This is a genomic window from Clostridium sp. UBA4548 (genome assembly GCF_002387895.1).
GTDB lineage: Bacteria > Bacillota > Clostridia > Clostridiales > Clostridiaceae > Clostridium_J.
Window position 1 is genome coordinate 57672 of the sequence record NZ_DGLI01000037.1, and the last position, 115343, is coordinate 173014.

The window sequence follows — 115343 nt, forward strand, 5'->3', positions numbered from 1 at the left end:
GGTTTATAGAAGAAATGCATTCATAAGATAAGGTACTATAAAAGCCTCTAAATATAATCTTATTAAATTCTATAAACTCATTGGTAAAAATTTTCTTCATAATGTCCTCCTGAAAGTTCATATTGAAGCTTAATAATAAATCATATTAATTGGCAATTTACATCTGGATAAGAAGGATTATATACCCAAAAGCTGAAAGAAATCATGTTATATTCTTATAAATATAAGAATAAAAGAAGATAAGAAGATATAGTATTCATGACGGTTCTGGGGATAAGATGCATATAAGTTATATACTACAAACATAATAAGCAAGGCTTAATTAGAAGATTAAGCTAGCATATAGCCTATCTTTTGTAAGATAAGAATCAGACTGGAACTTATTTCAGCTTGTGCACAGATATAATTATAGTGTAATATGGAAATAAAACAATATCTTGTAAAAAATTTGGCAATACTTATATAACAGAAAGGTTAAAGAATTTATAACCTTCAAGATTTTATTTGGAGACAAGAAAAGTTTTAGTAAGCATCAAAAGAAAAATGAAATGATTTATTACTAAAGGGAGATTACAATGATTTTAAACTCTGATTTACTTACAAAGCTAATTTTTTTCACAATTATTATACATATAGTCGACACCTTAGCTTACTCTGTTAGGTTAAATTCAGTTAAGAGTGGAAACTTTGCATTATCAATGTCTTTGTTCAATATTATAGTTTTAGTGGCAAGAACTGCAAACATGGTTCAGGCTCCACTGATTGGATTAATTATTGATAGAAGCATTAATGCTAACCATAATCCTATTATGGAAATTAGATATACAGTGTTTGGAACTACTATTGGTACGGTAATAGGAATTTTACTAATACCTACCTTTTTGAGGGTTTTTTCTAAGGCTGTTACAAAACTTGAGGAGACAGGTTCTGTTCCAAGCTTAGTATTACAATCACTAAGCCTTGCAAATATAAAGCGTGTAGCAAGAAATACTGTATCACCATCAAGAAATATGATTAAAAATCTTAGGTATAAAAATATTCCTAAAAGATTACTATTAATAAATATTTTTATAACGGGGGTTTATACTATAGGAGTTCTAGCAGCATATTATGCATCAACTTTTAACCCAGCTAATAGGGTAGCAATTTCCTCTTCTTCAGGAATGATTAATGGAATTGCAAGCATACTATTAACTCTTTTTATCGACCCTAAGGCAGCAATGATAACAGATGAGGCAATGAGAGGAAAGAGAGAATATGCAGATGTTAAAGCCTTAGTAATAGTGCTCATTGGAACGAAGCTTCTAGGGACTTTACTTGGTCAAGTTCTATTAGTACCAGCAGCTAGAATCATAGAGTTTTTCTTTAGATAAAAAATAATAAGTAAAAAAGTTTTAATTAATGGGGGAGAGTAATATGGCAACATGGATTGCACATTTAAGAGTAGGGGAAAAAATATTAAAAAGAGATTTTAACTTGGAGGTAACTCCATTTCTAATCGGAAATATTGGGCCGGATTCAGGAGTACCAAATGAAGATTGGAGCAGTTTTAATCCGCCAAAGAAAATAACTCACTGGATGGATGAAGATAAGAATTTTGATGCAGAAGGATTTTGGAATAAGTATTTAAGCAATTTAGAAGTAAAAGAAGATAAGGAGAGATACTCCTTTCTATTGGGGTATTATGTTCATTTACTTACGGATATTCAGTGGTCAAAGCTTTATAGCAAGAAGAAGGAACTTCCACTTTATAAGAATGGTCTAGAAAAGGATTCAAACTTTATTTGGACAATAAAAAAGGATTGGTATGGGTTAGATTATTTATATTTAAGTAAAAATCCACAATCCATGTTTTTTACAGTGTTTAAGAATGTTAGACAAGTTCCGGATTATCTAGACTATTTTCCAAAAGGGGCCTTTGTATTACAAGTTAAGTATATAACTCAGTTTTACTTAGGGGAAAATGAAGAAACCAAAGAAAACTTCATATACTTAACAGAACAAGAAATGGATAACTTCATTGAAGAAACTACTGAGGAGATTGCAAGTATATTAAAAGAAAAGTTATGTTAAGTTAAGCTATAGACTCAGTGTTAAGACATGAGGTAGTGAGAATAAAAGAGGGGATTTTAAATTTATGAGAATAGATGAGATAATTTGTAACTTTCCAAAGGAGCTAAAAGAACTTCTTGAAGGTTGTAGTTATGAAGAAAACAAAGTAGGCTGCTCAAATACTATGGTTTACAAAGTTATAAGTAACGATGGAAAAGACAATAGGTATTTGAAAGTAAGCAGCAATGAATTTGAAAACTTTAAGTATGAAGTTGATTTACTAAATTGGATGAATGGGAAGTTGCCTGTGCCACGAGTTCTATATCATGGTCATAGTGGAAAATACGAATTTTTTCTTATGTCTGAAATTTGTGGTAAAGACTCTTCAGAAATAGATGAAGGTACTGATAAAGTAAAGGTAACAAAAGCCTTAGCTAGGGGATTGAAATTAATTCATAATGTACCAATTAAACACTGCAATTTTGATCAAAGACTAGAAACCAAATTAAAGATTGCAGAATTCAATGTGAAAAATGGTTTAGTAGATGAGGAAGACATTAAAAGTAGTGACCCTAATATTACCCCAGAGAAAATATTAAAAGAACTACAAGATAAAAAGCCTAATAGTGATGATAAGGTGTTAACTCACGGAGACTATTGTCTTCCTAATATTATCTTAGATGGAAATTACAATATTTCAGGCTTTATCGATTGGGGCAGAGGGGGAGTCTGTGATAGGTACCAAGATATAGGCATAGGGTGTAGATCCATAAAAAGCAATTTAGGAGAAGAAATGGTACCAATATTTCTTGAAGAATACGGCTTAGATAAAATTGACTATTCAAAGATTCATTATTATATATTATTAGATGAGCTATTTTAAAAATCTACAACCAACCTATATAGTATTTACTAAGAGCTTTGTATAAAAGTCAAAGTAATATTAATTATTTTAATATTACTTTGACTTTTTGTGAATTATCCTATAGCTACAAGGATTTTTGCCCCTTGGAAATATAAATCTGTTTTGAAGTATGAAAGAATATTTTGAAAAGATAGAAAATAATTCTTGATATAATTAGTAACAATGTATATAATTGTAATATAAGTTTTAATGATTATTCGGAAGAGGAATTATCTCATGATTTTTGATGGTAATTCTTAGCTAAAAAGTAAACTTTCATTGAACAAAGTATTTTGTCAATTAGAGTTTCTTCCAAAGTAATTAAGAAAATAAATTTGTGTATTGTTTAAGGAGGTTCTATTAATGATTAGATATACTTGCTAGTAATTTTCAAAATTGAAAATTTAAAAGAAGTTTTTCCATACCTAGTTATTAGGTCTTTTTGTGATGCTTCTTTAATAGTAAGTTGAAAGAGTCATTTTATAGAATCTAAATATTATATTGTTTTTCAATTATGTGCTTTATGGTTTAATATGAAGTTTTAACATATTAAATGCTTTATAGAGGCCTAAATTTAATTTATGTATATGAATTATTGGCGGGTTACTTAAAGTGTATGAACTTAGCTTTGCTAGGTTTGTTTATGTGCAAGTAGTTTTGAAAAATATAATAGGTATTTATGACTATAGGAAGGCAGTGCTTTCTTATAGTCTTTTGTTTTTTTTGATTTTTACTACACCCAATTTGTACTTCATAAAAGAATATCATTAAAAATAATTAGGAGAAATTAAACAATCATAATAAGGAAAGTTTGGAATTATTTAAGTGGATTAGAATGATAAAGAAAATTTTAAATCAGCATGAGGAATGGGGGATAAAATGATTAAAAGAATAACAAATTTTAAAGCAACGTCAGATTTAAAGAAAATATTTCAACTGTCTTGGCCAGTAATGGTGGGAATGATACTCCAAAGTTTACTTGGAACAGTAGATATGATGTTTATATCTATTCTTGGAACTACCCCACTTGCAGCATCATCCATAGCTAACTCAGCAACTTCGGTGGTGTTTGTGTTTTCAACCTTAGTTTCAGCGGGAATTATAGCCTTAGTCTCAAGAAGCTATGGGGAGGAGGATATGGAGTCAGTTAGAAAATTTAGTGGGGAAGCATTTCTAATCTCTTTAATTATTGGAGGAATTCTTAGTGTTCTTTGTTATATCTACACTGTACCAATAATAAAGGCTATGTTTAATCCAGGTCCTGAAATTACAGGATTTACAAGAGATTATCTTTCAGTAATGTTTATTGGAACAGTATTTGTGTTTTTAAATTCAGCAGCAAGAACAATTATGCAGGCACTTGGGGATACAAAGACACCACTTTATATTTTTGGAGCATCTAATATAATTAATGCAATCTTTACACCTTTATTTATGTTTCCTTTAAATATGGGAATAGCGGGTGCTGCATGGGCATCTGTATTATCTATGGTGTTTTCACTAGTAGCTATAACTTATTTATTAATTAAAAGAATTTATAATAAGAGTTTTATAAACTTTCTTAAATCTATGAAGTTAGAGCTAAGTAATACTTTAAGAATTTTAAAAATTGGAAGCTGGGCATGTATACAACAAATTGCAAGACCTATAACAGGGATGCTAATGGTAAGACTAGTTTATGAAGTAGGTGGAAATTCAGCTTCAGCAGCTTTTGGGGCAGGTGGGCAATTATTTAACTATACTTTTATATTTCTTGTTGGGTTATCTACAGCTATTGCAATTATGGTAGGTCAAAGTCTTGGAAGAAAAGATATTCATGGCTGTGACAATATCATAAAAGAAGGGATGAAATTGGCAGTCTTTAATATGATTTTATTTGCAATACCTTATTTCATTTTTCCGGAGGTAATCATGAAAATATTCTCAAGAGAACATGAAGTTATAAAGGTTGGAGCAGAGTATTTAAGAATAGTTTATCTTGGAGTAATTTTTGTTATATTCCCAACTATTTATGGAGGAGTTTTTCAGGGAGCAGGGGATACCTTCCCTCCTATGATCTCATCCTTAATTGCCAATGTGGTTCTAAAGTTACCAATTGCCTATTTACTAGCTAAGACTTTTAACATGGGAACTAATGGAGTGTGGATAGCAGTTGCCCTATCTGTAATTATTGAAGCAGCAATTATAATTGTTTATTTTAAAAGAAACAAGTGGAAAGAGAAGGTTATTTAAAATGTTAGTTAAAGTAAAAATGAATAAAGCTATAAGAGATTTTTTAGAAAGTGATCTTATTTATAATTTAAATGTATTAGGTGTAATAGATAACATGCCTGATGCAGAAATATATGTGGATGATGAAATAGAGCCTAAGGGAGTAATGGTTAGAAAGGATTATTTTAACTATATATACACAGAAGAGGATGAGTTCATAGATGAAATGTTAGGAAGTCATTTTACTGAAGGATTCTTTGGATTCTCAGGACTTAAAAAATCTATAGCAGATAAAATTAGAAGTAGATTCATGAATTCATGGGAAAGTAAGTGTACTCTTTATTATCTACCTGAAGGTGATTTGGATTTAAGTTTAATAAAAAACCCTGTTAGGGATATAGATGTAAAAGATGCTGAAGTGGTGGATAAGTATTATACATTTAGATCACCCTGGAGCATTCATGAAATAAGGGAGGATATAACAAATAGACCTTCCTCTGCGGTATATGTGGAGGGGGATATTACTAGTTGGGTATTAATCCACAAGGATGATTCCATGGGCATTATGTATACCAAGGAAGAGTACAGAAAAAGAGGCTATGCGGTGGATGTAACTATTGATTTAGCAGAAAAAATTATTAAAAGAGGAAAAATCCCTTATCTTCAAATTGTTGAAGGAAATGGCATGTCCCCAGGACTTGCTAACAAGTGTGGATTTATTCCCTATGGAAGATGTGAATGGTTTGGGGTAATTGTAGGAGTTCCTAAGGATTTTATAGAGTTATCTAAGAAGGGGAAAGAAGTTTTAGTAAATGAGCTTTCCCCAGAGCTTAAAAAGGTTATGAACCTTCAAGACTTAACAGAAAAACATTTATATAATGCAACCTTTGAGCTAAAGAAAATAGACCATGAACTTGAAGGTTTTAAAGTTGAAAAGATTCAGGATGAGGAAGGTATAAACAAATGGTGTAAAATTGTAACCTCAAACTATTGTAGCAATAAGGAAGATTATAAAGAGTTTAATGATGAACTATTTAATACAGTTACTAAAGAAAACTCATTATTTAATTTATGGATAGGATACTTAAATGGAGGTGAAGTTTCTGCAATAGCTACTTTAGTATATGAGGAGGAGATTTGTGGGATTTACTTTAACGCAACTGTAGATGGAGTTAAAGAGGAGGAAATTGAAAAAGCCACTATACTAGAAGCTTTAAAATTAGAAGATAAAAACTATATAGAGTTTGTTGTACTTCAAACTTCTAAAGAAAAAGTAGGGTTATACGAAGATTTGGGATTTGTATTTATACCAGAAGAGAAGTTAACTTAGCTACAATTTGGAAAGGTAAAATGATTTAACTTTTTCAAATAGAGAAGTAATAGAGATGGGAATAAGGGTAAGTTCAGGAGGGGTTATATGGTAGAGTTAACAAAACAAGAAATGCCATGTCTTGCATCGTTGAGTAAAGGCAAGCTAAATGTTGGGCTTTGGGCATGTATTGAAGGTAAGATGATGGGAAGAGCATGGGTGGATAAAAAGGAAGACCCATCAATTGGAATAGTTTCTATTGCGGATTTTTGTTTTCTGTTAGGTAGTAATGATGAAAGTCATCAGCTTTCCATAAAAAAGTTGCTAGAGCAAGCTAAGGGTAAAATTCTTGTGCCATATAGTAACTACTGGAGTTCATTCATAGAGAAACACTTTTTAAATAATCATAAAAAATATGTTAGATACGCAATGAAGGTGAATTTGGATGAATTTCATAGGGTTAAGCTTAAAAGCTTTATAGATGTTGTTGAAAAAGAGTTTCGTATTGAAAAAATAAATGAAAATAATTATAGCAAGGTATTAGAAGATGAATTTATGTCAGATTGTTGTTCTAACTTTTCATCATTTGAAGAATTTTTGAGCAATGGCATTGGATATATAATCATCAATGAAAATGAGATAATTTCAGGAGCATCTTCATACAGTTATTGCAATGGTGCTATTGATATAACCATTGGAACAAAGGAAGAATACAGAAAATGTGGACTAGCATTAGGTTGTGCATCCAAAGTCATATTGGAATGTTTAGATAGAAACATATATCCAACCTGGAATGCAGCTAACATAGAATCAGTAGCACTTGCTGAAAAATTGGGATACCACTTTCATGAGGATTATTATGTATATTCAATTTATTGAGGATATGTAGACATTGGGGTTTGATTTTAAAAGTAGTAAGTAACATTAACAAATTATGATGCACTACCTTAGGGTAAGTCAGGAGGAATTTATGAAAGTTCAAAAAATAAAAAATAGAGGTGTTTTATTTACATATACTACCTCTTCTGGGTGGGATTTAAATATTCATGTAATTATGGGAGAAAAATATAATTATATCATTGATACAGGGTTAGGTTCTTTAAGTATGGGGCCAATTAAGGAATATATAAAAGATAGCAATAAACCTATTATTGTAATAAATACACATTATCATTGGGATCATGTGTGGGGAAATGGTTCATTTCAAGATTCCATAATTATATCCCATAAATTATGTAGAGAAATCATTGAATCAAAATGGGAAGAGATGATGGATAAGAATAAGCAATATTGTCAAGGTGAAGTAGAAATGTATCTTCCTAACTTGGTTTTTGAACAGGAGCTTTATTTCCCAGAAGATAAAATAAGAATTATATACACACCAGGGCATACTATTGACTCCATAAGTGTAATAGATGAGGAAGAAAAAGTGATTAATGTAAGTGATAATATTGGGGATAATCTTGATGAAATTGTTCCTAATATTTATTGTAAAAAAGAGCTCTATCATGCCACTCTTTTAAAGTATATGGATATGAATTTTGATACTTGTATATCAGGCCATAATGTAATTTTAGGGAAGGAAACTATTGAGAAGATATTGAGTATTCTATAATAATTTCTACCATTAAGAAACTTTTAATTTATTGCTATGCAAAGAGTAAAAGTAGGTAGTATGAGGAGGAAGAAAATGGATAATTTTCTTTTGTTAAAAATACAAGAATATATGATTGATGAATGTGTGGATTTATTTATTGGTACATTCACTAAAGAACCGTGGAATGATATTTACGAATCAAGAGAACAAGTAGTGAAGTTTTTTGAGAATCATTTTAAAAATAACTTTTTTGTAGGTTATGCAGCTATGCAAGATGATAAAATGGTAGCTTTAAGTATTGGAATGAAAAAGCCATGGATAAAAGGGTTTGAATATTATATTGATGAATTTTGTGTTAGTTATGAAATGCAGGGGAAGGGTATTGGAAGCTGGTTTATAAACGCAATAGAAGAAAATATTAAAGAACAAGGAATGAATGGAATAATGTTAAACACAGAAAAAGGGTATCCATCACAAAAATTCTATGAAAAAAGTGGGTTTAAAACACTTAGTGACTTAATAATTCTTGTTAAGTAGCATGGAAGTTAAATAGATCTATATTTGAGAGTTTAATCAGTTATTTATATTAGATAATTAATGCACAATACTAAGGATTACGATTAAATAAAGTTTGATAAATTGGGAGGCAAATATATGGAGGTTTCACATATTGTTGAAAGAATTAATGACCTTTTTGAGGTAACAAATAAGGAAGTCTATTCTAGTGAATCTGGGGTTACGTACCATGCATATAAAGAAGTTAAAAAATTAGGATACTGTGTTAACCTAACTCTGGAAACAATAGAGGAAGCAAGAAGTCAGGGAGTTGATATGATGGTGACACACCATCCTGCATGGGAAGAAATATATGGGTTAAAAGAGGCGTGCATAGAAAAACTAATTGAGTATGGTATAAGTCACTACTATAATCACTTACCCCTTGATGACTGTAACTTTGGCACAAATGAGAGTTTAGTAAAAAAATTAAATTTAAGAAGTGTTAATAAAACCCATGAATGGGAAGGTTTATATTTCGGTAGAATCGCTGAATATGATGAAGAAATTGAATTTAATGAACTAGTAAAAAGTATTGAAAATCTACTTGAAGAACCCGTTAAATCTTGGAGGTTTAATAACAAAAGAGTTAAGCGAGTAGGCATACTCTGCGGTAATGGAGGACCAACAGCTTGCCTTAAGGAAGTTGTAGAAAATAAGTGTGATGTGTACATTACAGGTGAATGTAATTTATATACCATTGAATATGCCCAGCTTAAAGGGATAAATCTTATCATTGGAAGTCATACTTTCACAGAAGTCTTCGGAATTGAAAGTTTAGCATTGAAGCTGAAGGAGAATATAAAAGAGCTTGAAGTAGTGAGACTTAATGAAAAGCATTATGAAGCCAATATAAAATAAGATGGAATGATAGATGTTTAAAGGTTAATAGTTGATTTTAAATTAAGGGGGGATTTTTGTGAGAGAAGCGGCATATGAAAATTATTTTTGGCAAAATGAAAAGATAAGATTAAGACCTTGGAGGGAAGAAGATTGGGAATGGCTCTATAATACTGGATTTGATACGTCCTTAGGTAGATTAGCAGGATATAAGGTTAATTTTCCACCAACAGTTTTAGAGGCAAAAGAGTATAGTAAGGAAGTTGAAAATTGCAAAATAAAAGATGGCAGAACAGTCTTTGCTATGGAAACCTTGGATGGTGTACATGTGGGAAGAATAATTTTTTCCTTAGATGAGGAAAGACACGGAACCTTTGGAATAGGACTTAGGATTGCTAAAGAATATCAAGGCAAAGGCTATGGGACAAGTGCAATGAAGATACTTTTGCAATATGGCTTCATGGAAAGAAGATTAAATAAATGCTCAGCAACTGTTTTAGAAACCAACGAGGGAAGTATTAAATTGCATAAAAGGTTGGGGTATGACCAAGAGGGTTTACTTAAGGAGAGTATTTATATGAATGGAAGCTATCATAATGAGATATGTTTTGGCTTAACAAAGAAAATGTATTTAAAGAGTATAAGTAATATATGCGAAAAATAGGAGCTTAAAGATAAATATGAATGATTTAATAGTAAATGAAATTTGCCTTAGAAAGCTTCATAAATATCCAGATAAAATCAAGAGATTTGAAATAGGACATGGAAATTATGTTTATAAAATATCCTTTAGTAAAGATAAATTTGTAATCAGAATAAATACTGGCGAAGATGTCTATAAAGATACAATATACTGGCTGGACAAGTTAATGGTTTTAGGTATCCCAGTCCCTAGAGTTATTAGTAGTGGGAGTTATAATGGACTTTCCTATTTAATTTTAAACTATATACCTGGAAAAGACTTAGGAATAGTATATGGTGATTTATCTGATAGTCAAAAACAACTAATTGCTAAAGAAATAGTGAATATACAAAATAAGGTAGCAACATTTCCTAAAAATCTAGGATATGGTTATTTAAGCTCATATGAGGATAAGGGCTATAAAAATACTTGGAAAGAAGTTATATTAGAACATCTCCAAAGGTCACGAACCAGAATTCAAGAAAATAAAGTCTTTGATAGCAGGAAAGTTGATAAGGTTGAAAAGCTATTAGAAAGATATGATAATTATTTTTCGTCTATAGAGCCGATACCATTTTTAGATGATTTAAGTTCAAAAAATGTGCTGGTACATGATGGTAAATTATCGGGGGTTATTGATATAGATTTTGTTTGCTTTGGAGATAGGATTTACAATGTGGGATATACAAAAATGGCTCTTATGAGCCTTGACTATGATACAAAGTATATTGATTTTATGATATATGAAATGAAACTGTCTTCATTAGAAAAAGAAGTCTTGATATTATATTCTCTTTGTTTTTGTGTTGATTTCATGGGAGAAAGAGGAATGAAGATTAAGGATAAAGTAATAAAAGTTGATGAAAAAGAAATTAAAAGGTTAAATGGAGCTTATGAAAAGATGTATAGGGAATTAATTGGGGGATTTTAAAAATTATTAGGGGCTATTAAATAAATCATTATACCATAAGTAAAATCATGTGGAGGTAACTATGATTATTGAATTGAATAATAAAAATAAAATAATCTTTGGTGAAAAGATTGATGGTATAAATTATATTTTGAGAGAAGGAGTATATGGGGTAGCATTTAATGATGCTGGGCAGGTAGCAGTACTTAAAAATGAATACGGTTATTTTTTGCCTGGGGGAGGATTGGAAGATGGAGAAAAACTAGAAGAATGCCTAGTAAGAGAGTTTAATGAAGAATTAGGATGTAATATATTTATTGATAAATTTATTGGAGAAGCATCCAAATATTATTTTTCTGAAGCATTTAATCAATATAGAAATCCAATTGGATTTTTCTTCAAAGTAATTATTAACGATGATGATTTAGAATCAATTGAAAAAGATCAAACCTTAGTTTGGATGTACCCACTTGATTGTATAGAACTTTTACATGAACACCAAGGTTGGGCGGTATTAGAAGCAACAAAACAAACAAGTTAATTTTCAATCTTCTTAATTAAGGATTAGACTATGAAAGATATTTGGAAAAGAATAATCAGAAAAAAGTAAAAATAGGGTAAGTAAATATTTTAGGGGGAGATAATATGGGGATTAGTTTTATACCTATAGATAAGGATAATTGGCTTGATTGTGTTAATTTAGAGGTGACAGCAGAGCAAGAAGATTTTGTTACGAATAATACTTTTTCTGTACTTCAATCTCATTATGATGACAGAAATTACCCAATAGCAATATATGATGACACCGTAATGGTAGGGTTCTTAATGTACCTTTATGATAAAGATTTTAAGTCATACAGATTGAGAAGATTTATGATAGATAAGGATTATCAGGGTAATGGATATGGTACACTAGCACTTTTAGAACTCAAAAGGTTAATCAAAGATAAGTATGATAGTGACACACTATATACAAGCGTAAAACCTGAAAATAATGTAGCTAAAAGCTTATATAAAAAGGTGGGCTTTAAAAATACTGGAGAAATACGTTGGGGTGAAGAAATATTGAAAGTTGATATATAGGTTTATGTCACGTATTTTATCATGCTTATAATTAGTGATTAAACAATGGGGAAGGAAGGACTGAGAATTTAGAAATGAAGGATATAGGTCAGGAGATTGATTTAGGGGATAATATAAAGTTAGTGTATAAGGAGCCAGAGGTGTTTTCTAAATATTATATTATTTATCATGGCCAGAAGTATGCAAATTATTATTTTAGAAAGTCATCATCCTTATTATTAGAGAAAGCAAAACTTATAGATGCGGGTTATTTAATTTCAAAAGATGAGCAGGTTGTTGGTGGGATTCTCTTAAAGCCTAATTTTATGGCGGATCTATTTATTGTTCCACCATATAAGGACTATGAATTTATAGGAGACAAAGTAATAAAATACCTAAAGAAAATATCAGATAAAAATAAGAATATACTAATTCAAGAAGTGTTAGAGGAGTATTTGCCCTTTTATGAAAGTAAAGGGTGTGCAATTTTTGAAGATGGTTTTTGGATGACTAGACCTACAGAGCATATGGAATCCACTGTTCCTGAAAACTATGAGATAAAAGCTGTTAGTGAAGAGTACAAGGAAGGAATTGCAGAGTTGTTAATAGCAGCATACTCAGCAAATCCAGCTTTTAAATCAGTGGATAGTAAGGAATCCTATATGGAACATGTAGATAGCGCTATTAAATATAGCAAGGATAATACTGTCCTTTATAATAGTTCAAGAGTAGTGATTTGCAGGGACACAAATCAGGTTGTAGGGTCATGTTTGCATATGGAATTTGAAGAACTTCCATTAATTATGAGCTTTGCTGTTAGTCCAGAACATCAAGGAAAAGGAATTGGAAGTTATTTAATTAAGAATTCAATTAGTTGTACAAGTACTATTTATCCAGCAACTAGACTGTTTGTTTATAGTAATAATTCGGCAATTAAAATTTATGAACACATGGGATTTATTAAAAACAAAACAATCAACGATATGTATTTAGTTAATGACTAAAGCGTAAAAATAAATTATTTGGGGGAATTAATCATGGAAAGATATAAGAATATAAATTCGATTGAAGAAGTAAAGAAGGTTCTCGGAGATTTTCAAGAGTTATACAAAAATAAAGATATTAGCAAGGTTGATAATTTTGTAGACGAAGAATTTTCTTCAAGGGAGGGTCTTGCAGTCCTTGGTAGCAGCATGGGGCAGTGGTGTTTTAAAACAGAGGATATAAAAACACTTATAAAATCTCATCTGGCTAATGAAAATAACTACTGGAAGGATGTAAATTTCAAATTTCAAGAGGCTAAGATTTTTGCAGATGAAAATGTAGCCTGGGTTGTTTCTCTAGGAGTCATCAGAAACACAATAACTGAGGAGGAATATATTGAAGATACTATTGAGAAAGTAAAAGAACTATTAGACAGGGAAGATAGGAGCAAGGTAGATGCTCTTAAAGCGGCAAACCAAATGGCTAATACATTAAGACAAATAGAAAAAGGTGAAAATTATATATGGCCTTTTAGGTTTACTTGTGTACTTATAAAGGAAAATCAAACTTGGAAATTCCATCAGATGCAGTTTTCCTTTGATTCTGAGTCGTGGCCAGATAGATTAGATGATAAAACTTATATTAAAGATATATTTGAAATGCCTGAAATAAATTCAAAGGTTGAGTATGAGGAAGTAAGAAAGAAACTTCAAGTGTTTCAAGATGGATATATAAAAAGAGATGTAAATTATGTTGATGAATATATGAAGGAAGTTTTCCTGCTCAATGAAGACTTAATAGTAATAGGTACAGATGCCGATGAGCTTTGCCTTGGGGTTGATGCTGCTAGAGGAATTGTTGAATCAGATTGGAAGTATTGGGGAGACTTTAAGTTTAATGTAGACAATGCTTTGATTTCAGTTAATGGGGATGTTGCTTATTTTACTACAAAAGCATTTTTAGAAAGAAATATAACGGATAAAACAATGCTTGGCTGGATCAATTCCTCAAATAAATATACATTTAGCTCTGAGGAGGCACCTAAACATAAATTGTTAGAAGCTCTTAATGATACTATCGGATATATGTACGAAATGGAGAAAGGTGAGGCCTTTATTGTACCAATGAGGTTTTCGGGGGTATTAGTAAGAAAAGATGGTAAATGGCTTATTCAACATCTTCAGTACTCGGACTACAATGAGGGAATGCCAGAAGTAAGGAAGTTTGAATAATGGAGTCATACCACATTGTAAATCTTAAGACTTTTGTAATTTATGGTGAACTAGAGGTATTTTAAATATTTTATAAGGCGAAAGTAATGAAAGAAATTTTTATTAATTAAGAGGATGTTGAGGCAAGAATTCATGAGTGGGGAGAGGTGATTATATGGATATAAGATTTAAAAATTATAGTAAAGATGATTATTTTAAGGTTTGTGAGTTTCTTATAAAAATATCAAAGCACAGTGAACAGCACATTAATTGGAATTGGGCTAGATGGGGATGGATGACTCATCATGCTGAATTTGATAATAGTATATCAGATAAAATAGGAATGTGGTTTGAGGAGAATGAATTAATTGGAATAGCTACCTATGATCATCTTTTAGGTGAAGCAATTTTCATTGCAGATGAAAGGTATAAATTTCTAGAAGAATCCATGCTGAAATATTGTATTGAGAATTATATGGATGAAAACGGACTTGGAATAGCAATTAATGATGCAAATAAAGAATCAATTGAATTATTAAAAAGAAATAGTTTCGTAACAAATGAAAATGCAGAGAATGTATTAGAAATAAATCTAGAAACAGTTAATCTTGAATATGTTATTCCCCAAAATATAAAGCTTAGTAATGTTAAGAACTTAGATGATGTTTTTAACTATAATAAAGTGCTATGGCATGGTTTTGATCATGAAGGTGATGCACCTGAAGATGAAGAAACTATATCAAAGTTTAGAAAAATGCTTTCAGCACCTCAAAATAACTTTTATTTAAATGTGGTTGCTAAGGGCGGAGATAAATGGGTTGCCTTCTGTGCTTGTTGGTATGATAAAAGTACGGATTATGCATATGTAGAACCAGTATGCACTGTATATGAATATAGAAGAAAAGGAATTGGACAAGCTGTTGTATTAGAAAGTTTAAAAAGATGTAAAGAACTAGGGGCTAAAAAAGCTTATGTAATATCAACGGATGAGTTTTATAAAAACTTAGGATTTAAGCAACATTCACATTACACTTTTTATTGGTATAAAGAATGTAAGAATTAGAGCATTACCAAAGGTAATTGAGAGAACATGTAGCTTAGAAATATGTTTTTTATCAAGGTGAATTGTATGAAAATTATATTATAAAAAGACTAGTAAGGTTCTAAAAGGGGATGGGAGAAAATGAGTGAAGTTATAGTTCATGAAATGAAATATTGTGGTGGGAAAGTAAAATCCCATATTAGCTTAGTTAATTATTGTGATGCTTACTATGAGGATTATCGCAAAATTTGTTGTGATTGTTTTCGTAGTCTAAGTTTAGCTACAAATTTAGATCCTGATGAATTTTACACAAGAGAAGACATGATAAAAAAGAAGGATACAGTTTATCTTATGTTCCTTAAGGAAGAAATGGTAGGCTCTGTGGAAATACATGATAATATAATAGATCATCTCTTTGTAAATGAAAAATATCAAAATAGAGGATATGGAAAGAAACTTTTACTCTTTGCAATTAACTATTTACAACAGCTTGGAGTTAAAGACATTATCTTGTACGTAGCAGATATAAATAAAGAAGCTGTTCAGCTTTATTTGAATAATGGATTTAAAATTACAAAGACAACAAAAGAACATTGGGGGAATTAATATGAATAGAATTGAGGTTTTAAGAAAGTATATTGATGACATTCTTTTGAATATGACGGATGTTGAAGAAAGACGATGTGGGTATTTGCATTTATATGGAGTGGCTCAAAGCTGTGCACTAATTGCACTAAAGCGAGGAGAAAATGCTGAGCTAGCTACTATGGCAGGGATGCTTCATGATATATATTCCTATTCAAAAATGGATACAAATGAACATGCACATAAAGGTGCAGAACTTTCAAGAGAAATTTTAACTTCATTAGAAATAACTAATGATAATGAAACAAATATAATTTGTGGAGCTATTTATAACCATAGCTCAAAGGGAATCGTACACTGTGACTTTGACGAAGTTTTAAAGGATGCAGATGTTCTCCAACATTGTTTGTACAACCCTACTTTTGAGATTATGCCACATGAAAGAGAGCGATTTGAAAAACTTAAAGAAGAATTTGGCATTGGTTGGGAGATATGAAAAATGAGAAATTTTATTATTGAAGAAGGCACAAGAGAGGAAATCACTTTAGTTAATAATAGTTTGGTTGATTATAATTTTTCTAAGGTTCCTCCTATAAGAGAACCTCACATAACACATATAAATAAAGTTATAAAGGGTGAGAATGGAGAAGTATTAGCAGGACTCATAAGTGTGATATACGGATGGGATTATCTTCATATATACATCTTATGGGTGAAAGAAGACTGTAGAACTGAAGGGTATGGAGTTGCTCTTTTAAAAGAAGCAGAAAAGGCAGCAAAAGAAATGGGTTGTAAAATGATAACCTTAGAAACCTTTGAGTTTCAAGCAAAGGATTTTTATCTTAAAAATGGATATGAGATATTCGGAGTATTAGAGAATTGTCCTTTTGAGTACAATACTTATTATATGAAGAAGAATATTTGAGGTATGAGTGTAAGAAGTGCACGGTATTTTTACTAAAAACTAGGTTTTCGTAAAGTTAGAGTTAATTATAATTCCTGGAAAAACCAACTTGGTGAATTACAATCATCAGTAGAGTATGAGATGACAAGGAATGATTTTAGCAGGTTTATAAGATGATTGATAAAAAGGGGGAATTAATCATGAAAAAAGTTGGAATTAATTTATTAGATAAAGATATAAATGAGGAACTAGGGAAAGTTGGAAAGTGTGATCATAATGCACATATAGAAATAAGACAAGTCCTTGAAAAGTTTCAACAGGGTTATACTGAGAGAAATTTAGAAAAGGTAGAAATCTTTGTAGAAGAACTTTTTGTTAAGGGAGAAGATACGTGTGTTTTAGGTACTGCAACTGGGGAGCTATTTTTAGGTAGCGAAGAAGTGAAAGAGCTGATTAAAGGTGATTGGGAATATTGGGGAAATGTAAATATTAACTGGGAAGATGCCCATATTTCTATGAAAAATCAAGCAGCTTGGTTTTCAACCACTGGTACTGTAAGTTACTCCTTTGAGCACACTCCAGAAAGATATGATGGTTATGTTGATTTTATTAAAAATATTGCTGAAGATAGTAAGCTTACACCAAAGCAAAGGGTGGCTTTTATTAATCAAGTTTTAACCTTAACTTATCACCAACGTGAAGGAAAGAAAAGAGAGTATCTATGGCCAATGGGATTAAGTGGAGTACTGTTAAAAGATAATGGTAAGTGGAAGTTTTCTCACCAACAATTTTCACTACCAAAATCTAATTTCCCGGATGAACGTTTTGAAAGTTCAGGAGAATTTATAGAGAATTATAATAATCAAAATAACAAGGTCAAGGAATACAAAAATAATCAGATTACAGAAGAGCTAAAAGTTCTTTTGAGAACCTTAGAAAGAGAATTAATTGGACAAAGTAAAGTTTCAGAGGAAATAGTTAAAAAGTATTTTACGAAACATAATGTACCTTCAATTATAGGTAGTGAAAATAATTTACACTATGGAGTTAATAACATCAGAGAATTTTTCTCTAAGCAAGGGGAATTAACTCTTTCTTTAGACTTAGATCATGCAATTGCTCAAAACAATAAGGAACTTATTTGGGTTGAAGCTATTGGATTATTAAAGAAAAATATAAGTGAGGATAACCTGGCAGAACTTACTTTAAAAGACATAGGTAATTTATTTAGCAGTGATAATGCATCTAAGGAAAAAATATTTGCTGTCCACAAAGCTGTAGCCTACTCTCTAAGGGAAGGGGCTTCAGGTGAAACTTACACCTATCCAGTAAGATTTACAGCAATAGTATCAAGGGAAGATGAAAGTTTAGTATTTGAAAATATACATTTTTCATTCCCATCTTATTGGATATTTGAAGGGAAACTATAATATAAAGCCATCTTTAGATTCTAATAATTAGCTAGAGCTTCAAAATATATAAGCTAATGATGAATAGTATAATATTATAAGTTTGGAAGTTTAATGAAAATTATGGTAAAATTAAGGAAGATAATTTACTAAGCAATTAAGTAATCAAGGCAGAAGTATAAATCCTAGTACTGTTTTTACTATAAGTTAGTGAAAATAGAATACTAATAAAGGATTTAATTCTGCCTTGAGTTTTATTCAAATGAATACTTTTAACTTGTATTCAATAAATTATAGAGGTGTAAAATGGAAATAGTTACAGAAAGATTATTTTTAAGGAAACATGTGAGGAGGAAATACTATGTACCAATATTATAAAGGCATGATTATTAGAGAAGGGGCCAATGGATTAAAAGTAGACGATATAAAGGAAATGTATGTGGAAGCTGGTTGGATAAGTAATAGCCAACCTCAATGGCAAGACGAAAAGTATGAAATTTGCTTTAAAAATTCAATGTGGGTTTTCACTGTATGGCACAAGGAAGACATTATTGGGATGGTAAGGGTGGTATCAGATGGAGTTATGACTGCTACAATACAAGACTTAATTGTTAAGCAGCAGTATCGTGGAAAGGGTATAGGAAAAAAACTTGTAGAGTTATGCTTACAGAAGCTGCCTCATGGAAATTGGTGGGCACATACAACTCCTGATAATTATGATTTTTATAAAAACTGTGGCTTTGAAATTCCACAGATATCTACAGGAGCAACAATGACCTATATGGGATTTGCTAAGGCTAAGTTAGATGGTCACAGGTAGTTGCAAAATCTTAAGCTTGAGGAGAATTAATAGCAATTTAGGGATGAGAATATGATTGAAATTAGAGAGTTGACTGAAATGGATATGAAAGAAGCAATAGGGCTAAGAATTTTATGTTGGACAGAGGAACTAGCTGGTAAGGCTGAAAATACTCTTTCAGTTGAAGAAGAACTTGAGATGTGGGTAGATTGGATGAATAAAGCTGAAGAAAACAATGATATTCGGATGTTGGTTGGAGATTTTGAAGGGGGGCGGCTGTTAGGAGTAGCCTTTAGCAGTTTTGCGGAAACCTTTGACATACCTGAAAGAGGGATAGAGCTGAATGGTCTATAGGTATATCCTGACCAGCGAGGTAAAAGAATTTCTCTAATTATGATGATTTATATATTAGATCTTTACTTAGCTAAGGGTATGGAAAGTATAGTTATTTATAACCATCATTATGCACCATCAAATCAGTTTTATCAAAAGTTTGGCGCAAAAGTTTCCAGACAAGAATATCAGTTGGACGGGGGTCTTTTAATAGATGTATTTCTAGCAGACATGGCACAAATGAAAAGAAAAATGGGGCAGTGGCTAAAGAAATATATGGAAATATAAATGGCTAAAAAAAGAAGCTGTAGAATACCAAATTATAATTTAGGAATTATATGAAATTATACTGAACGTCAATGAAAAGTTAGCATAAGCAGTTAGATTTAATGGATTAGAGGTGTATGAATCATGGAGAGAGTTTGGTCAAAGGATTTAAAAGAATATGATTTAAAGGATGGGTACAGTATTGAGAAAGCTCAGTGGGAGGAGTTTTCAGTATATTTTGCTGTATATGAAATATTTAAGATGAATGTTTGGTTTAGACAGAGCTTTGATGCTTATTGCTCAGTTTTAAAAAACTATGATATATGTTTTTGGATTAAAAAGGATAATTTCAGAATTGGCGGGGTATTACTAGACCTTAATTATATGAACTGTTTATTTCTTCAACCACCTCATAATGAATATGACCTTATAATAGGCGAGTTGAAAAAACTATTATTAACTTACTCAGATAGTAGCAAACCAATTTATGTTGGTGCAGTGAAACCCGATAAAGTGAAATACTATCAAAGGGCAGGCTTCAAGATTGGAGAATCTAGAAGGTGCATGATTAGACCTACTGAGGAGTTTCATGTAACTTGGGATCGTGATTATGACATTGTTTCAGCAACAGAGGATAAGAAAAGTGGCATAGTAAAGCTATTTACTGAAGCATTTAGTAATGAAAGTAAGGATGAAGTAAATTTTGAAAAAGAGAATGAATCTGTTGAGTTTTACTTTACTAAAAGCTCAACAAATACCTTGGTAAATAAAGCATCTACACTGATTTATGAAAAGAAAACTAATGAACTAGTAGGTGCATGTTTAATTTCCATTTGGGAAGATTGGCCAAATGTATATGATATAGCTGTAAAGCCATCCTTTCAAAAAAGAGGACTAGCTAAAAATATGCTTAAAAGGGCATTAACTGTATTAAAAGAAGGCTACCCTACACTAAGACTATTTGTAACATTAGGTAATGATGCAGAAATGCTTTATCATCAAATGGGATTTTTAGCTGGTGTGGAAACAACAGAAATGATTTTACCTGTAAGAGAAAGCTATAAATAATCAATAAAAAACAAGAAATTTGGTTGGTTTTGTATTATAAGTAAGGATGAATTAAGTTGCAGTGGTAGTTTTAGCTGAAAGAATATGCATAAGAAAAATTTAATTCCGTAATAACGTACAGTTTGGAGTTGAAATTTATAATAAATATTATTTGCAGAATTTAAAAAGGGGTGAAAAGATTGGATGCTCGTATTATAAAATCACAAATATTAAGTAGGAAACCTGATTTTTCAGGGGCCATATTCCTTTCGATTAATGGAGAAACCCTTATGCAAGAAGCTATGGGAGAGGCTAATATAAGTGAACATATTCCCAATTATGTAAGCACAAGATTTCCAACGGTTTCTGGAAGTAAGATATTTACAGCTGTTGCAATATTAAAACTGATTGAGTTAGGAAGATTATCACTAGATGATTCGGTTACAGTTTGGCTACCAAACTTTTTTTCATACATGGATGATTCGGTAACAATTCGCCATCTACTTACCCATACATCAGGTTTTGGTGATTATTTTGATGAGGAAGAAAATGATACAGATTCATCTTATGCGAGTGTATGGGAAAACATCTCCATGTATGCTATGAAATCACCTAATGATTTTTTAAGATTACTTCAAAATAAAAAAATGGAATTTCAACCTGGTTATCGTTTCAAATATAACAATGGTGGGTTTGTAATACTTTCTATGATTATAGAAAAAGTTTCTGGCATGGATTTTGCACTTTTTATTCAGAAGTATATTTTTGGCGTGTGCAGAATGAATAATAGCGGTTATTTTTCAATGGACGATCTTCCGAGCAATACTGCAATTGGCTATACAGACAATGGAAAAGGTGGCTTAAAAGCCAATATTTATTCTGTGCCAATCATTGGTGGTGGCGATGGTGGTGCCTATACTACCGCAGAAGACATGTATTTGTTCTGGAATGCCTTGTTAAATGGGGAAATACTAGCCCCTCATACTGTACAAGCTATGTGTACCCCACAAGTAAAAACTGGAGAAGATAGCAATGCCTATTATGGTTATGGTGTATGGTTAGATACATGTAATGAAAGTGTTATCAAAATTCATGTTATGGGCGGAGATCCTGGAGTATCATTTAGAAGTGCTTATTACCCGAATGACAAAATTGTATGCACTGTTTTATGTAATCGTGATGCTGGTAGTTATATGGCATTTAAAGTAGCTGAGGATATGATGTCTACTATGCAAGCTAAAAATCCATTATAAGAAAGGGTGGAATATGTGAAAGAGAGTGAAGTTGACAAAAGAAATATTCTTGATGAGGAACCATTTTCATATAAGGTTACTAAAGATAAGAAGGTTTTTATTTATTGGCATGGTAAACAAGTAACCATATTAAAAGGAAAAATCAGTGAAGAGTTTTTGGCCAAAATAGAAAACGCAGATACAAAAGAAACTCAGCTAGTTATGGCAAAGGTAACTGGCAACTTTAAACATGGTAATGAAAAGGATAATAAGACTAAATATTAATTACTTATAAGTAAAGATATATACAATTACTTAATATGAGGGGTTATAGAAAAGGGGAATTAAATGAAAAGATATACAGAATCCGAGTTAAAAAAGGCATTAGATACAATAGAAGAAGGAAGTACCTTTTCAGAAGTATCAAGAGAATCAGGGCTTAATAAAAGCATTCTGGCAAGAGAAATGAGAAAGAGAAAAAATGAAAAGGCTAATGAGAATATGGCTAGAGATAGGGTAAGAATAACTGAAGAAATTATAGATGCATATGAAAAAAATATTTAAGCGGTGCACTTTAATTTGGAGGAAATGTTATGAGATATGAAAAGTACTGGATTATGGAGAGTGAAGTGAATACTCTTTATAATCAAAGTAAATATAAAGAGGCATTAACTATGCTAGAAAAGTCATCAGAATATCTTATGCAGGATGAATACGAAAAATATGAATTTAATATAAGGACTTCTAAAGCTATCTTTTTTTGTTTAGAGAATAGGTTTGAAGAAGCATTAAATATTATGGAATCACTGGTTAGTGAGGGATTAGCTTGTGATAATGATATTTTTAATATGCTTCCTATGAAAGAAAATATTAGATATATAAAATTAAAAGAAAAAAACAATATAAATTTAGAAAAGGCAAGGAAAGAGGCAAAGTCTAAGTTTATTGTTCATGCTCCAAAGGATTACACTTCAGAAAAGAAGTACCCCTTGTTTATAGCTTTACACGGAGATCCAGGAAGCATAGATGAGTTTAGTCAGTACTGGAAACCTGATGAATTTTTAAACAATGACTTTGTTTTTGTTTATATTCAATCATCACAATTAGCAATTCAAAATGGGTATGGTTGGACTGGAAATCTTTCAATTTCAAGAAATGAAATTAAAGAATGTTATAAACTGATATTAGAGCAGTATTCAATAGACCATAGTTGTGTGCTCATTGGAGGGTTCTCTGGTGGGGCTATGGCTGCTATGGAAGTTACTATGTGCAATGATATACCTATAAAGGGGGTTATTGTTCTTGGGCCAGATCTAACAGAATCCTTTAATAAAGAGAATGTTAGGTTAGCTTCTAAAAGAGGTGTAAAAGCTGTCCTTATGGAAGGAGAAGTAATAATGCACTCATCGGAACTAGAGGAGATTATTAATACTTTTGAGGAAAGTGGTCTTTTATATAAATTCATAGTAAATAAAGGCATAGGACATGCAGTTCCTAGGGATTTGTCTTGTAAATTAAGTGAAGCAATTCAATTTATATGTAGTTGATGATTTTGAAGGTGCCTAAGTAAATATTAATTATGGATAGTTGCTTTCAGCAGCTGTAAGGAGTGGGGTTTATGGGGATTTTACTAAAACAAGTAACAAAAGAAAATTGGTATGAATGTAATAGTTTAGAAGTTTATGAAGAACAAGAAGGAATTGTAGCACCGAACTATAATTCAATCATTATAAGCTTATTATATGATAACTGGCATTCAAAATGTATTTATGAAGATGATGTATTGATAGGATTTCTTTTATATGGTATTGAAGAAGATACAGGTAAACCAATGTTACTTAGATACATGGTTGATAAAAAGTTTCAAGGAAAGGGTTTAGGGAAAAAAGCACTTTTGAAATTACTGGACTTGATAAAAATTGAATATGGAAATATAAAGTTTTATACAACAGTTTCACCCAAGAATGTATCTGCAGAGAAGCTATATGAAAGTGTGGGCTTTGAAAAAAATGGGGAAATAATGTGGGATGAAAATGTAATGGTAATACAACTATAAGATACATTAATATTAAAAGTTTACCAGGTTAAGTTTTTGATGAAATAAAAGGAGAGATTTATGGATAATACATCGTACATTGTAAATGTAGAGGCAGCCATATATGAAAATGATAAATGGCTAATTATAAAAAGAAGTGAAGAAGAAGAACATGCTCCAGGGCTTTTATCTATGGTTGGTGGGAAAGTTGAAATAAAAACTCCTGAAGCTAATGTTTTAGAAGCGACTTTGAAGAGAGAAATTATGGAGGAAGTCGGAATTCAAGTTTCAAATGAAATGCATTATTTAGAGAGCAAATCATTTATATCAGACAAAGGGCAAGTGATAATTGACATAGTTTTTTTATGCAAGTATGAAACTGGAGAAGCGAAATGCAAGTCAATTCATGAGGTTAGTGAAATATATTGGATGCCTAGCAGTGATATATTAGAAAATAAAAGCGCTCCTATATGGTTAAAGGAAAGTATTAAAAAGGCAGAGAATCTTAGATTAAAAATGAAGTGACAGTTTATAAATATATTTAAGCATTATTGCAAATTTAAAATGAAAAGAAGGTAAATTAGAGGAGTTGTAACTTTTACTAGTGGATATGTATTTATTTACTTTATAGGCCAAGTAAAAAAGAAAACATAGCAATAATAGGCTAGTAAAAGGGGGGGGACTTAAGGGTGCTAAAAGTGAATGAGGTTTTAAAATATGATTTAGATCCAATACCTAAATATCTTTTAACGCGTGATGTAATGAAATTAGATAGCAAAAGTAAAGATTTAATAAGGGCTAAGGAAACAGCACTACAATCAAAGTGGGTTAAGGATATTGTAAAGCTTCAATGGGAAGATGGATCCTGGGGAGAGTTTCATAGCCTGAGTCAGTGTGCTAAATCACTAATTACCACAGAACAAGCATTAAGAAGACTGTTAGTGCTTGGACTAGATAAGAATGATGAAGTTATTCAAAAAGCACTTGTTTATATGGAGAAATACTTACGTGGAGAACTAGATTTAAGAGATAGGAAGGAAAAAAAGCATGATTGGAATGTGGTGACAAAACTATTTGTGGCAACCTGGATATTAATATTTGATCCCTCCAATAATTTAGCCAAGGGAATAGCTGAGGATTGGGCAAAAGTTATTACTCATGGTTTTTCAGGAGGGGAATATAACCACAATGCATATAAGGAAGCCTATTATGAAGTTCATAAAGCATCAAAAGATAAGCATATGCTGGGATTTCAAAGTTTTTACCTTGTTTCTATACTTAGAGGCATGTTATCCTCACAAATTGAATCAAAGTTTTTAGATTACATAATAAACTCTGAAAAAGGAATATATTACATCTACGAAAAAAGCCTCATAATACCTCCTAGTGAGTTTCATTCAAAAATTGCAAGTAGGTATGTGGATGCCCATGAACTGCTAAGTAGTTATACCTATTCTAAAACTAAGCTTCAGTATTTTAAAAGTTGGATAAATAATAATGTATCAGAGGATGGATTTTGGGATATGGGGAATTTGGTTAAAGATAAGATTTATTTTCCACTATCTGATTCATGGAGAAAGACTATTAACAGAAAAATTGATTGCACTATTAAGATACAAAGGATATTAGAAAATCTAAAAGTTGAAGGTGACAAAAAATGAGTGAAGAAAACAAAAGTAGTACTAATCTATGGGATAAGGTTGCAGTAAACTTTGGAAAAGTTGGGCCAAGGTACTGGGATAGCTTTGGATTAAGGTTGGTGGAAATATCAACCATTAGAAGTGGAGCAAAGGTATTAGATATTGGAATGGGCAGAGGTGCTTCATTATTTCCAGCAATACATAAAGTGGGTAAAACTGGACATGTTATTGGTATTGATAATTCAGAAGTAATGGTTAGAGAAACCTATAAAGATATTATAATCGAGAATATCAGTAATGCAGAAGTTAAGGTAATGAATGCTAAACATTTAGAGTTTCAAGAAGATTACTTTGATAATGTTTTCTGTGGTTTTGGGTTTGGATACCTTATATTAAGTGAAAATAAATTACAAGGGATAAAAAAGGTTTTAAAAACTGGTGGACAGGCCAGCTTTAGCATATGGGGAGTGCAAGAAGAACAAAAATGGTTGACTAAAATCATTGGTAACTATATTAATAATGATAGCAAAAGTATTAATAACAATACTAAAAATTATATTCCTAAATTTGATACGGTGGATACAGTAACGAAAATATTAAAGAATGAAGGCTTTAAAAAGATTAGGGTTTATGAAGAGAATAACCTTGTTATATATGACAGTAAAGAACAATGGTGGAAGGAAATGTGGACTAATGCTGTAAGAGGAATATTTGAACAAATAGAAGCTTTGGGCTTAGATAAGCTTGCTGAGTTTAAAAATGATGTGTTTAATGAACTTGAGAACTTTCAGAAAGAGGATGGGATATACTTTAATATGCCAGTTATGTATGCTTACGGAGAAAAGTAAATTTATTATTAAGAGTTAATATAAGAGGAGATGATATTTATGTGTACAAGTTTTATTTATAGAGGAGAAGATACAATTATAGGAATGAATTTTGACAATAATGGAATGAAATATGCAATAGATACTAGGAATCCTAAGTGGTTCACAGTACTTGTTGATGGAGGACGTGGAAAATATCCTTCCTTTGGAGTAGATAGCAGTGGCAGGTTTTTCAATAGCCTTGTTGTGGATTCAAACGGTAAAGGTTTATATAGAAGATCAAGCAAAAAAGTTACCCATACAACTAAGCTCATTACAGATATTATAAATGAAGTAATTCATCCTGAGAATTTGGGTGAGTACCTAGCTAATATTGAAGTTGTTAATACACCAGACTGGAGTTGTCATAATATGATTTGTGATGCAAATTCAAATGTTTGGGTGGTGGAGCCTGGACGTGGAAATATAAATAATACAGTAAATGATTCACCATTTTTCGTTATGACTAATTTTTCTTTATGGGACCAGTTACATGAAAATGTTGAAAGTAATTGTCCACGCTATCAAGCAGTTTCTAAGGAGTTATCAAATGTAGAGGAATTAGATATTAACAGAGCATTTAATATACTAAACTCTGCAAGTCAGCGAAATGATGAATGGGTTACAGCATTTTCGTTAGTATACTCCAAAAAAGCACATACTGTATATTACTGTTTTGATGGCAATTTCAGCGAAATATCTGAGTATAAGTTTCCAGTTTAGCTGTAATGACTTATGAGGAGGCTCTTCATTTAGACAAGCCTTAATTATGATGTAAAGCTAAGTTTTACTAAGTGTTTAATCAGTAAAAATTTAAGATGTTATATGACATAGCTAAATAAATGGAGGTTTTAAAATGAATTATCCCTTTGATTGTATAACGGATTTAGTTTTTGTAAAAACAGAAATAAAAACTGCAGATATAATTTTAGTGCCGGGGGGAAGTCATCCCCAATTGATGGAAAAGGCAGCAGAATTATATAATCAGGGGCTAGCACCATATATATTGCCAAGTGGTCACTACAATCCGAAAATACCCGATTATAGCTCAGAATGGGAATTTTTAAAATCCATAGGAGTAAAATTAGGGGTACCAGAACAGCGAATACTAAAGGAAGACCAAGCGTCACATACCTTTGAAAATGCAGAGTTTTCATGGAAGGTTATAAAAGAAAATAAGATACCTGTAAAAAAAGCTATATTAGTTTGTAAGGCATATCATTCAAGACGTGCATTATTAACTTATCAATCAGTATTTCCAAAGGATATAGAATTTTATGTTGCATATGTTCCAGATAAGAAGGATATTCAAGAAAGCAATTGGTTCTTAGAGGAAGAAAAAATCAACACTGTTATGGGTGAAGTTGTAAAGATAGGTAGGTATTTTGAACCTTATATTAAAAAGCTGCAAGAAAAATAAGGGGTAGAATTAAAAACACTAATTAATGCAAGTTAGGAAAAGTATTTGGTAAAAGAAGCAAGATGAAACAATAACTAGAAAAATAGTAGAAATAAAGGGTGGGGATTTTATGGAGATAAACATTAGATATGAAACAGTTTCTAAAATGCTAGAGCTTTGCAGAAAGCACAAAGAGGGAAAACTACAGAGAACAGAGTTAGAAGAATTACTAAACCATGATGATTATAAAGTAGAGTTTGAAAGATATAATCAGAAGGGTTTACCCATGTGTGGTATAAAAAAGGAAGAGTTTATAGAGTACTTCATGAATTTTTTTCATTTAGATTTAGCAGATATAAAGAATGAAAGATTAAAAATTCATCATGGTCAATACACTTATCTTTTTAATAACTTAGATTTTTATGAGAAAGAAATTGAAAAGTTAAAAAATTTCAGTGTCAATATATTTAAAGAGGGGCTTCAGTATACCTTTAATGGATTGCCAGAAGAAGTGAATTTTAATAGGTTAGATTTTATATTCACTATTAGCATAGGAAACAGTTTTGGTTGGTTTTATGAACACTACTTGCATTTTGATATACTTTATTTTTTTAAAGTAGTAGATATGAATATATTCAGAAGCTATATTGGACATGAGGTACATCATATAGGTTTCAATAAATTCACTGAGAAAATATATGAAAGAGACCTATCTCTAGAGGAGCAATTATATTTATTTCTTGCCTTTGAAGGACTAGCAGTAAAATATTGTAATAATGGACAAGGAATATTAACTAGCTCCATATATAAAGGAGAAGCTAATATAGGAATAGATAAGTTTACTTGGAGATACTTTGAAAATGATTTTAATCATATGCATGATAATTTTAAAGACCAAATAAGATCTATTAGAGAAGGCAGGATTAAAAACGTTGATGAGTTAAATGAAATCATATCAAATTATTGGTTGAATTTATATACTGATGAACAGGAAAAGAGTGAAGTTCCAAAACTCATGCATTCTAGAAACTATTATTTCGGATGCAATATATGGGGATTAATTCATGATATATACGGAAAAGAGAAAGTTTACGAAGTAGTAAGTAATCCTAAGCTATTTCCAGAAGTATTTAATAAAGCTTTAAAGCACATAGGAAAAGAAGAGCTCTCTATATAATAAAATAAGTTTTTTTTCTAAAGTGGTAGAATAAAATCAACTTGTTCATAATTTAAAGTAAGGAGTTATAGAAAATATGATAAAAGTAATGTTTGTATGTCATGGTAATATTTGTAGAAGTCCTATGGCTGAATTTGTATTTCGCCACATGGTAAAGGAGAAAAAGCTTTCGGACATATTTCTTATATCTTCCTCTGCAACCAGCAGAGAAGAAATAGGGAATGATGTTCACTTAGGAACAAGAAAAAAGCTAAGGGAAGTTGGAGTTCCTTGTGACAGCAGGACAGCAGTTCAACTTACTAAAAGGGATTATGAAAATTATGATTATATTCTTTGTATGGAAAGTTACAATATTAAGAATGCACAGCGTATTGTGGGGGAAGATAAGGCTGGCAAGATTAGGAGATTACTTGATTTTTCTAGTAATCCAAGAGATATTGCTGACCCTTGGTATACAGGGAATTTTCATGAAACCTATGGAGATATTGTAGAGGGGTGTGAAGCTCTGCTAGAACATATTTTAGAAAAAGGAATCATTTGGTAAAAAATTTCTCTATTATAATCAATGGAGCGCTGTGAAAAGTAACTTCACAATATAACTTTAATTAAAGTAAAGTATTCACCTACGGGCTTTCATGGTGAAACTTTATTTTATTAATGTTCAAAAGCCTTAGGGAAACTAAGGTACATACAATAAGTAAGTTATGGCCTAAAATTGATTTACTATATATCTACTATTTATTAATTTAAGGGGATTTAGGGGGGATTTGTATGGCAGCTGATGGTATAGCAAATGCCATTGTCAATTTCATAATTTTTGGCATTGTTTTAGCTATAAGAAAAGCTATAAGTGGTGAAGGATTAAGCTCATTTCTTATTCATTTTGATAAGAGGGGTATAAAGTTATTTTTAGAAGGATTAATTTTAGGTATTGTACTTGCTGTAATGTACCCAGTTTTAGTTATTATATTTGGATATGGTGAAGTAACTTTTAATGCAGCTAAACTAGGAAGAACAATTGTTATAGCAATACCAGCGGCAATTGGCTTCCTAGCAGTAGCCTTATTAGAAGAAGCTGTATTTAGAGGATATATATTTTTAAAGTTAGAAAAGAAATATTCATTAACTATTGCTTTAATAATTTCTTCAGTGATATTTGGAGGATTACATTTTGGAACATACTCAGGGAGTGAGGGATTTTGGGTAGGGCTTATCAATGCAGGAATAATAGGAGTCTTACTTTGCTTAGTTGTTTATAAGAGTAATTCTTTGATGCTAGCTATAGGTTATCACTTAACCTGGAACTTAACTCAGGAGATAATAATGAGCAAAGGGGAAACGGCAATAGGGTTAATGGTAAAAGGAAGTGTGGGATCAGGCTCGGGGGACATGTTCGAAACAGAAATCTTAACTACAGGAATTTTGCTTATAATGGCTATGTATATCTTTGTAAGATTTAGGAGAACTGGTAAGAATAGAAGGATGAGCTTAAATAATGAAGCGAATACAAATACAGGTTATATAGATAAGTAAAGCCTAGAATATAAGTTAATGAGAATTAAAGGAAGCAAATGTTGCTTCCTTTAATATTTATCTGTTGAAATATTCTATAAGAATTTCTTTATCATCAAAATGTATAGTAGTGTCTCCAAGGATTTGATAGGTTTCATGGCCTTTTCCCGCGATGATCACTACATCCCCTGAACTAGCCTTATCTAAGGCAGTAAATATAGCCTCTTTTCTATCTTCTATTTTCAAGTAATCACAAGTTGTTTTTAATGTGCCTTGTTCAATTTCATTAATAATTGTCATTGGATCTTCTTTTCTAGGATTATCTGAAGTTATCACAACAAAATCAGAAAGGTTTCCAGCTATTTCTCCCATTATAGGACGTTTTGTTTTGTCTCTATTACCACCACAACCAAATACTGTGATTATTTTTCCTTTAGAAATTTCTCTCATAGCTTTTATTATATTTTCAAGGCTGTCAGGAGAGTGAGCATAGTCAACCACAGCTAATATACCCTTATTATTTGGTACTTTTTCTATTCTTCCAGGAACCCCTGTAATGCTTTTTAAACCGTGAATTATTGTATCAAGATCTAAGCCAGCTAGATAGCATATACCAATAGTTGCTAGAGCATTGTACACACTAAACTTACCTGGTATATTAAATCTAACCCTCTTTACTTCATCTTTAAGGGTTAAAGTGAATTCTACAAAATTTAAATCATAAATTATATCAGAAGCTTTGAAGTTTGCGGCCTTTTCTATACCATAGGTGTAAACTTCACCAGTTGATATTGCTTTTATTTCCTCAGCAACTGATTCATCATTATTAATTAAAGCCCTTTTACACATCTTAAAGAGTTTAAGCTTTGCATTTTTATAATTTTCCATGGTGCCATGTTCTTCGAGATGATCTTGGGTAAGGTTTGTAAAAGCTCCAATATGAAATTCGCATTGGTGAACTCTATCCTTATCAAGGGCTGAAGAGGTAACCTCCATAACCACATGGGAAGCCCCAACCACTGCTATTTCTTTAAAGGACTTTTGTAGTTCAATAGAGTCAGGAGTAGTGGGGTTCAGTTTTTCAGTTTTAAGAACCTTACCACCAACTGTATTTTCTATTGTTCCTATTATTCCAGTTAATTTACCAGCACTTTCTAAGACCTTTGAAACGAAGTAAGTAACTGAAGTTTTTCCGTTAGTGCCAGTTACGCCAATAAGATTGAACTTTTTGGAGGGTTCACCGAAGTAAATGTTTGCAATATTAGCCATTGCTTTTTTAGAATTAGGAACTTTAATAATTGTAATATCTTCAGGAATATTTTCTACATCATGCTCAATAACTAATGCAGTAGCTCCTTTTTTTATTGCTAAAGCTGCAAACTCATGTCTATCAACATTTTTATTTTTAACACATATAAATAAGGAATTTGGATTTACTCTTCTAGAATCCCAACCTATGCTTTCAATTTCTATATTGTCATTACCTTGAACAACCTCATAAGGTAAGTTTTTTAATAACTCCTTTAGTTTCATATTTTTACCTCCAGAATTTCACTAATTTTAGAAATATATAATAAAGCTAGCTCCATCTATAGGAAACAAAAGTCAAAGTATATTAGATTACAACTGGGGACTTGGTTTCCATAAGTTTTTTAGGTGAATAAATTTGAAATTCAACTTAAAAACCAGATTAAATGTTAAAAACAATTTGGTATATATTTCAGTCTAATATATTATATTGATAGTGTATCCTAAATAAAGTCAATTGATATTGCTAATAATGGTTAATATATTGCAAAAAATGCTATAATTAGCTAAACTAACAAACAAAAATAGTTTAATACAGCTTGTTTTATGAAAGTTTAAAGTTAAGTTTTAAATATATATAAATAATTGAAATTATGTGTAATAGTGTTATTGCATATTGACTATAAAATGTAGTATGATTTGTTACAGATGAGCAATAAATTTTTAACAATACTTAATAGTAAATTAATGAGTAGATAGGTATTTTAGTCTATTTCAGGAATAATATTTGTAATATAATTGATATTTAGGAATATGTTTTTTAGAGAGGGGGATTATGCAGTGAGTGAAGAACAATTTGATCAAGGAAAACAATTTAGTGAAAAAAATAAGAATGTAGACAACATGATAAAACTTAGTTTTGTGGTTGTATTATGCAGCATAATTCTCATTGGTGGAAGAGAAACAATAAAACCCAGTAAAGGTGATAAGTTTATATATAAAAGTAGCCATTCTGATTCCACTATAGCTAATAGCAATAAGGATATAAAAGAAAGTCAAGCATTAGTAAATGAAATTTCAGCCAAGTTAAAGTCAAAGAGTAAGCAAAATCAGGAACAATGGAATTTAATGCTTGTTAATAAAAATAATGAAATACCAGATGACTTTACTGTTAATCTAGTTAAACTAGCTGGTGGACATGCTGTTGATGAGAGGGTCTATTCAGATTTACAACATATGATGAATGATGCCAGGGCAGCTGGTTTATCACCATATATTTGTGCATCTTATAGAACCCATGCAAATCAAGTGGCTCTTTATAATACAGATGTAGAAAAATATAAAAGGGAAGGTTACTCAGAAGAAGAGGCTAAGACAAAGGCAGGTAATTGGGTAGCCATACCAGGTACAAGTGAGCATCAGTTGGGGTTAGCAGTAGATATCGTTTCCTCCAAATATCAAGAGTTAGATAAAAAGCAAGAAAATACGCCAGAGCAAATTTGGTTGATGGAAAATTGCTATAAGTATGGATTCATACTCAGATACCCTTCTAACAAAAGCGACATAACAGGGATTGGATATGAGCCTTGGCACTATAGATATGTGGGGAAAGAGGCAGCAGAAAAAATCACTAAAGACAGGATTTGTCTTGAAGAATATCTTGGAAGAGATTAATAAAAGAGATATATTCTGTTCATATGATTAAGTGCTTTTTAATACTACATCAATAAATAAGATACAATATAATAGAAAAATATTGAAAGTTGAGTTTGTTGATTTATTCAGCAAATTTTTTTTGCAATAGTGAAAAGAAAAATAGTTTTTAAGGATTAATTATAAATGAATAGTTTTCTAATCTAATTCTAATCTTTCACTAATTTTACTTTAATCTTACCCTCCTATAATAAGATTATAAGGTTGAGAGAAACCAATAAAAATATTTGGAGGAATTATAAATGACAGTAAGATTAGAAAATATTGATGAGGTAAGAAGAAGAGCTAATGTGAGTTATGAGGATGCAAAAGCAGCACTAGAGATGTGTAATGATGATTTAGTTGAGGCTCTAGTATACTTAGAAAGACAAAAGAAATTTAAGACTAATTCTTGTTGTGGAGAAGAAACTTCTTTTGGAACAAAAGTTAAAGAACTTATAAAAAAGGGAAATAACACAAAGTTTATGGTGAAAAAGAAAGAAGATGTGGTACTTAGTATGCCAGTAACTGGAGCAACTATTATCACAGTTATAGCTCCCTATGTAACTGTTGGAGGTTTATTAGTAGCTTTCTTTACTGGACATAGAGTAAAGTTTCAAGGAAAGAATGGAGATTGTACAGGAGTAAACAGTGTTTTTGATAAGGTTGCAAATACTGTTGATAATGTTAAAAAGGACTTTACCGAGGAAAAAAGTCATAGAGAAGAACCTAATGAGGAAAATAATATTTAAGGATATATTGGAGGGATAATTTCCACATTCTTTTATGGGGGGATTATCCTTCTGAGTTTTTCAATGAAATTTTTCATAAATTAATTGAAATGGCTCACATGAAAAATGTGAGTCGTTTTTATGCCCACAATAAAACTTTTGTTTTATAATTATAAAATATAGAAGGTTATTAAAAAAGTAAGGATTAATATTAGGGGGAGTAAATTTATGAACAATAAGAAAATAATATTAGAGCATTTAAAAAAGAATCAATGTGATAATTTAAATATTATAAACTTTATAGAAAGCTATCCAATCCACTATATTGAAAAGATAGGAGACTCTGTTTTTATTAAAGGGACAAGTGATAGAAAATGGATTTATATTAGCAGTAAGTGTAAAAAGGAACTTCAGTTAATAAAAAATAAATTAGCAAAAGAAGATAAATGTTTCGCTATAATCGAAGATTGGATGCTTCCTATTTTAACAGATGGAGTCAAAGTAAAATGGAAATTATCAACTGCGAGACTAGTATTGATAAGGGAGGTAGATTTGCCTAAATCTATATGTAAAACTGAGAATTTAACATTAGAAGATAGCAAGTTTATCTACGATAACTCTGATTATAAGGAGTTCTTGTCCATTGATTATATAAAAGAGCGCATAACAAATGGAATAAGTTCCTGTGTACGTATAAAGGGAAATCCGGTAGCTTGGGGAATGACACAGGATGATGGAGCAATAGGTTTTTTACATGTCTTGTCTGAACATAGGAAAAATGGATATGCAAAAGCAGTAACTTTAGACATAATAAAAAAAGTTAAAAATGCACAAAAAATACCTTTTGTGCACATAGAAGAAAGTAATGAAAATTCAATGAAGCTTGCTATGGGATTAGGGTTTCAGAAAGATAGGGTGGTACATTGGTTAGAAATAGAATAGGAACTTTATATGGAATTCCAAATTGTTTACAATATGTAACATTTAGTACATATAAAGGAATACAATTAAGAAATGTAGAATATATAAAATAAATTAATGAATTGACTATAAAGGAAAAAACAAGGAGGGATTAATGGGGCAAGTTATTAAGTGTGAAATAAATAAGTTAAATACAACTAAAGATATGGCTAAAAATTAATATAAAAATATACTATGTAAAGTGAATAGTATAATAAAGTTATTATTTTGGGGAGGGGTAAAATGAGAAGGAGTAAAAAACTTGTTGCTATGGCATGTGCTCTATCTTTTACTTTATCATTTACAGCTTGCAAGGGGAAAGATAATAAAAATAGTTCTGAGGCTGTGGTTAATTTTGATACCATTACTTTTACTGACTTTAAAGAAAAAATCTCAGAAGAGAATATTTACAGCACAATTGAAAGATTTTCAGCTACAGATAATGCAAGGGTTACAGGCTTTGATGGAGAAAAAAACACAGCACAATATATAAAAAAGCAATTTCAGGAAATGGGATTTGAGGTAACAGAACAAAGCTTTCCAATAACTTCATACTTATGTAATAGTACTGAACTTAGCATTGGTGAAAATGAAAAAATTGACTCCAAGTCTTTACAGTTTACTAAAGGTACTCCTAAGGAAGGTGTCACTGCAGAACTTGTTGATGTAGGTATGGGAAGTCATGCTGATTTAGAAAATAAAGATGTTAAAGGCAAGCTTGTGCTGATGAAACGAGGGGAAGATTATTTTAAAATAAAGGTGGAAAGAGCATTTAAAAAAGGTGCTGTGGGAGCAATTTTTTATGATTCTGCAAATGAGGATTTTATATCAGCCACTTTAGGACAACTTTCCAATATGCCAGCTGTGTCAATAAGAAAACCTGATGCGGAAAAGCTTGTGAAGCAGCTTGAGGAAGGAAAGTCACTAAAAGTCACTTTAAAGGTTGATAGTGAATTTAAGGAAGCTTCCTCTACAAATATAATTGCAACTATGAAATCTAAAAAGGAAAGCAAGGGTAAACATATTGTAGTTGGCGCACATTATGATGGAGTTGACACCCCAGCAGCAAATGATAATGCCTCTGGAATAGCCACAGTACTAGAAGCAGCAAAGGTTTTATCTAAAGAAAACCTTGATTGTGATGTTAAGTTTATTGCTTTTGGAGCAGAGGAAATTGGACTCGTTGGTTCCAAGTATTATGTTGAAGCTTTAAGCTCAGAGGAGAAGGCTAATATTGCGGCTATGTTAAATCTTGATATGGTTGGAGTAGGAGATACATTAATGGTTCACACAATGGATGAAGGGGTTAAATCCTTACCAGCTGATTTAGCGGTAAGCTGTATCAATAAGTTCAGCTTAAAAAATGAGAGAACTGAACAACCAAACAGTGACCATTCATCTTTTCAATCTGTAGGAATACCAGCAGCATGTTTTGCCTATGGTACTGATAATAATTACCATACAGATAGGGACACTGTAGATAAAATTAAGAAGGAGAATTTGCTAAACACCTGTAACGTATTGGTGAATATGTGTAAGGAAATAAGTAAAAATCCTGAAGGCTTTTCTCAAAATAATAAATAAGAAGTTTTCAAAACTAAATTAAAAGGTTAAAAATCCAGTAGAAAAGCTATATTTTTGCTTACTACTGGATTTAGCTTATTAAAAAAAGCTTTTAGTTTTTCAATAGATTTCTTTATTTTTCTAATGGAATTCTAATCTTTCATTAATTTTACCTTAATCTTGTCCTCCTATAATAAGAATATAAGGTTGATAGAAACCAATAAAATATTTGGAGGAATAAAAAATGACAGTAAGATTAGAAAATATTGATGAGGTAAGAAGAAGAGCTAATGTAAGTTATGAGGATGCAAAAGCTGCACTAGAAATGTGTAATGATGATATAGTTGAAGCTTTAGTATATTTAGAAAGAGAAAAGAAATTTAAAAGTAGTGCTCAATATGAAGAAAGACCATCTTTATGGGATAAGTTTAAAGCTCTTGTGAAGAAGGGAAATAATACATCTTTTATCATAAGAAAGAGAGAAAATACAATTTTCAGTATGCCAGTAACAGCAGCAGTTATCATTACAATTATTGCACCATATTTAACTGTTATAGGATTATTAATTACTTTCTTTACAGGCCACAGAGTTAAGTTTCAAGGTAAAAATGGAGATTGCACAGGTGTAAACAATGTTTTTGATAAAGTAGCAAATACTGTTGACAATGTTAAAAAGGATTTTTCAGAGAATAAAGCTGCTACACCTGAAAATGGAAATGAGAATAACATTTAATTAAGTGACCTACATGGGAAATGTAGGTCATTTCCATATATCCACTACAGTAAATTTAAAGTATAATTATAGGTAAAGATTTTAGAATAAGGATTAGTCATCAGAAAATAAATAAAAAGTGAAAGATGTCTAATTAAACTGTAGTGGAGGATTTAACATGGCAGGCCAAAAAATTTTAATTGTAGAGGATGAAGTTAAAATTGCTCGTTTTGTAGAGCTAGAACTTAAATATGAGGGGTACTTGGTGGAACAAGCTCATGATGGTAGAGAAGGACTAGAAAAAGCTCTTTCAGGAGGCTTTGATTTAATTATTTTAGATATCATGCTGCCTTCTTTAAATGGTATTGAGGTTTTAAGAAGACTTAGACAAAGCTCTGAAGTGCCTGTAATAATGCTTACAGCTAAGGATGATATTATGGATAAGGTTATGGGTCTTGATAATGGAGCCGATGATTACGTAACAAAACCCTTTGCTATCGAAGAGCTTCTTGCTAGAATTAGAGTAGCTTTAAAGAGAAAGAAAGTAGAAGAAGCCACATCAGCAGTGTTAAAACTAGAGAAGCTTTCAGTTGATTTAGAAAAGCATACTGCTACTTACGATAATAATTTAATAGATTTAACTAAAAGAGAATTTGACCTATTAGTATATCTTTTAAAGAACAAAAATATCGCACTTTCAAGGGATAAGATTCTTGAAGCTGTATGGGAGTTTGATTACTTTGGAGATACTAATGTGGTAGATGTGTATATTAGATATTTAAGAAGTAAAATTGACGATAAATATAATAGAAAGTTCATTCACACCATTAGAGGGGTGGGATATATGTTAAAGTATGAAGAAAGATAATGAATTAAAGACCTTAATAAAAGAAGCAATTTTAGGGGTTTTTAAAATCCTTATGAATCTAATTGGACTTCTTCCAAAGCTGTTTGTGAAAGGGCTTCAATATATAAATGACAGGCTCCGTTTTTCTATAAGCTTTAAAATCACTACTTTTTACGTTTTTATTTTTTCTACTTTATTAATTCTTTCAAATGCTATGGTGGTAGGTGGTTTTTTATATTTTATTCATCAGCATTCAACAAACATAGCTGCTGATGGAAGTAAGGTTTATATTAGTTTTATACAAAATACTGTAGAGGTAAGTCCGTATATTGGCATTATTCTTGCCATTACTATAATATCAGATATAGTTTTGCTTCTGATTTTAATACCCATTGGAGGCAGGGTAAGTAAAAAGTTACTACTTCCAGTTAAAAAAATGAATGAAACCATTGAGAATATATCTGCGCAGGATTTAAATACTAGGCTCAATGTTAGTGGATCAAAGGATGAATTAAAGGATTTAGCTAAAACCTTTAATGATATGTTAGACAGACTTCAAAGAACTTATGAAGCTCAAAATCAGTTTGTATCTGATGCTTCTCATGAGTTAAGAACACCCATTGCCGTAATTCAAGGATATGCAAATCTATTAGATAGATGGGGAAAAGAAGATAAAGAAGTCCTAGATGAAGCCATCGGTGCTATAAAATCTGAAGCTGAGGCTATGAAAACCTTGGTTGAACAATTATTATTTTTAGCTAGAAGTGATAAGCATACTCAAAAGGTTGAAATGGTAGACTTTAAGGTAAATGAACTAATAGGAGAAGTAATTAAAGAAACAAAATTAATTGCTCCTAATCATGAGATTTTAAATATGCATAACGAAGAAATAAGTATAAATGGTGATAGAAGTCTTTTAAAGGAAGCTTTAAGAGTATTTATAGATAATAGCATAAAGTATACGGAAGAGCAGGGAACTATAAAAATAAATTCCTATGTTAAGGAAAAAAAACTAGTATTAGAAGTAGAAGACACAGGTGCTGGTATATCCAAGGAGGATTTACCCTTTATCTTTGATAGATTTTATAGAGCTGATAAATCAAGGACTAAGGAAAGTGGAGGAACAGGTCTTGGGCTATCTATAGCTAAGTGGATAATTATAAAGCATAAGGGGAAAATTGAAGTTCAGAGTAAGCTGGGGCATGGAACTAAAATAACAATCCTATTGCCTTTGAAGGAAGATAATTCACAGTAAATAGTGGCATAGTTTTAAAGTTTGTTGCAATTTTTTTATGGTAAACTGAATTAGTATATTGAAAAGTATAAGCTACTAACAAGGAAAATTGTTGGTAGCTCTATTTTTTATGGTAACTTTTATTAAGCTTTGAAAAGGTGAGTATGAAGTCTTTGCATATAGAGAAAATTGTGAAGTAACATATTTATAAAAATCAATGGAGAATAGATTGTTTTAGATATTGCATAAGAAATTGATAGGCATGTTAATAAAAGGTTATAAAAGTTTACAGATTGTAAATATATATGGATTTAATATTTTAATAAAGTGTAGGGTGAGTATTTATATTTTAAATAACTAGAAGAATATACTGTTATAAATATTTGTAATCGTATACTTATGTTAACAATTTAAAATTAAGTACAAACCGAGATGGAGCAACAGGTTTATCAAATTAGTTTTTGACTATTTATAATTTGTTTAAAAATTCTATAGAAAAAATGAATAGGGTTTAGAGGAAAGATTGGAAAATGCAATTTCACATAAATTTTCTACTATGCTAACATTACAAATTGTTGAGATAAATCTAAGGATTTATAAGGAGGAATTGAAATGAAATTTAAAAGATTGCTATCTACACTTGTTGTGACTAGCATGCTATTTGCTGTTGGATGTGGAAGCAAGGCAGAAAGTCAAGGAACAAATACAGCTACTGAAAAACAAGCTGGAGGTTCAATTGCTATTGTAGTGGGTGGAGACCCAAATAGTTTAAACCCTTTATTTTCTAGTGACAGAGTTTCAATGACAGTTAATAATACTCTATTTGCTCCACTTTATGTAGAAGAAAGCAATGGAGATTTGACTTATTTTCTTGCTGAAAGCTTAAAACCTTCAGAGGATAAGTTAACTTATAAGTTAGTTTTAAAAAACAATTTAAAATGGCATGATGGACAGCCTATTACTGCTGATGATGTTGTGTTTACAATGGAAAAGATACTAGATAAAAGTCAAAATACTTTTTTAAGAGATTTATTTGTTTATAATGATAAGGCTATTGAAGTTAAAAAAATAGATGATAAAACAGTGGAATTTAAATTACCAACAGTATCGTCTACTTTTATATCTTCTTTAACTCAAGTTTTACCGATACCAAAGCACATTTACAATGGTGAAGCAGATTTAGCTAAAAGTGCTAAAAATGCAAACCCAATTGGCTCTGGGCCATTTAAGTTTAAGGAGCATAAAAAAGGTGAGAGTATTGTTTTAGAAAGATTTGATGATTATGTTGGAGGAAAACCAAGCTTAGACTCTGTAGTATATAGAATATTAGGTGATAATAATACTGCAAATATAGCATTACAAAATGGTGAAGTAGGAGCAAAATACATAACTCCAAATGATGTTGAAAATATGAAAGCTACAGGAAATCTTCAAGTTGAAACTTACAATGAAGGTATGCTTGATAACTTAGTATTTTTACAACAAAACAATGAAGCTTTAAAGAATAAAGATGTAAGACAAGCTATTGCTTATGCTATCAACAAAGATGAACTTATAAAGGCTGCCTACAAGTCTGAAGAGTTTGCATCTAAGGCTTATTCAGTATTTACTCCGGATACAAAATACTATAGTGAAGAAGTAAATAAATTTGATTTTAATGTAGAAAAAGCAAAAGAGCTATTAACTAAAGCTAAAGTAAAAGATTTAAAATTAAAATTAGGATATTCAAACAATAAAGGAACTTTAGAGTCAGAAGCTTTAATAATTCAACAAAATTTAAAAGAAATAGGAATAACTGTGGAACTTGTTCCAATGGAAAGAACTGCCTTTGTAGGAAAGTTATTTGATCCTAAAAATAATAAGGAATTCGACTTAGCATTAAATGGCTATGTAATGGGTGTTGAACCAGATTCTTATAAAAGTGTATTCGTTTCTGGACAACCATATAATACAGGAGATTTTAAAAGTCCTAAAGTAGATGAGCTATTTGCAAAAGGTGCAGTAGAAACTGATCAAGCTAAGAGAGAGGCTATTTATAAGGAAATTCAACAAGTATTAGTAGATGATTTAGCAGTATATCCAATGGCTTATCCAAAATCAGTAGTGGCTATTGGAAAACAATATGGTGGAGTAAAAGATGCTAAGTTAGTTCCAATATTTATGTTTAGAGATTTATCTAAATTAAACATGCAAAAATAATTATTAGATGAACAAATATAGTTGCTAAAATTGAAAGAGTAGATGGGATTCCCCCCCTCTACTTTTTTGCATGAAGGCAATTTAAGAGTTAAAGTTTAACAACTACATAAGGTTTGAGAAATTAAACATAATCTTAGAAGTTAAATATATTTTAAGAGGTGAAGAGAATGAAAAGTAATATAAAAAAGAGGCTATTCGAAGTTATTCCTATGGTTTTATTCATATCGGTAGTTTCTTTTATATTAATGCAATTAGCACCAGGAGATCCAATTCAATCTTATATAACCCCTACAATGAGCCCAGAAGATGTGGAAAGGGTAAGGCATAACTTAGGATTAGATCAATCTATTTTTATTCAGTACATCAATTGGATTAAAAATGCGGTTAAAGGAAACTTAGGATTTTCATTAATAAATTATCAGCCAGTAACTGATATTATCCTAGAAAAAATACCTGCAACATTAGGACTTATGGGATCAGCTCTATTACTTTCCTTAATTCTTGCTATTCCTTTAGGTCTTATTGCTGCTTACTATAGAAATTCCATAATAGATAAAGTATTAAATGTTATGTCTTATATTGGCATATCAATCCCAAGCTTTTGGTTTGCCATCATTTTAATATATATCTTTTCTGTTAAACTTAGATTACTTCCAAGTGTAGGAATGAGAACTATAGGAGTAAATTCAACTTTAGATGTGATAAGGCATGGTATACTTCCATGTATTGTACTTAGTTTTTCTAACTTATCAGTTTACATGAGATACATTAGATCGAGTACTATAAGCCAATTGGAGGAGGATTATGTAGTAACTCAATATGCTTATGGAGCAAGCACTAAGAAGGTATTATTTAAACATGTATTTAAAAACACATTGCTTCCTGTAATTACTATATTGGGGATGTCTCTTCCGCAATTAATAAGTGGAGCATTTATTACGGAAACAGTATTTGGTTGGCCTGGTATGGGGCAATTAGGGATTAAATCTATATTTAGCTTTGATTACCCTGTTATTATGGGCATAACTATATTTTCTTCATTAATGTTGATTTTAGGAAATTTAATAGCAGATGTTTTATATGCAAAAGTTGATCCAAGGATTAAAAATTAGGATGGAGGTGAAATAATGAAGAGTAGAAAGTTGGAGAATTTAAAAATACAGCTCAGGGAAAATAAACTAGGATTAGTAGCAATTTTTATAGTTATTGTCTTTGTAGTAGCAGCTAGTCTTGCCTTTTTAGCTCCTTATGACCCTAATAAGGTTGAAGTAACTAAAGGATTATTAAAACCAAGTGGAACCCATTTTTTTGGAACTGATAATTTAGGAAGAGATTATTTTACTAGAGCACTATATGGTGGTAGGATTTCTTTAACGGTAGGATTAATGTCCATGATAATTTCTGTGGTTATTGGCACTGTTGTAGGCGCAATAAGTGGTTATTTTGGTGGGAAACTTGATAACATCATCATGAGAGTCATTGACATATTAATGTGCATTCCTACTTTCTTTCTTATTTTGATAATAAATTCTTATTTAGAACCAGGAATAAAGAATGTAATTCTTGTCATTGGTTTTTTAAGTTGGATGAGCATAGCTAGAATTGTAAGAGCTGAAACTCTTTCAGTAAAGGAGAGAGAGTATGTACTATATTCTAAGGTATCAGGGGAAACCCCAGCGAAAATTATAATAAAGCACATAATTCCAAGTATTATTCCCACAGTAATAGTAACAGCAACTATTAATATTGCTTCTGCAATATTAATGGAATCTTCGCTTAGCTTCTTAGGCCTTGGAGTTCAGCAGCCTAATGCTTCTTGGGGGAGCATGTTAAAGGATGCACAAGGATATATTGCAAATGCAGCTTATCTTTCCATTTTTCCAGGGCTATTAATACTTTTAACAGTACTTAGTTTTAATGTTCTAGGCGATATATTGAGATCTACTTTTGAACCAAAGGCAAATAAGAGATAAGAGCTTAGTTATAGTATGAAATAAGTTTTCTACTTAGAAAAGGCTTTAAGAAAGTCATTGGCAGAATTTTAATAAAATGAGGTGAAGATATGTGGCAACAGATATTAGAAGTAAAGAATCTCAAAACCTCCTTTTTTACTCATAAAGGAGAAGTGGAAGCTATTAGAGGAATAGATTTTTCTATAAATAGAGGAGAAATAGTAGGACTTGTAGGTGAATCAGGTAGTGGTAAAAGTGTTACTTCAAAGTCTATTATGGGGCTAATAAGAAAACCAGGTAAGATAGTTTCAGGTGAAATAGTGTTTAATGGGGAAGATTTAATTAAAAAATCTCAAAAGGAAATGATGAAAATTAGGGGCAAGAAAATATCTATGATATTTCAAGATCCTATGACGGCCTTAAATCCAGTTTATACCATAGGGCAGCAAATAACAGAAGTTATTACAAGACATGAAGGTCTTAGTAAGGAAAAAAGCAGAGAAAAAGCAATAGAAATGCTAAGAATAGTTGGAATTCCTTCTCCAGAAAAAAGGATAGATAATTATCCCCATGAGTTTAGTGGGGGCATGAGGCAAAGAGCACTTATTGCTATGGCAATAAGTTGTGAACCAGATTTACTTATTGCGGATGAGCCCACTACTGCACTTGATGTGACTATACAAGCACAAATCCTTAAATTAATTAAGAAACTTAAGGATAAAAATGTAAACTCTTCTGTACTTTTAATAACTCATGACTTAGGTGTAGTAGCTGAAACCTGTAATAAGGTTATGGTTATGTATGGGGGAATGATTATGGAAGAAGGTACAGTAAATCAGATATTTCATAATCCAAAACATCCTTATACCATAGGGCTATTAAGCTCAATACCTAAAGGAGTAGATGGAGAAAAGGAAAGATTGGTTCCCATTGAAGGCACACCACCAAGTTTAATAAATCCACCCAAAGGTTGCCCTTTTAAGGATAGATGCATAAAAGCTATAGATATATGTAAGGATAAATGTCCTTCTTACTTTCGTATAGAAGAAGAACATAGAGCTATGTGCTGGCTATTAGGTAGTAACAAAGACTATGAAAAATAAGTAGGTGAAAAGAATGAGCGATGACACATTAATAGAAGTGAAAAATTTAAAAAAGTATTTTTCTATAGAACAAGGGATTTTTAAAAAGACAAAACAGTATGTAAAGGCTGTGGATGATGTAAGTTTTCACATAAAAAAGGGTGAAACTTTAGGATTAGTTGGTGAATCAGGTTGTGGAAAATCTACTTTAGGAAGAACACTAACAAGACTTTATGAGCCTACTGGGGGAGAAATAATTTTTAGTGGTAACGAAATAGGATCAATGAAGGAAAGGGAGTTAAAAGAATTTAGAAAAAGAATGCAAGTTATATTCCAAGATCCTTACGCATCACTAAATCCTAATATGACTGTAAAACAAATTATTTCAGAACCAATGGACATTCACAATATATATAAATCTAAGGAAAAAGAAGAAATGGTATATGAACTTTTAGAAAAGGTTGGATTAAATAAGGACTTTGCAAATAGATATCCTCATGAATTTAGTGGAGGACAAAGACAACGTCTTGGAATTGCTAGAGCACTATCGGTAAAACCAGAGTTTATCTTTTGTGATGAACCAATATCTGCCTTAGATGTTTCTGTACAAGCCCAAGTAATAAATTTATTAGAAGATTTACAAAGTGACCTTGGGATAACTTACTTATTCATTGCCCATGACCTTTCCATGGTTAGACACATATCTAATAGAATTGGAGTTATGTATTTAGGGAAATTAGTGGAAATTGGTGAAGCAGAAGAAGTTTATAAAAATTCCATACACCCATATACTAAGGCATTGCTTTCTTCTATTCCTATACCAGACCCAGATTTATCCTTAAAAACTGAAAGGGAAATTTTAATAGGAGATGTGCCAAGTCCGTTGAATCCACCTTCTGGTTGCAGATTCAGGACAAGATGTAAGTACGCAACAAAGAGATGTAAAGAAGAAGAACCCATAATGAGACCTATGGGAAATGGTCATAGTGTAGCTTGTCATGTAGTGTAATTTTCATGGATAAAAATACTTCTTAAAATTCATACTATAACTGATGAAAATATTATGTTTAAAAAGCTATAAAAGTTATTGTATGGAAGGAGATTTACTATGGAAAATGTGCATTATAATGTTTCAGGTATGGCAAGCTCTCAAAGCAAAACACAACTTCACAATGCTTTAGAAAAAATGCAGGGAGTTCAACAAATTGCTATAGACCTTTCTAGAGGAACTGTTGAGGTTGAATATAACTCACCAGCAAGTTCAGAACAAATAAAGGCTTGCATTGAGAATACAGGCTATTCTGTGGAGTAATGTTTTACAATCAATTAGAACCATACGGCAACATTAAAAGGCTGTATGGTTTTTCATTTATAATAAGGTATTTATTAAAGAAAATAATTCATGATATAATTAGATGCAGAAAAGATACTGATTCATAAAATATAGTAAGTATTATATAGGCTTTCTCAGTGAAAATTTATCCTTAAAGCCGTTATGCGTGCCAAGAGAAGTTTTAGGTAGAATTGAAGTCTTATCTGTGTTTCCTATATTAAAATAAAACAAATTATCTTTGCTATATAAAATGAATTTTTAAGTTATAAAATATTAAAGTTAATATTTTAGACTTCAGTTTTTTCTAAGATGTTAGAATGGAATTTTGCTTTAGAAGTTTATAATGGAGGTCTAATATGGTTATTTATGATATTTTCATTTCACTTTTAATTGGATATTGCTTTGGATTAGTGCATCCTGCTTACATTTTAGGAAAGGCTATAAAAGGAATAGATATAAGGAGTGGCGGCTCTAATAATTCAGGAGCTTCCAATGCCACAGTTGTTCTTGGATGGAAATATGGGGTTATTACAGCACTTATTGATATACTTAAGGGGACTTTAGCTATACTAGTAGGAAGGTATATTTTACATTACAATATAATACTTTTATATATTATTGGCTTTGGAGTAATAATAGGCCATGATTTTCCCATTTACATGAATTTTAAAGGTGGAAAGGGAACCGCATCAGTTATTGGAGTGTTTTTAGGGATCAATCCAGTAATTGGACTTTTAATGGGAATTACTATAATCTTAATCACAGTAATTACAGATTATATAGTCATTGGAACAATAGCTATTCATATTGTAGCAGTTATTCTTACGTTTATAAATTATCCAATGGTATGTACCATGCTTGTTTTCTTACTTACCTTGCTCACCATAAGCAAACATTGGAGTAATATGATAAAGATAAAAAATAAAACTGAAATTGGATTAAGATCAACTTTAAAGAAGAAAAAATAAAATTTAATATAGGCTTTTGAGGTGAGTATGTATTTTTTCATCATCAAAAGGCCTTAAGGGAACCAAGGTAGAGGTAAGGTATAAGGTAAGCCTTAAATTTGGTTTCCTATAAAAAGAACTATTTCTTCATTTAAATTGTGAAGAAATAGTTCTTTTGTCATTTTATAACTAAGAAACTAGCCATTTAAATATCTTAAAACGCTCCTTTTGAATCTAATATAAAATAGTCATATGACTCAAATTCCCATTAGCATTTCAAAAGTATTTTAAGAACTAATTAACCGCTTTACAGCTTTCCCATGGGAATATCCAAGGGTGGCAATAGATCTTACAAGTAGAATAGTAGCCATACCGGCAAGAATCCCAGTTAAAAATCTTCTTGGGTTATTACTAATCCATTTGCCTTTATATTGACCTACCCCATCAATTAATAAAGGAATGAAAAACATAAGTACCATAAAAATATTACTTGAATAACCTATAATTAACCATAATAATCCTAAAAAGTAGCCTATTAGAATGCCAGTACAACGGGCACAAATAGGGAATTGTTTTCCTTTTATAAAAAAAGATCTTTCAGGTAATCTATGGCAAAAAAACATGTAGTGTAAAAGCTTATCCATCATAGAATTTTAATAGTATATATCGGATGAAAATGAAAATGCCATTACTAAAAATATTATATAAATTACTACATATGCAACAATTCCACCAATCATCCAGTAACAGATTCGTTTTGAGCTATTTGGTTTTTCATCTCTCCATAAAAAATAAAGAATAAGTCCAACAATAGGAAAACAGCAAGAAACTACCCCAGCAAAATTAGATGGGTTGTCCTTAGGATTCATAGGTTGAGAGTTAAAATTAGTGCTATTAAAATTTGAATAGTTTGTTGACCCTGCAAATTGATTTGGCTGATTAAAACTAGTAGCTTCACTATTGAAGTTATTCCCACAGTTGCTACAGAATTTAGCATCATCATTTTGTTGAGCTCCACATTTTGAACAATGCATATTAAAAATACACCTCCCCATTATAATTATCGGTCTATTTAATTATATATTTATAAACTTTATATAATTACTTAATATAAGTTGAAAATTTGTTACTATACCATGATATCAAAAATTATGCTAAGTTGAATAGACTATATGTGCAAATTTTCAGTTTTTATTATATTTTTCATCTAAATATGCACAATAATGACGAAAGGGGTAAATAAAATGAAGTAGATAGTAGTTTGTGAAAGTCTACTTTTAGATATTGGTATTATTAAATTACTTGAGATATAATAATAATTAATACTTGTAATAATTACCTACATAAGGCTTTAAGCTATTAATCTTTATAAGTATCAAGTAGATGAAGTATAAATTAAATGCTTAGGTCATATTCAAAGACAGGTTAGAAACCTGGATAAAGTAGTGAATATCCATGGGTGTTATAATTTGAAGAGCATTTTGAAAAATAAGAATAGAATACACTTTGAACTGATTAATTATACATAAATCAGTTCAATATTTTAAATATATAAGAAGTTTACATAAAGGGAGTTGTTAATTTGAGTAAAGTATATTTTATTAAAAATTCAGAGTCTGATTATAATAAGCTTGGAAAAGATGCTTTGGAGCTATTGAAAAAGGTAGTGTTAGACACTGGACATAAGTTTGAAAAAGAAGTACCTATAAAGGTTCACTTTGGAGAAAAAGGAAACAAAACCTTTATTCCAGCAAAATGCTATGATGAAACAATAAATTATTTAAAGGAAAATGGAGTAGCTCCAGCTTATATCGAAACTAATGTATTATATAGAGGATCAAGAACTACTACAGAGCTTCATCTTGAAACAGCAAAGGAGCATGGCTTCACACAAATTCCAATTATAATAGCAGATGGAGATATTGGAACAGAGTATAATGAAGTAGAAATAAATAAAGAATATATAAATAAATGTAAAATAGGTAAAGGCTATGGAATGTTTAAACAGTTTATTGTTATGAGCCATTTCAAAGGACACGCAGAAGCAGGCTTTGGAGGCGCACTTAAGCAGCTTGCTATGGGCTTTGCTGCTAGAGGCGGAAAGTTAGAGCAGCATTCAGGTATATCCCCTCAGGTAGATGCTGAAAGATGTATAACTTGTGGTATTTGTGTGAATAAGTGTAACTTTAATGCCATTGAAACTTCTGATGTTGCGGTAATCGATGAGAGTAAGTGCATTGGTTGCGCAGGATGTATTGCTGTTTGTCCACAGGGAGCAATTGAAAACACTTGGGGAGGGTCTCATTTTTTTGAAAAGCTTTCAGAGTATGCCTACGGAGCAGCAAAAGATAAGGACATCATATACATTACCTTCGTCCACAATATTACCAAGGAGTGCGATTGTGCTGGTACAGCCATGAAACCAATTGCTGCAAATATTGGTATTCTTGCTGGAAAAGATCCTGTTGCCTTAGATGCAGCATGTTTAGACTTAATCCAGAAAAATAGCGGACAAAAGCTTTTTGAAAAAGGCAGAGCTTCCCTTAAACATGCAGAAAAAATTGGACTGGGGTCAAGGCAGTATGAAATTGTTGAAATAAACAATATATAGTGGGTACAATTGAAGTTTTCATATGCTCCCTGTCAAGTAGACAGGGGGCATTTATTTTAAAGACGTTAAATTTTTATCCATTTATAGGTTTATAATGTGATAATTTAAAGAGCTAATTCAATTTTTGCCATATTGTAAGGTTCTACTATCTCTTCTATACACAGTTTTTCTATTACTTTATCAATTACAGTAACACAAGTTTTATCTATAGCAACTGGATTAGTAGAAGCCAATACTTCTATAGCATCAATAATGTTTAATTGTATAGATAAACTAATAATAATTATTGACTAATATAAGTAAACCTTTATAATAGAAAATATATGTATAGAAAATATTCGTATGCGAAATATTATTATAGAAAATATATTTACTAAATATTTTTATAGGAACTAGAATTAAGACTAAATTTATATGTAAAGTTTACCCTAGTTTCCTTAAGGCTTTTAAAGAAGTATATAATAAAATCCAGCATATAAGCCTATAGTATATGGACTGTTTGGAACTTTACAATAAAGTAGGAGGAGTTATAGGATGAAGGAAAGCAACGGACAAGCTGTTTCTAAGCTTCTAAGAGATATAAATTCATTAATTCAAGATAATTTTAAAGAACATTTTTGTGAGCTAGGACTTACCCCACCACAAATTATGGTTGCAGGAGTACTATGCAATAAAAAGTCCATGAAGATTAGCGAGATAAGTGAAAAAGTAAATTTATCCAACAGTACTGTATCTGGTATAGTTGATAGATTAGAGAAAGTAGATGTAGTAAGAAGAGTTAGAGATGCAAAGGATAGAAGAGTAGTAAGAGTAGAGCTTACTGATGAATTTGAAAATATAAATGTAGGGTTTCATGATAAAATAAAAAGTTATTTTGAAGAACTTTTAAGTAACTGTAATAAGGAAAAGTGTAGAAAAATAATAGACGGATTAGAAATGCTAAAGGAAGTACTTGAAGGAAAAAGTAGAAATAATTAGGTTGCATGAAACATGGTAAAGCAAGTATTATAAAGTGATTTAACCTAAAGTTTAATTTAATACCATGCTTTGAAGTAATCCTATAAAAAAATATTAGGAAATTGATTTTAGTTAAGTCAAGTATCATAAGCAATTAAGTTATCTAGAAATTAGTTGGCTGCATGCCAATAAATTAAGTGAGGGGAATTTGAAAATGAAGAGAAAAGGTTTAGTAATAACGGCAGTTATAATATTGCTTGCTGTAATATTTGGAGGAATAGCTTTTAAGGCAAAAGGAAATAAAGGAAAAGAAGTTACCCTACATAAGATTCAAAAGGGAGAGTTAAACTCTTACCTAGCTACCTCTGGTACAGTGAAGTCTAAAAATGTTAAAGAATACTTTGGAAGTGGGCTTAAAATTAATAAAGTAAATGTAAAAGTTGGAGATGCTGTTAAAAAGGGTGATGCTCTTATAACTTACGATACATCTGATTTAAATGTTCAGCTTAAACAGGCAGAAATCCAGCATAACAACGCAGTGTTACAAAAGCAGGATATAGTTAATCAAAAAAATAATTTAGAAGGAAAAGTTGCAGAACTAAACAAGTTAATTAAACAACTCGAAAATAGCACCAGTAATCAAACCAACAATAGTACTGCACAGTTAGAAGATATAATTAAGGAGCTGCAAAATAATCCTCAGCTTCAAACTAACATTGAAGATTTAAATAAGGTAATTGGCACACTACAAAATAATGCTAATCCCCAGAATAATGTTGAGCAATTAAAAGCTACAAGAGATCAATTAAAAGCACAAATTCCATCTTCTGAAAAGTTAAAGCAATTAGATAATTCAGTAGCTCTAGCTAAGACTTCCTTAGAAGCAGTTCAAAGTAAATTTAATGCAGTGAAAGATGGAATAGTGGCGGACTTTGATGGTGTAATTACTTCTTTAAGTGGAACAGTAGGTGCAATGTCAACTCCAAATATGGCAGTAATAACTCTTCAAGATTTAAATAGCCTTAAATTAACAATTTCACTAAATAAGTTTGATACAGAAAAAGTTAAGGTAGGACAAAATGCTGAAATAAAAAATAATAATAAGGCGTACAGTGGCCAAGTGGCTTTTATTAGCCCATCAGCAAGTAAGCAGGGAAATGCAGCAATGGTAGCAGTAGGTGGAAGCAGTGAAGGAAACTTAAGTGCAGATATTGATGTGCTAGAACCTGCGCCAGAGTTAAAAGTAGACTTTCAGGCAGATGTAAATATCTTAACTGGAACTGTGGCAGAGGCGCTAAAAGTTCCAATTGAAGCACTGGTTACTGAAAAGGATGGAAAGAATTTTGTATTTGTAGTTGAAGGTGGCTTAGCAAAAAAGAAGGAAGTAAAGGTTGGGCTTCAATCAGATACAGAAATGCAAATAGTTGAAGGCTTAGGAGAAAATGAAGCAATAATTTTAAATACCACAGATTTAAAAGATGGAGATAAGGTTATAGAAAGTCAGAAGGAGGAATAGTTATGGTTGAAGTTAAGGACCTAGTAAAGATATATTCCACTGGTGAACTAAAATTTACAGCCTTAAGAAGTGTTAGCCTTAAAATTGAACAAGGAGAATTTACTTCCATTATGGGGCCCTCTGGATCAGGAAAATCTACTCTCATGAATATTTTAGGGTGCTTAGATAAATTAGATGGTGGAAAATATTTGTTAAATAACAAGGATATCTCTCAGCTGAAGGATGATGAACTTGCACGTATAAGAAATAAGGAAATTGGATTTGTTTTTCAAGCTTTTAATCTTCTACCAAGAATGACTATTCTTGAAAATGTGGAGCTTCCAATGACTTATGCAGGAGTATCACCAAAGGAAAGAAGAGAAAAGGCCCTTCTTGCTTTAAAGAGAGTTGGTCTTGAAGATAGAGTTAAACATAAGCCAAATGAAATTTCAGGAGGTCAAAAGCAAAGGGTTGCCATTGCTAGAGCAATAGTAAATAATCCTTCTGTTATTATGGCCGATGAACCTACAGGAAACTTAGACTCTAAATCTACAGAAGAAATTCTACGGATATTCCAAGGATTAAATAATGAGGGAGCTACTATTATTATGGTTACCCATGAGCCAGATGTAGCTCAATATACAAAGAGAATTGTACGTTTTCGTGATGGAGAAATAGTTTCCGATGAAAATGTGAAAAATAGAATTTTATTGTAGGAGGGGATACCATGAACCTTATAGAAAACTTTAAAATGGCCCTAGATAGTATCATAGCAAATAAAATGAGATCCTTTCTTACAATGCTAGGAATTATTATAGGAATCAGCTCAGTTATAGCTATTGTTTCTCTTGGTCAGGGAGGACAAAAAACTATAACCAGTGAGTTTGAGAAAATTGGTTCTTCTAGTGTTACTATTAGCGTAAGGACTGCAAATGCTAGCACTAGTGATTATATTACTGAAGAGGATGTAAGTCAGATTAAAGAAAGACTTCCTATGGTAAAGTATGCTACTCCTGTACTACAAAAGAGAGGTAGTATAATTTCTGAGAAGGCATCGAAATCCGTTGTTCTAATTGGTGGAAGTGAGGACCTAAAGCAGCTTCAAAACATTGAAATGCTCTATGGAAGGTATTATAATGCCAGTGAAACCTTAGAAGGAAAAGCAGTAGCTATAATTGATCAAGTTTCTGCAAAGGCTTTATTTGGTTATGAGGATGCAGTAGGTAAGGTTGTAACTGTTGGGCCTAAAACTGGTACGAAGAAAGCTACAATTATTGGGATAAGTAAAAGTCAATTTGATACCTTTGGTATGAGTGATGAAAATATGCCTGTAATGGCTTATGTTCCAACACGTTTTGTAATGCAACTATTTCCAAATGACACTTTGATTAGTAGTGTTATGATAACTTCAGATGATAAAAAAAATATAGAAGCTGCAGGAATTACCACCATAAAGTTATTAGAAAATAGACATGGAAATAGAGAAAGAGAAATATATAAAGCTGAGAATGTTTTAAAACAACTTGACCAAGTTAATAAAGTTCTTGGAATCTTTACAGCTTTTATTGGAGCTGTAGCAGCTATATCCTTAATTGTTGGAGGCATAGGGGTTATGAATATAATGCTGGTGTCAGTAACAGAGCGTACAAGGGAAATTGGGATTAGAAAAGCCATTGGAGCTACAACTAAAACCATTTTACTTCAATTTCTAACTGAGTCAGTAATCATTACCCTTATTGGAGGAATAATTGGGATGATACTAGGAATAACTTTAGCTTATGGACTTGGAACCTTTGCTAATATTACCCCAGTAGTATCTCCTACGGTTATTATAGGAACAATAATTTTCTCCTCTGCGGTTGGAATATTTTTTGGGATTTATCCAGCTAAGAAAGCAGCAGATTTAGATCCAATTGAAGCTTTAAGATATGAGTAGGATTTCACTTTGAAATAGGAATTAAGTACAATAAAATTTCTAATATTAATTTTTTTAAAGTTCATTTCAGATTTAAATAAGAACTAAAATAGCCCGCAGAATTAAGCCTACTAAGGTTAATTCTGTGGGCTATTATATACTTATATTGATAAAGAAACTCAAAGTTCTATGTATAAAAAAATATAATTGATAAGCTTGCAGGAGGTTATTATGCTTATTAATTTTTAAGAATGCTTATTTTAGGAAACTATTTTCAGAAGGAATAGTTTAACTAGGTTAGCTACATAAAAAACTATAAAACGATACTATTAAACATTTATTTTATCAATAAATAAAAATCCATATATTAGATATTAAAATAGTTATTTACATATATGTATCTAAGTAGTACAATGTATTTGTATTTAAAACTTGTGTGCCATTAGCTCAGTTGGTAGAGCACTTGACTCTTAATCAAGGGGCCCAGGGTTCGAGCCCCTGATGGCGCACCATATATTTGTGTCATTAGCTCAGTTGGCAGAGCACTTGACTCTTAATCAAGGGGTCCAGGGTTCGAACCCCTGATGACGCACCAAAATACCTTAAGGCTGTTAAAAAGCTTTAAGGTATTTTTTTATGCTGTAAATCTGATTGTAGGGAGCAGAAAAACTCATTTCCCCATGAAAAGTTTTGTAAAGTAAAAATCATTTGTGATTACTTCTTATAAACATGTCAATAATTATAAAGATAACAACGTTATAAATTAAGATAACTATTAGATTTAGCTGATGCTACAAGGGTTAGACATAAGTCTATAGCTAAGGGAATATTTATCAATTCGAAATAAAAGAAATCGTATAGATATTAGGAGGATTTTATGAGAGTACCTAATCACATTGGAATAATTCCAGATGGCAATAGAAGATGGGCAGAAAACAAAGGATTTGGAAGAGAAAAGGGGTATGTGGCAGGAATTGATCCAGGGTTAATTCTATTTAAGTTGTGCCAAAGTGCAGGAGTAAAAGAAGTGACCTACTATGGCTTCACTGTTGATAATACTAAAAGACCAACTGAACAAAGGGAAGCTTTCACAGAAGCCTGCATTAATGCAGTTAAGATTCTTGCTAATGAAGATGCAGAGTTATTAGTTATAGGAAATACAAGGTCTCCTATGTTTCCAGAGGAGCTAATCCCATATACTACAAGAAAGGTTTTTGGAAAAGGTGGTATTAAAGTGAATTTTCTAGTTAATTATAGCTGGAAATGGGATTTAGATGAACTTAAAAAATCCACCTCTAAAAGTAATAATATAGCTAATCAAATCCAATCCAATGACATTTCAAGGGTGGACTTAATAATTCGTTGGGGAGGAAGAAGAAGATTAAGTGGTTTTCTTCCAGTTCAATCCATATACTCTGATTTTTACGTTATAGATGAGTACTGGCCAGACTTTAAGCCACAACATTTTTATGATGCTATAAGTTGGTATGAAGAACAAGACATAACCCTTGGAGGTTAATAGATAAGTTATGGCTATTTAATAAGAGGTTTTATAACTTGGTAAAAATCTGGAGCTTACCAGCCTAATGTTTATCAGCTATTTATATAAGATGTTTTATGACTAACTGGTTGTTTCAGGAAATGATATTTTTAAAAGTCTTTGAGGAGATGGAGAAATTTGAACAGTAAAGCAATAATTATTGGTGCTGGAATAGGAGGGCTAGCCACTGGGGCAAGATTGGCTAGCAGGGGCTATAATGTAGAAATATATGAAAAGGAAGCTACTATTGGTGGAAAAGTTAATAGGTTTGAAAGTGGAGGCTTTAGTTTTGATACCACAGCCTCCATATTAATGACACCACAAATTTATAAAGAGGTATTTACTTATGTTAACAAGGTTTGTGAAAATTATATAGAATTTATAAAATTGGACCCAAATTACAGAGTATTTTATCATGACCAAACTACTTATGACTTCTCTAGTGATTTAACTAAGCTTGTTCCTACTTTAGAAAGAATATCAATTAAAGATAGTGCTTCTTTTATTAAGCTATTAGCACACTCTTATGAAAAATATCTTATAGCTGATAGATATTTTCTAAGGAAGCCTTTTACAAGGTTTATTGATTTCTTTAATCCTCTAACAATCTCTAAGGCTATAAAGACCAATACCCTTTCAAACACATTTAAATATACAACAAGTTTTATTGATAATGAAAAGTTAGTGAAGTATATTTGTTTCCAAGCTATGTATGTAGGTATATCTCCCTATGAAGGACCTAACATATACACTCTTGTTCCAGCAGTATCACAACTTTATGGTTTGTGGTATCTAAAGGGAGGGATGTATTCATACGTAAAAGCACTAGAGAAAATTATTATTGAATTTGGCGGGAAGATACATAGGAATTCTCCAGTAAAAGAAATCTTATTTATAAAGGATAGAGCTATTGGAGTAAGTACTGATGAAGAAGAAGTTAAAGGGGATATTATAATTTGTAATGCAGATTTTTCTTATTCCATGAAAACGTTAATTAAAGATAATAAAGCAAAGGCAAAATATAAGAATAGAAGAATTGAAAATATGAAGTATTCTTGTGGTACCTTTATGATTTATCTAGGGCTTAAAAAGAAATATCCTACTCTAAATTTACATAATCTATATCTTGGAGAAGCTTTTGAAAAGAATATTCAAGCTGCATTTCAGGGGGAACTCCCTGATAAACCATCACTGTATATATATTGTCCAAGTACTATTGATGATAGTGTATGTCCTAGGGGAAAAGAAGTGATTAACATCATGCTTAGAGTACCTAACCTATTATTCGAGAGGGTTAACTGGGATTCTCATGGAATTAGTGAACTTAGAAATATTGTTATTAATACAGTGAAAAAGATAAAAGGACTAGAAGATATAGAAGATAATATTGAAGTTGAAAAATATTTCACCCCTTTGGATATGAAGAGTTCTTATAATTCCTACGGAGGTGCATCCTTTGGACTTAGTCATACACTTACTCAAACAAATTATTTTAGGCCAAGTATAAAGTCACAAAAAATAAGAAATCTTTACTTTGTAGGGGATTCTATTCACCCTGGTACAGGTGTTTCAATAGTTTTAAATTCCAGTAAAATCGTTACAGAAGAAATATTGAAAAGTCATCCAAGGAATAAGTTATAAATAATACTTAGTTACATATAATAATAGTGCGGTAATTTTAGTCTAAAGGAGATATAAGTATGAATACAATAATGGCTATGAGTGCAAGGGAATATGTAAGTAAGGTGCTAAGCAACTTAGAACGTGACAATCCCCTTGAAAAGGAATTTCATCAAGCAGCTAAGGAGATATTAGAATCCTTAGTGTGTATATTAGATAAGCATCCTGAATACATGAAATTGGGTATTCTTGAAAGAATAGTTGAACCTGAAAGAGTATTTATGTTTAGAGTTCCATGGGTTGATGACAATGGTATTGTAAGAGTAAATAGAGGTTATAGAGTTCAATTTAATAGTGCCATAGGACCTTATAAGGGTGGCTTAAGATTTCATCCATCAGTTAACTTAAGCATAATTAAATTCTTAGGTTTTGAGCAAATATTTAAGAACTCACTAACAGGACTTCCTATTGGTGGTGGAAAAGGTGGAGCAAACTTTGATCCTAAAGGAAAATCAGATTGGGAGATAATGAGATTTTGTCAAGCCTTCATGGCAGAGCTTTATAAATATATTGGTGTAGATATGGACGTTCCTGCAGGAGATATTGGTGTTGGAGCAAGAGAAATTGGTTATCTCTATGGGCAGTATAAAAAGCTAACAAGACAATATGAGCCAGGAGTTTTAACTGGCAAAGGGCTAACCTTTGGGGGAAGTCTTGCGAGAAAGCAAGCTACAGGTTACGGATTAGTTTATTTTACAAAAGAGATGTTAAAAAGCAATAATATGTCCTTTGATGGACAGAGAGTTATTGTATCTGGATCTGGAAATGTAGCTATTTATGCTATGGAAAAAGCCACAGAACTAGGTGGTAAGGTTATAGCATGTAGCGACTCTAATGGATATATCTATGACAAAAATGGAGTAAACCTTGAAACTGTAAAAAGGATTAAAGAAGTTGAAAGAAAGAGAATAAGTGAATATGTGAAGGAACATCCAGAAGCAGAATACCATGAGAATATGAGAGAGATATGGAATATTCCTTGTGATATAGCTCTTCCTTGTGCAACTCAAAATGAATTAGATATAAATTCAGCAAAAGCACTTATAAAAAATGGCGTAAAAGCAGTAGGGGAAGGGGCAAATATGCCTTCTACTTTAGAAGCTATCGATGCCTTCTTGGAGAACAAAATTTTGTTCGCTCCTGCTAAAGCAAGTAATGCTGGTGGCGTTGGAGTATCTGCTCTTGAAATGTCTCAGAATAGCATGAGGATGGCATGGACCTTTGAAGAAGTAGATGATAAATTAAAGCATATAATGAAAAACATTTATGAAAAGAGCATGGTTTCTGCCGAAGAATGTGGATGTCCAGGAAATCTAGTAGTTGGAGCAAATATTGCCGGTTTTATAAAAGTTGCAGATGCAATGATAGGTCAAGGAGTAGTATAGAGAAACATAGTAAAGAGAAGGAATTTCTTCTCTTTATTTTTTTTCTTTATGAAAATTACTTAAAGTATTATGCAAATATTTGAATATTTGTACAATAAATTTGATTTAAGTTATATAATTGTATTAATTAATATTTTTATTAGTACAAAGGGGGAGCAGATGAATAAGGAATTTTATGTGGGCTGGGGAACTCTAGCGTTAATTAACGCAGGGTTAGCTCAAGGTAAAAATCGGTCTGGGTTTAATTGGTTTCTTCTATCAATATTTCTTGGCCCTTTAGCCACTTTTTTTCTCGTGATTTCTGATAAAAAGTAACAAATCTTATTTTGTGTTTAATGATTCTATTGGAGGAAAAATGAATTATAAGGAAAAAAAGCCTATAAAAAGATCTAAAGCAAGATTATTTCTAGGGAAAAAATATTACACTATAAAAAAGTATAAAGAATGGTACTTTAGTAGAAAAAACTATGCTAGTTTTCTATCAAAGGAGTTAAAACCTTATTTAGTATTTACACATAGCACACCAACTCTTCGAAAGCTGAAGGATGTGGATATGGAGCTACAACATAATAAGGTTACTAATTTAAGGCTAGCAGCAAGCTGTGTAAGTGGAATTATTATTAAACCAGGTGAGACCCTTTCCTACTGGAAGCTTATAGGCAAACCTACTTACAAAAAGGGATACTTAGATGGGGTAATATTATGCCCAAATGGAACCTTTACTTCAGGAGTGGGAGGTGGTCTTTGTCAGCTTTCCAATTTAATTTATTGGATGACCCTTCATACACCTCTTAAGGTTACAGAAAGATACAGGCATAGTCATGATGTATTCCCGGACTCTAATAGAACTCAACCTTTTGGTTCAGGAGCAACTTGTTCTTACAATTATTTGGATCTTCAAATATATAATGGAACAGACAGTGAGTATCAATTGATTATTGAGGTGAAAGGTGATAAGCTTTTAGGACAATGGAGAAGTAATAAACCTTGTAGGTATAAATATGAAGTTTATGAAAAGGACCATGCTATCACAACTGGATTATTTGGTGGTTATATAAGAAATAACATTATATTCAGGAAGGTTTTTAATGTCTATAACGAATTAATAGAGGATGAGTATGTTACAGAAAATCATGCATATATGACTTATAACCCTTTTATAAGTAGCAAAAATTAAATTAACTAATAGAAAATAACCTACAAGCAGAATGTGAAAACACTTGCCCGTAGGTTTTTCTAATTGTAATAAAAAAGTTAAAGAAAGTAAAACAATTTATATTTATGGGATAACTTGATTAGATAATCTGCAAAGCTTAAACCAACATTTAGTATAGGCAAAATGAAAGATTATAGATACATAAAAAACAAACACTGGTTATAAAGGAAGTTAGTTATTAAAGGAAATACGATTAAGCTTAGTAGCAGCACACTTATCTATTTCAGCAATAGTGTCTTTATACCGTTGAGATACATCTGGGCAGTTTGATAAAATTGTATCTATAACGTAATCTATATTATCATCATTAATTTGTTTTCCTTCAATTCCTTCGAAAGTTATGGAGTTTTCATTACTTAAATTGTTGTAAATTGTGTCAACAATAGGTGCTTTAACTACAGTTGGTCCTTGTAAGTAATTATTAGAGTAATATAAAGCATCCTCCACTGTAATAAATTCCCCATAGGAATACTCTTTAGTGCTGGAATCTGAGTTGTCTTCGCAAGAACATGGGTATTGAAGATGCTCAACATGTTTAATATCTAAAACATTTTTATAATCTCTTCTTGTTAGTACTGAACGAACCTCTAAATCTGACAATCTATTTTTTATAGAATCAGAAAAGATTTCACCAGATTCTACAATGAATTTTTTAATTGATATTGTTTTTTTCATGTTATAATTTCTTTGCATTAGCATAAGCCCCTTTATTATATATTTTTTGAAGTGCCTAATATGAGAGGTAAAGATCTTTTAAGCGCAAAATTTGATTATTGGAGGTTATATAAATGAAGATATCATAAAGAATAACTAGTTTTATATGACAGAAAACCACCCTTTTACGGGTGGCAAAACATTTGAAACATGAAGTATATAAGTTGTTATATTGTTTCCATATTAAATTTTCACATTAAAGCAACTTATATAAATTAGATTATAACAGAATTAAAAATTCTGTAAGTATTGCATACTATATATAAATGTTATTAATTACAATTATAGCTTAACTACGTTAGTAGCTTGCATTCCTCTAGGTCCTTTTTCAACTTCAAATTGAACTTGTTGACCTTCTTCTAAATTCTTTCTAGTTTCATTTCCTTGGATTGCTGTGAAGTGAACGAAAACATCGTCTTCTCCTTGAACTTCAATAAATCCAAATCCTTTTTCTGAGTTAAACCATTTTACTGTACCAATTTTCATTAAAAATCCTCCTAAGTGAAACATAACAATTATCTTTTAATTATGTTCCCTGTTAATCTATTAAGTATAGCATAATAAGAAAAAAAAAGCAAATTTATTTTCAGAAATTTAATTAAATTATTGATTAAATTAAAAGCTGTAAATAAAAAAACAAATTTAAAAGGCTATGCCCTTTAAAACATAGCCTTTTAAAATATTATTTTATGAAGTTTACTACATTTTCTCTTCTTGGAAATGGCTTTATTTCTTTTGTTATTGCAGAATATCCAAAGGTTACAGCAAACTGTGGTTTGTAGCATTCAGGAATATTAAGTTTTTTAACTTCCTCTTGGTTTTCGAATAAAAAGGTAGTAAGGCCTACCCAGCAAGAAGCAATTCCAAGACTTTGAGCCATAAGAAGCATATTTTGAACTGCTGCACTACAATCAGCCATAGGGCAATATGGAAGTTCTTTATTATTAGTTTCTAAACCAGATACTATAATTGTAGTAGGTGCATTATGTAAAATATGATACTTTTCATTTTCAGCCATTTTTACAATCCAATCAGTAGAGGCTTTTTTCATAAGTTCTTTTGATTTAACGTTAATTTCATCTAATACTTCTTTATTTTGAATAACAGTAAAATACCAAGGTTGATCGTTATGACCACTTGGTGCAAAGATACCAGCTTCAAGAATTAAGTTTAATTCCTCATCTTTTATTTGTTCAGGTAGATACCTTCTTACACTTCTTCTGTCTTTAATTAACTCTAAAATATTATTCATTTGTTATTCCTCCTATGGTTCTCTATTTTCAAAATCTGGTGACCAAATTATAAAATTAGTTTTAAAATCACACTACAATATTTACTTTGAATTTGATACATCTTACTATAAGGAAAAGTGCTCCAGAACTTAACTTATATAAAATCTACAGTACTACCTTCAAGGCTATTAGAGATGGATAAATAAAATTTATCCTAGAAGCCTATAGTGATATGTTTAAGCTATTATCTAAAGAGAATATTAAGTGACTCTAAAAACATAAATATAGTTTATACTATTTTCATATAAATTTAAACAGTAGATAAAGTTTCAAAGTGCAAATTACCAGGAAAACTTTTGTTATAATATAAGTAAACAAAGGTATTTTAATGAATTCTATATTGGAGGAATATTATGAGTTTTAAAGAGTTAGTGGAGTTAAGAGAAAGCACTAGAGCGTATTTAGATAAAAAGGTTGAAAGAGAACAGCTAGAGCTTTGTATTGAAGCTGCAAGAATGGCACCCTCAGCTTGTAACTCTCAGCCTTGGAGGTTTATCCTAGTAGATGAGGATAAAGCAGTAGAAGATGTTGCCAAAATGGTTTATGACCCAGTTATTCGTATGAATAAATTTGCTTTAGAAGCACCAGCTTTTATAGTGGTAGTACTTGAAAAGCCTAATATTACTTCGAAAATAGGGGGAATTATTAAGGGAAAGGATTACAGCATTACGGATATAGGTATTGCTACTGAACACATTTGCCTTGCAGCGGCAGAACAAGGACTGGGGACTTGTATTATTGGCTGGTTTAAGGAAAAAGAAATTAAAAAGTATTTGAAGATACCGAAAGGAATGGAAGTGCCCTTAGTAATTACTATTTGCCACCCTAAAAATAAAGAAGTTAGAAAGAAAGTAAGAAAAGAGTTAAAAGATATAATGAGTTACAACCATTACTAGGAAGAGAAAACTTATATATATTAAATAATTTGCAGTAATATTTCTGCATTACTTAATAAATTATAAGCAACTTATATGAAAGAAAATGCAAAAGTAGGTTTACCACTAGTGTAGTTTCTTTGTTACATTCTCTATATTTTATTTGTGTAATAAGTAAAATGTGAGTATTTAGAAAATTATCCAAATACTCATTGAAACAAAATTCAGAACAATATACAATTATATTAGGGAATAATTTAATATTAGAGGGGGATATATTTTGGAGATTTTAAGTAAAGTATTACCTTATGCAATTCCAGTAGTGGCGGTATTAATTTTAATACTATTATTCTGGAAACGTATGCCAGCAGATAAAGCTATGGTAATCACAGGTTTAAAAAAGAGAGTTCTTTCAGGAAGAGGGGGTATATTAATACCTATTTTAGAAACCTCTTGTACAATTTCTTTAGAAAACATTTCAATTAAAACAGATATTAATGAAGCACCTTCAAAGCAAGGAATCTTTGTTAATATAATAGGTACAGCAGTAGTTAAAATTAAAAATGATACTGATTGCATTTTAAAGGCCGTAGAGCAGTTTTGTAGTGGTGGAGCACAAGATACTACAAAGGTTATAAGCAACATAGTAGAGCAAATTTTAGAAGGTAAGCTTAGAGGAATAGTTTCTACTTTAACTGTAGAACAAATTAATGAAGACAGAGCTGCTTTTGAGGCAAGGATTGAAAATGATATAAATAAAGAGCTAGAGTCTATGGGACTTTCACTTGTTTCTTATTCAATCCTTAAGATATCAACTCAAGGTGGATACCTTGAAAATAGAGCAAAACCACAAATAGCACAATCTAAAGCTGATGCTGACATTGCTGAAGCTGAAAGAAAAAGAGATACAGAAATTAAAACAGCTAATGCTATAAGAGAAGGACAAAAGGCAAAATTAAGTGCTGAAACAGAAATTGCTGAAAGTGAAAGAGATAAATCATTAAAGGTTGAAAGCTACCGTGCTGAAAGAGATAAGGCAAAGGCTAATGCTGACGTAGCTTATAAACTTCAAGAAATTGAAAATCAATCCCTTTTAGCACTTCAACAAGCTGAACTTGCTAAGAAAAATGCCTTAGTTATTGAAGAAAGGCTTGTTGCAGAAGTTAAAAAACCTGCAGATGCTAAGAAGTATGAAACTGAGGTTAATGCAGAGGCTAGCAAAATTAGAGCAATAAAAGAAGCAGAAGCAGAAGCAGAAGCTATTAGAATTAAAGCAATAGCAGAGGCGGATGCTAGGAAAATTGAAGCTCAAGCAGAAGCTGAGGCAATTAAAGCCAAGGGACTTGCTGAGGCAGAATCAATTAAAGCTAAAGGTCTTGCAGAAGCTATGGCTAAAGATAAACTTGCAGAAGCTATGGCAAAATACGGCGAGGCAGCAGTAGTAGAACTTATAGTAAGTAGACTTCCAGAAATTATGGCTTCAGTTGCAAAACCTATGGAGCAGGTAGATAAGATTACAATTATTGATAATGGTGGAAACCAAGGTGGTTCAAAGCTTTCAAAAATTGTAACTGATGTAGCGGCAAATGGTTTTGAAGTCCTAAAGGATTTAACAGGAGTAGATGTTAGTGATATATTAAATAATTTTGCAACTAAAAAGTCTATTGAAAATAAAACTTCAGTCAAAGAAGTTATAGAAAATATTTCTCAAGATAAAAATTTAATTAGTGAAGTTGTAGAAAATATAGTTAAAGAAGAAAATCTTGAGGATTAACCTATAAGGAATCGGAGTTAAAGATAACTTATAAATCAATGAGTTTAAGATTTATAAGTGAGCTTAACTTGATAAGCAAAAATATGTTGGTGAACACCAATAATAATTTAGAGTAAGGAGTGAAGTCTCCTTACTCTTTTTTATAGACTTTCAACATGAAGTTATATTTTATTCATCTCTCAAGAGTTTTAAGAAAACAAGTTAAGTTAAATAGCAATTAATTCTTAACTTCAGCTTCTAGCACAGGTGGGAGCTAGGACTTCTTGTATTTCAATTAATATAAACTCTGTGTGGATTATAATAACAGGATTTTACTAATATGGGGTACTAAGTACAAGTATACTGCGTATAATATAATAAAACTTTTTAGGAGGTTACAATGGATTTTATGTTTAATCTTTTCCCAATCTTTTTCATTATAATTTTTGTAGTTGTCATAGGATCTTTTATAGTAGCTGCAATCGCTGGTGTAAAAGAGTGGAGTAATAACAATGGTCAGCCAAAGCTTACTGTAAATGCAAAGATAGTTGGAAAAAGGGAAAATGTTACTCACCATAATCACAATAATGGGGACCAAGTACACCATACTACATCTACCACATATTATGTGACCTTTGAAGTAGAAAGTGGGGATAGAATGGAGCTTACTGTTAGTGGACGTGAATATGGAATGCTAATTGAAGGAGACAAGGGGAAGCTTCATTTTCAGGGAACTCGTTACTTAGGTTTTGAAAGAATTTTCTAAAGTTACTTAGAAAATATGGAGGTACTAAAGTGAATAATTTATGGTCAAATTGTGTGCAAGGACCTTTGACCTTAGATTTAAGTAGAGAGATAAGGTTTAAGGATTGCTATAAAGATAAACTTATGGAGGCACTAGGGTTAAAATCAGAAATCACAGTGATTGATATAGGTTGCGGACCTGGTACCCTTACAAGAAAATTTTCAAAATGGCTTGGAGAACAGAGCAAAATAATTGGAATTGATATAGATACAAAATTTATAGAATATGCAAAAGATAAAGCAAAGGCTCTAGGAATAAATAATATTTCCTATATTGAAGGAGATGCATTAAAGCTTCCTTTAAAAGATAACTCGGTAGATGCCTGTGCTTCTCATACAGTAATAGAGCACGTACCTAACAAGGAATTTTTACTAGAACAAAAAAGAATCTGCAAACCAGGGGGAACAGTATCTGTAATTAGTGTAATGCATAAACAAATTATAAGAGCACTATCTAAACAAGGGCCACAAATTAGCCAAAGAGAAAGAGAACTATGGAGTGTTATAGATGAATATTGGGAAGCGGAAGATAAAAATAGAGAGGTAGATAAATATCAGCTAAAACCAATTGAACTTCCTTTACTATTTGAGGAGCTAGGGTTTCACCATATTAAAATTGATGCCTTAGCTATTCCAACTTGTGTAGATGACTGTAGAAATAATCAGCAGGATAGAATTGCAATTATAGAGTCAGAACGAGCTATGGAATTAGAGGCTTTAGAAATAGGCATAAGACAGGTTCCTTATAAACTTCCAAAGGAAGATATTGAAGAATTAAGAAGTTTAATTGAAAATAGATTTGAAAAAAGAATTGATATGATAGAGAAAGGAAAAACTATTTGGGACTTTACTGTTGTAACTTTAATTATTGTTAGTGGCAGGAAGTAAATAAGTTAATTAACCCTAGATATCTTTAAGGTTTCTATAAAATTAGAAAACCTAATAGAAATCTAGGGTTTTTAGGAGGTAATAAGCTTTAATTAAAGCTTATTTTTATGCCTTTGATTCAGTGATGCTACGCTGAACCATAAGAAGCATATCGTGAAATTTTTCAAATAACAAACCTGCAACGAACCACGCGGGGCCATAAGCTAGGGTGATTACGCCGTAAATTTGCAAAGGCTTAGTTGTATAATCCCAAGGACAGACACCTATAGTATACTTAAGTAGCATACCAGTAACAAATTCTGCTACAAGAATTAATAGCATATATAACCCTCCTCTAATAACAATTGGAAGGTGTCTTATCCTGTTATGGACGGGCTCAAGAAAAACAGCAAGGCCGTATATGGGGAACATCCATATGTAGGTATGGCCTGTTAACTTTACATCACCACTTAACATAGAAAACAAACCAGTCCATAAAACCTCTACACAAAAACCAGCAAGTCCGTAGATAATAAATCTTTTTCCCATATCTATAGTTTTTTCATATATACTAAAACTATGCAATTAATGTTAAATAGTACAAGTATCTGAGAAAATTACATAAACTTTACAAATCTGCGTTACTTTTTTTATATCTATTGCGTCTAAGAAGTGTAAAGAGCATTTGGAGAAAATAATTACTGTAATCATTACAGAAAATTTACAGTAGTTGTTTTAATAAGATTTAATTAATAAGTATCTAAAAGCCAAGAAGGAAGCTAGGAATGCAGTTTATAGGCTTTCAAGGTGAAAATGAATGAAATTTATCACCCAAAAGCCTTATGAGCACCAAGGTAGAACTAATGTAGAAGTTAAGTCTTGACTTTGGTTCTCTATAATATAAGTGAAGGTATAAATTGCCTTCTATATGTCCCAACAAAGCAAATAATAAAGGCATTAAGATAAGAAAATGAAAATAGCCTTACACTTAAATAAACTAAATAACTTAGCTTCCTATCTATTTAACTTTTGAAAGATGAAATTTTCCTTAGCACCGAGATTATCTATTTTTTTAAGGAGAAGCAATTTAAAAATAAATTTATATCTTTATTAAATTATTTCATGTAAAATAACTAGATTATTTAGGACGGTGATGAAGTTGGTAACTGATGACACATTAATAGATAAGGTTTTGGCAGGAGATTGCCAAGCTTTTGAAGTACTTATTAAAAAGCATCAAGGAGTAATTTATAATTATTTATATAAAATTACTCTAAGTAAGGAAGATGCAGAGGATATGACTCAAGAGGTATTTATAAAGGCATATAACAAGCTATATATCTTTGAGAAAAAATCTAACTTTTCTACTTGGTTATTTAAAATAGCTGTGAATACTTTAAATGATAGCTTTAAAAGGAAAAAGCACTATGATTTAGATAAAGAAGAGGCCATGATGAATATAAAGTGTAGTGAAAGAGATATTCCTGAAGAGGCATTAAGTTTAAAAGAGAAAAAATTAGAGGTTTTAAAACTTTTAGATGGATTAACCTTAGAACAAAAAAATGCAATAATACTAAAATACGTTAGGGGTTTTTCTTATAAGGAGATAGGTAAGATTTTGGGAGTTAACGAGGAATCTGCGAAAATGAAAGTTTACAGGGCAAGGAAAAAGCTTTGCAGTACAAAAAGCAATCATATTGAAGGGAGTGTTTTAAGTGAAGTGTAATACAGATACATTGTTTAAATTTATAGATAACACCCTATCCGATGAGGAAGAATTAATATTTGAAGAACATATAAACCATTGTGAAACCTGCAGGGAAACTTACAACACTTTTAAGCTTTTAGAAGTCTTAGAGGAAGAAGATGATATAAGCATAGATTTTTCAAGTAAGGTAATGGAAAATATCGATAAAAACAAATATTCTAAGAAAAACTATTGGTATTTAAATAAATTTTTAATAAATAAGAAAAATATATACAAATTTGCAGCAGTAGCTATGATAGCCATTATGTTTACTGCTGGAATATTAAATAATAAATATATAGGGTTATTTATGAAGGGGATTAACACTGCAAATACAACCAAACAAGGTAACCTTTCTCCAGCAGCAAATAATAGCAGTAAAGAGGGAGAATTAGGAGAACGTATTATATTAAGTAAGGATATGGTTAAGGCAGCAAATATAAATCTAATATTATACGATTATAAATTTACTGAAAGTGATAGGGTAAATTCACAAGAGATAAATAAAGAAATTGATAAAATAGAGGAAAGAACTATATGGGTAACTCTAAAGCCATATACACCTAACCTTGATTTAGATAGTCCTATATTCAAAATCAATATAGAATATGAAAAAGTAAAATATGAGTACTATGGTTATGAAGCAAAGGGTTTCAAGGAAAAAACTATTATATTACAAAAGTACACTGGAAATATAAATAAAGATAAGGAATTTTACTTATTAGAAGAAGAACATAACATTATACAAGATTTAATGAACAAATTTGCTGCTAATGAGAAAAAGTAACTTAAAATATGATTTTTGACAATATGAATTTGTGTGCAAAAGCAATTCTCTGGAAGTAATTTTCCAAAAATATCTAAAACATTAAGAGGGTGGGAAACACAACAAGATTTTACACTAAGAAATATTTCTATGCCCCAAAGTAACTAACTGGTCCTTTAATTTATTGTTTTACACTGATCAATCAGATTGAGTTTAGTTCATTTTTATGGTTAACCATTACATTCTTTAATAGTAATATACAGTGTTGTAAGGGGATAGAGGTTTATGAAAAAGTATATATTGTTATCAATAACTATAATTATTTTATTATGGAGTGGATATTTTTTTAGTAGTAAGATTTCAAAGGATAAAGAAGTTTCAACCTTCTTGAGTAAGTCCTACGAATTGCCTGCTTTTGATGAGAATCTTCCAGATCCACTACATGTTAGGTTGAACCAAGTTGACTTAAAGGGGAAAGATTTATCAGAGCTAGATATAAATGATAGAAGCAAAGATCTATTTTATGCGTACTTTGATACTACAACTAAATGGCCAACTAAGGATAAAATGCCAAAGGATTATAATCCAAAAGAAATATTAAATATGGGGAAAGACCCAGGACTTGATATAAAAAAGCTTCATAAGCAAGGGATTACTGGGAAAAATATAGGTATAGCAATATTAGATTCACCTTTAAAAAATAAGCATGAAGATTACCAGGATAGAATAAAACATTACGAAGAGTTATATAATCCAAGAACCGATAATCTCATGCATGGGCCAGCTGTAACATCAATCGCTGCAGGTAAGACTGTAGGGGTAGCACCTAAAGCTGATATATATTATTTTGCAATTAATAATACTTATCTAGATAAAGGGGGTAATTCACACATGGATTTTGAAAAAGTAGCAAATGCAATAGATAAAGTGATAAATTTAAATAATGAATTACCAGATAATAAGAAAATAAAAGTTATTTCTATGTCTATGGGATGCTCTCCAGAAGATAAAGGATATAAGGAGTTTGTAGAAGCTGTAGACAAAGCTAGTAAAGAAGGCATATTTGCTATTTCTACATCATTATCTAGTACACATGGATTCAAGTTTTCGGGATTAGGAAGATTCCCAGTAGATAACCCTAATGAAACCTCATCATATGTAGCAGGTAAGTTTTGGGAAGGAGCAGTTTTTTCAAAAAATACTCCAGAGCAATTTTTAGAATGGGATACAGGATATGTACATTTCCCAATGGATTCTAGAACTGTTGCAGGATCAAACTACAATGATGAGTATGTTTTTCATAGATATGGTGCATTTAGTTGGGTAGTTCCATATATCTCTGGATTATATGTATTAGCTTATGATGCAAATGATAAGATTACACCTGAAGTTTTTTGGAAAACTGTAATAGAAACAAGCAAGCCAATTGAAGTTGAGTACAAGTCAAAAAAATATGAATTTAAACATGTTATAAGTCCAGTAGATTTGATAGAAAAAATAAAAACACTTAGCTGAAAAAAATTATACTGTGTATATTAGTATTTTTTTCAATAAGAATATTTAAAACATAGCAGGAAATTAAAGCTTATTCTATAGGCAAACCTATAAAAGGTTTGCTTGTAGAATATTTTATTACATAAAGAATTTAACTTTGAAATTATAAAAACTCTATAATCTTTAATGTATTAACTTTAGGTTTTATTTAAAGATTTAGATTGCTGAACTAGCTTAAAAACTACGGGAATATACGCATTTGTTCCATGAACTTATCATAATATATAGACAACTATATAAAATCTGTAATACAAGGGGGAATACTGTGGGCAAATACTATGTTAAAAGAGTAAGTAGGGATAGTGCTATAAAGAAAGTATTTAAAAGAATTGGAATTTTATGTTTCATTGCAGTATTTATTTTTACTTCTGTCTTTATTTTAGTAAGACCTTTTAGAAACTTTGTTATTGGAAGAGCTGGAAATACTATTTGGTGGTTTGAAAATGAACTTCATATTGGAAAAAGAGTTGAAGTTTCTGAAGAATATTCTACGGTAGATAAAAATAATAATGGGATACCAGACCCTTTAGATATTGTTCAAACTGCAAGAAAAGAAGCAGAAAATAAGACAAAGTATAAGGATGCTTACTATGTAGATGGATATCCACCAGAGGGGGAAGGGGTATGCACCGATGTAATATGGAGAGGGTTTGAAGGCATTAATGTGAACCTAAAGAAATTAATAGATGAAGATATCAAGAAGAATAAGGATAAGTATTGGCGAATAGAAGGTAAGGAAGACCCTAATATAGATTTTAGAAGAGTACCAAATCAATTGGTATTTTTTCAGGAACATGCCCTTTCTTTAACTACAGAAATGAAACCCAATGATCCTGAAAACCTTAAGCAGTGGCAACCAGGGGATATTATTGTTATGTTAAAGCCTTATGAGCATGTTGCCATTGTTTCAGACAGGAGAAATAGCAAGGGAGTACCTTATATAATTCATAACACAACACCTAATGCCGCAGAGTGCCCCTATATTTATCAAGGAGTAGAGATTGTTGGCCATTTCAGATGGAAATACTAAGGCGAATAAAACAATACATATGGTTATAAATATGTATTGTTTTATTGATATTTATAAGAATATATAAATAAATATTGTTATATTTAAATATTTATAACAATATATAGTGTTTATGCGGATTTCAGGGTTTTGTGTTTTTTTTACTAGGTAAAAATACTCTAAAAAACAGTGATAATTTTTAAAATAGCGTCTAATTATATAAATTTAGAGTCAATCTTTTAGAGTAGTCAATTGATAATTAGGATTTAAACCTTTAAAATAGTGATATAAGGCATCTTTTAAAAATAAGTAAGCTTATAAAATTTTCCTTAAACATTAATAATTTTACTGAGATTAAGGGGGCAATTTGAAATGAAAATCAGCTATGAACTAACAAAAGAAGATTATATGGAGTTTAATATGCATCATATTTTTAAAACAAAATCTATAAGAACTACTTTATTTATTGAAAGGTTTGTGATTTCAATAATGTTTTTATTGGTTCCATTTTTAATGAAGCCCAAAGGACATATACCTTTTGCTATTTTCTTTATGCCTTTTGCAATAATATATGTGGGTTGGCTTGTGTTTTTCCCAAAATATTTTAAAGGTAGCATTAAGAGAAGATTAGAAAGAATGTTAAATAAAGAAGAAAACAAAAGCTTATTTGGTCCACAGCAACTATCTATTACTGATGTGGGGATTTTTGAATTTGATAATCTTGAAAAAAGTAAGGTAACCATGAAGGATGTGGAAAAGGTAGAGGTAACTGAAAGTTATACTTATATTTATATTAGTGATATGAATGCTTATATTATTCCTCATAGAGCCTTTAAAACCCTTAGTGAAAAAAATGAACTTATAGATTTATTAAAGAAGCATTGCAAAGTCTGTGTAGAATGAGGCATGTATTAAAGTACTTTGGTAAGGTATGTTAATTAATAAAGTAATCCTATTAAAAGAATACTAAGAAAAATAATTAAGGACTTCTCTTAAAAATTAGAGAAGTTTTTTATTTTATAGGAAATTCTATATTTTCACTGAAAATAATAGAATCAAGGCATTAGAATTAGTAGGTTTCAAAACATATATATAATTACAAATGATTACTGTTTTTTTAAAAGGGAATGTGAATGCATGCATGCTTTTGATCTTATAGTATATAAAATTCATCTAGTTCAAAAAGTGAAGAATTAATGAGAATCATAATAATTTGAGAATAAACAAGTTATATAGAAACATTAATGAGGGTAAATCGTATAATGTAGTATAAATAAGTATTGTGGAGGGTATTATGTTAAGTCATAATTTAGCTCTTTATATATTTACCCTTATGCTATTTTTCCTTTTTCTAATAGCTTCAATAGGATTTCTTACTATGATGTTTAATAACGGTGCAGTGCTGACCTATAATAGCTCTAAGCCTGTGCTAACAGTGGAAGGGAGAATAATTAGTAAACGATTTAAAACCTTCCAAGATACTCAAAATTTTGGAGATATGATTCCTAGTTACAATTATCTAGCTATGTATTATGTAACTTTTGAATTAGAAGATAAGGAACAATTGGAATTCTGTGTGTCAGCAAATGAGTATGAGGAGTTCAACGAAGGGGATACAGGAAAACTTAGTTATCAAGGGAATAAATATTTAGGTTTTGAAAGATCTAAGGAAATGGAACAAAATTAGTTTCTTTAAAGAAGCAGAATTATAAAATAAAAAAGGGTGTTACATCAAAATAGAATTTTGACACAGCACCCTTTTTATTTTTGTTTATTGATTTTTTCAACCTAATCTAAAGTCTATATTTTATACTAGGCCTGGGTTTGATTTATAGCTCCATTTTCATTTTTACTTGAGGCTATATTTTCATTATTTTCTCCAGAAAAGCTATTTTGAGCCTTTAGCAAATCACGGATTTCAGTAAGAAGTAACTCTTCCTTAGATGGTTTTGGTTCTTCTTTAACAGGTTGTGCACATGCCTCTTTCCTTTTAAATTTATTAATAAACTTAATAAACAAAAAGATAGAAAATGCTACAATTATAAAATCAATTATATTTTGCAAGAAGATTCCATACTTAAGGACGATAGGATCTCCACCTCCAAAAGTAGGTATAGGTTGAGCTAAACCTGCCACATTAACTTTACCTAGTAATAATCCAAGTAGAGGAGTTATAATGTCGTTAACAAGTGAACTAACAATTTTACCAAAAGCTCCTCCGATAATTACCCCTACAGCTAAGTCAATAACATTGCCTTTCATAGCAAACTCTTTAAATTCTTTTAACATATAATACACCCTTTACAAATTTATTTGTAGGAAATCAGTTTAACGTTCAATTTAAACATGAGTACATCTTAAGGTCATTAAGCCTTATAAAAAATATACTTATATTTATCTAAAGTTTGTGACTTTGCTTAAAATTAAAATAGCTAGAGACTAGTGATTTCCTAAAAAATTTTTTTATAATTAAATGGAAGTTTGCTTTTTACGTCTAAAGTAATTTTAGTAAGCTTTTCCCCAGTAAACTAATTTACTTGCTTCTTTTCCACAGCAAATGCATTTATCACTTATATTTTCCTGTGCGAAAGGCATACATCTTGAAGTAACTCCAGCAACTTCTTTAAGTTTATCTTCGCAAGCCTTATCTCCACACCACATAGCTTTAATAAATCCTGGCTTAGTATTTGCAATTTCAATGAAACTATCCAAGTCAGTTGCAGAATAAGTCTTTTCTTCAGCACTTTTCCTTGCTTTTTCGAGAAGTTCTATCTGCATTAAGTCTAAGATTTCTATGATTTTGTTTTCTATTTCCTCAAGAGAAACTATAAGCTTTTCCCTTGTATCTCTTCTAACTAAAACAGCTTGATTATTTTCTATATCCTTAGGGCCCATTTCAACTCTAATAGGAACACCTTTCATCTCGTACTCATTAAACTTCCAGCCAGGCATTTTATCAGAAGCATCTAGCTTAACTCTAGCTACTTTAGAGATTCTGTCTTTAAGCTCTGAAGCTTTATCTAAAACCCCTTCTTTATGCTGAGCAATTGGCACAATTATTACTTGGGTTGGAGCAATTCTTGGTGGAAGTACAAGACCACTATTATCACCATGAACCATGATTATAGCTCCAATTAAACGAGTAGTTACACCCCAAGAAGTTTCATGAACGTATTGGAGCTTTCCAGTTTTATCTGAGTACTGGATTCCAAAAGCTTTAGCAAAGTTATCTCCAAAGTTATGGGAAGTTCCATTTTGAAGAGCTTTACCATCGTGCATTAAGCTTTCAATGGTGTAGGTTGCAACGGCACCAGCGAACTTTTCCTTATCAGTTTTTCTACCTTTAACTACTGGAATTGCAAGAACCTTTTCACATAAATCAGCATAAAGGTTTAAAATATCAACAGTTTCTTTCTCGGCTTCCTCTGGAGTAGCATGGATTGTGTGACCTTCTTGCCATAAAAATTCTGTAGTTCTTAAGAAAGGTCTTGTAGTTTTTTCCCATCTAACTACAGAACACCACTGATTGTATAGCTTAGGAAGATCATTGTAAGATTGAACAATCTTTGCGTAATGCTCACAAAATAGAGTTTCAGAAGTTGGTCTTACGCATAATCTTTCAGCAAGAGGTTCAGAACCACCATGGGTTACCCAAGCAACTTCAGGGGCAAAACCCTCAACATGATCCTTTTCCTTTTGAAGTAAGCTCTCAGGTATAAACATTGGCATATAAACATTTTCGTGGCCAGTAGCCTTTAGCTTATCATCTAAGTTTCTTTGAATGTTTTCCCAGATCGCATAGCCATAAGGTCTTATAATCATACAACCCTTAACACTTGAATAATCAACAAGTTCAGCTTTCTTTACGATATCTGTATACCATTGAGCAAAATCTTCATCCATAGAAGTAATTGCTTCAACAAACTTTTTTCCTTTTGACATAATTTTTTACCTCTTTTTTCAATATTTTGATTTTTATATATAATTTAAGTTAATAAACACATTTTGTCAATATGCCGAGATGTAGTGAGAAGTCCAAATAAGAAAAATTATAATTATTGCCCTAGAACTTCCTCTTTACCTTCCTTTAGTATTTCAACTTGTAATTCTTTTTCTGGTTTTTCCTTTGCAAGAAGCACCACAGAAACCAAGATTAAAACAGTACCTAGGAAAACACTAAAGGTGAAAGCTTCCTTAAATAATATTATACCCATAATTATGCTTACTATGGGTTCAAAAGTGCCTAGTATAGCAGAAGGAGAAGGCCCAATAATTTTTATAGCCATCATAAGCAGTAATATAGAAGCTATATTTGATATTAATGAAATTCCAATAAGAGAAGTAACTGTATAAGTGTTTATTGGAAGAGCAATATTTCCTGTTATGGCAGTTGCAGTGAAAATAGTTATTCCAGCAAATATACTTATATAAAATACAGACACTAAATTATCTAAAGTTTTTAGTGCAGAGTTATTCATACCAAAGATGGATATAGAATGAGTAAATCCTGAAGCTAAGGCAAGAACAACTCCAATTATATTTATATTTTCAAATTTAAAGCCTACTAAAAGATAAATACTAATCATTGATAAAAATAAGGATATTAGTTTATTTTTAGTAAGAGGATCTTTGAAAAATATTCGGTTTATTGCTACCACCACCGCAGGATAAATGAAATGTAAGGTTGTGGCAAGTCCTGTAGGAATATAGTTATAAGAAAAAAATAACAAAGATGCTGTGGGAACAAAGCCACAAAGAGATACTACGGCTAGGGCTTTAAGCTGATTTTTATCTATCTTATAATTCACCTTTTTAAAAAGAAAATATACAAAAAGAATAAGTGCAGAAAGCAAAAATCTAGTGCTTAAGATAGATAAAGTATTAGAACCGTTATTAGCTGCATATTTTGCAAAAATAGGCATAATCCCAAAGGCAGCAGAAGATAACAAGGCATATATTATGCCATTAATTTTTTTCATGTCATCACCTCAATAATATATTTATGTATTTTGTTTTGAACAATAAATCTTTCCAAGGATAATTCTATCATTTTATGAAGAATATAAACAGGTTTAATATATAAAAATTAGATTTTATAGAGAACTCAAATCAATAATTAATTTTTACATTGAGACTATCTTGGGCGTCTTAAGGCTTATTCAAGATAGATTTCATTCATCAGAAATGGATTAAACTTTTACTAAGGTAAATTACCACTGGGATGTATGAAAAGGTTGCTACTAATTTTCTATTCATATTAAGCTTAAGCTTTAGGAATATCATTACAGTAGTTTCATGATAAAATAAAGTCATAACAATATGTTAAGTAGCTTATGGACAAGCCACCAAATTTATATTTTTTAGCATGAAAACTTGGTCATCTTAAGAATAACTTACATATTTACAATGAATTCAGCTTGAAAAGAGCTCAATAAAAAAAGTTTTGGCAAAAAGTAAAATTTGGGAACTTTTTTAGCATTAACATAGTCTTAGATACAAAAGGGTATTGAAATAAAAAACGGAGGTGAAGTTTTGATTACTGATGAGTTATTAGTAGCAAGGGTACTAAAGGGTGAACGTGATGCTTTTGATATTCTTATTAGAAAGTATCAAGGAATTATTTATAATTACATTTTTAAGAACACCTTGAATAAGGAAGATACAGAAGATATTATTCAAGAAGTATTTATAAAAGCTTATAAAAATTTGTATAGACTTGAAAATAAAGAAAGGTTTTATAGTTGGTTATTTAAGATAGCTATAAACACCATGAATACTTCTTTTAAAGCAAAAAAGCAACATAATTTAATGGAAGAAAGTGAACTGATGGATATTAAGTGTAATGTAAATGACACTCCTGAAGAGAGGCTTCAAATAAAGGAAGAAAATCTAGAGTTATTAAAAAGATTAAGCGTTCTCAATGAGGAAGAAAAAAATGCAATGATTTTAAAATATGTACAAGGATTTTCTTATAAAGAAGTTGGAGAGATTTTAGGCATCAAAGAAGAAACAATTAAAACTAAGCTTCATAGAGCAAAAAAGAAACTACATGACCTTAATAGAAAGAGTATAAATAAGGAGAGGGTTTTAAATGAAGTGCAATACTAATAAGTTGTTCGCTTATATTGATGGAACTTTAAAGGATGAAGATATAATAAAGATAGAAGAGCATTTAGAAAACTGTGAAGTTTGCAGAGAAACTGTAGATACTTTTAAATTAATGGAAACCGTTGGTGAACAAAATTATCCTGTAGGCATAGATGTGGTGGACAGGGTAAGAAGTTTAACTGATGATGAGCTTTATAGTAACAAAAAACTATTATTTTTAAATAAGTTCTTACCAAAGAAGAAAAGTTTTATAAAGTATGCCTCTGTAGCAACAATTGCTATTGTTATGGCAACTGGGGCATTGAATTTCAGTAAATTTATCTTTGGTGAACATATAAAGGGAAACACTGTAGCTCCTGCTAGTCCCACTCCACAGGTTATGGAGGAGAACAAAAATTATAATAAGAATTATGAGTTAAAAGAAAAGAATATTGAGGATTTAGAACTGTCAGATATGGAGAAAGCAATGCTAGATAGGCATCCACTAGGTGCAAAGGTAAAGAATAATTTTAAATATCCAGATAAAGAAGAGCTTCACTTTAAGCTATATAATGCTGTAGATAATTTTAAAACTGCCAAAGGAGAGTTTATTGAGGAATGGCCAAATCTAACGGCTTCTATGAAAGGTAGTTTTATAGTTGATGTAGAAAATAAAACTTCAGTAACTGTGCATGAAACAGAAGGGAAAAAGCCTATAACCGCAATTTATCATAAGGATAAAAGAAAAACCTACGACGACAATAATAAAATTTATAGAGAATTTGATGAAGTTCAGCATAATGGGAAAAATATGATAGTAAGGCCAATTAGAATCTTTTTACACCCAGCCCTTACAAGATCAGATACAGAGTACTTAGGGGTAAGTAATTTTATTATTTCTAATGGGACAATTCCAACTTATTTGGCTGCTTATGAAGATTGGAATTACACTGAGTCAACCTTTTTAGGAAGAGCTGTTTATAAGCTAGAAGGAGTAATCGATAGATCAATGACTGAGCGTTGTTATGGTAAGTTTTCTTTAATTATGGATAAAGAAACTGGAATAATGCTTCAATTCTTATCCTTTGATGATAAAGGAAATATAAAACACAAAGTAGAGTGTACTAGTTTAGAACTAAATATGCCTATAGATGAGGGGGTGTACAACAAAGATACCTCTGGATATGTAAAAAAATAAGAAAATAAAAAGTTAGCCTACAGGTTAAATTACTAAGTAAAGTAAGCTAACCTATAGGCTTTTTTATTATATAGAGAACCAATATGTAACACTTATTAGAATAAACTCAGATGATACCTTAGCTAAGGTGACGATAGATATGAAGTCATCATTGAAGAAAAATACAATGAAAGAGTTAAAACAATGGCAAATTTTCAATAAGTATTAATATCAAAGTTAATACCAAAATATGAGGAAGGGGGGAACATTAGATTGGTAATAGGAAATACTCAAGGAGGGCATAGCCAATAAGATAATTACACAATATAAATGTAGTTATTAATAAAGGGATAGCACATACTTTTACTCCTTTTTCATCAGATGCAATATAAGATTACAAGGGTAATGTATTTAATGAGGTGAATGCTATAGGATTTTAGAGACAAATGTGTATATTCTAAAATAAAAAAATATTAACTTCCTGTAAATACATTAATTACTGTATTTACATTATATTACATATAATGTAATATAATGTTATACACCATGTTAATATTATATCAAAGGGAGGTGAGCAATTGTTTTTTAAAAAAAAATTATTACTTCTAGCTGTATTAAGTGTTACTTTACTACTAGTATTAGGCTTATTTTATAGTAAGAATAATTCTAGTATTTCTATGAAAAATGAACCTATTGAAAATATGAAGTTAATAGTAAACAAACTATGTTCGGAAGAGTTTGAAGGAAGATTAATTGGAAGCAAGGGGAACATTCTAACTGAGAAATATATAAATAACATATATTCTGCTATTGAATTAGAACCTGTATTGGAAAAGGGTTTTTATCATACTTATTCATACGACCCTAGTTTAGTGACCAGAGAAGAAGGTAAAGATTCTGTAGAGACGACCGCCAACAATATAATTGGGAAAATAAGTGGGACAAACTCTAATAAAGCAATTATTTTATCTGCACACTTTGATCATTTAGGCAAAAGAAAAGGTGATATTTATAAAGGAGCAGTTGATAATGCTTCCGGAATTGCTACAATGATACAATTAGCACTTCTTTTGAAAAATGATTCATCAAGTAATGCGTTTAAATATGATATAGTGTTTGCTGCATTTAATGGTGAAGAGTTTGGACTAACTGGCAGTGAAAACTTTGCTAATAAAATTTCTGACTTGTATGATGATGTTATTAATATAAATATTGATTCAATAGGCTATAAAGACGGGGGAGATGTAGCACTTTTCAATACATTTAAAAAGCCCAATGAATACAAAAAAATAGATGCAAATGAAGAGTATATTAAATTAACTAATAATATTAAGTCATCGTTTAATAAGAATGGTGTAAGTGCAACTAAAAAAGATTTGGGTGTAGGAAGTGATGATTTTTATTTTCAGAAAAAAGATTACACAAGCATTTCTATTTCAGAAGATAATATTAGAAGAATTATTCATACACCAAATGATACTACAGAAGTTATCGATTATAACAGATTAGAAAGGGTTGTAAATTCGGTACGAGACTTTATAAATAACCACATAGACAGTTTTGATTAAAAATAATATTTAAAGTAAAGTGAGGTTTTATTATGAATTTAAAAAAAGTTTTAATATTAACATTGGCAGCATGCGCTATTGTAGGTTCAACAGGTATAAATAGTATAACAACATATGCTTCAGATGCTAAGAAGGAACCTGTAAAAATTGAAACAATTCAAACAAGAGGTTTTGAAAAGGTTCTTATTGAAACTACTGTTGGTGCAGATATAAAATCATGTCCTAATTTAAGATGCACTACTGTAGGTAGAGGAGAGTATGGTGAATATTTAGACTATCTTCATGAATACACTTATGATTCAAATGGGGATCAGTGGTTTAAAGTTAGGGCTAATAATGGAAATATAGGATGGATTCAAGAATATAAATGTGTTCTACTTTAAAAATTGTAAATAAACATTAATGTTATCAACCTGTGTATTATAGGGATATTTTTTATTTTGTCTTTTAACCGATAAAATACCTTTATTAATTAAAAAATAGTAAGGTAGTAGATTAATTTCTACTACCTGTTTTAGTATACAGGAAATATGAATTCCTATATATTTGTAACATCTAATATAGCTTTGTTAACTTTACACCTAAGCCTCTTTAGCTTTACCTTTAAGCAGTATGGATAAAACTAAGCCTATGAAAGCAATTACAGCTGCACCTAGGAATAGTTTGCTAAAGCCACTGTTTAAAGTTGTTTGGAAGGTACTTTCTATTGCGGCTCTAGAGCTTTCTATTTGTGACAAGTAGTCAGTTTTCATGGTAGCTAGAGCAGCATCAGGAGAAACCCCTTGAGGAAGGCTCTTGCTTAAACCTTGTTTTATCATTGGAGCAACCTTGTCTATCATAGAGGAAGCAAAGTTTTTAAGAACATCAACTACAGTAGTTACATCTGCACTTTGAAGGCTTGCTAGAGCTTCAGGGGAAATGCTACCAGAACCAAAACTTTGAGCTGGAGCATTTGCTCCCATACTTATCTTTGGCATTAAAGCCATTAAATTTCCTTGAAGGCTATTAGCTGCATCAGTTATGAAATTTATAAGTAAGTTTGGAGAAATTGCAACTCCAATAGAACGTATCAAGGATAAGGTTGCTTGAGCAGAAGCTGTTTCATTTTCAGATACATTAGTTTGAATTAAATAATTCAGTGGTGTACCCATAGTAAAGCCCATACCTAAGCCCATGAAAGCGAGTCCTAAAATTAAAGTTATAATAGAAGGATAGCTGATTACTAAAGTAGCCATAATTAAAGCACCTATTAAGGTACAAGAGTAACCTAGAATTAAGATGAACTTAGCAGAAAACTTATCTATAAGTCTTCCACCTAGAGGTGCACAGAAACCTGCAAAGATTGCCATTAAAGTTATCAAATAACCACCTGAACCGGTTTTAAGTTTAAGAACATTTTCCCCAAATTGAGGTATAAACACTATTCCCATCATACCAGCACCCGTAATAAAACCTATAGAAAGGGTAAGAGCTATTTGACGGTTTGTAAAGTATTTTAAATTAATTACTGGGTCTTCCGCTTTTCTCTCAATTACAAAGAAAATTGGTAAAAGTATAATAAAAGCTATTAAATAAGGATACACATTAGTAGACTTTATGCTGTTAGCAAAATCATGAAATTTAAGATTTGTTAAAGCATACATAATGGAAAGTATTAAGGCAGTTACTACTATGCTTCCCTTTATGTCCATTTTTGTAGGGGCCTTAGTGACTTTTTCTTCTTTAATTTTCATAGAGGCTATAACTACTATGATACAAATAGGAACATTAATTAAGAATAGAACCCCCCAGTTAGAGTTTCCTGATAAACTTAAAAGGGCAGAACCTACTGTTGGTCCAAGGATATTAGCAATACCAAATATTGCCCCAACTAAACCAAGGGCAGTACCTCTTTTTTCTGGAGGAAAGCTTTCCCCAATGTAAGCTGTAGCAATTGGAATAATTCCACCACCACCAATAGCTTGAATTACTCTAGAAACTAATAAAAAGGTAAAACCTCCAAAGTAGTTTGATAGACCGCATAATAAAGATCCAATTCCGAACACAACAATACTAAAAGTAAATAACTTCTTCTTGCCATATCTATCTGATATCTTGCCAATTATAGGCATGGATACCGCATAAGCTAAAGTATAAATGGTAATCATCCAAATACTATCATTTGGAGATACAGATAAAGAGTTTGCAATAACTGTCCTTGCAGGGGAAACTATTCCAGAGTCAAGTGCCCCTATAAAAATACCTAATAAAAACATGATAAGTACTAAAGTTTTGTTATTTTTCATTTTTTTCTCCTTTCTGAACTTGGTTCATAATAATATAAAAAAATATATGCTACTTGTGCTAATTTACATTTTTCAATAAATAATTAGCACAAGATAGTATTAGTATGAAGATCTAGGACAAGTTTATGTAAAAGGTGAAACAAATTTTCATAAACTTTAAAAATAAAATATAGATTTTTAATATATAGTGCAATAAAGAAACTGAACTAATAATAAACCTATTTTTACACTCTCTTTCATATAAGCTGCTTCTAATTTATTAAGTGATGTAGAAATGCTATTGCAACTTATATACCTAGTTCAAATTTAAAATACTGTAAAATTCTTCGAAAGTTAAATCCTTATCCTTTGGTAAATAAAACATAGTTGGTATAAGGATTTTTGAAATTTTATAGGAACTTAAGGAAGGATTTATTTCTCCCTTATCGATAGAGGTATCAATAATATTTTCTACTACACTATATAAGTGAGAAAATATTTTTTCTCTTGGACATTGATTTTCATTGCTTACAATCATTGCTTCAAACACACCAGAATAAATTTTAAAAAAGCCATCCAGATATCGAGCTAAGGTAAATAATTTATTTTCTAGTGGTTTATCACTAGAAGGTAACGCATCAATATGGATTAAAATTTTCCTCCAGTTACTAAGAATTATTTCTCTAACTAGTTCATCCTTATTAGAGAAGTAGTTGTAAAAAGTGCCTACAGCAATGCCAGAGTTTTTGGCAACATCTCTAATATTAAGATTTACATAGCCATTCTCCAAAAGTAACTCACTACCTTCAGCAAGAAGAGTTTCTTTCACATTCTCCAAAATCTTAGGCATTATGTCTCCTTTCTCCTTACAAATATTATAATATGAACCTGGTTCATATTATGTTACAAGTATACTACTATTTTTTCTAATAGACAATAGCTAATGTATATATAGCCGTACACCTTGAAAAGGATGATAGTTTGGACAAGTAACAATGTAGCTGATAATTGTTGCTTTATAAGTATAATAAAATGACATAATATAATATACATTTGACTTCTTTTTTCTTTCATTGTTTGTAAGAAGAAAGAAGTCATTCTTATTTAATGTGTTGAGTTGAAGTGAAAAGAAGTTTTGTTTAAAAGTGTATATAAGTAGTTTATTTGTATAAATTTACATATTATGACTTAAGTTTACAAAGACAATATCGATAATATAATTGGTAAAAATATAATTACATATTTTGGGGGTAAATATGGTTAATATTAATAAGTTAGATTCAAATTATTTCCAACAACAGATAAACTATAACACAAATAATAATATTGTTAATAATATGGAAGCTAATGTTAAACGTGACAATTGGCTTGAGGAAATTTGCGATGTTATAGATTTTAGTTTTGATTACTCTAATGATGAAATAATGACAATTGTAGGTGATATTTCATCAAAGTTTAATAGGGAATTTACTATTTATGGAGAAAATAATGAAATATCAATGGCTGAACATGTCAATGGATATGGAAAAATTTTAAATAGTATAAAGAATAACTTAAAATTGAGTGTATCAGAAAAAGAACAACTAACAAAAGTATTAGATACTTCATTTGATAGTTATACGAAAACCATGGCTAAGGAGTTTGCAGACAGAATAGATTTATTTTTTAATAATGCTTATTATCAAAAAGTTAGTAATATGCAAGATCATAGAGACTTAGGCATAAAAGCTGAAAAACTAGCTGATTCAGAGAAGGTTGAAGCAAACATTTCTAAAATGATTTCTGCCACAAAAGTTTTTTACAAAAACAATTTGGAAGGTACTGATAAAGAACTGCAACATTTTTTAAAGGATAGTTTTTGCAAAACAGACGTAATGGAAACTATTGAAAATTTAAGTTATAAAGATTTTATATCACTACAAGATACTTTAAAAATGTACTATAGCAATCTTGCTCAAGCTTTTGGTGAAGAAGATAAAGTGAAAAATGCAGATAATGCAATAAGTAAATTAGAGCTTGATGGAAGTTCTAAAGAGTTAATTACTAAATTTGAAGAAGCTATGCTTCAAAATCGCGATTCTAATACTAGAATACACTTTTATGAAGTGATAAATACTAAGTTTAATACTAGTAGTGATAAGCTTAAGGATGAAGTGAATGAATATGTTAAATTTTTTAAGGATTTAGAAAAACAAAAAATGGAAATGGATAAGAAGCATCAAAAGGAATTAGAAGACTTTGAAAGAAAGCTTGAAGAACAGATGCTTAAGATAATAATGATTAATGCAAAGAGTCCTGCAGATCAAAGAGAAGCATTGATGAAGCTGCAACGTTGTAAGGTTAGATTTTTAGATGAACTTGAACTTAAGATTAGAGCTATGTGCGAAGAAAGTAAGGAAAGATTAGAAAAGCTTGCAAAAGATAAAAAAGATTTTCATGAAAATCCAAGTAAGCTAATCAATGAATACTTAGAAACTGACAAAATAAAAAATAAAGAAATTTTACATAATGACTATAAACTAAAGTATAAGGAATAGATAAATATTACGTTAAAAAGAAACTCTAATCACTTATGGTGAAAGTAGCAACCTGAAGGAGAAAACTTGAGGTTGCTACTTTTAATAATTTGATGCAATTTTTAGCATAGGAATATATTTAAACAAGGAACCTTTGAATAGTATAACAAATTCAGGTGTACAGGATAAGCTATAATTAGAGAATTGATATATTCAATTTCACATTAATAGAACGACACTTTCAGAGGAGTTTACAAAGGTTACTGGCCAATCGGTTATAGATTATGTTATAAAGCTTAGAATCAAAATAGCTTCCATACTTTTAAGCCAAACTGCCATACCAATTGGTGAAGTTGTATACAGAACGGGCTTCAATGATAGCACTCATTTTGGAAAAATGTTTCGTAAACACACTGGTTTTTCTCCTTCTCAATACAGAATTAATAAATCCTCCTAGGTAAATTTATAAGATAAAACTAGTTTCCTAATTATAATGCGAATTTCCGAAAGTAAACTAGAGGATATATACTTGGATAGAATTTCTTGAATAAGTATAAAAAAACAGGTAGTATTAAATAAAAATATAATATAAGGGTGGGAATTTCAATGATAACTTACAAGAATTTATATGATAATAAAAACATAGAAATAATAGCTTCAAAAGGGGATGTAAAAGTTCTTGAGTATAAGAGAGATTTAAGCGTTGACTATTCAAATGCAGTATCTGCATATTTCGCTTCAGAAATGAAGGTTAGAAAAAGACAGGTGCTAATTGAGCTAAAAGGAAATGCTTATACAATAAGTGCTGGGGCAATGCAGTGGACTTCAGGCTCTGTTACTATGGTTGCTGATGTTAAAGGAATTGGAGACTTTTTAGGCAAAGCTCTATCTTCTAAAGTAACAAAGGAATCTGCAATTAAACCAAGATATCAAGGTAATGGCTTGCTAATGCTAGAACCAACTTACAAGCATATTTTACTTGAAGAAGTTTCAAATTGGGGTGGATTGGTCCTTGATGATGGACTTTTCCTAGCTTGTGAATCTAAGGTTCAACAAAAGGTAGTAGCTAGAACTAACCTTTCTTCAGCAATGCTTGGAAATGAAGGGTTATTTAACCTATGTCTTAGAGGTGAAGGTGTTGCAATATTAGAAAGTCCAGTACCAAGGGAAGAACTTATTGAATTTGAACTTCAAAATGATGAAGTTAGAATTGATGGAAACTATGCTATTGCATGGTCTGATACCTTAGAATTTAGAGTTGAAAAATCTGGTAAGAGTTTAGTTGGCTCAGCAGTTTCAGGAGAAGGCTTAGTTAATGTGTACCGTGGAACAGGAAGAATACTAATGGCTCCTATAAAATAATTTATAGACATAGGACTTTATAAAGAAGTTTTAATACCATAGAATAAAGCATGAGTAGATTTTTTAGATGAGAATTAAGGGGAGGTTTCAAAAGAAATTTTTATGTAAATTGCTTTGAAACTCCCATTGTTTTTTTGATGCCTTATAGGTTATTAAAAAATATTTTTAGTACTTTAACTATTGTTATAAAGAAGTAAGTGTAGCTTTGTGCAGGATAAAAGGAGTGAAGAAGATGAATATTTATTTTCATAATGTATTAACTAAGAAAAAGGAATTATTTGTTCCCATAGAAGAAGGAAAAGTGAAGATGTATGCTTGTGGTATTACAGTATCAGGAGATGCTCATATTGGACATGCATACCAAGCGGTAATATTTGATGTTATTAAAAAGTACTTTGAGTATAAAGGGTATCATGTTACTTATGTAAGAAATTACACTGATGTAGATGATAAAATTATTGCAAAGGGCATAGAGTTAGGCATTGACCCACAGGAATATGCTAAAAAGCAAATTATTAAAACGGATTTAGAGTTAAGTAACCTTGGAGTTGATAAACCAACAGTTCAAGCAAAGGCAACAGAAAATATTGAGGATATGATTAGTTTCATTAGTAAGTTAATTGAAAAAGGTTATGCATACGGAGCAGAGGCTGGAGATGTATTTTTCTCTGTAGAAAAATATTCTCAGTATGGAAAACTATCTAACAGAGTTATTGAAGATAGTATTAATGGAGTAAGAAAAGATATTGAGCCTGGAAAATTGGACAGTAAGGACTTTGCCTTATGGAAAAGTGCCAAGGAAGGTGAAATTTACTGGGAGTCTCCATGGGGTAAGGGTCGCCCAGGTTGGCATATTGAATGCTCAACTATGAGTATGAAATACTTAGGAGAAACAATGGATATTCACGGTGGTGGAAAGGATTTAATTTTCCCACATCATGAAAATGAAATTGCACAATCTGAAGCATTAACAGGAAAACAGTTTTCAAATTATTGGATACATAATGGACTTGTTAAGATAAATGGTCAAAAGATGAGTAAATCTCTAGGCAACGGAATCTCATTAAAAGAGCTTTTAGATAACTATCATTCAGATGTCATAAGATTTACTTTGCTACAAAATAGTTATAAGTCAGATATAAACATAATTGATGGTGTATTTGAGGAAAATGAAAAACATATATATAATTTTTATAAACTCTTCAACACTATTGATAATTTGAAAACTAATGAGGAGTTAAATGAGGAAAAAAAATCAACAGATATGGAAGTCAAGCCAGAGTTGTCAGTTGAAATTAAAAATTCTTTTGACCAAGCTATGAGCAATGACTTTAATACTGCAGTTGCACTTTCTCACTTGTTCCAGCACTTTGATAAAATGAAAGCAATGATTAATAAAACTAAAGAGATAGAGAATTTAAAATTAATAAAAGAAACACTAATAAACACATACTATGTATTGGGAATCCTGCAGCATGAGCCTAAAAAGGTCATTGAGGAAATAAAGAATAAATATCTAGGAAAATTCGGCATAACAGAGGAAGAAGTAAAAACATTAATCGAAAAAAGAAGTGAATATAAGTCAAATAAGGATTATGCAAATGCTGATAAAATTAAAGAAGTACTCATAGAAAAAGGAATTCTTATCCTAGATGGACCTAAGGGTACTGAATGGGATGTTAATATAGGGAAGAAAAATTAACGGTTAGTAAAAGTAAACATATAAAGATAAAATACAGAAACAATAAATTATTGTATAAAGGGAGAAAGATTGATGAAAACATTAATTTTTACTGGAACACCTAGAAAAAATGGAGATACTATGACTTTAATAAATGAACTTATAAGTCATCTTCAAGGAGAATATAAGATTGTAAATGCATATGATTGCAATATAAAACCTTGTATTGATTGCAGATACTGCTGGAAGAATGAAGGGTGTTCTATTGATGATGAAATGCAGGAGATTTATGACTACATTCAGGAATGTGATAATGTGTTAATTGCATCCCCACTGTACTTTTCAGAGCTTACAGGCCCTTTACTTAGTGTTACAAGCAGGCTTCAAACCTATTATTGTGCAAAATTTATTCGTAAGGTTAAGCCCATTGAAAAAGAGAAAAAAGCTGGAGTTATACTTGTAGGAGGGGGAGATGGAAGTATTGATAAGGCCTATAGCACAGCTCGAATCTTGTTAAAAGACATGAACTGTACAGAAATTGCACCAGTAGTTTATAGCCATAACACAGACAAAGTTCCCTCTAAAAATGATGTAGAAGCACTAGAAACTGCAAGGGAATTAGCTAAGTTTTTTAATGAGAAATAAATTAATATAAGGAACCTATAGAAGAAATTATAGGGTTATTACTATTATTTAGAGATAAACTGCATGAAAAGTCACAAAGTAGCTTAAAGAATATACATTTTCTTTAAGCTATTTTTATATAAGAAAAATATTTTTTAGCTAAAATGTAATGATAAAAACTTAATGATTAGTGAAATAGACATTTACTAATGATAAAAAACATATATTTATAATGTAGGTAAATATATATTTATACAATATATATTTACGTAAGTATGTTTGAAGGAGGCTTTTTTATTATTGTACTTCTCAAGACCTTTGAGAAAAATCATAAAGAACAAATAATTAGGTATCCAAGACAGATATTTGTTACTAGAGAAAGTATCAATAATATGGGGAGTTTGTAATGAAAAAAATAATACAAAGAATAATTGAAACCATAATGGAACAAATGAAAAGCCTTTTAATATATGCAATTTCAGGAGTGTTTATTTCATTAATAATAATAGCTATATGTTACTTTGGAGGATATGATCAAAGGAGTATACTGAAGTATGCAGCCATTGTAGTAATAGTAATAGGGGCTGCGGGTGCCATGGGTGGTTCTAAGATGAGCAAGGATTATGAATATATAAGAAATAGAGGAATGTATCAAAATGAAGTAGATGGTGTTATTGAAGATCAGGAAAGAGCAACAAAGAATATTTATAGAGCTATTAAGATGTTTTTAACATCGGCTATAATTTATGGTATATCTTTGATTTAAACAAAATTGAGGGTAGATTCTTCAGAAAGTATTATAAATTAAATAAATCTAGGGTAAGAGGAAAAAGTTTGCTGAATTTATCAGCAAACTTTTTTTATTTACTACATTAAGAGTTTTTTAATATCTAATAAGCTTCTGATTGTAGGGCAATTTCTTTTAAATAACTTATGATAAGCATAGGATTTAAAATCCCTACACAATACAATAGAATTGATTCCTAGCTTCATTGCCCCATGACAATTTTCTATATTATCATCTATAAATATGGCTTCCTCAGGCAAAATCTTTAATTCTTCAAGAGCAGCTTTATACATTAATTCATGAGGTTTTGTAATACCTCTTTGTGAGGAGATAATAAAAGATGAAAAATAATCTCTTAGCCCTACTTCTCTAAAAACATTTTCAAGAGATGGCCATGCATCAGATACCACAGCTAATTTATAAGATTTGCTTAGCTCAGGGATAAGCTCTAGGGAATCATGGAAAAAACTATACTTATTATAGTTATATACATAATCCTTTGTAATAGCTTGTACATCTTCTATTCTTAAGTTTAATTCCGGTAGAAAACTTGCAAAAATACTATAGTAATTAAAAAAGTGTAAATATTCCTCGTTTTCATCCTTAATTAATTTTTGATTATTAATATATTCTGATGCTTTATGAAAAGCTAACTTTTTCTGGGGTACAGGTATAGAATCAAATTTTTTCTTATCTATATATGAGAAAAAATTATTAGTTATAAACCAATGACCTGTAGCTGGTTTATTTAGGACTCTACCAGAGTCAAATAAAATAGCTTTAATTTTAGTTTTATCAAAATCTTTATTAAATTTCTTCATAAAGTTTCCTCCAACTTTTAGATAGTGCAATTACTTTGCAAAAGATTTATACTTAATTTATATAGAGAAACCACTTTAACATTTTAAATATTACTTCCAAAAGTAGTTTCTTCAAGGAGAGAAGCAAGCTCATTGTAATACAAATATCTAAGCTATTCTTGGTATGAACAAATTTTCATACTAAAAAGATATAAAGTTTTAAGCTTGTCTATCTATATATAAAATCTCTAAATAAAATTTTCTTAGTGCCTATAAAATATGAGTTTCAAACTTCATTATTATGGTAATATATTAGCTGTCTTGTTACAATTACTATATAGAAGTATCAAAAATACTTGAAAAGTTTATAATACATACTTGAATAATATTCAAGTAACTTGATTATTATTATAGGAATTACAATTGGTGGTGAAAATGGTGAAAAAGAATTTATTGGAGCTTAAAGGAATAGATGAAAATATTAAGAATAAATTAAATTATATAAAGAATAACTCAGAAGTTACGGAAAGTAACATTAACGAAATTAAAGCTTTAAAAAATCACATTTTTGAAAGAGCATCGAAAACTTTTATTTATAATTTAAAAAAGCTAATTCAATTAGAGTTAACTCAAAAAAATCTAGCTAAAAAGATTGGGGTTTCAGAGGATTTACTTTCTAAATATAAGGCTGGAGAGGCTTTTCCCTCCATTGAAACCTTAATATTTATATGTGAGGTTTATAACTTAACTTTAGAACAACTTATAACTACTCCATTAGTTTCAGGAGAACTTGAAAATGTAGAAAATAGGGAAAAAGTTCAATTAGACATATTTGAAGAGCAGTATTATATTTATTTCTTAGTGACAAACATAGCAAAAGAAGGAGCTATTCATGAAGGTGTTGTTGAATTTTTAAATGATGAAGCTGTATTTAAAATACTTTCAAAGGGAGAAGAGGTTAAAACTTTTAAAGGGGATTATGATATTTCGGACAAACTTATATTTTTTAACCTTAAAAGTCCAAAGGATGGCACTACTTATATAAATATGATCAAACCCAATGTGAATAAAAATAAGTATGTTGGTGGTTTAGCAATGCTAATGCTTCCCTCTGACGCAAATAGCAAGCCTTGTGCTCAAAAGAGTTTACTTAGCAAAATCAGGATAGATAGAGAAAAGTATTATAAGGAGCTTAAGGAATTATTAAGCTACTCTGTTGGAGGAGAAACCTTTGAACACATTAAAATTTCTCAATGGGAAGATGAAATTGCCTATAACTTTATAGGAAAACTACTTTAAAGCCATTTAATTATAATTAGGTCATGGGTTTTTGAGATATTAATAAAATTAAATAAATATGACTTTATAAGTAGTATACTAACTTTTCAGTTCAGTATATAAGGAACAAAATTGACAAAGAATAGTAAAATAGTTTATTATAGGGTAAAAAAGGAAGTGGATTAGATATGTGTCAAACAATAGTAGTAGGCTCCATGCAAAGCTTGTAGAATATGAAAAACTTTTGCTTGGAGCTAATAAATAGATATCTGCAGAGAAAACTAAAGTTACACAAAAGTGTTAAAACCACTTAATTTAATTTTAAATTATCATGTTGTATATCTTGTAAGTAAATATTAAGTTTTTCATGTTTTATTCAGTCTTTGCATCTTCATTTAGGAATTAAATGTAGATTGGAGCGAAGAATTATGAAATATGAGAAAGCAGAGAATATATTACCAAACAATATAATAGAACTAATTCAAGACTATATTGATGGGGGATATATTTATATACCTAGAAAAAATGAAAATAAAAAATCCTGGGGAGAAAATACTGAAACCAAAAGGCAACTTGAAGCTAGAGATAAAGAAATTTTTAGCAAGTATTCCTCTGGGGTGTCGGTTAAAATCCTATGCGAAGCGTATTTCTTAACGGAAAGTAGCATTAGAAGAATAATCAGGAATCAAAAAAAATATGGGTGATAGGGGCTTCCATGATGAATTTTAATTATTCATCTCAAAAAAGTCTTAAAGGAACCAAGGGAGATTCAATGTATAAACAATTATTGATTTTACTTCCCTATATATAAGGCATATTTTCGTAGTTTTTGCTATGAAGATATGCCTTTAGCTTTTTATGGTCATGTTTATTACAGAAACATTTATAAACTTGGGTGCTTGCACTGATAGATGATATTATAGTTAATGAGGGTACAGGAGGTGCAGAATTTATGAGCATTTTAACAATTGAAAACATGAACCATTCTTTCGGAGATAGAATACTTTTTAGTAATGTATCCTTTAATCTATATAAGGGAGAACATGTGGGGCTTATTGGAGCTAACGGAGAGGGCAAATCCACCTTTATGAAAATTATTACAAATCAGCTTCTGCCAGATGGTGGAAGTATTCATTGGAATAAAAAATATACCATTGGATATATGGATCAGCTGATTGATTTAAAAGAAGGGGTTAGCACAATAGATTTCTTGAGAGAAGCATTTATTGATTTATATAATATGGAAGATAAAATTAATGGTTTATATAATAGCCTTGGTAATATGAATACTGAGGAAATGGATAAAGCCTTAAATAAAATAGCTAAAATCCAAGAAATACTAGATAAAAGTGATTTTTACAGCATTGATTCAAAAATACAGGCAACGGCAAATGGTCTTGGCTTCAAAGAGCTTTTAGAAAAGGAAGTTTCCACCTTAAGTGGGGGACAGAGAATTAAAATTTTACTTGCCAAGCTTCTTTTAGAAAAGCCTGATATTTTGTTATTAGATGAGCCAACTAACCATCTAGATGAAGAGCATGTAGAATGGCTAAAGGGTTACTTGATAGATTATGAAAATGCATTCATACTAATATCCCATGATAATAGTTTTATAAACAGTGTAGTAAATGTAGTTTATCATCTTGAACACAAAGAGCTAACAAGATATGAAGGGAACTACGATTACTTTGTTAGGCTTTATGAAATTAGAAGACAACAGCGGCTTATTGAATATAAAGAGCAGCAAACGGAAATTAAAAAGCTTGAAGACTATATAAGAAAAAATAAAGTAAGAGCTTCAACAGCAAAACAAGCTAAAGCAAGAGAAAAAAAGCTTAATAAAATTGAAAGAATAGAAATTAAAAAAGATATAATTAAGCCTTACTTTAATTTTATAAGTGTAGCAATGCCAGAAAATATGATTTTTCAAACCCAAAACTTAGTTATTGGATATGATAAGCCCTTAAGCATACCTCTTAATTTAAAGATGAAAAGAGGACAAAAAATTGCAATAACTGGAGCTAATGGTTTAGGAAAAACCACTCTTTTAAAAAGCTTACTTGGATTTTTAGAGCCTATAAGTGGTGAAATAACACTAAGTGAATATACAAAGATAGGTTATTTTCAGCAGGAAATGGCAGAGGATAATACCACAGAGGTTTTATATGATATGTGGGATGGCTTTCCACAAATGACAGTGACAGAAGTAAGAAAAAGTCTTGCACAGTGTGGATTAACTAGGCAGCATATAGACAGTACTGTGGATATATTAAGTGGAGGAGAACAAGCTAAACTAAGACTATGCAAACTAATTAACAAACCCTCAAATATATTAGTTTTAGATGAGCCTATAAACCATTTAGATATCCATGCTAAAGATGAATTGAGACGTGCCTTAAAAGAATATGAGGGCAGCATGATTTTAGTATGCCACGAACCAGAGTTTTACAATGATATTGTAACAGAGGTGTGGAATTGCGAAGAGTGGGTAGTTTAGGAATCAATAAATCTTCCACCAGTTTCTTTAAGTAAGATAATTGCTTAAAGATAAATTGGAGGAAGATTTTCTTATAATACTTAAGAAAAAAATACTATAGTCTGTGAAAGCAATATAAGAAAATTCTTAGGTAGTTTTGTAAATTAGGTACTCTTTAAATAATTTTCAATACTTTATTTTAACCTGTAATATAAAACACAATATTAAAATATTTACACACTCTAATATTGTGATATATTGATAAATGTAATAATATTAAGGTGGTTATCACAAATTATTAAAATCATATACAAAAGATTAGGAGTGATTTATATGGCAGGCAATAGAACAATTTGTACTGAAAATAATGTTGACTATATAACAATTAGAAAGGCTATGTGTGGTGGTGCAAGAACAGTAGAGGATTTAGTCCAAAAGGCTGGAGTTTGTACTCAGTGTGAAGGATGTAAAAGTGAACTTGAAAATATTCTTTCATCTGTATGTGGCTGCAAGGAAGTTTCTCTTAAGACAGTAGTTGATTCAGTAAAAAATGGAGCTAATACTGTTGAAAAAGTTGGAGAAGTTACAGGAGCTGGCACAGGAGAAGATTGCGGAAGATGTAAAGCTCTTATTGCTAACATAATTGAATTAGGTAGATAAAAAAATTAAGTTTGCTTAGGTATTAGGCAAACTTTTTTTATTTAATTTAATTGAGAACATAATAGATAAAATCCTTAACTTAGGAGGTGTAGTTAGAATTCCAAGATGATATAATTATAGTAATAATTTACAAAACAAAGGGGTTATAATGAGCAGTTTAATGAATCTATATGACACAGGGGAAAATTTATATGTTGAAGGAAAATATGAAGAGGCAATTAAATACTTTAAGGAAGCACTTAAGATAAAAGAAGATAGAACTTCTTCATTAAATTATATAGGGTGTTGTTATCTAAACTTAGGAAAATATAGTAAAGCTTTGAGCACTTTTGATGAAGTATTACAAATAAGATTATGGGAAAGAGCGCTTTTTAATAAGGGAAGAGTATACCTTAAGCTAGAGAATTATACTGAAGCATTAGGTAACTTTAATAGAGCTTTAATGGTAAATCCAAATGAGGGTGATGTTTATTACTACTTAGGTGTTTACTATGATAAAGTAGGAGAGTTTGAAACAGCAAAAACATACTATAAAAAAGCTATCGAGTTACATGATAAAGAAGCAGAATATCATCTAAATTTAGGTATTGCTTACTCTAGATTAAATGATTATAAAAAAGCTATTGAAGAGTTTGATTTAAGCATACAATTAGATGATAGTGATTCAAGTGCATATTTTAACAAAGCATGTGTTTTGTATAAAATTAAGGAATATAATGAAGCATTAAAAGTTTTTCACCATTCTAATTTATTATTTCCAAATGATATTGAAGTAATGAATATGGTTGCAAATTGCTACTATTATTTAAGGAAATATCACAAGTCTTTAGAGTGGATTAATAAAGTTTTGAGCATTGATAGTAGTGATGAGGAAGCGTTAAAGCATAGGGAGATTATTAGCAAAATATTTATGAGGGAAGGCGGAATTTAGCTATGTTAAAATGCCAAATTATTAAAACAATTAAGTTAGAGTTCAACTGGCATAAAGTTTACTATGAATCAGATGAGGATATTGAGTTTCAGGGATACGATAAAATCAAGATTATTTACTCTGAGAAAGAAAGCTATACTGCTACAATAATAGAGATTGATGAGGACGAAAATGGGAAATTTATAGTTTTAAGTCCGTGGTATAGAGATGACATACATCCAGGCAACTGCGAATTTCAATTAATTTTTTCTCCAAGAAAATCTATTAAAGGATCATATAAAGTTATTAGTGTATATGAATATTGGCCATCCTTTCATGATGACGAAATAGAAGAAGTAAGGCTTGATTCCAGTGGTATATCCATGATAATAGAAATGAATACAGTCCCGGATAGAAGAGAAAAATGTAAAATAGTTTTAAAGTTTTTGGGAATTAAGGAGATGGATTTTCAGGATTGGTGGAGTTCAAACATTATTTTGGGAATAGAGTTTAGATATAATGGAGATTTTATTGAAGTTACAATAGATGCTAGTTTAGGACTAGTGGGAAACATTGTTTGTGAAAAAGTTTCAGTTGATTTTATTGAATAGAATATCGAGAAAATTTATAAGGATGAAGATTAAGTACATAACTTGATTATTCTCTAGTGGATAAGTTTAAGTAACTTATAAAAAGTTACTTAGAGCAAGGTGTGTATTCAGTAGGAAACTTTATGGGATATCAAGATAGTAGTAGAAATCAATTTAGGATATTAAAAAACTAGTTTTGTGAGGTGAATTATGAATAATAGTAAAGAAGAACTAAGTAAAATGATAAATTTAGATGTTGCGGCAGGATTTGCAAAGATTATGTCCATAGCATATATACTTATAATAATTATAAATCTTGCTATACAGCCTGAAATATGGTACTTAACTATTCCCATCGAAATAATTCTTATTTTAATATATAAGTTTAGAGCCAACTTTATAAGAAATAGGTTTAAAGCATATAAGGTTATTACAGCAAAAATTACAAATATGAATGCAATATTTATTCAAGGTACCCGAAAAATAACATATTCCTACGAATATGAATCTAAGGAGTATATAGGGAGTTCAACAATACTAGATTTTCTACGTGATTCATTTTGTGTTAAACCTGGGAACTTAATAAGTATAGCGGTTTCCATAGATAACCCTCAAATATCTAAAATTTTAAAACTATATTAGTATTAGATATGGTTTAAGTATAACTATATTTTTATATGGAGATAAAAATGAGATTAATAAATGAACAAGAGAAATTTAAGTTTTTATTTCAAAATGTATCTTATTAAGAGAAATTAGTGAAAAACTAATAAATAATGGGGAGTTATATTATTTATGAAGTTTAAGAAAAATAGGAAGTCAAGTAAGAATAAAGATAAAAGGGGCTTAATAGCAATCTTAATTGCTGGTGGGATACTATACTACTTAGGGAGTGGTTATGTGTTTTTCTGGGCGTGGTATATATTTTTGACACTGTTTTTTGTGGTTTTTTCAGCGGGTATATTTGCATTCATTTATTTTGCATTAAAAGAAAAACTAAATGATGACAAAGGTAAAAAAAGAAAAAAGAAACCCAGGAATAAAGTTTCACTGTCTAAAAAAATCGGAAATATAGGTCTCGTTACCTTATCAAGTGCAATTAGCCTAGTATTATATTTTTTCATCGCTAAAGAGCTTTTGCTAATGACTTTGGATATCCCTAATGTAGTAAAAGGCGAGTATATGAAAAGTTATTGTGAAGTTGAAAAAGTTAGAACAGGGTCAACAAAAAATAGACAAGTTCAATATGTAACTGTAAGAGATTTTAATACTAATGAAATAATAGAAGTTAAATTCCAACATAGATATAAGACAATATATTACAAACTCAATTATAATATAACCTATTTGCCTCACTCAAAACTTGGGGTAGAGGCAGAGTTTGCAAAATAAATACGTTGATTGAGTAGTTTCAGAATAGGAGAATTATTAATGGAAATTACAAGAAAGAGTTTTAAATATCTAGAAGGTCAAAATTCAGATGAGGATGATATAGCAGGTGTAATTATCAGTACTTTTGCAGATAAATTAATAATTGGGGTCACTGAGCGACATGGTGGTGATTCAGAAGTTGTTTTAGACTTAGAAAATGCTAAAGAGCTTATAGGCGTTTTAAATGCAGCAATTGATAATATTAAGGAGTATAGGGAGAACAATTACAAGAATGAAATTTGAAAATATATGTTGGAAAGCCTATTTTAAGATTAACTCAGAAAGTAAAATTAAGTTAATGATTAAAAAACTAGAGAAAGTTATAGAAAAACCTATTACAGTAATAAGCTCACAGAAATATTGGAAGGACAACTCTCTATATGAAGTTAGTTTTACAACCCCACTTGGAATAGACGAAGTTGAAAAAGCTATATTTGAAGTCCTAAGAACTTATAAATTACTAGGACAAGATTGTCATATAGTTGGACCTGAGATCAATGCAGGAAAAAAGTGGAGCTTTGAAGGAATATGTAGTAGAACAAATATATCAGGTTTAGAATGGATAAGTTTTAATATACAGAATTATGTTGACTTATAAGAGTAAGAACTTATAACTTCAATCAATAATTTATTAAAGATAGCTTTGATTATTGATGGAAGAGAATAATAAGTAGCACTAAATAAGCATTATATAAAGTTTTTTTAATTATATAATGCTTATTTAGTTAAAGTATATTAAAAGAAGGTGATATAAATATGTATGTGTCAGGAGAAGTAAAATATTTTGCCAATGGCTTTCTTATTATTGAAGAGAAAAAGAATCATCGCTCTAAAAACTCAAATTACCAAGGAATCGAAGGTGATGTTTGGCCACTTGACTTAGACAGTCCCAATGTCGAAAAGAATGAACTACAATTTTTTATAAATTATATAGATAATAATGTTACTTCATTTTCAGATTACTTGAGAGCAGATGATATCAATAATATTGGGGTTTTAAATAGATATATAAATGCCTGCAACAGAGCAGGGGTGAAGATTATTGTTCTTCTTTGTGAAACTGAAAAGAAATTACCAATGCTAACTGTTTCTAGTGAAGTTTTAAAGAAGGATTTTACGTTTATTGGATTTGATTATGGTTACTGTGGTTCAGATTATTATTCCTGTGTAAATAGTGATATAGGGAGAATTGTAGAAATGAATAATTTAAAGGTGAATGAATTTGGCCTATTTGACACAGAAGAAGGAATTATTGAATTTATAAATCTGAGGACTTACTTGAAGAATACGTGTTTAGGAAATAAATTTGAACTAGGACCAGATGAATGTTATACAATTTATAAACTGTGGAAGTATAAAGGAGAGTATCCTATAAATTGTAGGTAATAGATTTTGGAGCGTGAAAAATATGAGCTTTAGAGAATACAACAGTTTAATGAATAATACTAAGTGGAAAGAAATTAGAATGGCCATGTGTAATTACCCAGGCACAGTATTATGGAGGGTAAGAAACATTGATAATGGATTATTAAGCAATTGGGATTCAGAATGGTTTAATCATTTTCAGTTAAGAGAATATAGTAAGATTGAGTGGCTAGAGATTAAAGTTAATAGCAAAGAATTGAAAAATGATATTATTCATATACTGCGAGAGATTCATGTTCCTGGTGAGGTACTTAATGACTCCATAAAAATATATGGATATATAAAAGATGGTTTTATTGATTATATATAATTTAATGTTTTACACTTAAGAATTATTAGTTCTAACCCTTTTCAAAATGAGAGTTTTAGAGTTTGATGAGATATTCAACAAACTTTTTTATTTGCATAAAAATTAATAGAAAGTTACTTATTGAGGTAGGTATGAGTAAATAAAATATATAAATAGTATAATTAATTGGCATTATCTTACTAAATAGAAGTGGTAGTATTAACGATACTAGTATAAGGAAGCTAGTAGTTATCTGACAGGTTAGGGCTATAAAGGCTTTTACTCAAATATACATAACGGGGGGATTAATATGAAGGAATACTTAGGCAAAACATTCTCTTTGAGTTTAATTTTTGCATCAGCAGCTTATTTAATTTGCAATTTATTTGTGGACAAGGAAATGGCACCCATGGTTGCATTCTTTACTTTTGTAGTATTTTTTATTGTGCTTTTTATTTACATGAGTTTCTATACTAAAAGTGCAAATAAGATTGATTTAACGGGCATCGATAATATTTCTTTCAAGGGGCTTGCGAATTACTACACTGACCGATTAATAGGAAATGGAACTTTGATAACCACGCCTGATAGAATTGTTTTTATACCCGCAGATAATAAGAAGGCATCAAGGGTTGAATATAGCCTACAGGAAGTTCAAAAAATAACCTATGATAAAATTTTCAAACATATCAAAGGAATTAAAGTAGAACTAAATGATGGTTCTATAATTGGTTTTGGAACAACGAGTTATAAAGAAGTTTTAAAGTCCTTAAACATCTCAAACTAAGCTAGATCTTTTGTAAATGGAGACAGTTAATAGCAAATAGTATATTGATTAACACCTTTCACCTGGAAAGAATCAGGTGATGGGTGTTTTTACGTAAGTATACAAGAAAAATTAACTCTCATAATTTTTCCATTTTCAGGTGAGCTACTCCTTTTATGTGGATTGCTTTCATAGTTTCTTTTATTAATGTCTACAAAATTCACAAGAAAATATGACACTGAAATTTTTAAAAATGACTCAAAGAGTGACATTTTATCACTCTTTTTATTTTGCTCAAAGTTTCAAGGTATAATTAGCACTACTTAAAACTTTGATTAGCTATTACTAATATGCCACATTCAAAAGCCACTAACTAGAATTTGTGATTTAGGAATGAACAGTAAACTGAGAAGAAAACTAATGTTTTTGTAATTATAATAATGGCTTTATGTATAGGAGTTAAGACAATTATTTGCATAGTTATATGTAAGTAAAATACATAAATGGTATAATTAATTTATGTTATTATGTTGAGTGGAAGCAAAGGTTCTAGTACTTATACTAAGAATCTGCCAGTGATGCTCCATTACCAATTAAAAGGAGGAAGGGGCTTGAACTTAAAATTAAAATTAAAATTAATATTTATTACTATCTTATCGTTATCCTTTGGACTATATTTTATTTTCCAAGGCGTAATGTGTTACAAGAAAAAAGTTATAATACAACATTATAGTGCAAGAGAGATAAGTTATTTTTTTATTTCTATAAACTTTTTAATTCAAACCACTTTTATAGATAATAATATGGTAGAATTAGAATGGATAGCTATGGGGGTAATTCCTATTATTATCCTTGTAGCTTATATAATATACAGTAGGGTCAGTGATATAAAATATGGAATTTATAATATTGATAAGGAAACATATAAAGAGATTCTAAAGAATACTTTGAATGAAAATTCCATTCAATTTTCATTTGATGGTAGTGATATTAGAATAAGTAAAACTCCTAGCTATATAGAATTCATTGATAAGGGGATTATCATTGCAGAATATAAGTGCATAACAAATTATAAGCATTTCTTAACGAGTTTACAAAGAAATTTAAAAGAAGCTAAATATGAAAAGAAAACTAGGGATTGGATAAGCAACATTTTGCTTGGCATATTTTTAATAAGTATTCCTATTATATTACTATTAATTACAATTTTTTAATAAGGCAATTACAGCTAACAATGTATTCAAGTATGGTTTTTACTAAATAATTATTTGGGGGAAGAATTTATGAAAAAGAAAACAAGAGATTTGAAAAAACATTATAGAGGTGTTGAGTATCAAGTAAGAAATTTTGAAGTAGACCTATCAGAAGATTCCTGGTGTAGAATGTGGCATGAACATTTAGATTGGCATGGAATAACTTTAGTAAGTTATAAACATAGAAAAATTCATATTATGTATTATCTTAAAATTATAGAAAAAATTGAACTAGAAACAAAGGGTAGCAAAAGAGATTTTCAAACATGGATATATTTAGATAAGCATGATGGAACCAATGATGCAATTTATTTTCACACAGATAATCCAGAAGGTGACTTTCCTTACTGGTTAGATAATATTGAATGGAATGTAGAAACTCCAACCATGTTAATGGAACTATTAGATTTATCAAAGTTTAATGTTGGGGTAATAAAAGATGAGAAAGATAATGTATGCTTTTATATCATACAAAAAAAGGGGTTAGGGTTAGAAATAGGTAGACAATAGTTTTTTAGTCTGATTACTTATAAGGAGTTGATGGTATGGCTATGTATAAACTACCATTAGGAATTGGAGTCCCTAAAGATGAGAATTACCCAAGTGAATTAGATGCAAAAGCAATTAATGAAAAAAGGAACTCGGCAAACATAGTAGAAGGGTTTGTATTGCACGAAGTTTCAAATGAGAAATTCTCTAATTATGTAGAAGTAAATATTGATGCTGATAAAATTTGGGATGTATTTTGTGGCTTAGCAAATAAGTTAATTGGTGATATTGCTTATGGTGTTATGGGTTTTAAAGGTGAAGACCCAACCTTAAGTGATTTTACAAGTAAGGAAAATCTTTTAGCAATCTTTCAAGAATATAAATTTGAACTCACTAATGATGGATTTTTAGAATTTGGCATAGCATACTATGATGAAAATTCAATGAATGAAATATACGTGTCAAGCTTTAAGTATATGAGAATATGGACTGATAGAAAAGAAGAGATAGTTAATAGCTTAAATGAATATGGAATCAAGGAAATACAAGGGCTTCAATTTATTGATGAATTTCCCGTAGTTTCTGAAGCACTTACAGCAGATATTGATAAGGGAATTAGGCATTATTCAGAAGTTACTGAAGCTATTGAGAGGGAGTTTGCACAGCTGTAGTATATACAAGAAGTATCTTTGGAAAGGAAGAGAGATTGTTTAAAAATTGAAGATAGCGTGGTTCTAGCAGGGCAAATACATGCTTAATAAACAATGCTACTAGGCAACAGTTTCATGAGAATACTATAATTGCGATTAAATAAAGTAATAAAAACATCCCCAAAGGATAGCCACCAAGCATTTAACAATGCAAGGGTACTTTCCTCTGGGGATGTTTCATATTTATGATATATTTCTTAAAGAAAACTATTTATAGAAAACTAATAGTAAGCTATTGTTAGCTAAAACTTTATTAGGCTAAGAATTAACTATTATGTTATTGAAAAATAATACACATAGGAGTATTAAACACAGGGCAGGGAACTATTTTAGAGTTTATTTGAAAAACTTCTTTAATAAGACTTTCTGAGATAATTTCCTCTGGTTTTCCTTCGCCGTAGACCTTGCCATCTTTGATTGCAATTATATGATCTGCATATCTACAAGCCAGGTTAATATCATGTAATACTATTACAATAGTTCTATTTTCCTTTTCATTTAGCTCCTTTAATAAGTCAAGGACTTCTATTTTATATTTGATATCTAAGTGGTTAGTAGGTTCATCTAGTAGGATGATGTCTGTTTGTTGAGCTAGAGTCATAGCAATCCAAGCTCTTTGTTTTTGACCACCGGAAAGATCAGATAGCTTTTTATCTTTTATATCGCTTATGCCTGTTTTCTCAAGAGCATATTCTACAATTTTCTCATCTTCTTTACTCCATTGATTAAACCAACTTTGGTATGGGTATCTACCTTGTTTCACTAAATTAAATACAGTTAAATCAGAAGGAGCAGTAGGGCTTTGAGTTAATATTGAAAGCTTCTTAGCAACTTCTTTATTAGGTTTTGAAAAGATATCTTCATCTCCGAGAACTACTTTTCCCTCGAAGGGTTTTAAAAGTCTAGACATGGTTTTAAGCAAGGTAGATTTACCACAACCGTTACTTCCAACAAGAATGGTAATCTTATTTTTTGGTATAGTAACATTTATATCTTTAAGAACTATATAATCTCCATAGCCTAAAGTTAAGTTTTCTGCTGAAAAATTCATTTAAATCCCTCTCTTCATAGTTCTTTGATTTTTAATCAATAAGTAAATAAAAAATGGAGCGCCAACACCAGCGGTAAAGATTCCTACAGGCAGATCTAAAGGGAAAAATAGTGTTCTTGCAGCTAAATCTGATAAAACTACTATGATTCCACCTATTAGAGCAGACAAAGGAATTATATTTTCAAAGCTAGAGTTGGTAAGTTTTCTGCATATATGTGGTGCAATAAGACCAACAAAACTAATGCCACCACCTACAGCAACGGCGCCACTAGCAAGGGCTGCACTGATAATCATAAGTAAAAATCTAAGTTTTTCAACTTTAGTTCCAAGACCCGTTGAAATGTTATCTTCAAGATTTTGAAGGTTTAATTCTCTTGTGAAAATTATTGTAAGAATAAATAATAATATAAACCAAGGAGTTAGAAGCTTAACGTGAATCCAGGTGGTTCCGTATATTGTACCTGTTAACCAAATTTGAGCTTCTGCGATGAAAACTACAGGTCCGCTTATTATTAAAATTGAGGTAATTGCTTTTAGAGCTCCTGATATTGCAATACCAATAAGGATTAACCTAAAAGGGGTTACTCCTTTTTTTAGTGCAAGAAAATAAATTAATAAAACTGATAAAAAGGCACCAGCAAAAGTAAATACAGGCATATAAAATATACTGGTAGTTAGTGAGTTGTTCTTTGGATTTGTAAATAGAGTTAAAAAGAAAAGAGCACCAACGGAACCACCATTTACTACGCCCATAACATTTGGGTCAGCTAAAGGATTTTTAACAACTCCTTGCAAAATTGCACCAGAAAGACCTAAGGAGGCACCAACTAAAAAACCAACTAAGGCTCTTGGGAGTCTTAGAGAATTAATTATGTAAGCTTCCCCACCTTTTCCACCTAAAATTGTGTTAATGACTTTATCAAGTGGAATAAAGGTTTGTCCAATACAAAGGCTAATAACCATCGATATAAATCCTAATAATAAGATTGATACTAATACTTTAAAACTTCTTTTCTCATATATTAAAGAAAATTTATTTTTTCTAACTACTATAAACTTATCCATTACTTATTTTCCGCCTTTCTAGCTATATAAACAAAGAAAAAGGTACCTATTATAGCTGTAACTGCTCCAACTGGAACTTCTTTTGGGTATATTATAAATCTTGAAGCAATATCAGAAAGTAAAAGAAGTATGGAACCAAGAACTGCACTATAAGGAATTACCCATTTAAATTCTGAACCAACCATTGCCTTTGTAATATGTGGAATAACTAGACCCACAAGGCTAATTGGACCTGCAACGGCTACAGAAGCTCCAGCTAAAATCACTACAAGAATTATCATTTGAACCTTTAATAGCTCTGTTTTTACTCCAAGACCTTTTGCAATTTCTTCTCCTAGAGAAAATATATCTAAATTTCGTGCCATTAAAAAACTTAAAATAAGGGCTATTACAATGAAGGGCACCACCTTTAAAAGAGTATCTACATTTGTTCCTTCAACAGAACCTGTGAGCCAATAGATAATTTCTTCCATTGTAGTTTGATCTTTATAAAGCACTGATTGAGTAAAGGACATAAATAAGGCTGAGATTGCAGCCCCAGATATGGTTAAATCGAAGGTTTGGATGTGCCCCTTTAAACCACCAGCAAGGGTGTACACTAAAACTACAGAAAGTGCGGCACCTATAAAAGAAAACAAAATTGAGTAATTAGTTCCAACGCTAGGGAAAAAACTATATACAAATACCATGAAAAAAGCTGCTCCTGAATTAACTCCTAAAAGCCCAGGGGAGGCCATAGGGTTTTTGGTTAAAGTTTGCATTAAAACTCCAGAAACACTTAAAGCAGCTCCAACAAACAGAGCAGTTAGAGCTCTTGGCATTCTTGAACTTTGTATTACTATTTGTTCTGTAGTACCTTGGAAGTTTTTATAGGTACTATATAAATCCTTTAAATCTGTTTTTATGTAACCTAATACTATACTTCCGAGAAAAGCTAGTACTAAGATCAAAATTAAAATAATAAGAAGAAAGACTTTTCTTTTGTTATTGTGTAGAACCTTTTTATTACTTATAGATAACACTATGTAACATCCTCTCTAAAATAAATATATAAATTCATATATAGTATAAAGTCAGATTTTATTAGTGTCAATGATATTAAAAATTATTATCAAATCTAAATGATATTCAGTTGCAATTAATAAAAAGCTGTGATATTATACATCTAGGCAAAATATAGCTTGAAAAGAAATTTAATATATATTTGGAGGGAATACATATGTTTAGCAACAGTTTAAAAAGTAAAATTAGCAAAAAAATATTAAAAGCAGTCACAGCACTAACAGTAACTATGGTTATGGCTGTAACCTTCACTGCCTGCTCCAGTGGTGCTGCAAAAGAGGCTCCAGCTGATGCAAGCAAGGCAACAAGAATAGTGGACCATGCTATGGGACAAACTTTAATAAATGGTGAGCCTAAGAAGGTAGTTATTCTTACAAATGAAGGAACAGAAGCTTTACTTGAACTAGGAGTTAAGCCAGTAGGTGCAGTTCAATCTTGGACTGGTAAACCATGGTATGCACATATAGAAAAGGAAATGGACGGAGTTCAAAATTTAGGAACAGAAGGCCAAGTTAACATAGAGGCTATAGCTGCACTTAAACCAGATTTAATTATTGGTAATAAGATGAGACATGAAAAAATATACACTCAACTTTCTGAAATAGCACCAACAGTGTACTCAGATACACTAAGAGGTGAATGGAAGACAAACTTTGAGTTTTATGGAAAGGTATTAAATAAAGAGAAAGAAGCGAAAGAAGTTTTAAGTAAATTCGATGCTAGAGTTGAAAAAATAGCTAAAACAGCTGGAGACAAGCTTCAAACTAAGATTTCCTTAGTAAGATTTATGCCTGGTAAAACTAGAATATATCTTGGAGATACTTTTTCAGGAACTATCCTTAAGCAAATAGGCTTTGCTAGACCAGAAGCTCAACAAAGTACAGAATTCACATTAGAAATTGGCAAAGAAAGAATTAAAGAAGCTGATGGAGATGTAATGTTCTACTTTACCTATGAAAATGAAAAAGGTGAAGGAGCAGCTAGAGAAAAAGAATGGGTTGAAGATCCACTATTTAAAACTTTAGAAGTATCTAAAAACAATAAAGTTTTTAAGGTTGATGATGCTATATGGAACACAGCTGGTGGCGTTAAAGCTGCTAACTTAATGTTAGATGACGTTGAGAAGTTTATCAAAGATGGTACGTTTTAATATAGAATAACTAAAAAGAAATAATATTAGACAATTTATAGCTAAAGCTTTTAAGGTGCTTAAGTATTAGCTATAGATTGTCTTTTTATTTTCGGAATAGAAGAAAATAAAGAATGAAAATTCCATATATACTGTAACAAAATAGGGCATAAACTATCTAAGTATTTAGAGTATAAATTTGAAGATAAGGTTGAAACAAAAGAGAAGTTAATTAAACTAATAAAGAAAGTAAGTACACCAACGTTAGATAATAGCGATTTAGAACCAATTAGTGAATAATATTGTTATTTAGTATCACTAGTGTAATTTTAAGTTAAGTAGCTATTATTTATATTAGATGTAGCAGACTAAAAAATGGTCTATTAATTTTTTTGGAAAGTATGGAAAGTTTACTTTACATAAGTGGTATATCATGGTAATATATATGTAAAGTAAACTTTCCAATATTAAAGAAGGGAGTTTTGAAGTGAAAAATAGATTAGAAGAAATTCGAAAGTCAAAAGGTATTCGGCAGGAAGAACTGGCGATAGCCTTAGAGGTATCAAGACAAACTATAGGTTCTCTTGAAAATGGACGGTATAATCCATCTATTATTTTAGCCTTTAAAATTGCACGGTATTTTGACATGAGTATTGAGGAAATTTTTATTTATGAGGAGGAATCATTATGAAAATATTAAAGAAAAAAATCATTTTCCATGGAATAATTGCACTTGTTGGCATAGCACTATTTATTGTAAATATAATCAAATTAGGTAATAACAAGAACATTAAATGGTTGACATTATCATTTACTGCTATTTCTATTAGAAAATTAATTCAATTTATTAAAACATCAAAGAATCCTCAGATGCTTAAAGAATTTGAGATTCAGCAAAAAGAAGAACGATTTAATTGGATTTATGAGAAAAGTGGAAATTTCACTTATTTAGTAACAATACTTGCTGAGGTTATTGCTATGTTTATTTTGGCTTTATTGAATCAAGAAATCATGGTAAATATTGTAGGTACCATTGTGATTATGCAAGAAGTTATTCATATTTCAACTTATTATTACCTTTGCAAAAAATATTAATATTGAAAATGAGAATACTCTTAAGTTAATAAGTACTCAATTTTGTTAATATATGACACTAATGAAAATAATTAATCTAAAGAGATTGACAATAATATAAAAACAATAATGAAAAATATAAATAGTTTAAATAGTAATATAAAACAAATAGCTAGAAATTTTAATAGACTTATAAATTNNAATTTATAAGTCTATTAAAATATTTTTATGTATGAAGAAGTACTTTACTTAAAGTGAATTCATTTACATTAATTACAATTAATAGTAATATGTAATTATATAAGTATTACATTTAAGGGGGAGCTATGATTTCTATTGGAATAAAGTACAATTCAAATGACACCTTTGAATTAGCACAGTTTATTTGCAAAAAACTTTATAAAAACAGCATTATTGCAATAAGAATTATTCAGACCATCTTTTCACTTGTAATGATATACATAGCCACAGTATATGTAGAGGATAAAATCATTCTTAGTATTATTTTTATTGTACTATTATTGCTTTATATTTTAGCCTGGAACCTCTATTTAATTGCAAATTATTTTTATAGCAAGAAGAATAGTAACCTTCATCAAAATACGAAGATTACATTTGAAGATGATTACTTTATAGTAAAGTCGGAAAGTGGAAAAAAATCATATTGTTATCAATATAAGTATTCTACGATACAAGCAATATATGATGAAGAAAATAAATTATTTATAATGTTAGATAATTTAGCTACCGTTATATTGATTCCTAAAAGAGAACTTGGGGTAGGAGATTATGATAAATTAATTGATTATTTAAAATTAAAAATTGATAATAACTTTAGTTATAAAACTAATAAAAATTAAGGGGAATAATATGCAAGAAAATCTTAATTATCAGGTTACTTCACAGGTAAATATAAATGATACTAAAGAGTTAATTTTAGTTTTACTTAAAAAATCAAGATTAATAATAAAAGTTACTACCTTATTTGGAATGGTTATCCTCTCAATTCCATTAGTAGGTGTATTATATGAATACACCATTGGACAGCCTACTGATTGGACATTAATAGTACTTGCTTTGTTTCTATTAATACTACTTTTAGTATTTTTTATTAATGATAAAAAACTTGTATTGATTCCCTTTAAAAAATATCTAGACAAAAATAAGAATTCACAGGGTGTTCAAAAAGTTTGCTTTTATGATACGTATTATACTGTTGAATATAATAGAATTGATGTTAGTGCTCACATCACAATAAGTTATGAGGATATAAAGTATTTTGTTGTAGATAAGGATTTAGTTGTTTTGGGAGATAAAACTAAGGATAAGTCACTAACATTCATTAGAAAAAATGCAAAATTTGAAATAGGTACATTAGAAGATTTCATACAGTTTATTAAAAATAAAGTTAATAAATAAAATCAAACAGATAAATTTTGATTAATGAATTTACCTGCTGTTTAATTGATAAATATTGCTTTCAGGAGGATTTATGAAAAAACGCATATTATTTTGTATTATTGCTGGAATAATGACAATGTTATTAGTAGGCTGTCAAAAAGAAAATAAACTAAATGAAGAAGTACTTAATGAGGCTAGTAATTCTAATTCTAGTATTATCATTAATAATATTCCTTATGATGATGAGCCAGATAATAGTGTTATTAAAAAAAGATATGATAATGTTAATAAAGGGCAATTAACTTATGGCATAGTACCACAATCAGGCTATTTCTATGAAAGTGAAAATGAAATAGTATCTAGTTTTCGCTTAAATGAAATACCTACTATTGATAATAAAAAGTATTGGTATATATTACAAGATTACACTTATGCATGTGAACTTAATCCAACTAAATTACCTTATGATGAAGCAATAAAGCTGATTAGCAAAGTATTACCAAGTGACATAAAAAAAGAAAGAGAAAAACTTAAAGACGGTGATTTATATTTGATAAGAAGTATAATTTATTCTTCTAGCAAAGGGAATTTTATTGTAGAATTAGTTCACCCTAAAATTGAAGATAAAAACCTTAAGAAAACTACTAATTTTGATTCTGTAATAGGTATTTCATATTTAAAAGAAGAATAAAAGCTCTGAGTATCATGAGAAAATATATAAGATTTGATGACAATGGATATATTTTACATAGTAGAAGTTTTATAGATTATTACTAATTATCTGGTATTTGTTTGATAAAATGGCCAATCTATATAGTTAGTAAAGGAATAAAATTGAAGAAAAATGCAAATGATTTATGGATTTTATGGAATAAATTATAGATTTCTTATCAATGATATAATTTTCTCAACGTTGTGCATTTATCCTGAATTTATGATAGATGAACAATGGTAAAATATTATGCACCATGTAAAGTATGAGGTGAAAAGATGGAATATGAAATTTTTATTTATAGCAGACCAGGGAATGATATAGTAAAAAGAATCAAGGAAATTTCAGAACAGCTAACTGTGAAATGGTTTACTAATAATGTACCAGAGGACACTGAATGAGATTTGATGTTTCAAGATGTGGTATGTTTAAGTGTAAATGGACTAATAGTGTCATTTATTATGTTTACTTGTTTAGATGGTACAATAAATATTAGTATAATGGGAACACATCCAGACTATAGGAGGAAAGGGTTAGGAACTATAAATATTAACTATTTCTTTAAATATGTAAAAAGCTTAGGGTTTGAATACATAAAGGTTTTTACAGTCCCTCCAGATGTAAAAAAATCGTATAAAGAAACAATTAGTTTTTATGAGAAAAATGGTTTTAGAGTTGAAAAAAGATATACTGAATTATGGGAAAATGGTGCAATAGAGCTAATAAAGAATCTACAGGATATTTAAAATATTTCTAAAGTAAAAGCATGATTGAAAACTAATATTTAATTCGTAAATTTCTTAAAAAGTGACTCAAAGAGTGATGATTTATCACTCTTTTTATTTTGCTCAAAATCTTAATATTTTATTATAGTACAACCTAAATTTTAAATTATTAATTGGAGCATGCTACAGTTAATAATAAACAACTAAGATTCACAATTTAGGAAGGAGTAAATAAAATAAGAAGAAAACTAATATCTCTTGTTTTTTTCATAATGACCTTATTTACGATTGGTTTCAATAATAAACTTGAACAAATCTTAAAATTAGATAATAAAAATCTAGCTACAACAATTTCAGTGCTAAATCTAGTGGATAATAATGATAACAGCTTAGAATATGATATAGTTGATACAAAACCACATCTTATAAAATACTTTAATAACATAGAAGAGTTAAAGCAATATTCGGATATGATAATAGAGGGTATAGTTAAAAGTACAAGAAATGTAATATATACACAGACCCCATTTACTATTTCTCAGATAGAGATTACTGAGGTTTATAAAAGTGATAGTAATATTATAAAAGGTTCATCAATATGTGTTGTAGAATCAGGCGGCATTATGGATAAAGAGTTTTTATACAAAAAATATAAGGAGAAATCCCCTGATAAGGACATAGATATAAATAAAATCAAACCTGTAAAACACAGATTTGATGGTATGCCACCATTAGATAAAGGAGAGCATATAGTAGTATTTCTTAACAAGTATACTGGTGGAGTCAAAGTAGAGAATTGTTATGAACCAGTGGGCATTTATTACGGAAAATTTTATATAGATGATAATAAAGTTGAGCATAAATTACCTAAGTATTTACAAGATAAGTTTGAAGATAAGATAAAAACTAAAGAAGAATTAATTAATTTAATAAAGACAGTAAAGTAAACCAAGGCTAGCAGCATTGATTTTATTACTTAGTAAAATATTTGGTAGAAATATGCTTTAATAATAATTCTTATGAAAGTATTATTTAATAACACTTTTACTTCTTAAATCATATTATGGATTATGCTTAAAAACTAGTTCATAAAAGTTCCAAGGGTTCAAAGAGCGGAGAACTAAAAGGAAGAGTTTAAGGAGGTAAAACATGAGGAAAAAGTATTTCAAATTAACAGCCATTGTCACAATCTTATTTGTCTTTGCTACAGCTTTTGTAGGATGCACATCAAAGAAAGACACTACAGTTACTAAGATTAGACTAAATGAAGTTACTAGATCAATTTTCTATGCACCAATGTATGCAGCAATAAATCAAGGGTTCTTTAAAGAAGAAGGCATAGAAATTGAACTTACCACAGGACAGGGAGCAGATACAACTACTTCAAAAACACAGGTTTTAAGGTGGAACTGTTGTACATAAAAGTTGAGAGAAAGAGAAGAAAAAGTTAAGTTTGTTGAGATGTTCAACAAACTTTTTTATTTAAATAAAGATAAATATTAAAATATTTATATACACATGTATGTAAGTAAAATACATAAATGGTATAATTAATTTACATTATTTTATTGAACAAAGGTGATATTCCCGACATTAGTGTCGGGAATTCACTAGTTATATGAAATAGGGGCTAAACATACTTTGTATTTCCTATACACATTAATTGGATTCAAAAGGTTTAATGAGGTGATTAGGTTTGTTTGAGGGAAATGAATATTTGTGGACATCTGAAAAAAACAATTATGTACTTATAAAATCTTCAGAAGAATCATATTCAATATTTAATATTAACAATAAAGCTATTCTTATAATAGAAAATGACGAAGAGTTTAAATTCGTTATAAATCAGATGAAACAGAATGGAAATAGAATAATTAGAATAGAGTTACTTGATTATTTATTGAATGGTCGTCCGATACCAAAATTAATTGCAATTAAAAATAATAAGATTATTTATAGATGCCCTGATACTGGAGAGAAATTTGAATTAGGATTAGAGCCTACTTGTCATATTGAGCCAACGTTTGATCTAGCAATAAAATGGTCTGATATAATTCCACTAGCTAAACAAATAATTTATCTAAAAAAGGCATTTCCAAGTATTGTAGAGAGCACACCTGATTTATTATATTTAGCAAGGAATACTAAGGAGTTTGTATTTGCTAAATACCTTAGTCACTGTCAAGCAGAAAGAGTTCTTACTGAAGGTAAGAGTAAGGGCTTAGATATATATGTTATCAAAAGCAATTAAGTGTGTACATTAGATGGTATAAGTGGAAAAGTGTTTTTTATTTAAACTAAGGGGCAGTCCCTACATCATATAACAATATGTTTGCGGACATGCCCTAGCCTAAGCTAAGAGCTAGCTAAGGCTAGGGCACGTCGCAAACATGAAACGTTATAAGACATTTTAATATTAAAGTATATATGAGGTAGTACGATGGATAATTAATTAAGAAAATTATTATTAAGTTTTGATGATCCAGAGGAATGTGAATTTCCTTCTAAATTTAATTATTTTGAAGAAATGGAACGTGTTAAGTATTTAAAAGGAGAAATTGAAAAAGTGATTGCACATGAATTAGATATTGATGAATGTGTACAAGATGCCTCATTTTTTACAGAATTGACTATCCTAGAAGAAAGTCAAAGGGAACAGAAAAATAAGGGAAATAGCTATGCTATTATAAATGATCTGTCAATAAGATTCTCCTCATTTGGTAATATGGTTACAATATATGGTAATACTAAATCTAATTTGGATAACATATACCCAATGAAAAATATAATAAATATCTTGGAACAAAATGGATTTATATATATAAATGCAGAATCACTTGATAAAATTTATGATGGAGTCAATAAGTATATAAGTAAAAAAGACACTTGGTGGATAAGATACTTTGATTACTTATAATGAAACATTGTATTATTACGTCTTATAGCAATCACTCAAGTTCGCTTTGATTGTAAGGATTCAAGCCTTCGAAGAAGCCAAAGCACATTCTTTAAGCAAGCCAAGTCTGGCTAGATTAAGAATCGTCTTGAGTGCGAGACATTATCTGAAAGAAAATGTTATTGGATTACCTAGTATATGTATTATGTTATTTTACGATTAATTATTATAAATAGGAGTAGTTATTTTGAGAGTATTTACAAGAAAACTATATGAAGAAATGCAAGTTGAGGGTAAAAATAATTTTAATACTTTTTTTAAAAAGTTTAGAAAAATTTGTAATGACTACAATAGTCATTACAAAGCAATAGAAAGCAGTCTCCTATGGGTATTATAAAGTTAGAAAAAGAATATGATCTTCATGATTCAAAAGTAGTATCTATAGAAAAAGTATCTGAATATGAATTGATACTTACAATTGACTGTGCTGCATGTATGAAAAACACAGGAACTTACAAATTGGTATTTACTGGTGTTAAGTTTGCAATAATACCTAGTAATATATGTGGAAGTTATTGTATCTGGAATGAAGTATATCTGTATGAAGAAGAAAGTTTTGAACTTAACATATTAATGGATGGTCCAGAAAAATTTCTGAATTTAAGTGAATTTAAAATCATTGCAAATAACTTATCAATACGTTCAATTGGAGAATAAGTGAAATGCTTTCAATCAACTAACAGTGCACTCAAGTTCGATTTACTTAATATATTATTAAGTCTTTGGAGAAGACAAAGCACATTCCTTAAACAAGCGAAGTATGGGTAGGTAATGTAACTTATTGAATGCGAGATTTTATAAAAAATAAATTAAATAGTGAGAGGTAAAATTAATTTTAAATATTATATATTATTTAGAGAAGATAAAATTTATTGAAAGTTTTTTATCCAAGGATGAAATATTCTTATTAATGCCTGACGATGTTACAGAAATTGAAAAAAGAGCATTCCACGATTTAATAGTGGAGATGTTTCGTAATGATAGAATTATATTTGGTTAAGAGTGCGCATTTGTAGCTCCTTATGAACAATCAAAATATGTTTGTATTTCAAAAATATGTAGAATGATTATTCTAACTTATATGAAGGATAAAAATATTTTCAAAAAAAGTTTATTGAAGATAAAAGTTATACCAATGAAGAACTCAAGGAATTAATATGGGACATCTGTGAAGAAAGCATAGATATAAGGGAGGATTAAGTGCTTGAAGGAGTTAAGCAAATATGAAATAGCTTCTAATTTTAATAAGGAAGGTCTTGAGCTATGTGGTAATGGAGAATATCACAAGGGGATAGAGAAATATAAAAGGATATTAGAATTAAATCCTAAATGTGCAGAAGCTTATTTCAATATTGGGAATGCATATCAGGATTTAGGAAGCTATGAAGAAGCAATCTTAATTTTTAAAAAAGGGATAGAATTAAGTGAAAAAGATCCATACGGCTATTATAACATGGGTAATGCCTACAGCTTGTTAGGGAAAAGCGAAGATGCTATAAAGTGCTATGACAAAAGCATTAGTATGAACTCAGAGGAACCTTCATTTTATTTTAATAAAGGAAATGAGTTATATATTATAGGTAAATTAGAGGAAGCAATTGAAATGTATGATAAAGCTATTGGATTAGACCAATATAAATCAAATGCATACTTTGAGAAAGGCTTTGCATTACAAGAATTAGGTGAATTTAATGAGGCAATTAAATGTTATGATAAAGTTATAGAATTAGAACCAGATTATGACATAGCTTATTATAATAAAGGCAACAATTTATATGAAT

The 115343-nt window shown here is 30.4% G+C and carries 129 protein-coding genes, 2 tRNA genes and 1 pseudogene (2 of these 132 cut by a window edge); 114 read left to right on the forward strand and 18 right to left on the reverse strand.

Features of this window, described 5'->3' with window-relative positions; translation table 11 throughout:
- Positions 1-100, reverse strand: partial view of a hypothetical protein gene (locus B3040_RS13755; protein WP_291574266.1) — the 5' portion only. Its footprint begins 26 nt before the window's first position; only the first 100 of its 126 coding nucleotides appear in the window; the start codon lies at positions 98-100; its stop codon lies beyond the left edge, outside the window.
- A 475-nt stretch (positions 101-575) separates the two neighbouring features.
- Here B3040_RS13755 and B3040_RS13760 point away from each other — a divergent pair, with 475 nt between their 5' ends.
- The 37 genes from B3040_RS13760 (at position 576) to B3040_RS13940 (ending at position 30585) form a co-directional block, all read left to right on the forward strand.
- Positions 576-1373: a lipid II flippase Amj family protein gene (locus B3040_RS13760; protein WP_291574268.1), complete on the forward strand. Its 798-nt coding sequence runs from the start codon at positions 576-578 to the stop codon at positions 1371-1373.
- A gap of 43 nt (positions 1374-1416) precedes the next feature.
- On the forward strand, positions 1417-2073 hold the full coding sequence (locus B3040_RS13765) for a zinc dependent phospholipase C family protein (protein ID WP_291574270.1): 657 nt from the start codon (positions 1417-1419) through the stop codon (positions 2071-2073).
- 64 nt (positions 2074-2137) lie between these two features.
- Positions 2138-2935 carry an APH(3') family aminoglycoside O-phosphotransferase gene (locus B3040_RS13770; protein ID WP_291574273.1) on the forward strand — a complete coding sequence of 266 codons (798 nt, stop codon included), beginning with the start codon at positions 2138-2140 and terminating at the stop codon, positions 2933-2935.
- Between the two features lie 900 nt (positions 2936-3835).
- Positions 3836-5188, forward strand: a complete 1353-nt coding sequence (locus tag B3040_RS13775; RefSeq protein WP_291574275.1) for an MATE family efflux transporter — start codon at positions 3836-3838, stop codon at positions 5186-5188.
- A 1-nt stretch (position 5189) separates the two neighbouring features.
- Entirely contained in the window at positions 5190-6497 is a 1308-nt protein-coding gene (locus B3040_RS13780) for a GNAT family N-acetyltransferase (protein WP_291574277.1), read from the forward strand.
- A gap of 87 nt (positions 6498-6584) precedes the next feature.
- Positions 6585-7355, forward strand: coding sequence for a GNAT family N-acetyltransferase (locus B3040_RS13785; RefSeq protein ID WP_291574279.1), 771 nt, complete (start codon positions 6585-6587; stop codon positions 7353-7355).
- A gap of 91 nt (positions 7356-7446) precedes the next feature.
- Positions 7447-8091, forward strand: coding sequence for an MBL fold metallo-hydrolase (locus B3040_RS13790; RefSeq protein WP_291574281.1), 645 nt, complete (start codon positions 7447-7449; stop codon positions 8089-8091).
- Positions 8092-8166: 75 nt separating this feature from the next.
- The gene (locus B3040_RS13795; RefSeq protein ID WP_291574283.1) at positions 8167-8610 is read left to right on the forward strand and encodes a GNAT family N-acetyltransferase; all 444 of its coding nucleotides are present in this window, start codon (positions 8167-8169) and stop codon (positions 8608-8610) included.
- A 117-nt stretch (positions 8611-8727) separates the two neighbouring features.
- Positions 8728-9489, forward strand: coding sequence for a Nif3-like dinuclear metal center hexameric protein (locus tag B3040_RS13800; RefSeq protein WP_291574286.1), 762 nt, complete (start codon positions 8728-8730; stop codon positions 9487-9489).
- Positions 9490-9547: 58 nt separating this feature from the next.
- Positions 9548-10132, forward strand: a complete 585-nt coding sequence (locus tag B3040_RS13805) for a GNAT family N-acetyltransferase (RefSeq protein ID WP_291574288.1) — start codon at positions 9548-9550, stop codon at positions 10130-10132.
- A gap of 16 nt (positions 10133-10148) precedes the next feature.
- Positions 10149-11081: a phosphotransferase gene (locus tag B3040_RS13810; RefSeq protein ID WP_291574290.1), complete on the forward strand. Its 933-nt coding sequence runs from the start codon at positions 10149-10151 to the stop codon at positions 11079-11081.
- Positions 11082-11142: 61 nt separating this feature from the next.
- Complete coding sequence (locus B3040_RS13815; RefSeq protein WP_291574293.1) at positions 11143-11601, forward strand: NUDIX domain-containing protein; 459 nt, start codon at positions 11143-11145, stop codon at positions 11599-11601.
- A 104-nt stretch (positions 11602-11705) separates the two neighbouring features.
- On the forward strand, positions 11706-12143 hold the full coding sequence (locus B3040_RS13820; RefSeq protein ID WP_291574296.1) for a GNAT family N-acetyltransferase: 438 nt from the start codon (positions 11706-11708) through the stop codon (positions 12141-12143).
- Positions 12144-12217: 74 nt separating this feature from the next.
- Positions 12218-13126 (forward strand): GNAT family N-acetyltransferase, encoded by a 909-nt coding sequence (locus B3040_RS13825; protein ID WP_291574298.1) that lies wholly within the window; start codon positions 12218-12220, stop codon positions 13124-13126.
- 33 nt (positions 13127-13159) lie between these two features.
- Complete coding sequence (locus B3040_RS13830; protein WP_291574300.1) at positions 13160-14338, forward strand: nuclear transport factor 2 family protein; 1179 nt, start codon at positions 13160-13162, stop codon at positions 14336-14338.
- Between the two features lie 154 nt (positions 14339-14492).
- Entirely contained in the window at positions 14493-15380 is an 888-nt protein-coding gene (locus tag B3040_RS13835) for a GNAT family N-acetyltransferase (protein WP_291574301.1), read from the forward strand.
- Positions 15381-15500: 120 nt separating this feature from the next.
- Entirely contained in the window at positions 15501-15965 is a 465-nt protein-coding gene (locus B3040_RS13840) for a GNAT family N-acetyltransferase (RefSeq protein ID WP_291574303.1), read from the forward strand.
- Position 15966: 1 nt separating this feature from the next.
- A complete protein-coding gene (locus tag B3040_RS13845) occupies positions 15967-16440 on the forward strand; it encodes an HD domain-containing protein (protein ID WP_291574305.1) in 474 nt (157 codons plus the stop codon).
- Positions 16441-16443: 3 nt separating this feature from the next.
- Positions 16444-16869, forward strand: coding sequence for a GNAT family N-acetyltransferase (locus B3040_RS13850; protein WP_291574308.1), 426 nt, complete (start codon positions 16444-16446; stop codon positions 16867-16869).
- Between the two features lie 179 nt (positions 16870-17048).
- Entirely contained in the window at positions 17049-18278 is a 1230-nt protein-coding gene (locus B3040_RS13855) for a nuclear transport factor 2 family protein (RefSeq protein WP_291574311.1), read from the forward strand.
- 340 nt (positions 18279-18618) lie between these two features.
- Positions 18619-19077: a GNAT family N-acetyltransferase gene (locus B3040_RS13860; RefSeq protein WP_291574313.1), complete on the forward strand. Its 459-nt coding sequence runs from the start codon at positions 18619-18621 to the stop codon at positions 19075-19077.
- 51 nt (positions 19078-19128) lie between these two features.
- Positions 19129-19410 carry a hypothetical protein gene (locus tag B3040_RS13865; RefSeq protein WP_291574315.1) on the forward strand — a complete coding sequence of 94 codons (282 nt, stop codon included), beginning with the start codon at positions 19129-19131 and terminating at the stop codon, positions 19408-19410.
- Positions 19411-19449: 39 nt separating this feature from the next.
- Entirely contained in the window at positions 19450-19677 is a 228-nt protein-coding gene (locus B3040_RS13870) for a hypothetical protein (RefSeq protein WP_291574317.1), read from the forward strand.
- A gap of 123 nt (positions 19678-19800) precedes the next feature.
- Positions 19801-20724 carry a GNAT family N-acetyltransferase gene (locus B3040_RS13875; protein WP_291574319.1) on the forward strand — a complete coding sequence of 308 codons (924 nt, stop codon included), beginning with the start codon at positions 19801-19803 and terminating at the stop codon, positions 20722-20724.
- Positions 20725-20903: 179 nt separating this feature from the next.
- A complete protein-coding gene (locus B3040_RS13880) occupies positions 20904-21956 on the forward strand; it encodes a serine hydrolase domain-containing protein (RefSeq protein WP_291574321.1) in 1053 nt (350 codons plus the stop codon).
- A gap of 15 nt (positions 21957-21971) precedes the next feature.
- Positions 21972-22220, forward strand: coding sequence for a hypothetical protein (locus B3040_RS13885; RefSeq protein WP_291574323.1), 249 nt, complete (start codon positions 21972-21974; stop codon positions 22218-22220).
- Positions 22221-22283: 63 nt separating this feature from the next.
- The gene (locus tag B3040_RS13890) at positions 22284-22499 is read left to right on the forward strand and encodes a hypothetical protein (RefSeq protein ID WP_291574325.1); all 216 of its coding nucleotides are present in this window, start codon (positions 22284-22286) and stop codon (positions 22497-22499) included.
- 29 nt (positions 22500-22528) lie between these two features.
- A complete protein-coding gene (locus B3040_RS13895) occupies positions 22529-23482 on the forward strand; it encodes an alpha/beta hydrolase (RefSeq protein ID WP_291574327.1) in 954 nt (317 codons plus the stop codon).
- A 71-nt stretch (positions 23483-23553) separates the two neighbouring features.
- A complete protein-coding gene (locus B3040_RS13900; RefSeq protein WP_291574329.1) occupies positions 23554-23991 on the forward strand; it encodes a GNAT family N-acetyltransferase in 438 nt (145 codons plus the stop codon).
- A 60-nt stretch (positions 23992-24051) separates the two neighbouring features.
- Entirely contained in the window at positions 24052-24495 is a 444-nt protein-coding gene (locus B3040_RS13905; protein ID WP_291574331.1) for an NUDIX hydrolase, read from the forward strand.
- A gap of 164 nt (positions 24496-24659) precedes the next feature.
- Entirely contained in the window at positions 24660-25631 is a 972-nt protein-coding gene (locus B3040_RS13910; protein WP_291574333.1) for a hypothetical protein, read from the forward strand.
- Complete coding sequence (locus B3040_RS13915) at positions 25628-26458, forward strand: class I SAM-dependent methyltransferase (RefSeq protein ID WP_291574335.1); 831 nt, start codon at positions 25628-25630, stop codon at positions 26456-26458. Before B3040_RS13910 ends, B3040_RS13915 begins: the two co-directional genes overlap by 4 nt.
- A gap of 39 nt (positions 26459-26497) precedes the next feature.
- Positions 26498-27199, forward strand: coding sequence for a hypothetical protein (locus B3040_RS13920; RefSeq protein ID WP_291574338.1), 702 nt, complete (start codon positions 26498-26500; stop codon positions 27197-27199).
- 133 nt (positions 27200-27332) lie between these two features.
- Complete coding sequence (locus B3040_RS13925; RefSeq protein ID WP_291574340.1) at positions 27333-27896, forward strand: YdcF family protein; 564 nt, start codon at positions 27333-27335, stop codon at positions 27894-27896.
- Between the two features lie 109 nt (positions 27897-28005).
- Positions 28006-29052, forward strand: coding sequence for a DUF5700 domain-containing putative Zn-dependent protease (locus tag B3040_RS13930; RefSeq protein WP_291574342.1), 1047 nt, complete (start codon positions 28006-28008; stop codon positions 29050-29052).
- Between the two features lie 76 nt (positions 29053-29128).
- A complete protein-coding gene (locus B3040_RS13935) occupies positions 29129-29596 on the forward strand; it encodes a low molecular weight protein-tyrosine-phosphatase (protein ID WP_291574344.1) in 468 nt (155 codons plus the stop codon).
- A 227-nt stretch (positions 29597-29823) separates the two neighbouring features.
- Positions 29824-30585 (forward strand): CPBP family intramembrane glutamic endopeptidase, encoded by a 762-nt coding sequence (locus tag B3040_RS13940; RefSeq protein ID WP_291574346.1) that lies wholly within the window; start codon positions 29824-29826, stop codon positions 30583-30585.
- A 57-nt stretch (positions 30586-30642) separates the two neighbouring features.
- Here the strand turns inward: B3040_RS13940 and B3040_RS13945 are convergent, their stop codons facing one another.
- Positions 30643-32097 carry a UDP-N-acetylmuramoyl-L-alanyl-D-glutamate--2,6-diaminopimelate ligase gene (locus B3040_RS13945; protein WP_291574348.1) on the reverse strand — a complete coding sequence of 485 codons (1455 nt, stop codon included), beginning with the start codon at positions 32095-32097 and terminating at the stop codon, positions 30643-30645.
- A gap of 555 nt (positions 32098-32652) precedes the next feature.
- Between B3040_RS13945 and B3040_RS13950 the strand changes: the two genes are divergently transcribed.
- The 14 genes from B3040_RS13950 (at position 32653) to B3040_RS14015 (ending at position 47085) form a co-directional block, all read left to right on the forward strand.
- Positions 32653-33486: a M15 family metallopeptidase gene (locus tag B3040_RS13950; protein ID WP_291574350.1), complete on the forward strand. Its 834-nt coding sequence runs from the start codon at positions 32653-32655 to the stop codon at positions 33484-33486.
- 281 nt (positions 33487-33767) lie between these two features.
- The gene (locus B3040_RS13955) at positions 33768-34256 is read left to right on the forward strand and encodes a DUF4342 domain-containing protein (RefSeq protein WP_291574353.1); all 489 of its coding nucleotides are present in this window, start codon (positions 33768-33770) and stop codon (positions 34254-34256) included.
- A 207-nt stretch (positions 34257-34463) separates the two neighbouring features.
- Positions 34464-35177, forward strand: coding sequence for a GNAT family N-acetyltransferase (locus B3040_RS13960; RefSeq protein WP_291574355.1), 714 nt, complete (start codon positions 34464-34466; stop codon positions 35175-35177).
- Between the two features lie 261 nt (positions 35178-35438).
- The gene (locus tag B3040_RS13965; RefSeq protein WP_291574357.1) at positions 35439-36779 is read left to right on the forward strand and encodes a M20/M25/M40 family metallo-hydrolase; all 1341 of its coding nucleotides are present in this window, start codon (positions 35439-35441) and stop codon (positions 36777-36779) included.
- Between the two features lie 223 nt (positions 36780-37002).
- Positions 37003-37491 carry a DUF4342 domain-containing protein gene (locus B3040_RS13970; RefSeq protein ID WP_291574359.1) on the forward strand — a complete coding sequence of 163 codons (489 nt, stop codon included), beginning with the start codon at positions 37003-37005 and terminating at the stop codon, positions 37489-37491.
- A gap of 157 nt (positions 37492-37648) precedes the next feature.
- A complete protein-coding gene (locus tag B3040_RS13975; protein ID WP_291574361.1) occupies positions 37649-38338 on the forward strand; it encodes a response regulator transcription factor in 690 nt (229 codons plus the stop codon).
- On the forward strand, positions 38325-39572 hold the full coding sequence (locus B3040_RS13980; protein WP_291574363.1) for a sensor histidine kinase: 1248 nt from the start codon (positions 38325-38327) through the stop codon (positions 39570-39572). The genes B3040_RS13975 and B3040_RS13980 overlap by 14 nt, the downstream gene beginning before the upstream one ends.
- A 591-nt stretch (positions 39573-40163) precedes the next feature.
- Complete coding sequence (locus B3040_RS13985; protein WP_291574365.1) at positions 40164-41750, forward strand: ABC transporter substrate-binding protein; 1587 nt, start codon at positions 40164-40166, stop codon at positions 41748-41750.
- Positions 41751-41917: 167 nt separating this feature from the next.
- On the forward strand, positions 41918-42862 hold the full coding sequence (locus B3040_RS13990; protein ID WP_291574389.1) for an ABC transporter permease: 945 nt from the start codon (positions 41918-41920) through the stop codon (positions 42860-42862).
- 15 nt (positions 42863-42877) lie between these two features.
- Positions 42878-43723 (forward strand): ABC transporter permease, encoded by an 846-nt coding sequence (locus B3040_RS13995; protein WP_291574391.1) that lies wholly within the window; start codon positions 42878-42880, stop codon positions 43721-43723.
- Between the two features lie 89 nt (positions 43724-43812).
- A complete protein-coding gene (locus B3040_RS14000) occupies positions 43813-44805 on the forward strand; it encodes an ABC transporter ATP-binding protein (RefSeq protein ID WP_291574393.1) in 993 nt (330 codons plus the stop codon).
- A 13-nt stretch (positions 44806-44818) separates the two neighbouring features.
- Positions 44819-45793 carry an ABC transporter ATP-binding protein gene (locus tag B3040_RS14005; RefSeq protein WP_291574396.1) on the forward strand — a complete coding sequence of 325 codons (975 nt, stop codon included), beginning with the start codon at positions 44819-44821 and terminating at the stop codon, positions 45791-45793.
- A 99-nt stretch (positions 45794-45892) separates the two neighbouring features.
- Positions 45893-46096, forward strand: coding sequence for a heavy-metal-associated domain-containing protein (locus tag B3040_RS14010; protein WP_291574398.1), 204 nt, complete (start codon positions 45893-45895; stop codon positions 46094-46096).
- Between the two features lie 377 nt (positions 46097-46473).
- Positions 46474-47085, forward strand: a complete 612-nt coding sequence (locus tag B3040_RS14015) for a glycerol-3-phosphate acyltransferase (RefSeq protein ID WP_291574401.1) — start codon at positions 46474-46476, stop codon at positions 47083-47085.
- A gap of 266 nt (positions 47086-47351) precedes the next feature.
- Here the strand turns inward: B3040_RS14015 and B3040_RS14020 are convergent, their stop codons facing one another.
- Positions 47352-47687: a DUF2085 domain-containing protein gene (locus B3040_RS14020; protein ID WP_291574403.1), complete on the reverse strand. Its 336-nt coding sequence runs from the start codon at positions 47685-47687 to the stop codon at positions 47352-47354.
- A 30-nt stretch (positions 47688-47717) separates the two neighbouring features.
- Entirely contained in the window at positions 47718-48098 is a 381-nt protein-coding gene (locus tag B3040_RS14025) for a zinc-ribbon domain-containing protein (RefSeq protein WP_291574405.1), read from the reverse strand.
- 548 nt (positions 48099-48646) lie between these two features.
- Between B3040_RS14025 and B3040_RS14030 the strand changes: the two genes are divergently transcribed.
- On the forward strand, positions 48647-49675 hold the full coding sequence (locus B3040_RS14030) for a DUF362 domain-containing protein (protein WP_291574407.1): 1029 nt from the start codon (positions 48647-48649) through the stop codon (positions 49673-49675).
- 104 nt (positions 49676-49779) lie between these two features.
- On the opposite strand, the gene B3040_RS14035 is transcribed toward B3040_RS14030, so the two are convergent.
- Entirely contained in the window at positions 49780-49908 is a 129-nt protein-coding gene (locus B3040_RS14035) for a hypothetical protein (RefSeq protein WP_291574409.1), read from the reverse strand.
- A 301-nt stretch (positions 49909-50209) separates the two neighbouring features.
- Here B3040_RS14035 and B3040_RS14040 point away from each other — a divergent pair, with 301 nt between their 5' ends.
- From B3040_RS14040 to B3040_RS14090, 11 genes are all read left to right on the forward strand, one after another.
- Positions 50210-50653: a MarR family winged helix-turn-helix transcriptional regulator gene (locus B3040_RS14040; RefSeq protein ID WP_291574412.1), complete on the forward strand. Its 444-nt coding sequence runs from the start codon at positions 50210-50212 to the stop codon at positions 50651-50653.
- A 193-nt stretch (positions 50654-50846) separates the two neighbouring features.
- Positions 50847-52148: an efflux RND transporter periplasmic adaptor subunit gene (locus B3040_RS14045; RefSeq protein ID WP_291574415.1), complete on the forward strand. Its 1302-nt coding sequence runs from the start codon at positions 50847-50849 to the stop codon at positions 52146-52148.
- Positions 52149-52150: 2 nt separating this feature from the next.
- Entirely contained in the window at positions 52151-52843 is a 693-nt protein-coding gene (locus B3040_RS14050; RefSeq protein WP_291574418.1) for an ABC transporter ATP-binding protein, read from the forward strand.
- A gap of 11 nt (positions 52844-52854) precedes the next feature.
- Positions 52855-54063, forward strand: a complete 1209-nt coding sequence (locus tag B3040_RS14055; RefSeq protein WP_291574421.1) for an ABC transporter permease — start codon at positions 52855-52857, stop codon at positions 54061-54063.
- Positions 54064-54478: 415 nt separating this feature from the next.
- A tRNA-Lys gene (locus tag B3040_RS14060) sits at positions 54479-54554 on the forward strand.
- Positions 54555-54561: 7 nt separating this feature from the next.
- A tRNA-Lys gene (locus B3040_RS14065) sits at positions 54562-54637 on the forward strand.
- Between the two features lie 282 nt (positions 54638-54919).
- On the forward strand, positions 54920-55561 hold the full coding sequence (locus B3040_RS14070) for an undecaprenyl diphosphate synthase family protein (RefSeq protein ID WP_291574424.1): 642 nt from the start codon (positions 54920-54922) through the stop codon (positions 55559-55561).
- Positions 55562-55720: 159 nt separating this feature from the next.
- Positions 55721-57223 (forward strand): phytoene desaturase family protein, encoded by a 1503-nt coding sequence (locus tag B3040_RS14075; RefSeq protein WP_291574426.1) that lies wholly within the window; start codon positions 55721-55723, stop codon positions 57221-57223.
- A 77-nt stretch (positions 57224-57300) separates the two neighbouring features.
- The gene (gene gdhA, locus B3040_RS14080; RefSeq protein WP_291574612.1) at positions 57301-58647 is read left to right on the forward strand and encodes an NADP-specific glutamate dehydrogenase; all 1347 of its coding nucleotides are present in this window, start codon (positions 57301-57303) and stop codon (positions 58645-58647) included.
- A 159-nt stretch (positions 58648-58806) separates the two neighbouring features.
- Positions 58807-58962: a hypothetical protein gene (locus tag B3040_RS14085; RefSeq protein WP_291574428.1), complete on the forward strand. Its 156-nt coding sequence runs from the start codon at positions 58807-58809 to the stop codon at positions 58960-58962.
- Positions 58963-59002: 40 nt separating this feature from the next.
- Positions 59003-59824 (forward strand): VanW family protein, encoded by an 822-nt coding sequence (locus B3040_RS14090; protein WP_291574430.1) that lies wholly within the window; start codon positions 59003-59005, stop codon positions 59822-59824.
- Between the two features lie 210 nt (positions 59825-60034).
- Here the strand turns inward: B3040_RS14090 and B3040_RS14095 are convergent, their stop codons facing one another.
- The 3 genes from B3040_RS14095 to B3040_RS14105 form a co-directional block, all read right to left on the reverse strand.
- Positions 60035-60538 carry a hypothetical protein gene (locus tag B3040_RS14095; RefSeq protein WP_291574432.1) on the reverse strand — a complete coding sequence of 168 codons (504 nt, stop codon included), beginning with the start codon at positions 60536-60538 and terminating at the stop codon, positions 60035-60037.
- A 321-nt stretch (positions 60539-60859) separates the two neighbouring features.
- Positions 60860-61063, reverse strand: coding sequence for a cold-shock protein (locus B3040_RS14100; RefSeq protein ID WP_291574433.1), 204 nt, complete (start codon positions 61061-61063; stop codon positions 60860-60862).
- A 196-nt stretch (positions 61064-61259) separates the two neighbouring features.
- Complete coding sequence (locus B3040_RS14105) at positions 61260-61829, reverse strand: nitroreductase family protein (RefSeq protein WP_291574435.1); 570 nt, start codon at positions 61827-61829, stop codon at positions 61260-61262.
- A gap of 393 nt (positions 61830-62222) precedes the next feature.
- On the opposite strand from B3040_RS14105, the gene B3040_RS14110 reads away from it, so the two are divergent.
- The 4 genes from B3040_RS14110 to B3040_RS14125 all read left to right on the forward strand — a co-directional run bounded on the left by B3040_RS14110 (position 62223) and on the right by B3040_RS14125 (position 66189).
- Positions 62223-62765: a nitroreductase family protein gene (locus B3040_RS14110; RefSeq protein WP_291574436.1), complete on the forward strand. Its 543-nt coding sequence runs from the start codon at positions 62223-62225 to the stop codon at positions 62763-62765.
- A gap of 259 nt (positions 62766-63024) precedes the next feature.
- Entirely contained in the window at positions 63025-64518 is a 1494-nt protein-coding gene (locus B3040_RS14115; protein ID WP_291574438.1) for a flotillin family protein, read from the forward strand.
- Between the two features lie 379 nt (positions 64519-64897).
- Entirely contained in the window at positions 64898-65263 is a 366-nt protein-coding gene (locus B3040_RS14120; protein WP_291574440.1) for a DUF2500 domain-containing protein, read from the forward strand.
- A 29-nt stretch (positions 65264-65292) separates the two neighbouring features.
- Complete coding sequence (locus tag B3040_RS14125) at positions 65293-66189, forward strand: class I SAM-dependent methyltransferase (RefSeq protein WP_291574442.1); 897 nt, start codon at positions 65293-65295, stop codon at positions 66187-66189.
- Between the two features lie 105 nt (positions 66190-66294).
- Here B3040_RS14125 and B3040_RS14130 read toward each other — a convergent pair whose 3' ends face one another.
- On the reverse strand, positions 66295-66717 hold the full coding sequence (locus B3040_RS14130) for a putative ABC transporter permease (protein WP_291574444.1): 423 nt from the start codon (positions 66715-66717) through the stop codon (positions 66295-66297).
- A gap of 604 nt (positions 66718-67321) precedes the next feature.
- On the opposite strand from B3040_RS14130, the gene B3040_RS14135 reads away from it, so the two are divergent.
- The 6 genes from B3040_RS14135 to B3040_RS14160 all read left to right on the forward strand — a co-directional run bounded on the left by B3040_RS14135 (position 67322) and on the right by B3040_RS14160 (position 72931).
- A complete protein-coding gene (locus tag B3040_RS14135; protein ID WP_291574446.1) occupies positions 67322-67894 on the forward strand; it encodes an RNA polymerase sigma factor in 573 nt (190 codons plus the stop codon).
- Positions 67884-68702, forward strand: a complete 819-nt coding sequence (locus B3040_RS14140; RefSeq protein ID WP_291574448.1) for an anti-sigma factor family protein — start codon at positions 67884-67886, stop codon at positions 68700-68702. The genes B3040_RS14135 and B3040_RS14140 overlap by 11 nt, the downstream gene beginning before the upstream one ends.
- A gap of 264 nt (positions 68703-68966) precedes the next feature.
- Positions 68967-70196, forward strand: coding sequence for a S8 family serine peptidase (locus B3040_RS14145; protein ID WP_291574450.1), 1230 nt, complete (start codon positions 68967-68969; stop codon positions 70194-70196).
- Between the two features lie 304 nt (positions 70197-70500).
- Positions 70501-71265 carry a DUF1287 domain-containing protein gene (locus tag B3040_RS14150; protein ID WP_291574452.1) on the forward strand — a complete coding sequence of 255 codons (765 nt, stop codon included), beginning with the start codon at positions 70501-70503 and terminating at the stop codon, positions 71263-71265.
- Between the two features lie 351 nt (positions 71266-71616).
- Positions 71617-72147: a YcxB family protein gene (locus B3040_RS14155; RefSeq protein WP_291574454.1), complete on the forward strand. Its 531-nt coding sequence runs from the start codon at positions 71617-71619 to the stop codon at positions 72145-72147.
- A 391-nt stretch (positions 72148-72538) separates the two neighbouring features.
- Positions 72539-72931, forward strand: coding sequence for a DUF2500 domain-containing protein (locus B3040_RS14160; RefSeq protein WP_291574456.1), 393 nt, complete (start codon positions 72539-72541; stop codon positions 72929-72931).
- A 200-nt stretch (positions 72932-73131) separates the two neighbouring features.
- Here B3040_RS14160 and mscL read toward each other — a convergent pair.
- From mscL to B3040_RS14175, 3 genes and pseudogenes are all read right to left on the reverse strand, one after another.
- Positions 73132-73533, reverse strand: a pseudogene (gene mscL, locus B3040_RS14165) (large-conductance mechanosensitive channel protein MscL); the annotation flags it as partial.
- Between the two features lie 216 nt (positions 73534-73749).
- Positions 73750-75186 carry a proline--tRNA ligase gene (proS, locus tag B3040_RS14170; protein WP_291574458.1) on the reverse strand — a complete coding sequence of 479 codons (1437 nt, stop codon included), beginning with the start codon at positions 75184-75186 and terminating at the stop codon, positions 73750-73752.
- A gap of 113 nt (positions 75187-75299) precedes the next feature.
- Positions 75300-76223 (reverse strand): DMT family transporter, encoded by a 924-nt coding sequence (locus tag B3040_RS14175; RefSeq protein ID WP_291574460.1) that lies wholly within the window; start codon positions 76221-76223, stop codon positions 75300-75302.
- Between the two features lie 553 nt (positions 76224-76776).
- On the opposite strand from B3040_RS14175, the gene B3040_RS14180 reads away from it, so the two are divergent.
- The 4 genes from B3040_RS14180 (at position 76777) to B3040_RS14195 (ending at position 80459) form a co-directional block, all read left to right on the forward strand.
- Positions 76777-77352 (forward strand): RNA polymerase sigma factor, encoded by a 576-nt coding sequence (locus B3040_RS14180; RefSeq protein ID WP_291574462.1) that lies wholly within the window; start codon positions 76777-76779, stop codon positions 77350-77352.
- Entirely contained in the window at positions 77336-78529 is a 1194-nt protein-coding gene (locus B3040_RS14185) for a zf-HC2 domain-containing protein (RefSeq protein ID WP_291574464.1), read from the forward strand. Before B3040_RS14180 ends, B3040_RS14185 begins: the two co-directional genes overlap by 17 nt.
- Before the next feature lie 557 nt (positions 78530-79086).
- On the forward strand, positions 79087-80076 hold the full coding sequence (locus B3040_RS14190; protein ID WP_291574466.1) for a M28 family metallopeptidase: 990 nt from the start codon (positions 79087-79089) through the stop codon (positions 80074-80076).
- Positions 80077-80108: 32 nt separating this feature from the next.
- Positions 80109-80459 carry an SH3 domain-containing protein gene (locus B3040_RS14195; RefSeq protein ID WP_291574467.1) on the forward strand — a complete coding sequence of 117 codons (351 nt, stop codon included), beginning with the start codon at positions 80109-80111 and terminating at the stop codon, positions 80457-80459.
- Between the two features lie 198 nt (positions 80460-80657).
- Here the strand turns inward: B3040_RS14195 and B3040_RS14200 are convergent, their stop codons facing one another.
- Positions 80658-82361 carry an MFS transporter gene (locus B3040_RS14200; protein WP_291574469.1) on the reverse strand — a complete coding sequence of 568 codons (1704 nt, stop codon included), beginning with the start codon at positions 82359-82361 and terminating at the stop codon, positions 80658-80660.
- Between the two features lie 295 nt (positions 82362-82656).
- Positions 82657-83190, reverse strand: a complete 534-nt coding sequence (locus tag B3040_RS14205) for a TetR/AcrR family transcriptional regulator (RefSeq protein ID WP_291574471.1) — start codon at positions 83188-83190, stop codon at positions 82657-82659.
- A gap of 406 nt (positions 83191-83596) precedes the next feature.
- On the opposite strand from B3040_RS14205, the gene B3040_RS14210 reads away from it, so the two are divergent.
- The 6 genes from B3040_RS14210 to B3040_RS14235 all read left to right on the forward strand — a co-directional run bounded on the left by B3040_RS14210 (position 83597) and on the right by B3040_RS14235 (position 89289).
- Complete coding sequence (locus B3040_RS14210; protein WP_291574473.1) at positions 83597-84877, forward strand: hypothetical protein; 1281 nt, start codon at positions 83597-83599, stop codon at positions 84875-84877.
- A gap of 202 nt (positions 84878-85079) precedes the next feature.
- Positions 85080-85313 carry a helix-turn-helix domain-containing protein gene (locus B3040_RS14215; protein ID WP_291574614.1) on the forward strand — a complete coding sequence of 78 codons (234 nt, stop codon included), beginning with the start codon at positions 85080-85082 and terminating at the stop codon, positions 85311-85313.
- A 149-nt stretch (positions 85314-85462) separates the two neighbouring features.
- Entirely contained in the window at positions 85463-86218 is a 756-nt protein-coding gene (locus tag B3040_RS14220) for an AIM24 family protein (RefSeq protein WP_291574475.1), read from the forward strand.
- Between the two features lie 232 nt (positions 86219-86450).
- Positions 86451-87920 carry a cysteine--tRNA ligase gene (gene cysS / locus B3040_RS14225; protein ID WP_291574478.1) on the forward strand — a complete coding sequence of 490 codons (1470 nt, stop codon included), beginning with the start codon at positions 86451-86453 and terminating at the stop codon, positions 87918-87920.
- Between the two features lie 72 nt (positions 87921-87992).
- Positions 87993-88544 carry a flavodoxin family protein gene (locus B3040_RS14230; protein ID WP_291574480.1) on the forward strand — a complete coding sequence of 184 codons (552 nt, stop codon included), beginning with the start codon at positions 87993-87995 and terminating at the stop codon, positions 88542-88544.
- 385 nt (positions 88545-88929) lie between these two features.
- Positions 88930-89289, forward strand: coding sequence for a hypothetical protein (locus B3040_RS14235; protein ID WP_291574482.1), 360 nt, complete (start codon positions 88930-88932; stop codon positions 89287-89289).
- A 101-nt stretch (positions 89290-89390) separates the two neighbouring features.
- Here the strand turns inward: B3040_RS14235 and B3040_RS14240 are convergent, their stop codons facing one another.
- The gene (locus B3040_RS14240) at positions 89391-90131 is read right to left on the reverse strand and encodes an HAD-IA family hydrolase (RefSeq protein WP_291574484.1); all 741 of its coding nucleotides are present in this window, start codon (positions 90129-90131) and stop codon (positions 89391-89393) included.
- A gap of 417 nt (positions 90132-90548) precedes the next feature.
- Between B3040_RS14240 and B3040_RS14245 the strand changes: the two genes are divergently transcribed.
- From B3040_RS14245 to B3040_RS14320, 16 genes are all read left to right on the forward strand, one after another.
- Positions 90549-91409, forward strand: coding sequence for a helix-turn-helix domain-containing protein (locus tag B3040_RS14245; RefSeq protein WP_291574618.1), 861 nt, complete (start codon positions 90549-90551; stop codon positions 91407-91409).
- Between the two features lie 392 nt (positions 91410-91801).
- On the forward strand, positions 91802-92092 hold the full coding sequence (locus B3040_RS14250) for a CD3324 family protein (RefSeq protein WP_291574487.1): 291 nt from the start codon (positions 91802-91804) through the stop codon (positions 92090-92092).
- Positions 92093-92340: 248 nt separating this feature from the next.
- Positions 92341-93885, forward strand: coding sequence for an ABC-F family ATP-binding cassette domain-containing protein (locus B3040_RS14255; protein WP_291574489.1), 1545 nt, complete (start codon positions 92341-92343; stop codon positions 93883-93885).
- A gap of 312 nt (positions 93886-94197) precedes the next feature.
- Positions 94198-94524, forward strand: a complete 327-nt coding sequence (locus tag B3040_RS14260; RefSeq protein WP_291574491.1) for a (2Fe-2S)-binding protein — start codon at positions 94198-94200, stop codon at positions 94522-94524.
- Positions 94525-94672: 148 nt separating this feature from the next.
- Positions 94673-95455, forward strand: coding sequence for a tetratricopeptide repeat protein (locus B3040_RS14265; protein ID WP_291574492.1), 783 nt, complete (start codon positions 94673-94675; stop codon positions 95453-95455).
- A 2-nt stretch (positions 95456-95457) separates the two neighbouring features.
- On the forward strand, positions 95458-96045 hold the full coding sequence (locus B3040_RS14270; protein ID WP_291574495.1) for an Imm50 family immunity protein: 588 nt from the start codon (positions 95458-95460) through the stop codon (positions 96043-96045).
- Between the two features lie 189 nt (positions 96046-96234).
- Positions 96235-96666 (forward strand): hypothetical protein, encoded by a 432-nt coding sequence (locus B3040_RS14275; RefSeq protein ID WP_291574496.1) that lies wholly within the window; start codon positions 96235-96237, stop codon positions 96664-96666.
- Between the two features lie 153 nt (positions 96667-96819).
- Complete coding sequence (locus B3040_RS14280) at positions 96820-97416, forward strand: hypothetical protein (RefSeq protein ID WP_291574498.1); 597 nt, start codon at positions 96820-96822, stop codon at positions 97414-97416.
- 39 nt (positions 97417-97455) lie between these two features.
- On the forward strand, positions 97456-97698 hold the full coding sequence (locus tag B3040_RS14285) for a hypothetical protein (RefSeq protein WP_291574500.1): 243 nt from the start codon (positions 97456-97458) through the stop codon (positions 97696-97698).
- Positions 97688-98053: a hypothetical protein gene (locus B3040_RS14290; RefSeq protein ID WP_291574502.1), complete on the forward strand. Its 366-nt coding sequence runs from the start codon at positions 97688-97690 to the stop codon at positions 98051-98053. Before B3040_RS14285 ends, B3040_RS14290 begins: the two co-directional genes overlap by 11 nt.
- A 158-nt stretch (positions 98054-98211) precedes the next feature.
- The gene (locus B3040_RS14295) at positions 98212-98841 is read left to right on the forward strand and encodes a hypothetical protein (RefSeq protein ID WP_291574503.1); all 630 of its coding nucleotides are present in this window, start codon (positions 98212-98214) and stop codon (positions 98839-98841) included.
- A 22-nt stretch (positions 98842-98863) separates the two neighbouring features.
- On the forward strand, positions 98864-99190 hold the full coding sequence (locus B3040_RS14300; RefSeq protein ID WP_291574505.1) for a DUF6678 family protein: 327 nt from the start codon (positions 98864-98866) through the stop codon (positions 99188-99190).
- A 289-nt stretch (positions 99191-99479) separates the two neighbouring features.
- Positions 99480-99956 carry a hypothetical protein gene (locus tag B3040_RS14305; protein ID WP_291574507.1) on the forward strand — a complete coding sequence of 159 codons (477 nt, stop codon included), beginning with the start codon at positions 99480-99482 and terminating at the stop codon, positions 99954-99956.
- Between the two features lie 590 nt (positions 99957-100546).
- Positions 100547-101149 carry a hypothetical protein gene (locus B3040_RS14310; RefSeq protein WP_291574509.1) on the forward strand — a complete coding sequence of 201 codons (603 nt, stop codon included), beginning with the start codon at positions 100547-100549 and terminating at the stop codon, positions 101147-101149.
- A gap of 69 nt (positions 101150-101218) precedes the next feature.
- A complete protein-coding gene (locus B3040_RS14315; RefSeq protein WP_291574512.1) occupies positions 101219-101698 on the forward strand; it encodes a hypothetical protein in 480 nt (159 codons plus the stop codon).
- Positions 101699-101733: 35 nt separating this feature from the next.
- Positions 101734-102348 (forward strand): hypothetical protein, encoded by a 615-nt coding sequence (locus tag B3040_RS14320; protein WP_291574515.1) that lies wholly within the window; start codon positions 101734-101736, stop codon positions 102346-102348.
- A gap of 316 nt (positions 102349-102664) precedes the next feature.
- Here the strand turns inward: B3040_RS14320 and B3040_RS14325 are convergent, their stop codons facing one another.
- From B3040_RS14325 to B3040_RS14335, 3 genes are read right to left on the reverse strand one after another with little or no spacing between them, the layout of a single operon-like run.
- On the reverse strand, positions 102665-103438 hold the full coding sequence (locus tag B3040_RS14325) for an ABC transporter ATP-binding protein (RefSeq protein ID WP_291574518.1): 774 nt from the start codon (positions 103436-103438) through the stop codon (positions 102665-102667).
- Positions 103439-104503, reverse strand: coding sequence for a FecCD family ABC transporter permease (locus tag B3040_RS14330; RefSeq protein WP_291574521.1), 1065 nt, complete (start codon positions 104501-104503; stop codon positions 103439-103441).
- Positions 104503-105453 carry a FecCD family ABC transporter permease gene (locus tag B3040_RS14335; protein WP_291574523.1) on the reverse strand — a complete coding sequence of 317 codons (951 nt, stop codon included), beginning with the start codon at positions 105451-105453 and terminating at the stop codon, positions 104503-104505. Before B3040_RS14335 ends, B3040_RS14330 begins: the two co-directional genes overlap by 1 nt.
- 269 nt (positions 105454-105722) lie before the next feature.
- On the opposite strand from B3040_RS14335, the gene B3040_RS14340 reads away from it, so the two are divergent.
- The 15 genes from B3040_RS14340 to B3040_RS14410 form a co-directional block, all read left to right on the forward strand.
- Complete coding sequence (locus tag B3040_RS14340) at positions 105723-106715, forward strand: ABC transporter substrate-binding protein (RefSeq protein ID WP_291574525.1); 993 nt, start codon at positions 105723-105725, stop codon at positions 106713-106715.
- Positions 106716-107181: 466 nt separating this feature from the next.
- A complete protein-coding gene (locus B3040_RS14345; protein ID WP_291574528.1) occupies positions 107182-107385 on the forward strand; it encodes a helix-turn-helix transcriptional regulator in 204 nt (67 codons plus the stop codon).
- Entirely contained in the window at positions 107382-107789 is a 408-nt protein-coding gene (locus B3040_RS14350) for a hypothetical protein (RefSeq protein ID WP_291574529.1), read from the forward strand. Before B3040_RS14345 ends, B3040_RS14350 begins: the two co-directional genes overlap by 4 nt.
- Positions 107790-108094: 305 nt before the next feature.
- A complete protein-coding gene (locus tag B3040_RS14355; RefSeq protein WP_291574531.1) occupies positions 108095-108628 on the forward strand; it encodes a YcxB family protein in 534 nt (177 codons plus the stop codon).
- Positions 108629-108638: 10 nt separating this feature from the next.
- Complete coding sequence (locus tag B3040_RS14360; protein WP_291574534.1) at positions 108639-109187, forward strand: hypothetical protein; 549 nt, start codon at positions 108639-108641, stop codon at positions 109185-109187.
- A 73-nt stretch (positions 109188-109260) separates the two neighbouring features.
- Positions 109261-109860, forward strand: a complete 600-nt coding sequence (locus B3040_RS14365; protein ID WP_291574537.1) for a hypothetical protein — start codon at positions 109261-109263, stop codon at positions 109858-109860.
- A 299-nt stretch (positions 109861-110159) separates the two neighbouring features.
- Positions 110160-110282: a hypothetical protein gene (locus B3040_RS14370; RefSeq protein WP_291574539.1), complete on the forward strand. Its 123-nt coding sequence runs from the start codon at positions 110160-110162 to the stop codon at positions 110280-110282.
- Between the two features lie 6 nt (positions 110283-110288).
- Entirely contained in the window at positions 110289-110627 is a 339-nt protein-coding gene (locus B3040_RS14375) for a GNAT family N-acetyltransferase (protein WP_291574621.1), read from the forward strand.
- A gap of 251 nt (positions 110628-110878) precedes the next feature.
- Positions 110879-111553 carry a hypothetical protein gene (locus tag B3040_RS14380; RefSeq protein ID WP_291574541.1) on the forward strand — a complete coding sequence of 225 codons (675 nt, stop codon included), beginning with the start codon at positions 110879-110881 and terminating at the stop codon, positions 111551-111553.
- 202 nt (positions 111554-111755) lie between these two features.
- Positions 111756-112028 (forward strand): ABC transporter substrate-binding protein, encoded by a 273-nt coding sequence (locus B3040_RS14385; protein WP_291574543.1) that lies wholly within the window; start codon positions 111756-111758, stop codon positions 112026-112028.
- Between the two features lie 274 nt (positions 112029-112302).
- Positions 112303-112857, forward strand: a complete 555-nt coding sequence (locus B3040_RS14390) for a hypothetical protein (protein WP_291574546.1) — start codon at positions 112303-112305, stop codon at positions 112855-112857.
- Positions 112858-113133: 276 nt separating this feature from the next.
- Positions 113134-113523, forward strand: a complete 390-nt coding sequence (locus tag B3040_RS14395) for a hypothetical protein (RefSeq protein ID WP_291574549.1) — start codon at positions 113134-113136, stop codon at positions 113521-113523.
- 226 nt (positions 113524-113749) lie between these two features.
- Positions 113750-113899 carry a hypothetical protein gene (locus B3040_RS14400; RefSeq protein ID WP_291574552.1) on the forward strand — a complete coding sequence of 50 codons (150 nt, stop codon included), beginning with the start codon at positions 113750-113752 and terminating at the stop codon, positions 113897-113899.
- On the forward strand, positions 113887-114219 hold the full coding sequence (locus B3040_RS14405; RefSeq protein ID WP_291574554.1) for a DUF4085 family protein: 333 nt from the start codon (positions 113887-113889) through the stop codon (positions 114217-114219). The genes B3040_RS14400 and B3040_RS14405 overlap by 13 nt, the downstream gene beginning before the upstream one ends.
- A 547-nt stretch (positions 114220-114766) precedes the next feature.
- A protein-coding gene (locus B3040_RS14410) for a tetratricopeptide repeat protein (protein ID WP_291574557.1) crosses the window boundary here: on the forward strand, positions 114767-115343 show its 5' portion. Its footprint extends 161 nt past the window's final position; only the first 577 of its 738 coding nucleotides appear in the window; its start codon is at positions 114767-114769; its stop codon lies off the right edge, out of view.

What these genes read in the sequence shown, in the direction of transcription:
- B3040_RS13825 (WP_291574298.1), top strand. Translation starts at nt 12,218, where the DNA reads ATGAAGGATATAGGTCAGGAGATTGATTTAGGGGATAATATAAAGTTA.
- B3040_RS13930 (WP_291574342.1), top strand. Translation starts at nt 28,006, where the DNA reads ATGGAGATAAACATTAGATATGAAACAGTTTCTAAAATGCTAGAGCTT.
- B3040_RS13855 (WP_291574311.1), top strand. Translation starts at nt 17,049, where the DNA reads ATGAAAAAAGTTGGAATTAATTTATTAGATAAAGATATAAATGAGGAA.
- B3040_RS14040 (WP_291574412.1), top strand. Translation starts at nt 50,210, where the DNA reads ATGAAGGAAAGCAACGGACAAGCTGTTTCTAAGCTTCTAAGAGATATA.
- B3040_RS14320 (WP_291574515.1), top strand. Translation starts at nt 101,734, where the DNA reads ATGGCTATGTATAAACTACCATTAGGAATTGGAGTCCCTAAAGATGAG.
- cysS (WP_291574478.1), top strand. Translation starts at nt 86,451, where the DNA reads ATGAATATTTATTTTCATAATGTATTAACTAAGAAAAAGGAATTATTT.
- B3040_RS14025 (WP_291574405.1), bottom strand. Translation starts at nt 48,098, where the DNA reads ATGCATTGTTCAAAATGTGGAGCTCAACAAAATGATGATGCTAAATTC.
- B3040_RS14395 (WP_291574549.1), top strand. Translation starts at nt 113,134, where the DNA reads ATGGAACGTGTTAAGTATTTAAAAGGAGAAATTGAAAAAGTGATTGCA.
- B3040_RS13860 (WP_291574313.1), top strand. Translation starts at nt 18,619, where the DNA reads ATGTACCAATATTATAAAGGCATGATTATTAGAGAAGGGGCCAATGGA.
- B3040_RS13845 (WP_291574305.1), top strand. Translation starts at nt 15,967, where the DNA reads ATGAATAGAATTGAGGTTTTAAGAAAGTATATTGATGACATTCTTTTG.
- B3040_RS14405 (WP_291574554.1), top strand. Translation starts at nt 113,887, where the DNA reads ATGGGTATTATAAAGTTAGAAAAAGAATATGATCTTCATGATTCAAAA.
- B3040_RS14055 (WP_291574421.1), top strand. Translation starts at nt 52,855, where the DNA reads ATGAACCTTATAGAAAACTTTAAAATGGCCCTAGATAGTATCATAGCA.
- B3040_RS13800 (WP_291574286.1), top strand. Translation starts at nt 8,728, where the DNA reads ATGGAGGTTTCACATATTGTTGAAAGAATTAATGACCTTTTTGAGGTA.
- B3040_RS14000 (WP_291574393.1), top strand. Translation starts at nt 43,813, where the DNA reads ATGTGGCAACAGATATTAGAAGTAAAGAATCTCAAAACCTCCTTTTTT.
- B3040_RS14200 (WP_291574469.1), bottom strand. Translation starts at nt 82,361, where the DNA reads ATGAAAAATAACAAAACTTTAGTACTTATCATGTTTTTATTAGGTATT.
- B3040_RS14360 (WP_291574534.1), top strand. Translation starts at nt 108,639, where the DNA reads ATGCAAGAAAATCTTAATTATCAGGTTACTTCACAGGTAAATATAAAT.
- B3040_RS14365 (WP_291574537.1), top strand. Translation starts at nt 109,261, where the DNA reads ATGAAAAAACGCATATTATTTTGTATTATTGCTGGAATAATGACAATG.
- B3040_RS13780 (WP_291574277.1), top strand. Translation starts at nt 5,190, where the DNA reads ATGTTAGTTAAAGTAAAAATGAATAAAGCTATAAGAGATTTTTTAGAA.
- B3040_RS13810 (WP_291574290.1), top strand. Translation starts at nt 10,149, where the DNA reads ATGAATGATTTAATAGTAAATGAAATTTGCCTTAGAAAGCTTCATAAA.
- B3040_RS13905 (WP_291574331.1), top strand. Translation starts at nt 24,052, where the DNA reads ATGGATAATACATCGTACATTGTAAATGTAGAGGCAGCCATATATGAA.
- B3040_RS14105 (WP_291574435.1), bottom strand. Translation starts at nt 61,829, where the DNA reads ATGAATAATATTTTAGAGTTAATTAAAGACAGAAGAAGTGTAAGAAGG.
- B3040_RS14020 (WP_291574403.1), bottom strand. Translation starts at nt 47,687, where the DNA reads ATGTTTTTTTGCCATAGATTACCTGAAAGATCTTTTTTTATAAAAGGA.
- B3040_RS14375 (WP_291574621.1), top strand. Translation starts at nt 110,289, where the DNA reads ATGTTTCAAGATGTGGTATGTTTAAGTGTAAATGGACTAATAGTGTCA.
- B3040_RS13890 (WP_291574325.1), top strand. Translation starts at nt 22,284, where the DNA reads ATGAAAAGATATACAGAATCCGAGTTAAAAAAGGCATTAGATACAATA.
- B3040_RS13795 (WP_291574283.1), top strand. Translation starts at nt 8,167, where the DNA reads ATGGATAATTTTCTTTTGTTAAAAATACAAGAATATATGATTGATGAA.
- B3040_RS13820 (WP_291574296.1), top strand. Translation starts at nt 11,706, where the DNA reads ATGGGGATTAGTTTTATACCTATAGATAAGGATAATTGGCTTGATTGT.
- B3040_RS13985 (WP_291574365.1), top strand. Translation starts at nt 40,164, where the DNA reads ATGAAATTTAAAAGATTGCTATCTACACTTGTTGTGACTAGCATGCTA.
- B3040_RS14295 (WP_291574503.1), top strand. Translation starts at nt 98,212, where the DNA reads ATGTATGTGTCAGGAGAAGTAAAATATTTTGCCAATGGCTTTCTTATT.
- B3040_RS13915 (WP_291574335.1), top strand. Translation starts at nt 25,628, where the DNA reads ATGAGTGAAGAAAACAAAAGTAGTACTAATCTATGGGATAAGGTTGCA.
- B3040_RS13965 (WP_291574357.1), top strand. Translation starts at nt 35,439, where the DNA reads ATGAGAAGGAGTAAAAAACTTGTTGCTATGGCATGTGCTCTATCTTTT.
- B3040_RS14050 (WP_291574418.1), top strand. Translation starts at nt 52,151, where the DNA reads ATGGTTGAAGTTAAGGACCTAGTAAAGATATATTCCACTGGTGAACTA.
- B3040_RS13840 (WP_291574303.1), top strand. Translation starts at nt 15,501, where the DNA reads ATGAGTGAAGTTATAGTTCATGAAATGAAATATTGTGGTGGGAAAGTA.
- B3040_RS13975 (WP_291574361.1), top strand. Translation starts at nt 37,649, where the DNA reads ATGGCAGGCCAAAAAATTTTAATTGTAGAGGATGAAGTTAAAATTGCT.
- B3040_RS13920 (WP_291574338.1), top strand. Translation starts at nt 26,498, where the DNA reads ATGTGTACAAGTTTTATTTATAGAGGAGAAGATACAATTATAGGAATG.
- B3040_RS14290 (WP_291574502.1), top strand. Translation starts at nt 97,688, where the DNA reads ATGAAATTTGAAAATATATGTTGGAAAGCCTATTTTAAGATTAACTCA.
- B3040_RS13865 (WP_291574315.1), top strand. Translation starts at nt 19,129, where the DNA reads ATGATTGAAATTAGAGAGTTGACTGAAATGGATATGAAAGAAGCAATA.
- B3040_RS14185 (WP_291574464.1), top strand. Translation starts at nt 77,336, where the DNA reads ATGAAGTGCAATACTAATAAGTTGTTCGCTTATATTGATGGAACTTTA.
- B3040_RS13875 (WP_291574319.1), top strand. Translation starts at nt 19,801, where the DNA reads ATGGAGAGAGTTTGGTCAAAGGATTTAAAAGAATATGATTTAAAGGAT.
- B3040_RS14315 (WP_291574512.1), top strand. Translation starts at nt 101,219, where the DNA reads ATGAAAAAGAAAACAAGAGATTTGAAAAAACATTATAGAGGTGTTGAG.
- B3040_RS14145 (WP_291574450.1), top strand. Translation starts at nt 68,967, where the DNA reads ATGAAAAAGTATATATTGTTATCAATAACTATAATTATTTTATTATGG.
- B3040_RS14010 (WP_291574398.1), top strand. Translation starts at nt 45,893, where the DNA reads ATGGAAAATGTGCATTATAATGTTTCAGGTATGGCAAGCTCTCAAAGC.
- B3040_RS14255 (WP_291574489.1), top strand. Translation starts at nt 92,341, where the DNA reads ATGAGCATTTTAACAATTGAAAACATGAACCATTCTTTCGGAGATAGA.
- B3040_RS14085 (WP_291574428.1), top strand. Translation starts at nt 58,807, where the DNA reads ATGAATAAGGAATTTTATGTGGGCTGGGGAACTCTAGCGTTAATTAAC.
- B3040_RS14350 (WP_291574529.1), top strand. Translation starts at nt 107,382, where the DNA reads ATGAAAATATTAAAGAAAAAAATCATTTTCCATGGAATAATTGCACTT.
- B3040_RS13895 (WP_291574327.1), top strand. Translation starts at nt 22,529, where the DNA reads ATGAGATATGAAAAGTACTGGATTATGGAGAGTGAAGTGAATACTCTT.
- B3040_RS13995 (WP_291574391.1), top strand. Translation starts at nt 42,878, where the DNA reads ATGAAGAGTAGAAAGTTGGAGAATTTAAAAATACAGCTCAGGGAAAAT.
- B3040_RS13900 (WP_291574329.1), top strand. Translation starts at nt 23,554, where the DNA reads ATGGGGATTTTACTAAAACAAGTAACAAAAGAAAATTGGTATGAATGT.
- B3040_RS14015 (WP_291574401.1), top strand. Translation starts at nt 46,474, where the DNA reads ATGGTTATTTATGATATTTTCATTTCACTTTTAATTGGATATTGCTTT.
- B3040_RS13925 (WP_291574340.1), top strand. Translation starts at nt 27,333, where the DNA reads ATGAATTATCCCTTTGATTGTATAACGGATTTAGTTTTTGTAAAAACA.
- B3040_RS13760 (WP_291574268.1), top strand. Translation starts at nt 576, where the DNA reads ATGATTTTAAACTCTGATTTACTTACAAAGCTAATTTTTTTCACAATT.
- B3040_RS13785 (WP_291574279.1), top strand. Translation starts at nt 6,585, where the DNA reads ATGGTAGAGTTAACAAAACAAGAAATGCCATGTCTTGCATCGTTGAGT.
- B3040_RS13835 (WP_291574301.1), top strand. Translation starts at nt 14,493, where the DNA reads ATGGATATAAGATTTAAAAATTATAGTAAAGATGATTATTTTAAGGTT.
- B3040_RS14100 (WP_291574433.1), bottom strand. Translation starts at nt 61,063, where the DNA reads ATGAAAATTGGTACAGTAAAATGGTTTAACTCAGAAAAAGGATTTGGA.
- B3040_RS14300 (WP_291574505.1), top strand. Translation starts at nt 98,864, where the DNA reads ATGAGCTTTAGAGAATACAACAGTTTAATGAATAATACTAAGTGGAAA.
- B3040_RS13970 (WP_291574359.1), top strand. Translation starts at nt 37,003, where the DNA reads ATGACAGTAAGATTAGAAAATATTGATGAGGTAAGAAGAAGAGCTAAT.
- B3040_RS14160 (WP_291574456.1), top strand. Translation starts at nt 72,539, where the DNA reads ATGTTAAGTCATAATTTAGCTCTTTATATATTTACCCTTATGCTATTT.
- B3040_RS13765 (WP_291574270.1), top strand. Translation starts at nt 1,417, where the DNA reads ATGGCAACATGGATTGCACATTTAAGAGTAGGGGAAAAAATATTAAAA.
- B3040_RS13955 (WP_291574353.1), top strand. Translation starts at nt 33,768, where the DNA reads ATGACAGTAAGATTAGAAAATATTGATGAGGTAAGAAGAAGAGCTAAT.
- B3040_RS14230 (WP_291574480.1), top strand. Translation starts at nt 87,993, where the DNA reads ATGAAAACATTAATTTTTACTGGAACACCTAGAAAAAATGGAGATACT.
- B3040_RS14280 (WP_291574498.1), top strand. Translation starts at nt 96,820, where the DNA reads ATGAAGTTTAAGAAAAATAGGAAGTCAAGTAAGAATAAAGATAAAAGG.
- B3040_RS14220 (WP_291574475.1), top strand. Translation starts at nt 85,463, where the DNA reads ATGATAACTTACAAGAATTTATATGATAATAAAAACATAGAAATAATA.
- B3040_RS13775 (WP_291574275.1), top strand. Translation starts at nt 3,836, where the DNA reads ATGATTAAAAGAATAACAAATTTTAAAGCAACGTCAGATTTAAAGAAA.
- gdhA (WP_291574612.1), top strand. Translation starts at nt 57,301, where the DNA reads ATGAGTGCAAGGGAATATGTAAGTAAGGTGCTAAGCAACTTAGAACGT.
- B3040_RS14385 (WP_291574543.1), top strand. Translation starts at nt 111,756, where the DNA reads ATGAGGAAAAAGTATTTCAAATTAACAGCCATTGTCACAATCTTATTT.
- B3040_RS13980 (WP_291574363.1), top strand. Translation starts at nt 38,325, where the DNA reads ATGAAGAAAGATAATGAATTAAAGACCTTAATAAAAGAAGCAATTTTA.
- B3040_RS14005 (WP_291574396.1), top strand. Translation starts at nt 44,819, where the DNA reads ATGAGCGATGACACATTAATAGAAGTGAAAAATTTAAAAAAGTATTTT.
- B3040_RS14210 (WP_291574473.1), top strand. Translation starts at nt 83,597, where the DNA reads ATGGTTAATATTAATAAGTTAGATTCAAATTATTTCCAACAACAGATA.
- B3040_RS14235 (WP_291574482.1), top strand. Translation starts at nt 88,930, where the DNA reads ATGAAAAAAATAATACAAAGAATAATTGAAACCATAATGGAACAAATG.
- B3040_RS14265 (WP_291574492.1), top strand. Translation starts at nt 94,673, where the DNA reads ATGAGCAGTTTAATGAATCTATATGACACAGGGGAAAATTTATATGTT.
- B3040_RS13770 (WP_291574273.1), top strand. Translation starts at nt 2,138, where the DNA reads ATGAGAATAGATGAGATAATTTGTAACTTTCCAAAGGAGCTAAAAGAA.
- B3040_RS13830 (WP_291574300.1), top strand. Translation starts at nt 13,160, where the DNA reads ATGGAAAGATATAAGAATATAAATTCGATTGAAGAAGTAAAGAAGGTT.
- B3040_RS14110 (WP_291574436.1), top strand. Translation starts at nt 62,223, where the DNA reads ATGAGTTTTAAAGAGTTAGTGGAGTTAAGAGAAAGCACTAGAGCGTAT.
- B3040_RS13940 (WP_291574346.1), top strand. Translation starts at nt 29,824, where the DNA reads ATGGCAGCTGATGGTATAGCAAATGCCATTGTCAATTTCATAATTTTT.
- B3040_RS14205 (WP_291574471.1), bottom strand. Translation starts at nt 83,190, where the DNA reads ATGCCTAAGATTTTGGAGAATGTGAAAGAAACTCTTCTTGCTGAAGGT.
- B3040_RS14155 (WP_291574454.1), top strand. Translation starts at nt 71,617, where the DNA reads ATGAAAATCAGCTATGAACTAACAAAAGAAGATTATATGGAGTTTAAT.
- B3040_RS13945 (WP_291574348.1), bottom strand. Translation starts at nt 32,097, where the DNA reads ATGAAACTAAAGGAGTTATTAAAAAACTTACCTTATGAGGTTGTTCAA.
- B3040_RS14095 (WP_291574432.1), bottom strand. Translation starts at nt 60,538, where the DNA reads ATGAAAAAAACAATATCAATTAAAAAATTCATTGTAGAATCTGGTGAA.
- B3040_RS14130 (WP_291574444.1), bottom strand. Translation starts at nt 66,717, where the DNA reads ATGGGAAAAAGATTTATTATCTACGGACTTGCTGGTTTTTGTGTAGAG.
- B3040_RS14120 (WP_291574440.1), top strand. Translation starts at nt 64,898, where the DNA reads ATGGATTTTATGTTTAATCTTTTCCCAATCTTTTTCATTATAATTTTT.
- B3040_RS13870 (WP_291574317.1), top strand. Translation starts at nt 19,450, where the DNA reads ATGATGATTTATATATTAGATCTTTACTTAGCTAAGGGTATGGAAAGT.
- B3040_RS14260 (WP_291574491.1), top strand. Translation starts at nt 94,198, where the DNA reads ATGGCAGGCAATAGAACAATTTGTACTGAAAATAATGTTGACTATATA.
- B3040_RS14340 (WP_291574525.1), top strand. Translation starts at nt 105,723, where the DNA reads ATGTTTAGCAACAGTTTAAAAAGTAAAATTAGCAAAAAAATATTAAAA.
- B3040_RS14270 (WP_291574495.1), top strand. Translation starts at nt 95,458, where the DNA reads ATGTTAAAATGCCAAATTATTAAAACAATTAAGTTAGAGTTCAACTGG.
- B3040_RS13790 (WP_291574281.1), top strand. Translation starts at nt 7,447, where the DNA reads ATGAAAGTTCAAAAAATAAAAAATAGAGGTGTTTTATTTACATATACT.
- B3040_RS13815 (WP_291574293.1), top strand. Translation starts at nt 11,143, where the DNA reads ATGATTATTGAATTGAATAATAAAAATAAAATAATCTTTGGTGAAAAG.
- B3040_RS14175 (WP_291574460.1), bottom strand. Translation starts at nt 76,223, where the DNA reads ATGAAAAAAATTAATGGCATAATATATGCCTTGTTATCTTCTGCTGCC.
- B3040_RS14355 (WP_291574531.1), top strand. Translation starts at nt 108,095, where the DNA reads ATGATTTCTATTGGAATAAAGTACAATTCAAATGACACCTTTGAATTA.
- B3040_RS14070 (WP_291574424.1), top strand. Translation starts at nt 54,920, where the DNA reads ATGAGAGTACCTAATCACATTGGAATAATTCCAGATGGCAATAGAAGA.
- B3040_RS14090 (WP_291574430.1), top strand. Translation starts at nt 59,003, where the DNA reads ATGAATTATAAGGAAAAAAAGCCTATAAAAAGATCTAAAGCAAGATTA.
- B3040_RS14325 (WP_291574518.1), bottom strand. Translation starts at nt 103,438, where the DNA reads ATGAATTTTTCAGCAGAAAACTTAACTTTAGGCTATGGAGATTATATA.
- B3040_RS14275 (WP_291574496.1), top strand. Translation starts at nt 96,235, where the DNA reads ATGAATAATAGTAAAGAAGAACTAAGTAAAATGATAAATTTAGATGTT.
- B3040_RS14045 (WP_291574415.1), top strand. Translation starts at nt 50,847, where the DNA reads ATGAAGAGAAAAGGTTTAGTAATAACGGCAGTTATAATATTGCTTGCT.
- B3040_RS13935 (WP_291574344.1), top strand. Translation starts at nt 29,129, where the DNA reads ATGATAAAAGTAATGTTTGTATGTCATGGTAATATTTGTAGAAGTCCT.
- B3040_RS14285 (WP_291574500.1), top strand. Translation starts at nt 97,456, where the DNA reads ATGGAAATTACAAGAAAGAGTTTTAAATATCTAGAAGGTCAAAATTCA.
- B3040_RS14305 (WP_291574507.1), top strand. Translation starts at nt 99,480, where the DNA reads ATGAAGGAATACTTAGGCAAAACATTCTCTTTGAGTTTAATTTTTGCA.
- B3040_RS14135 (WP_291574446.1), top strand. Translation starts at nt 67,322, where the DNA reads ATGAAGTTGGTAACTGATGACACATTAATAGATAAGGTTTTGGCAGGA.
- B3040_RS13960 (WP_291574355.1), top strand. Translation starts at nt 34,464, where the DNA reads ATGAACAATAAGAAAATAATATTAGAGCATTTAAAAAAGAATCAATGT.
- B3040_RS14380 (WP_291574541.1), top strand. Translation starts at nt 110,879, where the DNA reads ATGACCTTATTTACGATTGGTTTCAATAATAAACTTGAACAAATCTTA.
- B3040_RS13850 (WP_291574308.1), top strand. Translation starts at nt 16,444, where the DNA reads ATGAGAAATTTTATTATTGAAGAAGGCACAAGAGAGGAAATCACTTTA.
- B3040_RS14330 (WP_291574521.1), bottom strand. Translation starts at nt 104,503, where the DNA reads ATGGATAAGTTTATAGTAGTTAGAAAAAATAAATTTTCTTTAATATAT.
- B3040_RS13990 (WP_291574389.1), top strand. Translation starts at nt 41,918, where the DNA reads ATGAAAAGTAATATAAAAAAGAGGCTATTCGAAGTTATTCCTATGGTT.
- B3040_RS14240 (WP_291574484.1), bottom strand. Translation starts at nt 90,131, where the DNA reads ATGAAGAAATTTAATAAAGATTTTGATAAAACTAAAATTAAAGCTATT.
- B3040_RS14195 (WP_291574467.1), top strand. Translation starts at nt 80,109, where the DNA reads ATGAATTTAAAAAAAGTTTTAATATTAACATTGGCAGCATGCGCTATT.
- proS (WP_291574458.1), bottom strand. Translation starts at nt 75,186, where the DNA reads ATGTCAAAAGGAAAAAAGTTTGTTGAAGCAATTACTTCTATGGATGAA.
- B3040_RS14370 (WP_291574539.1), top strand. Translation starts at nt 110,160, where the DNA reads ATGGAATATGAAATTTTTATTTATAGCAGACCAGGGAATGATATAGTA.